Here is a 113,569-nt window from a genome sequence, read left to right on the forward strand (position 1 = left end):
CTTCAGCTATAAAACATGGTTTAGCTGATGTTGGCGTGGGGATAGAGGTTGTAGCTAGATATTATGACCTAGACTTCATGCCGATTTCATATGAGGATTATGACTTCTTAGTCAGAAAGGACAGAGTGGAGAAGAGGGGAGTGAGGACATTTATAGAAATACTTAGATCAGAGGAAGCCAGATCTGTCATAAGCTCTATCCCTGGAATGATCCCCAAGGAAAACATGGGGGAAGTGCTTTAGCCTTATATTTCCACTTAATGAACTAAAGAACTCATTCTTGCTGCTGATAGATTTCTGCTATAAACTTAGGAAAAGGGAGCCTTAAATGACTTTGCAGTTAACTTTGTTAGGGCTTGATGACCTCTCCTGTTTCTGTGTCGATGCACTTCTGCTCCTCTAGCATTTCTGCCAAATAGGGCCATCTGCTCATGTTATCTATTTCTGCCAAGTGCTCATAGTAAGTTGGCTTATTATTGTGTGATATCCATGCTAATGGAATGCCTGTCTTACGATCCACGCAGCATATAAAAGAGCTCTCGGGATAGATGTACTTAACTATTATAATACTTCTATTGTTTATATTTATCTCTTTTATGAACTCCATGGAAACATTCCAAGCAATTCCGAAGATGGGGGCTTCTACGTATATTCTCCTTTTCGATACAAGCTCCTCAGTCCAGTATTGGGGAAACCACTGGCTGCTTATCAATATCATCATCTGTTTCTCATCTTTTACGGGCCTATAGTAAACAATTGCTGATCCATTGACTCGGCGCCCCTCCCATGCATGGTAGAGGACATCGGGCTTAAGTAATCCTTTGGCACCTCTCTTGTTATATATAGCTATGTATCTTATTTCTTTAAATATACCTTTAGAATGAAAGGGATAAGCCTCTAGTACGAATATGTAGACCAGATAGTGGGTTCTGTTCTCCAAGATGACCATATAATCTGATCCATAGTGATATACTGCCTTTCCTTTGATACAGTTCTCTAAGAACTGGATAGGTCCCTGCTTAATAAATGCCAAGGGTCCTCCACATCCCTTTACATATCCTGTGAAATTGTACATTATGACAGTTCCATTCCTAAAGAGATCATTTACCTCGGTATTTTGCACCGATGCCCTGCACAGGTTGATGACCTCATCCACATCAGATAGTTCGGATTGTTCATAATACAATATAAGGTAGGATACAAACAATATAAATAAAAAAATAGATATAATAAGAAGGGGTTTTCTCATGGATTACACCTTAACAGCTCTGATGCCATGCCAAACTATAAGTGGGCCAGAAGCCATTAAGGTAGCCATACCAGTTGGGGTCTGGATTGGGCTCAGGTCCCTCACTGCGTCCTATGTAAGGAGGACGACCACTACGTGCATCAAGCCAAGCCTCATACCTGTATCCATAGCCAATGTCTCTTGTGAAATCATATATCCCCCGTTCTGGATAGGAGAAAACGCTTTCATAATACCCCTTAGATGTTACATAAGTCCTGAACTCATTTACGCTGTTGAAACGTCTTTCTTCTCCAGGAGCAGATCCGAATCCCAGCAGCGGATCTGGATTTTCACATCCCCACAGACAGTAAACACTTCCAGGAGTGCAACAGCTAGCTGGCATCTGCACTATGCGACAGGAGGAGACAAATATCCTAGGACATGGCACATTCAATGCTGTCCAGCAGTTATAAAAGCTTATGCCTCCAGCACATTTTCCACCGTTAAGGGAGCAGTATTGCTGATATGGTGTTATCTGAGATGCGCTAAGCTCCTTACAGCTTTTTACATAATTTTCAGCTTTTTTAAGCTCAGAAATCAGTATCCTCCTCTTCTCACTTCTCGGGAGATTGCAGAATTCCTTAGCCCTCTTGATATCCTCATTAGTGAGACCGGAAGCACTCATCTCCTCCTCCGTCATTTTGCAGAGCTTCTTCTCGAATATATCGACAAATTTATCAGCAATCTCGTTGATATTGCCTTTGATATCCTCGGAATTTGCCGATACCGTCGCTATGGATGCCAACAAGACTGCAAGAAGAGCTAGAACAATTAATACCCCCTTCATTGTTACCCCTTAAAACGTAAACCGGAAATAATATAAAGTTTTTTTAATTTTATAGTTTGTTATAATGTAGATAAAATTAAAGCTCTACCGGGAAACTACGCCCTGCATCAATGAAGCTACTTCCACAATCCTCATATCTTGAAGTAGAAATAACTCATCTGATCTATCTCAGCTAGACTAATGCGATAATGATAAGATCTTGCTGCAGTTCTATTTATCCCTTCTAACTGCTCTCTCGGCTATCTCCTTCAGCAACTCTTTTTGATCATCCCTCATTTCCAGCTCATCTATGAGATCCTTGCACCTCTCCATATACTCCTCGGCCATGAGCTGGGAGAAGGAAAGGGCCCCGCTTTCGATCACAGCATTCCTCACGAACTCCAGCTCATCATCAGTCAGATCCTTCTTTCCGAGAAGGGAGATGAGTTTTCTGGCTTTATCCTCGCTTAACACCTCGTAAGCCTTTGTCACCAGTATTGTTCTCTTCCCCTGCTTTATGTCGCTGTCAACAGGTTTCCCGGTCTTCCTTGGATCCCCGAAGAGGCCGAGTATATCATCCCTTATCTGGAATGCTATGCCTATCATAAACCCAAGCTCCTCTAGATCATCCAGAAGATCCTCTCTTCCAGCTAGAATAGCTCCTATCTTCAGAGATGCTGCATATAAAGCCCCTGTTTTAAGCTTAAGCATCTCTATTATCTGCTCAACAGAAGGCATCGTCAGGCCGCTCAGATACATATCTAAGAGCTGTCCCTCTATCAGCCTTCTGTATGCAATGATGTACTCCTCAATAGATCTTGTTGTTGCTTTCTCTGGAAATCCGCTTTCCAAAATTGCCTCTATTCCCAGCTCCAGAAGGCTATCTCCTCCAAGTATTCCGAGGGATATTCCAGAGTTTCTCGGAGGGCTGAATTTGTCGCTTGCCATTTCCCTGAACCATCTTTCATACTGCACATGTAAAGCCGGAAGTCCCCTTCTCGTCTCGCTTTCATCCATTATGTCGTCATGAACCAAGGATGAGTTGTGAAGTAGCTCAACGGAGATGGATGCCCTCACAGCCCTGTCTACATCCTCCCCTCCGGATCCAATATATGAGACCAAGAGAGCGATCGGCCTAGCTCTTTTGCCTCCAGCGAGCACATATTCCATTATTTTCTCATAGTATGCTTTAACTACTTCATTGTCTTTTTTCATTTTCTTCTCCAGAAGCTCTGTTATGCATTTGTTTATCAATGGAATATAGTTGCTTGCAAACTCGTCCAAGCGGCCCGTTTGAATCACCTCAGCGCTTGGGACATGGGAGAATAAAAAGCGATAGTAAATTTATATAAAATCTAAAATTAATAATATTTTGAATTCAGTCTTACCTGTTTTTTAAAGCGAGGTTCAACAGTCCTTATGAGAAGCCATGAGGAACACAGAAAGGAGGCAAGCTCCCCTCTAAAGTTCTCCATATTGACTGTCAGCACTTCTAAATATGAGAACAGAGAACAGAGAGATATAACAGGGGATTTAGCCGAGGAGCTTCTTAGAAGATCAGGTAATGAAATTGTGGAGAGGGACATATGCCCTGATAATCCGGATATGATAAGGGAGGCAGTTATGAGAATGGTGAGAAAATCCGATGTAGTTATTGTCTGCGGAGGAACAGGAATACACCCACAGGATCTCACAATTGAGGCTATAAAACCAGTTTTTGAGAGAGAAATAACTGGATTCGGTGAGATCTTCAGGTTTCTAAGTTATAGTGAGGTGGGTCCTGCTGCTATGCTTAGCAGGGCCACTGCAGGTGTGATAAATGGGACAGTTGTGTATCTTTTGCCAGGATCCCCTGATGCCGTGAGGCTGGCCCTTGAGAGGATAATAATACCAGAGTCCGCTCATGCAGTTTGGGTCGCTAGAGGATATAGCAAGAAAAGATAATTATTATATATTTTGTTAAGTATTTATAGATTAAATCATTTTATGGAGTGCCCCAGTAGGAATTATATATCCGAGCTTGGATATTCGATGGCGCCTACCCACGATTGACCCCGGGGTAGGGAGGAAGGCGTGGGCCGACCTTTGACCTCAGGGGATTGTCGGTAGGCGCACAAATCTATAAGAGGTGCTTAAAATGGGAGAGGTGGAGGAGCAGAGGCAGAAATTGTTGCCTCACAAATATGTAGCTAGGCTTCACATAACGATAAATGGTGTTGTTGATCCAAGTGATGTTATAGGGGCAATTTTTGGCCAGCTGGAGGGCCTTTTAGGCCCAGAATTGGAGCTTAAGGAGCTCCAGAGAACCGGAAAGGTCGGAAGGATATACGTGAAGCTGAAGAAAGTCGATGAGAAATCAGAGGGCATCATAATGTTTCCCTCAGGGCTTGATAGAGTGAGCACCGCTCTTTTGGTGGCTGCCATGGAGACAATAGATAAGGTAGGCCCGTATCCGGCAACAGTTACTTTGAAGGAGATAGTGGATGAGCGAGAGGAGAGGAGGAAGGAGATTGCGAAGAGAGCAGCGGAAATACTGAAGTCATGGACTGCATCATCTAGAGATTACCAGAGGAAGATACTTGATATGATAAGAACTGAGGCCGCAAAGGCAAGTTTGGTGCTCTATGGAAAAGAGGGACTGCCAGCAGCAAAGGGCGTGGAGGAGGCAGAGGAGATAATAGTCGTGGAGGGAAGAGCTGACGTTCTTAACATGATAAGATATGGCTACAGCAATGTCATAGCTGTAGGAGGAGCTGTTGAGAGGATACCTGACTCCCTAGTAGATCTCATAAGGAGGAAATATGCCACAGCTTTTGTGGATGGTGATAGAGGAGGGGAGCTTGTTCTTAGGTCTCTTCTTGAGCAAACAGATATAGATTTCGTTGCTAGGGCTCCAAACGGAAAAGGTGTAGAGGAATTAACAGCAAAGGAGATAAAAGCCGCCCTTTCATCTGCTGTGCCTGCTGATGAAGTAGCAAAGGAGCTCGGTATAAGGAGGGAGAGAAGGAAAGAGGTTGAGAAAAAGCTTGTCGAGGTACAAGCAGAAAGTATAACAGAGATTCAAGAAGAACCACAGGTAAAAGCTTCAGAGATCCAGATACAGAAGCTAAACGGGATACCTGAGCCCTTAAGGGGGATATTCCAGGAGATAGCTGGGAAGGAAAAGGCAGTGCTCCTTGGAGAGAACTTCGACAGAATAGCAGAGATTCCCATATCTGAACTATATAACAGTATAGGAAATATAAAGGATGTGAAACACATAGTTTATGACGGCATAGTCACGCAGAGGATAATTGATAAGGCCTATCAATCAGGTGTTAGAACAATTGTAGGAGCTAAGATCCACGAGGTCATCAAGATACCAGCAGGTTTGAGAGTGATAACGCTGGAGTAAAAGCATGAGAATTCTGGAGGAGGACAGAAAGAGGGGAATAGTTAAGCTGAAGATAGATAGCACAGAGGACCTTATCTGGCTGTATTATCTGATAGAAAAGGACGATTTGATCACAATGAAGACCCTCAGAAAGGTTAAACCGGAGTCTCAAAGAGCTGACAGCGGAGAGATGGTGCCGATGGTAATTACAATAAGAGTGGAAAAGGCGAAAATAGATGAGTATGCTGACAGGATAAGGATAACTGGAATAGTAGTATCAGCTCCCGAGAGGTTTGGCATAAAGGGGAAGCATCACACGCTGAATGTGAGCGTTGGAGATGTGTTGGAGATAGAGAAGAGTTGGAGAAGGGAGCACTATGTTATTATGGAGAAAGCACTGGAGAGATCGGAAAAGCCGAGAGTACTGCTTATAGCTATGGATGAGAGAAGAGCTACTGTTGCTCTGCTCGATAACTTCAGGCTGGAGGAGGTGGCAGTGCTCTCATCCAGATCTGCGTCAAAGGAGGATCTTGACAGCTATCATGATTCCATGTCGGGAACGTTTAAAGAACTGATATCGATAATAGATAACTTCATAAAGGAGGGGGTAGCAGCAGTAATAGTAGGCGGTCCTGGATTCTTCAAGGAGAGCTTTCTCTCATATCTAAAGGAGAAAAGACCGGATATAGCTGAAAAAGTTAGGATATATGATGCAAGCAACTCAACCATGAACGGCATAAGGGAGCTGATAAGGAGAGGATCTGTTGACTCCGTGATAAGGGACCTTGAGATGACTAAGGCCATGGAAGTGATGGATAAATTTCTAGAGCTTCTGGCAAGGGGATCCAACCTTATCTCATATGGAATTGAGGATGTCAAAAAATCCGTTCAGTATGGAGCTGCAGAGAAGATACTCATATCAAGCGATCTTTTATTCTCCGAGGAACATAGAGATGCTGTTCTGGAAATATTAGCGGATGCCGAGGCAAAAAAGACGGATTTTCATGTAGTGGACAGCAGATCCGAGGTCGGGGAGCAGTTGAAAATGTTTGGCCATATAATAGCAGTTCTGAGATTTCCAGTATATTAAATAAGTCCTGAAGATCTCATTCTCCTGAAAAACCACTTCTTCACTCTGGATAACCTTAAAATGGCCTCCTCAAGTCCCTCCTCTGTATTAAGCTGGTACTTTAAGTACAAACCCGTTGTTCCGACTTCCTTTCTCCTCCTCAGCACTTTAACTCTCTCCTCCACTACTTTAATTGGTATTGATAGAATTTTAGCTGCAAGGGCTTCTCTGCCAACTACTCCTATGGATATATGGCCTTCTTCAACTGGGTAAACCAGCATAAGCTTTTTATCCACTCCAGGAACTCTTTTTCTCACATCTTTCAGGTCATTCATCCCGCCAAACCTGTAGAAAAAGCTCTCCTTCTCCCCAAGATGACAGAGAGGAAATGATACTGTAACCATGCCCTCATAGTGAATGTAGAATTTCGGCGTGCTTCTTGGAGTTGCTTGAACTATCTCCCTTCTGACAGGATCGCCTAGCTCAGCCAATATGCTCTCCACCGATGAGAGAGGAAGCACCGGCTCAAGCACAATTATGTCTATGTCGCTGGCTTTTCTCACATCACCTCTTGCAACACTCCCGTAGACATAAGACTTTACTCCAAAACTGAACAATCTGCTCATAAACCTCAAAGCCACCTCTCTTTTCATCTTAAGGAGATTCCAGTGCTCCTCATCATATATCACATGTATCTCGGGCTCAAATGGAAGCATTTATGACCTCCTATATCTTAGATCCGGAGAAGCTCATCCATCTTCACCTGTTCTATAATTTCATCAAGGTTGGACAGGACATTCCTGAAATTGACTAGAGCTGTTCCTTAATAACTTAACGTTGGATGAAAGCTGCTTTGAAGCTCCACTTTGATTGTTCAACAGTGAACCATGGGCCTAATTCCCGGCCATTATTTACATGAAAGCCTTTTCAGAGCGAGATTAACAGAAAGCTTTAAAATCTTTTACCTGCTCTTTGAAAGTTTGTTGGGCATGACCGGCAAGTTGTGCACGATGTGCAGGACAAGAGAGGCCATATATACAAGGGAGTACTCTGGAGAGAGGCTTTGCGAACAATGTCTGAGAAAATCGATAATAATTAAGGTAAGAAAAACGATAGGAAAGCTGAAGCTTCTGGAAAGAGATGATAAAATACTTTTTGTTCCCCTTGGAAGAGATCTAGATGAGCCTGCATTCCAAATATTGAGCACAATAGAGAGCAGCTTTCCGGAAGTCTCCCTTGAAATCATAAAGCCTGAGCTTCCCATAGGATATGATGAAATACCTCGTGCTGTCAGAGAATATTGTAGACAGGATGCAAAAATTGTCCTTCCCCTATTTCTAGATGATCTAGTTGCGATCTTCTTCAGATATTGTGACACCGGCTCTCCAGATGTCCTCATCAAGAGAGGAAGGCTCGTTATAGCTGGAGAAGACATAAAGAATGCGATATCCCCCTATATCGAGGTTATCTCTAGGGAAGTGGGGGTTGCTTGGGGTGTGAAAACGGCTGAAAACCCTTATTTAAAGCTAGCTTGGGAGCTTGAAGATGATACCCCTGGAGCTCTCTACAATATATATCATTCATATGAAAGAATAATTCAATAAATAAATCCTATTAATGGAACAAAAAGGTTAAAAAGAGCTAATCTTCCAAGCAAGTGAACCAGGAGGAGAGCTCATGTCGGAGAAAAAAGCATATGAGCTGACAGAAAAAGAGATAGATTTCTCAAGATGGTTTGATGAGCTTCTCTTTAAGGCAGAAATACTTGATGATAGATATCCTGTCAAGGGAATGTACGTGTGGCTTCCCTATGGTTACTCAATAATGGAGAACATAATGAACATAATGGAGAGGCTGATGAGAGAGACAGGCCATAAGAGAGTTTATTTCCCATCCATAGTGCCGGAATCAGTTCTCTCTAGGGAGTTCAACTTCATAAAAGGATTTCAAAACACAATATATTGGATAACTAGAGTTGGCCTGACCGATCTAAATGAAAGGCTCGCCTTGAGGCCGACAAGCGAGGCTATAATGTATGAGATACTCTCCAGATGGATAAAAAGCTACGCAGATCTTCCCCTCAGGATATATCAGGTAGTGCCGGTCTATAGATATGAAACAAAGGCGACAAGGCCCATGCTCAGAGTTAGGGAGATAGCCTTCTTTAAGGAGGGCCACACATTTCACGCCACATTTGAGGAGGCAGAAGAACAGATAAAGCTGGGCGTTGAGATATACAAGAGGTTCTATGATGAACTCCTGATTCCATACATTGTTGTGAAAACTCCTCCCTGGGACACGTTTCCGGGAGCTCACTACAATTATGATCTCATCACTGTAATGCCCGATGGAAAGGCCCTTGAGCTGGGAAGCGTGATAAACTTTGGAGACCTATTTGCTAAGACCTACAACCTCCAGTATGTTGATAGAGATGGCAGCAAGAAGTATGTCAACACAACTAGTTTTGGCATATCTGAAAGATCGTTTGCAGCTGTCATAGGGATACTTGGGGACAATAAAGGATTGAGGCTGCCACCGAAGATAAGCCCTATAAAAGTTGTAATCGTCCCAATACCAGCAAAGGAGCATGAAAGAGAGATAGAAGAGTATGCTAGGGAGGTATATAGAGTTGTTTCATCCTCGTTTAGCTCTGTCTTGGATGATAGGGAAGATGAGAAACCCGGCTATAAATTTTACAAGTGGGAAATAAAGGGCATACCTGTCAGGGTTGAGGTAGGGGAGAAAGAGCTAAAGGACAGGACTGTCACCCTTTTCAGAAGGGACACAGGAGACAGAGTGATGGTGAGGTTTGAGGAAATTAATGCAAGGATAGAGGAGCTGCTGAGGGATATAGAGGAGAACTTGAGAAGAGAGGCATTGGAGTACTTCAGGTCTAGGATAGCGTACATTGAGGATAAAAAGGCCATAAAAGAATTGTTAGAGAAAAAGATAGTCTCATTCCCATGGTGTGGAAAGAAAGAGTGCGCCCTTGATGTAGAGGAGGCAGCTGGATATTCCCTGCTTGGCTACGAGGAGAATAAGCTTGAAGGAGAGAATAAGAAGTGTATATCATGTGGAGAGAAAGCAGTACATCTTGCTTGGGTGGGCAGGAGCTACTAAAATACTATTAGGAGGCTACTAAAATACTATTTATTGATTTCTTCACAATGAGTAACGGTTAAATAGGTGGGATGTAGGATAAAATTGGTAATTAAAAGGGTGATGTAATTGGCAAAGAAAAGGAAGAACAGGGGAAGAAATCTGAAGAACTCAGGTCATGAGAGAACAGTTCAATGCTACAAATGCCACAGGCTTGTTCCCGCTGATAAAGCGATAAAGGTGACTGTGTGGACTTCTCCTGTGCAGGGATCTATTGCAAAGGATCTGGAGAAGAAGGGAGCATATGTGTCAAAGAGGCTTGAAACCCGCTATTACTGTGTGAGCTGCGCAGTATATTATGGAATAGTAAGTCCTAGAAAGGAGGAGGACAGAAAGATAAGAGCACCTCTTCAAGCTAGATCAAAGAAAACTGGCTCTTCCACTATACCTCTTAAGTTCCTGAAGATCTAGAAGAAATCGGCAAGTCCTCCTGTGCTTATGCCAAGCTCCTTTACTCCCAGCGGGGATAATACTCTCATTACTGCTGGGATCACCTGATTTTCAATGTAGTACTCCACATCGATATCCTCTATTCTTGCCATGAAGTATGGAAGAGACCTCTGATACAATTTTCCGGATCCCTTCACCACGACATAGCCCACCTTATCCCCTGGCTGAATCCTCCACCCCTTCTCCCTCATTATTCTTGCCACCTCAACATGAGGAGCCCTTGCCTTGTAATCCTCGGCTGATTTCGTAATTTCTTTCCATATTATATAATGCTTTAGCGGGATTTTGCCAGCCTTCATCATCGAGACAAGATCCAGTACATACTCCTTCGCCCTTTTAATCCCCCTTTCCACATTCTCCTCAGTGAGTATTATCTCTATGACCTTCTTCTGGGCATCTCTAGCTATCTTTGGCCAATCTCCCCTCACAAACTCAAGTCCCACAACATCTATTGTCCCATCTTCAAGGAGGCCTGCATATCTCTTCTTAGCCTCCGTGAATATTATCCTCTTGAAGACTCTCTCAAGCTTTATGTCCAAGGATAGCTCTCTTTTTATCTCCTCCAGTAGTTTGTTCACTTTTTCCGCATCATACTTGACAAATATGCTGTCTGTATCACCGTATATTATCTCAAGCTCCATCTCCTTTGCGATTTCCATTGCCCTTCTTATCGTATATCTCCCCCATGCAGCTGTAGCCTCAGCAACGGGCTTCATGTACCACCTAGCTCCTACCCATCCACAGTACCCATATGTCGCATTTGCTATCACCTTTATCGCCTTTTCCCTAGCAGCTAAGAGTTTGTACTCAGCAGAACCTTCCTTTGCTCTCGCTAGAGCTTCTTTTATCTCCTTTCTAGCTGATAACAACTTTCTCAGAATCTCCTTGTAGAGACCGGGGGGCTCCTTTCTGAAGCAGTATCCGACCTCCGGGGCTATATTGCACTCTTCTGGGGGCACTTTCTCATCCGGTGGAATGTAGGTGTCAGGGGATATGTTGTTAAGAACCATTATATTGGGATACATACTAGCGAAGTCAAGCACTGCAACATTAGAGTGAATCCCAGGCTTGGGAGTAAGGACCATCCCTCCCACATAAGTCTCTGCGGATACCTCCTTTCTCTGCGGGATCAGCTCTCCTCTCTCCAAGGCTTCCCTGATTATGAACCACTCTACCCTGAATCCAACAGCAGCTGAGGCAACATGATCCAATGGAAGTCCAACTATCTGAGAGAGTTGAACTGCATATTCGATGAACTTATCCCCTATCCTCCTTATCAGATTCACTCTTCTTCTCGAGAACTCAGCTATTGATCCTAGATCCCCTTTCTCCCTCATCTCCCTGAGCTCATGTTCCTCTATATCATCAGGCCTCCCAAGCCCCAGATATTCCGCTACATTCTCAAGTGTCTTGAGTTTTACCTCGTATAAATCCTCAGCAAAATCCATTAGATCCATATTGGCCCTTCCTGTAATTGATACATGACCATAAACGCTAGTATGAGGCTCAGACTTTACCCTTCCAACATCAAGATGAATTCCGTTTATTTTTGCCCTCTTGACAAGATAATCCCAGTCTCTCTTGTTTGTCCCATAGCCAAATATTATATCTGGGTCAAAACTGCTTATATAGCCGACAAAAGACGATAGAACATCCCTCTCATCCCCTATAAAGGTCTTTACATCATCTCCCAGTACTGATATAGCCGTTATAGGATCCCTCTCAGGATCTGGACTGCCCTTCCCCCCTATGAGCACACAGTGAAAGGCCATTATCCTTAGATCCGGAAGATTACTCCTTTCCACACGCTTAAAATCTCCTACGATTCTGAAGACTCCATCTACTCTTACATTGGATTTCGCTTCCTCCTCAACCTCAACCTCAAACCAGCTGCTTGGACTTATCCCTTTCTCAAACATGTACTGCATGGAATATCTTATGTCATGTCCATAGCATCCATTCACAAACTCCATTTTTGATATCTTTTTTGCAACTTCATCGATCTCATCGGGATCTCTAACATAGACTCTAATTGCATCAATCTCTTTTCCAAGGAGTTTTCTCCTGACAATTTCTGTTTTCTCAACTCCTTTAACAGCAGATATCTTTTTTGCAACTTCATCTGGGCTTAGATTTTTTGGAACAACGAAGAAGCTCCCAATAAAACTCCTATCCAGCAGCAAAACTCTTCTTCCGTCCTCAGTTATACCCCATATCTGCACTTCAGGCCTGCTATCTTCCTTCTCTGTATTTATATCAAGGAGCCAGAAGGACAACCTCATACTTTTTTCCTGCTCTCATCAAGCTTAAACATAAGATTAATATAAATGGACTTTCTTTGATTGAAGGTCACTTTTTTAACATCTTCAAGGCTTGTTTCTAGTGAGAAGGCTTGAGTTCGCAGAGAGGCCTGTGATAATAGGTGTGATACACCTTCCTCCAACTCTTGGATCCCCTCTCTTCAGAAATATGGATGAAATCGTGGAGAAAGCATCAAAAGAAGCCGAGATAATGGAGAAGGGAGGAGTAGATGCTGTTATCGTGGAGAACTTCTGGGACATCCCCTTCTATCCAAGAAGGGTTCCTCCCGAGACTATAGCAAGCATGACCCTTGCTGTTAACGCTGCTGTTAAGAGCTCAAGCATACCTGTCGGGGTAAATGTTCTCAGAAATGATTCTCTGGCGGCATTGGCAATAGCAAAAGCGACAGGTGCCTCTTTCATAAGGGTAAATGTTCTCATGTGGGCATATGCAACGGATCAGGGCATAATAGAAGGGGAGGCCTTCAGGCTCCTGAGAAAGAGAAGAGAGCTCGGCGGAGGGGTAGATATATTTGCTGATGTGAGAGTGAAGCATGCAAGGCCTATAGTGGAGCAGCCTATTGTTGATGAAGCGAAGGATCTAATTGAGAGGGGGCTTGCAGATGCGATAATAGTAACTGGAAGCAGGACAGGAGTGCCTCCTGATGAACATATTCTAAGGGAGATAAGGGAGAAAGTGGACTGCAAGTTGTTGATAGGAAGTGGTATAACGCCGGAGAATGCGAATCTTCTTAAATATGCTGATGGAGCAATAGTAGGATCTTATTTCAGAGGAGGAGATTTAAAAGCACCAATAGACCAAGAAAGGGTGAAAAAACTTGTGGAGATAGCAAAAAGAATTTGATAAATCAAGCTGGACTTATAAAAATGGGAGCCCAGAAAACCCAGAGCTTTAGCTCTGGGATGAATGGGCAAAGTTTAAATACAAACCTCCCTGAAATCCATGGCTCGGATGTTCCGGGTCCGTGAGGGAGGCAAGATGCCTTTAGCCCATGCCTTAACGAGAGGCATGGGATGGGGGAGCTGTGAGCCCCCCGAACCAGCAGATGAGGGGACAGGCGTAAAGCCTGCTCTAAACGCTGGAAGCTCCCGACTTTAGTCGTGGAGCAGCTCACTGCTAGCTAGATCCCGTTACAAACTCCTTTATTCTGTTTATTCCCTCCTCTATGTACCCTAGATCCTCCACAGATGGGGCAAAGGAAAGCCTTACCCATCCTTCCATGCCAAAATCAGCTCCCGGAGCTAGAGCAACCTGCTGCTCCTTGAGAAGCCTGCTGACAAATGTAGAGGAGGATCTTTCTATCATAGATGCATCGAAGAAGACGTAAAATCCACCTTTGGGCTCAAGTATCTCTATCTTCGGCACCTCTCTCATGAGCTCAACTGTTTTTCTTGCAACTTCTCCGTATTTCTTAGGAGTATATTCCCTTATGAACTTCTTGATTCCATTCACATCCTTTGAAATTGCTTTTACAAACACTCTTTGAGGAAGCCTGCTAGGGGCAAGGGATTTTGCCTGTTCCACCGTCTCAATTGCCCTTATAAGATCCGGATTTGCCACAATATGGCTCATTCTCCATCCAGGAAGCCTTAATTCCTTGGAGAGAGTGAGAAGAAGTATTAAAGAGTCACTTTTATATGGATTTGAGATGTATCTAGGCTCCTTCTCAAAGTGAAAAGCCCTGTAAGCCTCGTCCAATAGTATATAGAATTTCCTCTCCTCAGCTATGTCTATAACTGCCTTCATGAGATCATCATCTATCACTTGGCCATCTGGATTTCCAGGAGATGTCAGTATAAGTAGTTTGGTTCTGTCAGTCACGATCTCCTGAAGCTCGTCTATATTGGGGGAGAAGAAGTGATCCTTTATGAGGTTCCACCTCTTTATTCTCACATCCATGCCGGCCTCTATTATGATCTGCCTATCATAGTTGAGATAGCTTGGCCTTGTGAGCACAACCTCATCTCCCGGATTTAACAACACTTTAAATAAAGCTGATGTCAAATCTGTGCTTCCATTTCCAGATATTATCTCCTCTACTCCAAATTTTCCTCCAAAAACCTCCCTTTCATATTTGCATATGGCTTCTAAGTAATCCGGATCCCCTTTTGTCGGTGGATACCCTGCGCTGATCCTCAGCTCTTCATCGCTAAGTTCTCTGTAAGCATCGAATATCTGTCTTGGAGGAGGATCCTGCGGCCACCCTCCACCAAGATATATCAGTTTCTTCGGATACTTCTCAGGATGCTTCTGAAAATCAGCAACAAGGTTCATTATCTCCCTTATAGAGCTTGGATTTTTTATCGAATATAGAGCTATATCGGAAATTCCTCTCAAGTTCTCACATCGGAAGAAAGAGGGTTAAAAATAAAAACAGAATTCATTCATTGTTAAAAAATTTATTTGTAGGAAAACGGTCTCCCAACCCCAACGTACACGCACCCAGCTCTATTCTCCACAACATCTCTTCCATCGACCAAGCCGACTCTCCTTCTTGCACACAGTTTGCTAAAATCGATCTCCTTATACAAGCTGTGGTCTGTGGATATTACAATTATATCAGCCCAGGTCAGAACTTCCTCGAGATTTGATGTAAGCTTAACTCCGAGCTCCTTCAGAACCTCATCCTCCTTTATAAATGGATCATGGACAATTATGCTCCTATATCCAAGTCTCATTAGCTCTAGAACTAGGTCATATGTTGGAGATAGTCTCGAATCATCAAGATCTCCTCTGAATGCTAGGCCGAGAATGCCTATGTTTGGATAGCTCAATTCCATTATTTCAGCAACTTTTTTCACCAGAAAGGAGATTTTTCCCGGCATATCTCTGTTTATTTTCCTAGCTGTCTCCACAAGGCTCAGCTTAATTCCAAGGGAGTTGGCTTTCTCCATGAGAAAGACAGGATATATAGGTATGCAGAGGCCTCCAACGCCTGTTCCTGGCTTGTGAAGATGTGAGTAGGGCTGACTGTTAGCCGCCTCTCTTATCTCCTCAAAATCAAGCCCCAGTTCTCTGCAGAGCTCGGCCAGCTCATTTGCCAAAGCTATGTTCACATCTCTATAAACTCCCTCAGCAAGCTTTTCAAACTCAGCAGCCATCTCGTTAGACATCCTCTTAACTCCTTTCTTTGCTATCATTTCATACAGAGCTGAGGCAACCCTGAGGCTTTTAGGTCCTATCCCTCCAACGATCTTAGGATAATTCTCCACTATGTCCTTTATAGCCCTTCCTTCTGCTATTCTCTCAGGACTATATGCCAAGAGAAAGTCATCCTCAGCCTTCATTCCAGTTTTCTCCTCAAGAATTCTCTTTAAGAACCCCCTTGTAGTCCCGGGAGGAACGCTACTCTCCAGTATGACAAGATCGCCTCGCTTAAGTCCAGCTGCTATCGATAAAGCTGCTTTCTCAAGGGCACTGAGATCAGGTTTTCCATTCAAAAGGGTGACAGGAACTGTTATTACCTTCACCTCAGTCTCTCTCGATGCACTAGCACCATCTGTTGTCGCTCTTACCCTCCCATCCCTGACAAATTTTGAAAGCCAATCCTGAACAAGTGGTTCGTTTATTGGACTTTCCCCATTATTTATCTTCATCACTATATCTTTCTTCACATCAACTCCTATGCATCTAGCTCCTGCATTGGCCCAAGCGAGCATCGAAGGTATGCCAACCCTGCCCAAGCCAAAGAAAGAAGCTCTTATCTCTCCTCTGGACAAAAGACTTTTTAGTTCCTCATCACTCAGCTCTGCCAGCATTTTATCCCCTGTCATGATGGAGGCTATTTAAAAAATAGAACCCATCAGTCATGATTATATTCTCCCCGTTGTTCTGCAGCTTGATGTCAGCAGAGCTCAGGTTAAATGTGAACAAGATATCATCTGCATTTCTTCTAATGCCAGCTGTTTTTATGGTTATTGCATCAATTCTTCCAATCAGTTTGGCCAGAAGTGAGGCAGAATCAGCATTTGCAGTTCTCGTAACCACTACAGTTGCTCTTGTCCTGTTCTTCATAAGCCAAAGATATGCAAGAGGAATGATCCTATCAGAGGATGCGGAAAAATTCGTTAGAAACCTCACCAGAGGATTGATCCTTTCATCTCTCCTCATTCCTTTAGTGGGGCTTTTTGCCTCGATTTACTCCACTCAACCTGGGGCCTTTGCATCGTATCTTCCCTTCGCTGTAATCTCCTACAGCTCAGCTGGAACCATGTTGAAGATGGCATCTGACAAAATAGATAGGATGGAGAAGGAGAGAAAGCTCAGTTAGAGAGGATCCTCAATATCTCATTCCTTATCCTCTCAGCTTCATCCCTGCTTTTGTGCTCTATGACTATCCTCACTTTATGCTCCGTTTTGGATTCTCTAATCAGAAACCATCCGGATTCTCCATCCAACCTTATGCCATCCATCTCATTTACTGCCATGCCCTTCTCCTTAGCCATCTCCATCAGCTTTCTCTTCACATTCTCCCAGTTCACTTTCACTTTAATATCAAACCTAATAATGTGATATCTGGGAAGTTCTGAGATAAGCTGGCTTATCTTCTTCCCCTCCTTGGCCATTCTCTCAATTATTTTAGCTGCAGCAAAGGGTCCATCTCTTCCATAGTGGAATTTAGGATATATCACGCCTCCACAGCTCCCCTCCCCTCCAACATCAGCGTTTATCTCGAGCATTTTATGGGCCACGTAAACTTCTCCTACCGGCACCTTGACTATTCTGGCGCCATATCTGGATGCTATATCATCAAACATTCTGGATGAGGCTATGTTCACAACAACAGTTCCTCCCCTAAGCTCCCTCAGTATCCCGTCCACCACTAGTGCTAAAGATATGTCCTCTGGCATGACCTCCCCTTGCTCGGTGACTATGGTCAGCCTATCTGCATCTGTGTCATGAGCAAAGCCGATTGACGCACCCAAGGATCTTGTAACGCTTGATAAAGATGTGAGGGTTTCTGGCCTCGGCTCCAGTTCCCTAGAAAATACTCCGGGAACCGAGTTTATTGTAATCAGCTCCGTGCCAAGATCCCTCATTATGTAAGGGGTTACAAAAACACCAGCCCCTCCATTTGGGTCCAGCACCACACGAATTTTTGCCTCCTTTATCGAGCTCATATCCACAAGCCTCTCAATAGCTGCTATGTACTCCGGTATTACATCAAGATGCTCCTCCTTTCCAACTGAGCTCCAAGGAGAATTGTAGAATGATCCTTTTTCATAGAGCTTTTTCACCTCTTCTGTCTCCTCCGGCCTTATCAATATGCCCTTTCTACCCAACAGCTTCAGCGCGTTCCACTCGGGTGGGTTGTGAGATGCCGAGATTACCACACCTCCATCAGCGTTCAGGTAATCCACAGCCCATTCTATTGTAGGAGTTGGCACAGTACCTAGGTTTATCACATCGACTCCAGCGCTGTTCAGCCCTGCTACAACTGCCTTGGACACAATGGGGCTGCTTTTTCTTGTATCCATTCCAACAACCACTTCAGAGCCTTCTCCCAGAATTGATCCAAAGGCATTTCCTATCCTCAGTGCATCCATTGCTGTAAAAGATTGTCCAAACACCCCTCTTATGCCTAGAGGTGTGAAGATAAGGGACATTCTTATATCCTGCCCCTCACTATTCCCAAGGTTCTGTCGGTTGTGTTCATCGAGCTCTCAGCATCCAAGCTGGATGCAACAGCTCTTATTGCATCTATATTTTCGGGAACCACAATGGCCTCTTGATGCACAGCCTGAGCTAAGTATACCCACTCTCCCTCTGAGTGAATTGACTCAACCCATACAACATTCTCATAGATGTTGTTCATCGGTCTGCCGAGATGTCTGCTTAGCTCGAACACATCTGATGTTGTGGTTATGCCATCCTCGCTTGAGACAAGCATGATCCTCCTCTCCTCAGATAGAGCATCCAATATCTCCTCCCTACTTACCTTTTTCCTGAGTTTTACATTTATTAAATGTAGATGTGCATGCGTAGTAGGTATCTTTATAGCTGTTGTGAATATGTTCAGGTTTTTCAGCACCGTCCTGACGTCCTCTCCATGGTGCGAAGGAGGCTTTATAGGATCGAACTCAATGTTGTCAATGATCCCCTCCTTCTTGTCTGCAGGATCAGCTGCTCTTCTTGCTATCGTTGCTATAATTCTCTCGACACCATACTCCCTCTCAAAGAACCAAGATATCCTAGATAGAGCTGTTGTATTGCAGGATGGAACCCTTATCATCCTCTTTCCTCTCGCTTCATCGTAGTTCACCTGAGCAACAACAGTGGCCTCAACTAAGTCCTTCTTCTCCCCTCCCTGAAATATTGCTACCCTTCCCTCCTTTTTGTACATCTCTGAGTTCGCTTTTCCGACACCTTTTGGTGTCGCATCAATGATTACATCGACTTCTCTGACCAAGTCCTCGATAAATCCATCAACTTTTATGCCAGCCTTCTTCCAGCTCTCAACAGAGTTCTCAGGAATGAAAATTTTCATTCCCCTTGAAATAGCAGTTTTTGCTTTGTAATCAGGGGTTGTTTTGGCTATTCCCACTAGCTCCATGTCAGGTTGTTTCATCACAGCTTCAGCTACTCTGGCTCCTATGGTTCCATATCCCACAACACCAATTTTAATGGGCACGCTTCGATCCCTCCCTCAGGGCATCCAATGCCGGAAGGGGCATGCCAGCCAAGCTATAAAGTGTTGCACCACCAGCTGTATAGATTCTTGAGTTCTTCATGTCGAGCATCCTAGCAGCAGAGCTGAGGTGGCCTCCACAGAACACAAACTCCCCTTTCATGTCCTTTGCTGCTTTTATAAGCTCCATTGTCCCATATCTGAACTCAGGATCCTCAAATATCCCCATGGGGCCGTTTGCTATCACAAGATCCGAATCTGCCATTCTCTCCTTGTATATCTCAACAGTGCCAGGTCCTATATCAACTATCTTTGCATCCTTCGGCACCGAATAAACTGGAACTATGTTCTTCTTCCCATTCTGCGTCACAACAAAGTCAACTGGATAGAAAACTCTGTCCTTATAGCTGGATAAAAGCTCCTTAGCGGCAGGCAGAAGTATATCCAGATCATCTATTATCTCAGCTGATTTTCCAGCACTGTGACCTGCAGCCATTGCAAGAAGTATTCCAAGAAGGCCGCCAGACAGAACTTCATCCACTTTCCCATGCCTCAATGCATAAATAGAGACCTTTAACTTGTCCTCCACCTTAGATCCTCCTAGAAGAAAAACTCTTTTTCCCTTTATCGAATCTATCTCCCAGAGCTCCTTCAGCATTCTTTCCATAAGTCTTCCTGCAGCAGATGGTTTTATGTAGGGAAATGCGACAAGAGATGGATGACCTCTGTGTATTGTCTGAAATGCATCGTTCACATATACATCAAAGAGAGGACCGAGCCTCCTCACAAAATGGGTCCTGAGCAGCTTATCTACGCTCAGTTCCTCGTTTTCCTCGGATATTATCCTCAGATTCTCGAGCATTATCACTTCTCCTGGTTTCATCGAGCTTATTCTATCCCTTACCCACTTGGACATCACATCATCGACGTGCTCGACATTTATGCCCGAGAACTCAGATAGATACTTCGCATGCTGTTCTGTTGATATAAAATCAGAGCTGCCCGGCCTACCCTGATGAGTTGCGACTACAACAGAGGATCCGGCTGAAACTATCTCTTTTAGGGTATCAACGGCATCCTTAAACTTCTCTGTATCCAGTATCTCTCCATTTTTTCCCACAGGAACATTCAGATCAACCCTCAAAAAGACCCTTTTGCCCGATACATCTATATCATCAAGGGTTGGTATGTCCTTGATGGGCATCTTATCCCTAGTTTAATGGCTGTTAAAGTATCAATAAAAAATTTTTTCCATATTTATATATTAGTTAGCTAGTGCTAGGTCTTAGGATCACTTGCTTGCTATCGCACCCTCCAGCGCTTTTCCACAACTGCATGACCTGGTCAGTGGTATTAGCTCCACAGTTCTAGCCACTACATCTCTCAAATTCTTCAAATTCCTCTCATATATCTCAGCAACTTCATCATGAGTTAGCTTTCTGCTCCCCTGAACTCCAGCAGCATAGTTTGTGACGAGACACAAAGTGGCATAGCACATAGCCAGTTCTCTGGCTAGAACAGCTTCAGGAACTCCTGTCATCCCAACTATGTCCCCGCCAAGGAAGGAGAAAGCTTTTATTTCAGCAGGGGTCTCAAACCTGTTTCCCTCTGTTACCACGTACACCCCTCTATCAACGAACTTCACACCAGCTTCGCTGAGAGATTGAAGAATAGCAGACCTTATCTCCGGGCAGTATGGATCTGGAGTCATGGATACATGAACTACTCCCCTCAGAATCCTCCCATCCACCATAATCTCGGTCTTTCCATCGTAAAATGTGCTATCTCTGTTCTTTGTGAAGTCGATGAAATCATGTGGGACGACAAAAGTCCCCGGTTCAATAGATGGGTTTATTGCACCAACAGCATTAGTTGCCACAACTCTTTCCACTCCTATCTGTTTCAAGGCATATAAATTGGCCTTATAATTCACCTTAGATGGGGGTATCTCATGTCTTCTTCCGTGTCTGGCAATAAAAGCCACTTCCACATCCCTTACTTTCCCCACTTCCAAGATGACATTCCCAAATGGAGTTTCTACCTCTCTCTGCTCCGGATTCTCAAATAGAGAGTAGAATCCGCTTCCTCCAATTATCGCAACTCTTGGCATGAGCACACCTCCTGCTCTTATAAGGGTAGCTCAACATTTATATTTGCATCTAGCTACATTGAGACAGACAGGTTGTGCGCTAATGGAGGTGATGTCTAATGGCCATAGCCAATATAGGAGGTAGACCTGTCCTTATCCTCAAGGAGGGTACTACTAGGACTAAGGGTGAGGAAGCTAGAAGGATAAACATGGAGGCAGCAAAGGCAATAGCTGACATAATAAAGACATCTCTAGGACCCAAGGGAATGGATAAAATGATAGTGGACTCCCTAGGAGATATAACAGTCAGCAATGATGGAGCCACAATACTCCAAGAGATGGAAGTGGCCCATCCAGCCGCAAAGTTGATGGTGAATCTCGCTAAAGCTCAGGATAAGGAGGCTGGAGATGGAACCACGACAGCCGTTGTCCTTGCAGGTGAGCTCATTGAGAAGGCAGAGGATCTGCTCAACAAGGATATACACCCAACTATAATAATAGATGGGTTTGAGAAAGCCCTTAAATATGCTCAAGAGGAGCTGGACAATCTGGCAACAAAAGTGAACCCCGATGATAAGGAATGGCTCATAAAGGTTGCTACAACAGCAATGGCCAGCAAGATGATAAGAGGAGAGAAGGAGTTCTTGGCTAGAATAGCTGTTGAATCAGTCCTATCTGTGGCAGAGGAGCACAATGGAAAGAAAGTTGTTGACATAGACAATGTCAAGATAATGAAGAAGAAGGGAAAGAGCCTCTCTGAGACCGAGTATGTGAAGGGGATAGTACTGGACAAGGAGGTAGTCCACAGGAACATGCCAAGAAGAGTTGAAAATGCAAAAATAGCCCTGCTAAACGTGTCATTAGAGGTCAAAAAGCCGGAGATAGATGTTGAAGTTCAGGTATCCAGTCCTCAGGAACTTAGAGGCTTTATAGAGCAGGAGACAAAGATGCTCCAGGAGAAGGTGGAGAAGATAGCTGCATCCGGGGCCAATGTGGTTTTCTGCCAGAAGGGAATAGATGAAGTTGCCCAGCACTTCCTAGCAAAGCGTGGAATTCTTGCAGCTAGGAGAATAAGCGAGAAAGATATGACAAGGCTGGAGAAGGCAACTGGTGGTAGGATAATAAGCAATCTTGATGATCTAACACCAGAGAGCCTTGGATATGCCGGTCTAGTTGAGGAGCGCAAGGTTGGAGATGACAGGATGATATTCGTGGAGAACTGCAAGAACCCAAAGGCTGTGACAATACTTCTCAGGGCTGGAGCTGACACCATACTGGATGAAGCAGAGAGAGGGCTTAAGGATGCCCTATATGTGACAAGAAATGTCGTCGAGGATGGAAAAGTGCTCTGGGGAGGAGGAGCTGTACAGCAAGCGCTGGCAATAAGGCTGAGAAGGTATGCTGAGAAGGTTGGAGGGAAGGATCAACTCGCAATTGAGGCATTTGCGGATGCTCTTGAGAGCATACCTAGGATATTGGCAGAAAACGCTGGAATGGACTCTGTTGACGCTATAGTTAGGCTGAGAAAGGAGCATTCAGAGGGAAGAATATCCTATGGAATAGATCCAATAGCCGGGGATATAGCAGACATGGCAAAGCTCAACGTTGTTGACACATACAGAGCTGTGAGAAATGCTCTAGCAGCTGCTACAGAGACTGCTACACTGATAATAAAGACTGATGACATAATATCAGCAAAGCCATACGAGAAGGAGGAGAAGAAGGAGAAGGGAGAAAAGGAGAAAGAAGAGGAGAAGGGCTTCGGAAAGGAATCTGAGTTCTAAGGAGGTAATAGCCTGAGAAAAGATGCTCTTCTTCTCGACTTACTTCTATTTTTATTTTTTGTTGTAATTCTATTTATTATTCTGTCCCCAAAGGATAGGATGTTCGACATAAGAGGTAGTGTCACAGGCGCTTCTGCCACTTACTACAGGCTTGTGTCAAACAATATCAGCGTTCTGGCGAGTGTTTCTGTTGCAAGAGTTGAGGGAGGATATCTGAATGCAACAGGGAAAATAGTGTACGCAACGGATAGCTTCATCGTATTCTATGATATTCCAAGAGGTAACACATTTTTGATAGGACAGGACTTCACGAACCCAGCTGTTTCCGCAATTCCTGTGAGGATAACTTATAGAGTATCTGAGGACGATGGCTTCAGAAAGTTCTTCATTAGAATTCCGGATGGAGACGCTGGAAATATGCTGTCCATGGCCAGAGCTGCATGTAACTCGATAAAAACACTGGAGAAGGCCTGCTATCTGACAGGTATCATAGATGTATGGTATAAGTCCAACTCCTCAGTGGCATCCAGCCTTATAAACAGCCTAGCTGTCAAGGATATTCAGGGCATATTCGACATAGAGACCGTTGGAAATGAGATAACGCTTAAGATAAGGTCTGCTTCACTGGACGGAGTGGTTATGTTTCTATCGGATCTGAACAAAATGTTAGCCCAACAGGGAATAGAAGTTAGGGGGATATATGCTGTAGAAACCTCTGAGATAATAATCGAGAGAGGAGTGGGAAGCAACGATGCCATTTCAGTTATAAGAAATCTGGGGCTGGAGGTAGTTGGGGTTCAGGAGAGGTGTTGATCTTGAAACACATTCTTCTGGACATCCTTGTGATAGCACTTCTGTTCTCCTCTGCTTACTATATTTTTTCTCTGAGAAAGTCATATGCCTATGAAGGATCTATGGCAGATGGCCTTGCAGCAGCATACATAGCTAACTACTATAGAGCTAGAGGATCGAGCTTCTTGGCCTATGTTCACGGGGTTTCAAACGAAGGGATGCCGGTTGATATAGTCGGAAGAGTAGTGGACTCGACTAGGGCGACAATAGTTATATACTCTGGAAATAGGACGTTCAGCATATATTCAGATGGACAGAAGGTGAAGGAGCCGTTTTTCAAGGACATAAATCCATTTTACATACAGATGAAGTCTAATAGGGAGCTGAGAAATGTATTGGTAAAAATAAATCCAATAAATGGAGATCTACATGATCTAGAAAAAATATGCAAGAACATAAACTCGGTTCTGGATCATGCAGGTCTCAGAGTGGAGATTATAACATTGAACTTTTATCTTTTCAACTCCGACTTTATGAATAGGATAAAATCAGGAGAAGTTCCGATTCAGCTGATTCTATATGAGATAAATACAGCTGGCATGGGAAGGGCATCTCTGGTCACCTCTGTGCTTAATCCATATTATCTCAGCATTCAAGACATGCCATTAAATAGAATCGGAGATCTAGATGGAATTCTGAGACCTTGGATGGGAGAAAGAGCTTTTATCTCTGAGATAGAGGTGAGAATAGTGCTCAGCAGTGTTCCAACTCAGGAGCAGATATCTTATATAATAAAAGCAGTTGGAGCTATTCATGAAGTCAGGTATGTAAAAGTCGTATCCGAATTCTGGTGATCGGATGAAAAGCATAGTTCTTCTCATTTTATCTGGAATCTACTGGATATTCGTCAAGCTTGGTGAATATCTCTTCAAATTCCTCAGCTCATTTCATAGAGAGAGCAAGGAGATAACGCAAGTATTTGAGAGGTTATCGAAGATCTCTGATAATCTGATGCCAGCTTATGAGGGGAGCATCTTGCTGAAACCATTTAGGCCTTTCGTTAGAAGATATGGTCTTCTCTCCCACTATCTCTTGGTGCCTCTTCTCACAGCAGCATATATAGTGCTTGCCCTGATGAGCTCTGTCCCGTTCCCCTTTCTCTACAGTTTAGTGGAGGGAATAATCCTCTGGATAATAGCAGTGATGATCTACTGCTTTTCCTCAATGATTGCAGAAGATCTATCCAAAAGGCTGGATCCAAGGAAGGTGAATGACTTAGAGATAGCTTATTTCTCACTTCCACTGCTTTTAGCAGGAATAATAATTTTAATATACAATTACATGAATATAGGCTCTCTACCCGTCCTCAGCCCAGAACTTAGAAGCCATAACGTGGTCTGGATGATTGGCTATGACCTTTATCTGATCGGGATATCCCTTTTTACCTCTTCTCTTGTCTCCTTATATCTATCTGGAAGGGTGAGCAAATCCTTCCTCTATGAATACTCTGCAATAGCAATCCTTCTCACTGTAATAGTGACATTTCCATCCGGATTCAGGCTGGATGTTTTCACTGCCCTAGTTCCGATAATAACAGTTCTTTGGTTCAGGAGGATAGTGAAAGCAAGGCATATAATTCTGTACTTGCTGCTTCCCCTCTTTCTCATATTCGTTGGTCAGAAGTATATACTTATGTTAAGAGCTGGAGCTCAGACGGATATCTGGTACATCTTGGTCAGCAGAGCTGGCTTCACCCTCTATTCCCTCAGCTTGATAATAAGGAGCTTTGGTCCATGGGGAATAAGCTACGGAGAGATTCTCTTTCTTAACCCGATACTGACAATACTTGGCATTCCAAGGCTTCTAATAGGACCTTTTCTCGGCAGTGTGATAGTGGGAATACCTTCATCATACACAAGCACTTTCATAGGCCCCATATGGGTGGACTTCGGAATAATTGGCCTAATTCTCCTGCCTCTGATATTCGGCAGTATTACTGGTGCATATTACAGCTTGGCTGTAAGAGGAAGCAGTGTTTCCCTAGCTCTGTACTCAATACTGCTATCCTGCATGCTCGTCTGGATAGAGTCCGGACCCGTTCATCCATATCTCTACATTCCCTTCTTTCTCACAGTCTTGCTAATTCCTCTGATCTCCAGGAGGAGGTCCGTTGGAGATTAAGGAGGTAGTGATACATCCAGCTCTAATCCCCTCCGTGATCCCTTCTCTTGTCGCCCTTGTATCCCTATTAAGAGGAGATCTCTCCACATTTCTAGTTGAGATTGTTGGTATTATCTCACTTTTTCTTGGAATTATTGCTGGACAGAGAATTGAGGACAGGGTTGCATCTGCAATCTCCTTTTTTCTGCTTCTTCTTCTATCCTTAGTGATTCTTTCAAGCTTCTCCATAGCTGGATACATATCAGCCTTTATTTCAGTTTTTCTAATCATTCTATTGGTAAGACTCGAGCTCACCTCTTCGGACAGGGACATGCTCCTTCTATCCCTTCTTGCCCTGATTCTGGGGGGATCCCTTGTTCTCTATGCCTTTTCAACAGGATACCCTCCAAAGTGGAGATCTGATGTCCAGATACCTTTGACTCTCTCGCTGGGGCTTGCTCTTATCTTCATATCATATCCGAGGGCACTTCATCTGATGTATGGTAAGAAAGGCCTCATATTAACTCTTATAACATCGATTTTGGCATTCATGAGCGGATTCAGAGCAGATATAATCTTCATACTAGTGGAATTTTTTGTCATATGCCTTGTCAAGGGGAGATATAAGGAGCTATCAACAGCCCTTCCCATTTTCCTCATCCTCCTCCTGATCTACGGAATCCTGAGGCCGGAGGCATATGATCTCTTGAAGAGAGTGGAGTCGATCTCATTATACTTAGGAAATATTGTTAAATATTCAATTCCGTGGGGAATAGCCCGGCATCCTCTTTGGGTTTTCACGACAAGAGTTCATCCATCCCAGTTCATAGGAAGGGCCTTCTTCGGGAGGAGCACGGGGATAACCCTCACTCTTTTCGGAAATATGGTGTTCGATGCAGGGCTTCCTGAGCTTCTCCTCCTCTCCTTCTTAATAGGGATTGCTGGGGGCCATATATATTCAAGAAGGAATTCTTACCCGTATGATTATGCGATCTATTTAGCTATAATGACAGTCAGCTCGGATACAGGGCTTACACAGCTTTTTCTTCTGATGATACCAGCTCTTATGCTCCATGAATCCCTTCTCTCGTGTAGAAAGATATTCTGTGGAAAGAAATTTTAAAAGCTGGAGAGTTATGTTTAAGTAGCGATAGCTCTAGGAAGTCTCATGCCGTTCTACTACCATGGTCCCATTGCTCTCAAAGGAAGAAGTGAGACAGGGAAAGCAATAAAACTTAACAGAAAGAAGAGAAAGATGGAACTAGGTAGAGAGCCAGCTATGACATCTATAGGAGAGAGAAAGCTCAAGAAAATCAGAGCTAAAGGAGGAAATGAGAAGTTCAGGCTTCTTCAGGACAATGAAGTTAACTTAGTCGTTGGAAAGGGCATCGTTAAGAAAGCGAAGCTTATAGACGTCGTGGAGAATCCATCTGATATAAAGCTCAGCAGAAAGAAGGTGATAACAAAGGGAACCATAATCAAAACAGATCTAGGAAAAGCTGTAATAACAAGCAGACCCGGTCAGGATGGTGTGCTAAATGCAATATTGATAGAGGAGAAGGCAAGTTGAGAGAGAGAAACTACAAGATACTATATCCTGTTTATTTTGATGCCAAGGCAACTAGATCTGAAGGAAGAAGGGTTCCATTAAACTTGGCTGTGAAAAGACCTAAGGCAGATGATATACTAATTGCTCTAAGAAAAATGGGAATTAAAGCTGAGATATCGGGTGAAAGTCATCCCTCAAGGTGGTTTAGAAGGGAGGGAAGGGTGATAGCAGAGACAAATATGAAGAAGACTTATCTCATAAGAGAGGTTGCGAAGAAATTGAAGGAGGCATATACTTGAGGAAAATAGGAAGGATAGAGAAAGTTACTAGATCAAGAAACTTTCTAGTGAAAGCTGAAGGGATTATATTCTCGGATCCGAAGGATGCTCCAGTTATATCAGAGGATCTGAGAATGCTGGGGATTGTGAGAGATGTCATAGGACCGGCTGATTCCCCATATCTCCTCGTCAAGATCCTAGTTCCACTAGATAAGGCCTCAGAGTTCGTGGGGAAAGAGGTTTACATGCCTTCATCGAAGAAGGAGTGGAGAACACTGTCAGAGAAGATCAGGAGAGAATTCTGATCATTTCCGCAAGGTTTGCATCAGTCTTAATTGCCTTTGGTTCTGCGTGAGATCTTGATGCAGAAAAACCTCTTTCTCTGAGCTTTTCCACAACCTTATTCACTCCTGGAGAGCTTATTCTGAGCTTTCTTGATATCAGATCTAGATCGTGGTAAAATGGGATGTCAATCTCATCTGCCAAGCTCTTCAGGATTTTCCTAGACTCCTCTGAGGGAACGCACTCCATTATTCTACTAATGAATTCTTTATTTTTGTATGATCCTATCCAGACAGGTCCCATAAGCCTCATCCTTGATCCACATAATTCACATGTTATCCTTCCAGGTGGCTCTACAGCCCTTGTTGTGCTCCAGTTTCCGCACTCACAGTAATTGACCCATCCTAAGTTCTCCTCTATTACCTTTCTGAACTCAAGAGCCCCCCTCTCTATCAGAAAGTAAGCCCTAACATAGTGAAGATGAGAGTAAGCGAGGAGTGGTATGGCAAGCAGATCCTTAAGAGTTGCTTCCATCAAGATGAAGTATATGAGAGCTCTTATCCCGAACTCCTTGTGAAAGTGGGTCCTAGTTCCAGACACCCTGTAATATCTGAAGAGCTTCAAAGGATAAACTCCGAAGAGAGGAGCTGTATCAGTAGCTGTGACAGCTAATATTCCCCCTCTTCTCACTATTCTCAGGGAATCCCTTGTATATGGAGCCGGAGAGCCAAAGGGATCCAGATCCACATACCAGAACTTGATGCCAATTTCCATTAGCTCAGATGTCAGCATGCCTGCATCCTTGCAGGTAACCTTAACTCTATCTTCCACATTATTTAACGCTACATTTTTTCTTATTATATGAGCTGCTACTGGATTTTTATCGTTTGCCCACACTCTATCCACATCGCTCTCCACAGCCCACCTTATTGATCTAACGCCTGTGGCAGCCATCAGATCTATTGATGCGGATTTTCCATCTTTTCTGAGAATTCTGTTTACAGCAACTGAGATATCTCTGTTCACCTTCATGTCAGGGTTATAGAATACTTCCGCCTTTGTGTAGGATATTCCCCTCTTACTTAGCTCCTCCAGGTCCGTTGCGTAAAACGACACCTCTCCCTCCTTATAGAGTGCCAGCTTTATCTCATAGGACAACATGACACCTACTTCTTTACTAAAATTATTGCATGTTTCTGATCATAGGGAGAGAGATCCACCTGTTGTATTGGATTGTACCCGCTTTGCATGAGCTTCTCCTGAACCATTCTGTAAACCTTCTTTGGAGGAGCTGTCACATCTATGCTGCTGGCCTTTACAGCTATCATTGCATATCCCCCTTTTTTCAGGAATAAATCGGCATTTCTTATGAGTATTTCAGCTTCATCTCTCTGGGCTACATCTGTGTAAATTACATCAACCTCCTCCACAATATCCACGTAGCTTTCCACATCCCTAGCTGATGCAAGTATTGGTATTATGTTCCTTCTAGCCTCGGAAACAGGGAGAAGATCCCTTAGAACTCTCTGAGATACTTCAACTCCATATATAATACCTTCATTTCCAATTATATCACTAAAATGAGATGCTGTTGTTCCAGATGCTATTCCTAAATATAAAATCTTTGTCCCAGGTCTTATTGGAAAGGTCCTCAAGCCATTTATTATTGCTGCAGCAGGCTTAGATCTCCTCGGATCCCATATCCTGTATTCCTCTCCCCCAATTATTCTAACGGTTTCATCATAGCTTCTGAAGCCGGGAACGATGTTCTTAGTTGCTAGAATCCTCTTCCCTCCTTGATCTATCCAGTACACTCCCTTGAACTTATCATGTTCTACAACTTTCACTCAACCACCTCTGAGCTTTGCAAGCCTCTCATCTATCTCCTCCCTCAGCTTCTTGCCGATTGACCTATCGGATCCGTATGCATCCACTCTGGCAGCAATTGATATCTTAGTGGCCAACAATCTTGCTATCTTTCCTCTTAACTTCTTTGGCGCACTTCTTACCTCCTTTGCTTGGAAAAGAATTCCATGTTTAGGAGGCTTCGTCCCCTTTGTCATGTGAAGGAATATGGCCTTGTGAGCACCCAGTATCTGTATCGTGCTCGCTGGAAGTTGAGCCAGCTTATCAAGTCCTCCCGCCATTGTTATAAGTCTTGCTCCTAGCAGAGGACCCGCTACATCGGAAAGATTTGGTGCAATCTCCCTCATCAGCCCCTCTATATATCTCTCCACTCTCTCCCTCGTCTCGAAAAGCTCATTTAAAACAGATATTACATCTCTTATCTCTCCCTTAACCCCTATCCCGAGGGTCTTCTTCATAGCTTCAGATAACCTGCTGACAACTTCATCTGGAAGACCGGCCCTCAGAAGATCATCCTTTCCACCATCCCCTGCTATTGCCATAGCCGCTCTGACAAATAGCTCATGGTCTTCAACTATGGAATCTAGCTCAGGCATATAGATGGAGAACCACTCCCTTACCGCTGGCATCAATATGTTTAGGGACTTGTTCAAGTGATCCAAGTAATCCACAGCTTTCATCACGAGGAGATCTTTCCTTGAAAGCTCCTTCTTTATTTGCATCCTTGCAAGACTCAGAGATATGTCTACAAGCAGGTTTCTAAGCTCTTCTTTCTCTTTCCCGGATATAATCGACATTATTTCTCTTTTCTTCCTCCTAAGAACGACAAATGGATCCATATTAGGCGCTACTTTAGTGTTTATCCCAGGGAACTCCCCAAGAATTACATCCCTTAGACTAGATGACTCTAAATAAAGAGTATCTATGTTTTTTATCCACCTGGAGATCAGATCCCTCAGCTCATCAACAATCTCCCCCGATCTGATCGAATGAAGCCTCTTAGCTGCATCCTCCGGATCATCAGGAAATCTTGAGAAGTCTATGAGCTCCCCTCTCTCATCCAGCATGCATATACCAACAGGGGTTATGGAGAGAAAGAGATCCATTTAGTCACCGTCAGGCTGGGTTCTGGCCTGCCTTCCTTCCGAGCACAAATCTCTTTCTGAAAATGCTCTTTATCCTCACTCTTGGTACAGGGCTTCTTCTTGGTCTTCTCTCAACTTTAGGGGTCAGGGATCTGACCTTTCCAGCTTTGTTCAGGGCACCGTGAGTACCTCTGGGCATACCTTATCACCATCTTCTTCATCCAAGTGGGATAATTAAACTTTGTGAGAGCACTATTGGAATTATTAAAAGTTTCAGTCTTCATAGAATAAGCTAACCTGTCTGTAGTTTACCGTGTCCACCAGTCCTCTGTCCGTTATTCTAAGCTCCGGAAGAACATCCAAGGCCAAGAGAGACATTGTCATGAAAGGAGAAACCCACTTGCATCCTCTTTCTCTCCATAGATTGTAGGTCCTCTCAAGCTGATCGGCCACAATTTCAGGCTCCTCTGTGGACATCAATCCGGCAAGTGGGAGCTTCACCAACGACAGGATCCTGCCCTCATCTACTGAGATTATCCCTCCCCCAACCTCAGCCAGAGTATTGGCAGCTAAAGCCATGTCCTCATCCCTGAGGCCAAGGATCAGTAGGTTGTGAGTGTCATGTGCTATTGTGGATGCTACAGCTCCTAACTTGAATCCAAATCCCATGACAAAGCCAAGTCCTATGTTGCCAGTTCCCTTATGCCTTTCGACAACAGCCACCTTGTATATATTCCTCCTCTCATCGGGAAGGACAAGGTTGTCTCTGACATCTAGCTCTTCCACTCTGCTTTTCGTGAGGACATTCCCTTCAAGAGCTTCTATGACCCTTACTTTAACTTTACCCTCTTTTACAGAAGTTTTTATCTCAAAATCCTCCTTTTTAAGCTTCCTCCCTACTTTAACAGTTTTGAGAAATCTCTCTTCATAGCTCGGAGGTATCAACTTTGTGACAAGCTTTCCCTCTCTTGCTACAACTTTTCCATCTGTTATTACCACATCCACCTCGACCTTGCTCAGGCTTTTCAATATGAGAATATCTGCGTATCTTCCAGGAGCAACGCTCCCTATATCCCTAGCTAGACCATAGTGCTCTGCTGGATTGATTGTAGCCATCTGAATAGCTTTTATTGGATCAACACCCTCCTCTATTGCCCTTCTGACTACATGATCCATTTGTCCCTGCTTTAGTATTGAGTCAACTTCCCTGTCATCAGTTACAAGACAGGCATGCCTTGAGTCAAGCTTGGCCTCTGTTATTGCCTTCACGGTTTCGGCTACGTCAAGCCAAGCAGAGCCTTCTCTCATATACGCATACATGCCCAACCTCAGCCTTTCAACAGCATCTATCTTGCGAGTTAGCTCATGGGAGGAGGATATCCCTGCCGCTGCATATGCAGCTAATTCTCTTCCCAGCAGACCGGCATCATGTCCCTCAACTATTTTCCCCAGTTTGTGAGCTGCATTTATCTTCTCAAAAACTTCCTTATCCAGATTAAGCACACCAGGATAGTTCATCATCTCCCCTAAGGCGATTACTCCGTCCCATTTCAGCATTTCTTCCACTTCTCTTGGGCCCAGATAAGCCCCGGATGTCTCAAACATAGGGTTTGCTGGCACGCATGAGGGAGCTGTTACAAAGACCTTAAGAGGAAGATCTGCTGCCTCATTAAGCATAAGTTTTACACCATCCAAGCCCAGCACATTTGCGATCTCGTGAGGATCTATGAACACAGTTGTAGTACCCCTTGGAAGCACGGCTTTTGCAAAATTGGTCAAGCACAGCATGCTGCTCTCCACATGGACATGAGCATCAATAAAGCCTGGAACTACATACTTTCCTTTTGCATCGATTACAACAGTATTTGGGCCTATTGTATGCTCGACATCTCCCACTATTGCCACTCTATCTCCCTTTATTGCAACTCCCCAGCCCTCCAATACCTCGCCCGAGTTCACATTAACAAAGTTGCTGTTCAATACAACTAAATCGGCCTTCTCAATTCCCAATGCAACCTTTACCAAAAGGCCAGATATTTCCCAGATCTTGCTTCTTCCCATAGTTATCCCGTTGTCAGATAGTTATTTATAACATTATCTGTTCCATATCTGATAGCAACTATCCGTTACCATCCTCGTAGATGGCTTTAATGAGTGACAGGACCCCCATCCTGAGATAGTGCCCATTTAATGCTACTTCCCATCACATGTCGGGCACAAGAGACAGATCTTTCAACTATAAATTTATCATTGTGAGTATGCACATAAGAGTTAAAGGACTTTTGGAAGCTTCTGATGAACCCTAAGAAGATCTCAGTTTACTGAGGATTAACATTATTTAAACTTATGTAGAAACTTGAAAAATCATAAAAAGTAGTTCAGGAAGTCCTGTAGTTGATTGAGAAAGCCATGTCGGACAGCTCATGATTCATAAACAGGCAATCCAACTATTATGTTATGCCTGTTTCTGATCACCCTTACCCTCACCTGACTTCCAACTGGTATGTTGGATGCATTTATCACAGTTATTGTCCTGTTTCTAGCCCTTCCCAGAGCCTCATCTGCTCTCATTCCTGGAGCAATTATATCCACGTATACAGTTTCTCCTACCGAAAATGGAACCTTGATCTGCCTTGAGTAGTGTATTCCAAAGTCCTCTGGTCCCAGCACAAGCTTTACTCCGAACTCCTTCTCCCAATTTTTAAGTGCCTCATAAAACTTTTTCCAAGACATAGGCTTGACTCCAGCATTTCTTCCTCTTTTGTACAGCTCGTACTTCTGTATTCCAAGAGGAGGCCACCTTTTCCCCGCTCCTATTGAAAGTGCAAACTCTATTATCTTAGGAATTTCCTCATCATTTATGCCGGGAACCCAAACAGGAGCTACCAAAAGATCGATTGCGCTTTCGGCTATAGTTTTAGCTGCTTTTATTATTTTATCTATTTTAAGCCACTGAGAACCTGAGAGATATCTGGCCTTTCCCTCTTCTAGGGAATCTATGCTCAGATTTATCCTATCAACTCCAGCTTTTTCTAGATTTTTTATCAGATTATCTGTTAGCAGGGCACCATGAGTCTGAATTGATATCACTTTTACTTCAGGAATCTCTCTTATATCTCCAACTAACTTTGGGAGATCCTTGTAGGTGAGAGGATCCCCCACTGTATCTATATGTGCTTCTATATCGTCATCCCCTTTGAACTTCACCACTCTTTCAAACTCCCTTATCAGATATTCCTCCTCTACTATGTACTCAGCCTTTCTTCTTGACTTAGGACCTGCATCTGTGGAGCAGAATATGCAAGAGAGAGGACATGTTGATATAGGCCTAACTTGAATTAGATTAGTCCCTCTGTCTATTAAGCCAAATGCTATCGAGCCAATTAATGGAATACCTGAGCTTGAGGATATCTTAACTATCTTTCTCGTCGCCAATAAGCTCTTTCACCCTTTTTCTTATCTCCTCCTCGCTTTCGTCTACTTCAACTAGCTGATATTCATTATAGCCTCTTTTTCTGACAGGCCTCTCTATGTTCATTCCCTTAAGCCTTATACACCTTCTGGTCGGATGCATCTCAACCTCAACAACTGCCCTAGCTATGCTCTCAGCTGTGGCCTCTTGAAGCACTATCACAGCATCCTTTAGGACAAGAAACATTCTCTTATGTATATGTCCCTCTGGAGTGCAGATTATCAATTCCTCCACATCAGAGTTCCTCACGTTCATGATCCTTCTTTTAAGAGCTCTTATAAGATCCTTTGTCGATCTAGTCACATTAGTCAAGTCCGAGTCTAAGCCAAACCAACTCACATCAGAGACATCACTTCCAGCAGAGGGAGTTCCGCCTAGCAAATCACAAAGATAATCTATTATAACATAGTGGTATCTCACCCTGTCCAGCTCATCCTTCTCAACAACTTCTGAAACCCAGATAGGATACAGCGGCTTTACATCAACTCCTAGCTCCTCCTTTGCCTCTCTGACAACAGCTTCCTCTAATCTCTCTCCTTCCTCCACAACACCTCCTGGAATAGACCATAGACCTGCTCCAGGAGGATTTTTCCTCCTTGCCAGAAGGATTTTGCCATTGCTCAGCAAAACAACCCCGACAGCAACCATTGGGTGCTTAGGATACTCCCTTTGTGATTTCTCCATACAACTCCGGCCTCCTGTCTGACCAGAGATCGTTTCTTTCTGTTATCTTCTTGTTTCTAGCTTCAGATGGATCTATTTCTACAACTGCTACATGTTCCCCTCTTTCAGGAGCTCTTGCAAGAATCTCCATCTTTGGACTTGTTATTTGGCTCATCCCAGTGAATTTCAACCTTTTCTCACCTGATACATCCTCTCCGCTTCTGTTCGCAGTTATCGTGAATACCCTGTTCTCAATGGATCTAGCTAGCATTGCAGTTTGGGCATAAGGGAGGACTAGATTCGCAGGATGCGCTATTATCTCGGCACCTTTCAGAGCTAACACCCTGCATGCCTCAGGAAATATCCAATCAAAGCAGATCATGATGCCAACTTTCATGCCAGATAGATTGAACACATTAAACCCGGTATCCCCTGGGGAGAAAAGAAGTTTCTCGTCGAGAAATAGATGGCTCTTTCTGTAGACCCCGGCTATATCTCCATTTTCCTTTATAGCGACAGCAGAGTTATAGAATGTTTTTCCAGCTTTCTCCGGAAATCCAGCCACAATAGAACAGGAAAGCTCTGATGAAAGTCTTTCCAGAAATTTTATTGTTATTCCTCCGGATATCTCTTCAGAGAGTTTCTCTAGCTCTCTAACTGATGTGAAAAGATATCCAGTGCTGAAAAGCTCTGGAAAAACAAGCAAGTCCGCTTCTAGATCTCTCAAAAGAAGGGAGACTCTTTCCAGATTTCCCTCAACATCGCCAAATTTGGGCTCATTTTGCACATATCCAACTTTTTTCATATGAGATTAGACAGAAGAAGCTTATAATTGTTCTGATAGCGTTTTCCTAAATTTCTCTAGGATCAACAACTATTATCTATCATAAGCAGTTAAGAATTTAAATTCCAGTTAAGCCACTACAGGGGATTTAGTTGTATAGAAGAGCCCTTTTAGTTGGAAGATTTCAGCCACTTCACTGGGGTCACATCCACTGCTTTAAGTATGTTCTTGAGAGAGCATCGGAGCTTGTCATAGGGATAGGCAGCTCCCAGCACTCCAATACCGAGAGAAATCCCCTTTCAACAGCTGAGAGATATGAGATGATAGTGAGAACACTGAGAAGGGAGGGTTTTCCTATGGAGAGAATATCAATAGTTCCAATACCTGATACGGAGAGACCTGAGGAGAACTGGGGAATGATAGTGCTGGAGAGAATCCCAAGGATAGATATAGCTTTTTCAAATGATCCCGAGACTGTGAAGTGCCTGTCAGAAGTCGGGATTCGTGTGGAGGGAATACCATTCCACAAAAGGAAGCTCTATGAGGCAACAAAGATAAGAAAAAAGATATTACAAGGAGACAACTCTTGGAGAGACCTTGTTCCAGAAGAAGTCGCCAAATTTCTCGATGAGATAAAGTTTGAGGAGAGGCTTAAATCCATAATCTCCTGAGTCATGTAGTTTTTATCCTAAGGCTTCCTCTTCTCACTGCATCTATTACAGCTCTTCCAGCCGGACTCTTCTTCGCTAGATTTATCCTTCCTCTCTCATCAGTTCTAATCGTGATTATCTCTTCATCTCCTGAGTAGAGAGTAACTTCTGTGTTCGCCATCTCCCTTCCAAGAGAGAGAACTATAGAGTTTTTCCTCTTTATGATGTGATATCCCACCTCTTCTTCCTCCAGCGGTACTATTCCCTCACTCTCTCTAACAGGCATTATCACAGTCTCCTCACCAAATGTGTATATCTCATATTCCTGCTTTCCTGTCTCAAAATTGGTCACAAGAACGACAGGTCTTGCAAGAGTTCTATCCTTCATACCCCTTGGAAGCTTAACCACAATCCTGAGGCTGTACACTTTCTCTATTCTTCCATCCTTTATGAATATTATTGTATCCACTATATGAGGAAGTGCCCCGAGATCAACCCTGCCAAGAAACCTCTGAACAGCTTCTATGGGGCTTCCACAGTGGACAACACCCACCATTCCAACACCAGCAAGCCTCATGTCAGCATATATCAGGAAGTCCTCGGATGTTCTCATCTCATCGAATATTGCATAATCAGGTCTAACCAAGAGCAGAAGGCTTGCCGTTTTCTCGAATGATCCCTCGAGCTTTCCGTACTGCGTTATCTCAGGTCCGACAAAGAGATCTCTTGGTGATTCAAGGGTCTTAACTATCTTTCCCTTTCTCATGTAAAACTCAGCAAGAGCACTTGCAAAAGTAGTCTTGCCGGCTCCAGGAGGACCTGCTATTATCACACCCTCTGCTTTTTCAGAAAGCCTTTTCTTCAGTTTTTCACTCAGCGAATAATCCTCCAATGTCACTTTTACCAGAGGTCTTACTGCTGTTATCTCTATGCCATCGGAGAAGGGAGGCATTGCCACTAGAATCCTGTACTCTCCCATCTGCACCAGATGAGCTTCCCTCGTCCTCACTTCCAGCATTGCATCCGGACTGAACTTTGCATATTCCAGCACTTCGTATGCGAGCTTTCTCATCTCCTCCTCCGTCATGGGCTCCTCTCTGAGCTTTACCAAGACGAAGTTTCCAGGTCTTCCCTTCTTTGCCAGCGGAGGAACTCCCTCCTTCAGGTGAATGCTCATCACATCCTCCTGAAAGAACCCTATTATCGAAGGCTTCTCCACTCCAGTGGGACCCAGATACCTCACATTTATCCCCCTAGAGTGTAACCCCATTGCCCTAACTGCATCTCCTGTGAGTACAACTGCATTGAACTTCTTGCTCAGCTCCACTATCCCGTCTATACCTTTTCCTGTGGAATCCTCCACTCTTAACTTATCCCCCAACAATTCCTTCAGTTTTAGAAGGGAACTCATGCCCTTAAGGGCCATTTTGTCCCCTTTTTCTGCACTTCTCTCCATTTTCCTCAAGATGCTAGCAGGTATTATTATTTCTCCTTCAGCATATTTTTCCAAGTCTTTCTGAATGAGGTCATAGAGCAGCACGCTCTCGTCAGCTACATATACCTCTCCCATCCACCTCTCCACTGGTACAGGATGGACAAACATAAAAATAGTTGTGCTTCACAAATTCCCTGTGGAGAAGGCAGTCTTCATAAAGATAGGAGGATCCCTTATAACGGATAAAAAGAGTGGAGCTCTTACAGTTAAAGAAAAGATAATATCAGATATAGGAGCTGATCTAGCAGATATCATAGAGGAGAGAAGGGTTATCTTGGCAAATGGGGCTGGATCATTCGGGCATCCAGTAGTAAAACGCTATGGAATTGACAAGAACGGAATGAATGCCGGCGGAATATCTAAGGTCTGCTCATCAGTGGATCATTTGAACAGGGTTATCGTGAGATCCCTTGTTGAAATGGGAATTCCTGCTGTATCCTTCCCCCCAAGATCCTTTGTCTACAGAGATTCTGGTGGAAACTTTGTCCTCTTTAAAGAGCCTATTGCAAACATGCTGAAGATTGGAGTTGTGCCAGTTGCCTATGGAGATCTGATTTTCGATGAGAGAAAGGGCTCCTCTGTGATATCAGGAGATGATATACCTCTCTTAATCTCAGATCTGATAGATACTGCAGTCTTTCTAATAGACATGCCTGGAATCATTAACGAAAGAGGAGAAGTTGTGAGAAGGATGGATGAGAGACATATCGACATATTGAAAGAAGATCATGAAGTAGATGTCACTGGAGGCATCCTTAGCAAGGTAAAAAAGGGGTTCTTACTAAGAAAAATAGGTATAAGGGTTATTATATCGGGATTTTCTAAAAAAGGCGATATTAAATCCGCTTTAAGAGGAGAATTGGGCACAGAGCTTATTCCATGAGCTCCTCCAAGAAGAGCTTCTTGTGAGCCACAAATATGTATACGTTTTGCGGAACTGTAAGTTCTTGCATAACCCTCTCTGCTATGGCCCTAGCCGGATCCTTCAGGCCTGTCCTGTTCTTTATGTCTTCAAAGCTTTTGAAAGGCTCCTTCGCCCTCTCCTCTAGAATTTTCTGCACCATCTTTTTCCCCACTCCTGGCAGAAGCTCAAGCTGATGAAACTTAGGAGTTATTGGAAGGCTTTCGTTGAAAAACTGAACAAAAAACTGCTCCTCTTCTCTAACAGCCCTCTCGACGGTGTCCTCAAGTACCATTCTAGCCTGCTCGCTTAGCTCCTCATGCGATAGATATCTCACGAACTTGCTCACCTCCTGCCTTAATCCCTTCCCGACATATACCCTGCTTCCCTGTCTCACCTCTGCATTTGGCCTCAGCATAAATTCCATTAATATAAAATATCTGCTCCCAATGAGCTGTACTTTTCTCTGGTACTCATCTATTGATAGCACGTATGCAAACATATCATGGGGGATTTTTCTACCGGATAGCTTCCACATTTCACTGCACCACTTCTAGATGAAAAAGGAATATTGTTAAAGTTAACTGTTGATCTTTTTTCTGATGCTCTCCAGTAGCTTTGCTATGCCCTCATATTCCTTTTCCCCAAGCAGAGGGTATCCCCTGTATAGATAGGCCATTATCTCATCCTTCTTCTCCGGTGCTATGTCCACGAGCATTATTGCGTCCTCTTCCTTTATGCCATAATCTTCCACCAACCTCTTAACAGCTTCTCTTGCCTCTTTTGCGGAGCTAACTTTGTCATACTTGGATAAATACTCGAACAGCTTTCTCTGGTCTATTATAAGTGAGGACAAGTTCTCGCTCCATCTGCTATATACAAGCTCCTTGACCTCACTTATTGTGATAGGGGTCTTCTTTATCACATCCGGCATAAGCAGCACCTATTCTTTATGCTCCTTAAGATGAACTGGGTTCACTATCAGCCTTTTCACCTTATCTCCTAGTTTTACATCAACTATGAAGGCTCTTCCTCTCTTTCCAGCAACAATACCAACTTTTCCCTGATATCTCTTATGGGGCATCCCCTTTCTCACAGAAGGCTCAACATCTATTACCACCTTATCCCCCACATTGAACTCCTGAACAAATCTGTTTACTGGGGGCATTCCCTTCTCTCTGGGGGCCTTGCTCAAGAACCCCCTAGATCTACTGAGAAATCCCCTAGATCTGTTACCCATATTCATCACCTAAAATATCTATAACATCAAGCTCCTTACATGTGGATTCTCTTCCGAGCAGGGACGAGATGCTTGGCCTCGTCCTACCATTATCTCCGCTTACAAGCTCCTTAATATATAAACCCCCTTCACACTCAACTATAGCTTCAAAACTATTAATATCATATTTAATTATATTGAATTTGAACACCTTTCTCCTTCTCTCTATATCCGCTCTCCTTCTGAGAACTCTGGTGGGGGTTCTCTGACTTATAACACAATTGGATAGCCTTTCTTCAAGCATCTTAACCTCTGTCTCACTCAGGTTATTGACCTCAACTCTCATTCTATATACTTTTCTAGACCTAGCTTCCTTGAGAAGCACTATCTCCTGCCTATTTGAATATCTAAGTCCTATTACCTCTATTTTTCCCATATTCTCCTCATTTATAATTTTTTCAAGTTGACTCAGATCTGCCTTTCTTTTTTTAGGATCGACTAGCTCCATGACAAAAGGCCTTCCGGGACCAAGCATTCTGACATCGATATCTTCTCTACCAGATGCATGTATGTGGTATTCTGATGCGAGAAAGGCTTTTTTAAGGATATCCCCCACCATTTTCTCCACAGATGGATATTTATAGCCTGTCCAGTTGCATTTCTCACATCCCACTCCGTTGCATTGCGGACATATCCACCTAGATTGAGATATCCCTCTCTCCAGCTTTCTGTATCTGCCATAAATATATACAGGCTTCACTTGAATGCTCACATCAGCTCTGTTAAAATCGAATATAACTGTCACATCCGGATCCTCCTCATCAACTACAACACCTATCCTTGAGGAGAGGATCTCATCTAGATGTCTTGATACAGTTAACTTCACCGACTCTGCATCAGATAACCCATATCTAGACCTTATTCTGTCCAGTCTCTCTATTACAATTGGTGGAACAACAACTCCTGCCTTTATTGTGCTGAACTCGTAATCCTTCAGCATTGAAAGAGCTTTTGAGAGAATTTGATCAATTTTATCCTCAAAAAGATTCTCACATGAGTAACATGGTCTTCCTCTTCTGCCAAATAATTTGAGAAGGGAGAGACCCCTTATCCATCCTGGAATCCTTGTGGATGATCCATAGAGCGAGCCAGAGCAGAACATACAGAGCTCAAGTTCATCAAGCACAAAAGTCAAATTTTATACCCCTTCAGAAGTCTTCTCATCAACCTATTTCCACCACTCATGACGGACTTAGCCATGCTGTATGCCCTCAGGAGAGATCTTACATCTCTCTGTGTGGTCCCAGAGCCCCTTGCAATTCTCTCTATTCTAGTTCCAGATATTATCGATGGATCTCTCCTCTCCTCCTCCGTCATTGATTTTATTATAGCTATCCACTTAACTATTATCCTCTCATCCATCTCAGCTTGTACTCTCGCTCCCGGTATAAGGCCGATAAGACGATCCAGAGGACCGAGTTTCCTCATATTTTCCAGATATTCCATGAAATCGTACATGTCGAACTTTCCCTTTATCTGAGGCGGTTTTATTGCCTCCTCTATCTTCTCAACAAGCTCTGCTATGTCCCCCATTCCCAACAGTTTTGATATGAACCTGTCTGCATCAAAAGGCTGAATATCCTCCACCTTTTCTCCAACTCCAATGAAATATATCGGGACTCCCGCGGCTGAAACTGCTGAGAGGGCCCCTCCTCCTTTTGCGGATCCATCGAGCTTGGTAACAACAACCCCTCCTAGAGGAGCAACCTCTGAAAAAGCCTTTGCTTGGGAGAATGCTGCTTGGCCAATTGATGCATCCAAGACAAGGAGTGTGTAATCAGGGTTGGCAACTCTGATGTACTCCTTTAGTTCTTCCATCAGACCTCTCTCATCCTTATGCCTTCCAGCGGTATCTATTATTACAATATTATAATCTTTAAATTTATTTATTCCCTCAGCTATTATCTTTTCTGGTCTCTCTCCATCAATCCAGAAGACAGGAACGCTGTCTCCAACCAAGCCAATTATCTGTTGATGCGATGCAGGCCTTATCGTGTCGGAGGATATTATTGCAACCTTTCCATATCTCTTCTTGAACCATATTCCGAGCTTTGCTGCTGTGGTAGTTTTGCCAGATCCCTCAGTTCCAACCAAGAGGATTCTGTTCTGCTTCCCCTGTTTTATTTCCAAGCTCGGCTTCCTTCCACCGAGCATGTTAACAAGCTCATCATACAAGATCTTGACAGCAATTTCCTTTTTGGAGACACCGGGAGGCACCTTCTCTGACATAACCCTGCTCTTTATCCTCCTAGATAGCTCTAGAACAATTTTTACATTGACATCTGCTTCAAGAAGACTTCTCTGCACATCTCTTATGAATTCATTTAACGATATCTCATCTAGAGTAGGTCTCCCGATCATTCTGCTTATAGCAGAGGAAAGCTTTGATCCAAGAGACTCTAGAACCAAGGTTATTGCCCTTTAACTCTTACCACTCTTTTCTTGCCCATTGATACCCAGTACTCCACCTCTGCGCCTGAGGAGATTTCTCCTGCTATCTCCTCCGGAATCGGCACCTCAAATACCTCGAAAGTCTCCAGATCCATCACCTGAATAGTGTTGCCTGAGACTGAAATTATCTGCCCGCTTCTCTTATCAACTATTGGTATTTCAACAGTCGCATCAGCAGGATAGATTTTTGATCTCCTAGTTCCATCGAACAAACCTCTTGCCTCAACTCTAACTTTCGCTGACCCGTGCTTTCCTGGCTTGGATTTTGAGACGGAGAGGACCTCACATGGCTCCCCGTCTATAACAACATAACTTCCCTTTTTGAGCTCTCCAGCACTACCATGAGTGACGGACAAGTTCTCACCTGTAAGACTTTTGAACTCTGGCCCTCGGGCGCCTTCCTCCGTACTTCTTTGGCTCTCTCTGTCTCGGATCTCCCTTCAGTATAGTTCTGTCATATTCCCTGTATATCCTCTCAAGTTTCTCAGATCCCGTATATTCCACTAAAGCCCTACCTATTGCCATTCTTACTGCATCTGCTTGGCTCATAAAGCCTCCTCCGGAGACCCTCACCTCTATGTCCACATCCGAGATATAATCACTTGCCAGCCAAATAGGCTCCAATACCTTCATCTGGACGAGTTCGTTTGGAAAGTAGACATCATAAGGCATTCCATTTATAAATAGCCTTCCACTTCCCTTCTTCACGACAGCAAATGCCCTAGAAGTCTTTCTAGAAGCAGAAGCAGTTGCCATTTTCACCTTCCTAACACTTTTAGCCGTGCTCATTCACCACCCCTCCACCCCAGACTTCTCGACAGCTCCAACACTGTCATAATTTTTCTACCCCTCTTAGGTTTAAGCTTTTCCTTTGTGTAATCCTCATCAAGCTCCTGTATGGGCACACCTTTAAGCTCATCCGGAACCCCTATGAAAACCCTCAGTCTCTTCATAGCCTCCCTTCCCTTTGCCTTCTTTCTCGGAACCATCCCTCTTATCGTCCTCCACACTATTCTGTCCGGAGTTCTTGATATCTTCATCCCCCTCTCTGGTTTGGGCCTTCCCGGAATTTGCATTCTTTTTATGTATTTTTCTTTTATAGTATTGGGATTTCCTGTTATCACTGCCTTCTCAGCATTTATGATGGCAATCCTTTTTCCCTCAAGCAGCCTTTTTGCGACATAACTTGCCAATCTCCCCAAGATCTTTCCATCCGCATCTATTACCATGTCAAACATTGTAACACCCCTCAGGCAACTATGATCACATTGCTTCCCTTCGGATCAAGTCTCATTGCCTCCTCTATTCTCATCGCTTTACCACCGGCCTCCTCTATCCTCTTTGAAGCTGAAGTTGAGAACTTAAATGCCGCAACCTTTACCGGCTTATCAAGTTTTCCATCGCCGAGAACCTTTCCAGGAACTACTATTAATTTATCCTCCTTATATAACTTGTTTATCTTGCCCAAATTGACCTCTATCCTCCTCCTTCTTGGATATCTCAGTTTCTCAGCTATAGCTGCCCACACAGGTGCATTGTTCTCCCTAGATTGCTTCTCTAGCAAATTTATCAGTTTTCTAAGCACTGGATTTGTCGGCCCTGTTCTTCTGGCCATACTGACCTACCTTTAGGGAAAGGTGAACTCCGATTTTTAAATCTATGCCGCGGCCCTTTATCCTAAAACAAAGCTATTTGAAAAAGAGATAGTTACAACAGTATATAGAGAAAGGCATATATAGAGCAACAGGATTTGTATTAAGGTATTCTGCGGGGGTAGCCAAGCCAGGTCCAAGGCGCCCGCTTGAGGGGCGGGTGAGCGTAGGCTCGCGTGGGTTCAAATCCCACCCCCCGCACTCGACTTTTATCCTATAGGAGGTGGAATCGTGCCTGTTGTTGTTGTGTACATGTGGAAAGGAGTCTCAGATAATGCCAAAAAGAGGATCATAGGGGGAATAACAAGGGTTTTTGTTGAAATTGGAATTCCAGCAGAGGCTGTTGAGGTGGTAATAGAGGAAGTTCCGAAGGAAAACTGGGGAATAGGAGGAGAGCAAGCAAGTGAGAAGCTCAAGCATGCAGAAGTTCCATAGTCGGGTAGTTAACTTTTTGAAAACTGCTGACGAACCCTAAACTAAGGGATGATGAACGTTCCTAGAGCTATTTTAATTTTCCAGCACATCCCTGCTTAGAGCAGCTGCTCATTACTATAAGCCCCAGCATTATTAGACCCATTCCGATAATATGTTTCGGCTCCAGCTTCTCTCCAAGGAATATGCTGCAGAGAAAAGTAGAGGTTATGGGTATTAGAAGGGTCACGAGATTTACATTCGTAGCTCCTGCCCTCTCGAGGATCCTGAAGAATATCAGGTAAGCAATTGCTGTGGAGAATACGCTTATCCCGATTATAGAGATCCAAGCCCTCTGAGAAGGCATGGCAAGAGTCCAAGGTTTCTCTAAAATTGCTAGAGGAAGGGAGGTGGCTGCCGCAGTTGATAACTGCCCAAAGGTTATGTTAAGAGGGGACAGACCCATCGAGTAGAACCTTCTCCCATATACAGTTGCATAAGAGTAGCAGATAACCGCAGCTATTATCATCATCTCCCCGATCAAGCTTCCTTGGATCGAGTTCCACATCATAATTACGACACCTAAAAAGCCGAGAGAGATTCCTAACATGCTGCACCTATTTATCTTCTCATCCTCTGTCAGAAGATGGGCAAAGATTAGTGTGAAGAATGGCGAGGTTGAATTTATTATTGATGCAACACTGCTGCTTATATAGATCTGTCCCCATAGGATGAGGGCATAGGGTATTGTGTTGTTCAGCACTCCCAAGATAAGTAATTCCTTCCAAGGGAGATCCTTCGGCCTTCTTGACGCTAGTATCAAGCCTATAAGCAGGGAAGCTATTGATAGACGGAGAGCCGAGATGGTGAGGGGTGGAAGCTCCTTGACCAAGATTCCCATGAAGAGCCATGAGGCCCCCCAAAGCGTAGAGAGAACAATGAGTAGTACCCATTCCTCGGTTCCCATCCTGCCCATTGTTCCTCTTTTCACTTCATTAATAAAAAGACACCGATGGTGATGATCATGGATCTATCCAGATTTGCATACATAACAGCTATAGGGACTTTAGCCGATTCTTTAATAAGCCTTATTAGCTTGATAACTGTCTCTAGGCTCTCAACTATTGCAGTAGCTGCTACTGGCATCGTATCATACCTATTTTTTGTGATAAATGCAGCCTCAATGATATTTACAGGTGGGCTAATGGTTCTGATCTCCCAAGCAGTGGGAGAAGGGAAGTTAAAGCTCGCTGAAAATGCCTCAGCTGAAACCCTTTCTCTGGCAATTGTATCATCATTAATAGCCTTGGTATCTATGCCTACGTGGCTCAAACCCTATCTTGAATTAGTATCAATGGGCAATACAGAGATCCTGTCTGAATCCTATATTTATGCTTCTATGAGGCTCCTCTCCCTTCCAGCAATGCTCATCAATGCCTCATTATCTGCCATTTACAGGGCTAGCGATGACGCTCTTACTCCAACAATCTGCTCGCTTGTGAGTGCTTCCTCAGGTGCCATAATGATACCCACAATGGCTCTTGGTTTTCTTGGGTTTCCTAGAATGGAACTTTTTGGAGCTGGGCTTGGCTCCTCTGTCTCAGCATATCTTGGCTCCATGATATACATATTGAGACCTCCTTCTCTCAGGATTAGGATTAGCAGGCCTAAATCCTTGGCAATGAGGGTTATATGGATAGGGCTGCCCACGGCAGCTGAGAGAATTATAGCTAGCATTTCTCAGAATGTTTATATAAATGCAGTTGCTAGAGGAGGTACGCTGGCCTTGGCCGCTCATAATATAGGAATAACTGTTGAGACTGTGATAATACAGCCGAGTTTCGCTGTAGGTATGACAGCCTTAGTTAAAGCTGGCCAAAGCTTAGGATCTGAAGAGGAAGTAAACAGAGTTCTTAGGAGGAGTCTGAGAATTGGAGTATCCTGGATGGGTCTTGCTTCTATCTTATTGATAGTTATATCTCCATTCGTGGGCAAAGTTTTCTCCTCAGATCCCAATGTGGCTAAGCTCACCTCTATATATCTAATTCTTGCGGCAACGAGCGAGATAGGATTGGGGATAAGTCAGGCCTTCTTTGGCGCGATAAGAGGAATGGGGAGCGTTTGGATTCCCTTCCTTATAAGCAGCACTTCCCTGCTATTCCTAAGGGCTTTGCCTGCGCAGCTTCTCTCTATTAAGTATGGAGCTATAGGAGCTTGGATCACCCAGAACACAGATATGTACGGAAGGGTCGCCATATCTTATGCTGTCTGGAAAGCGTTAGGAAGGAGGCTTATAAGAAGAGTATTAAGCTGATAATAAAATCCTCTAGTCGGACATGCACATACTGCAACTCTAAGGCTCCTCTTTATTATTCCAGCAGCCTTTCCATTTCTAATGAACTTTCTAGTTATTTTACATGCATCTCTAGAATTCCTTCTCTCAGAGGTTTCTCATTATCAGCATTAGTTAAACGAAAGTTTTTAGTAAAGGCTTTTATTTAATTTATGAAGATTTCTTCATAGCTTCTATAGCACTTGTAAACTTGCTCTCAAACTCCTCGAATTTCTTGACCAGTTCTTCTGCAGCCATAGTTATAATTCTGAATGGAGGAAGCTGTCCATTCGATTCAAATCCTATTATTATCCTTTTGTCATCCCATCTGACTCTAACACCCGGTTCTCCTCTGTTAACCATTTTTTCCAGCTGGCTGGCACATATAGGGCACTTTGTTGGATCATTCAATCTGTACCAGCTTCCTTCAAGCTTCTCCAACTCGCACTTCTCGCAGTCACTTAACTTCACTACGCTACTGTCGAACTCGTATATTGGAAGATATGAATACCTCAAACCGCTCACGGGTTGCCATTTAGCATGCTGTTTCCCTCTGCCAAGCCTGGCTATTGCTTCCAGTTTCAATCTTTGTCCTTTTCTCATTGTTACTATTGGTATTCTGCTGCTCACTGGTATGACTAGTGGATCTGAGCTTTCAAGATCCCCAGAGTAAACTGTTATATCCTCCTCCGCCGTTTTATCGAGCTTCAATGTCACGAAGACATCCCCGCTTATCTTGTAAAGCTTTGGATCTGTCCTAAGAGGTATCATCGCCAGCCTATGAGCTATGTACTCATCTATGAAGTCCGTTGTGTTGATGAAAAATATGACCTCATCAACAGCCATAACTGGAACCTCGGACATTATAGATCTCCTCAGGGCATTTGCAAGAGCTGGGGTTGCATCCTCAAGCAATATCGTGGCCCTATCCTCTTTCATCTCAACCACTCTTATTTTCATCTCTCCTCACCTTCTTGCTCAGTATCTCAGCCCAAGGATTGCCTGTTAGGTACTCATCTATAAACTCATCAGCACCTTTTGTCTCCTGAGGTCCAGATAGCTCAAGATCTCTTTCCTCCTCTGACATATAAGATGGTGGAATTTCAGGTCTTTCCCTTCTTTCGACAGCTTTTTCCCTTATAACACTTTCTCCAGCCTCTATTTCCGGTTTTCTAATGATCTCCTGCCTTTTGATATCGGCTATTATGCTTCTCGCAACAGCTTCTGTATCCTCCTTGCTCAACAACTTCTCTAAAAGGCTGACAACTTTATCCAACGTATCGGTTAATCTTTGCTGTGTATCCAAGACTTTGTTCAATATATCCATCGGTACTGCTTCTGTCTGTACTGCTTTTATTCCCTCCTCCTTCTTTATTTTCTTCTCCAATATTCTCTCTTCCTTTTTGACTTTTATCTCTGTATTTCTTCTCTCAGATATTGTTTGTCTCTTTATCATCGGAAATAACTCATCTATGAGCTCAATGCTCACGTTCATAAACCCTTCATTCGCAATTATCTCCTCTAATTTATCTCTGTAAGCAGAAGTAGTCCATATGTGTACATATATAGAATCAAACTCATCTCCAAGTCTCCTCTTTATTCGGTCGATGGTATCGCTGATTGTTTTCTCCTCATCATCGGAAACAGCCTCCATCACTACTGCTGCTATTTTAAGATCTTTTTTTGGTATGCTCACTAGGTAGAACCAGCCACTTTCATCTTCTTCTATCAGAATGTCCCCCTCAGTTATATCTGAGTAAGCTTTTTTGTAGAGCTGAAAAAGCATTTTTTCCATGCTTTCCTCGTACATTCAGGAAATAGGGATAAACTTACTATTTAAACAATTTTCTTCATTAATAACAAATAATCAAATAAAAATAAATTGACGGTTCTGTCTTTTCTTAGACTCTTCTTCCTCTCCTTCCATGAGGCCTTCTTGTACCATCATGAGGTATTGGAGTCACATCCTCAACTCTTAGAAGAGTTAAACCAGCTCTAGAGAGACCTCTTATCGCAGCTGTTGCTCCTGGACCAGGTATTCTGCTCTTTATGCCACCGGGAGCCCTCACCTTTACTATTAAATGCGTTATCCCTTTCCTCATTGCTTCGTTTGCTGCAGCCATTGCAGCCTTCAGAGCTGCATATGGTGAGCCCTCGAGCCTATCAGCATCCACGAACATTCCTCCTGAGTATATTGCTATTGTCTCGGCACCGGTCAGATCAGTTATATGCACTATTGTGTCATTAAATGAGGAGTATATGTGGGCAACACCTATCTTCTGCTTAGAGGACATCAAATCACCTCTTCGCACATTCAGGATGCAGGCATTCTATGCTCTGTTCCTCCTCAGCGCTCACCAGATAGCTGGGCTGTCTTATTCTCCTTCCATTAACTTTGATATGTCCGTGAACTATGAGCTGTCTTGCCATGTATGGGCTCTTTGCAAATCCCTTCCTCCAGACAATTGTCTGAAGCCTCCTCTCCAATATATCCTCTACCTTTATGTCGAGAAGGCTATCCAGTGTTGCATTCTTTCCGACTATATTGTATCTTATAAGCTTTTCTATTATAGGCCTTGTTATAGCCATTGCCTCATCTGGCGGGAGCTTCAGGTATCTTCTTGCTATCCTTCTGTATTTTCTTGCTATCATAGCTGCCCTCCAGAGCTCTCTCTTGTTTCTCAAGCCATATTCTCCTGCTAACCTGTTGCTTTCCTCTATGACAAGCCTGTTAAGCGGTTTATAAGGCCTCTCATATTTCTTCTCAAGCCTCTTAGGATCTCCCATCTAGTCACCCCTTCTCCCTCTTGGAATAGCCTACTGTCCTTCCTGATCTTCCAGTAGTTCTGGTTCTCTGTCCTCTCACCTTTAATCCGAGAGAATGCCTTATCCCCTTCCAGCACTTTATCTTCTTCATCACCGATATATCCCTTCTCTCAGCGAGAGTCACCTCATCACCTACTAGTATGTAGTCCTTTCCGTCCACGGGATCCCTTTGTCTGTTGAAGAGCCATGAAGGCATAGCCGGGTTCCTCACAACCTCCTCTATTTTGCTTATCTCCTCATCAGTTAGCTCCCCTGCTCTCTTATACCTGTCTATTCCTGCTTTTTTCAAAACTGCATTTGCAAGGGAGAAGCCTATCCCCTTTATACTTGCTAATGCAGCGTATATTGTTCTATCTCCATCGACCGTGGTGTTCAGTATCCTTATCATCTTCCTAAACTCAGAGGTCAACTACATACCTCCGTTGAGGGGTCTCCCTATAGAGATTTAAAAATTTTCCTCAAGCTGTTGTGGAGACTTTATTATACAGTTTTAAAACCAGTATCTTCAATTTTTAAGTAGTAAAGATTTTTATATCTGAATTATTAATAGCATTATTAAGGAATAATTAATATATTGGATATAAGAAAGGAGATCCTGCTAAATTTAAGCCTATCTCGGCAAAAAGCAATGAAATTCATCTTAAGCTGAAATAAACGCCGGGGGTGGGATTTGAACCCACGCGGCCCAATGGGCCACTGGCTCTCCAGGCCAGCCCCCTACCGGGCTAGGGCACCCCGGCCTCTATTTCTGACAGACAAAGTTGTATTTAAATTTCAGGTTTAATCTGTGATTGTCCTTTCCACATCCTCGGGTAGAGATCTCTCTCCATTATTACCCTGATAGGCTCGGCCACAACCCCCCTTCTTGAGCTTATTATCTCGCTTGAGTCCATAACAGCCTTTGCTACCGCAACTATCTCCCCCTTAAGAGTGAACACCCCGATCACATCACCTTTCTTTATTCCATCTGAGACCTCGCATACTCCAGGGGCCAGCACAGGGGCACCATATGCAATAGCATTGACAGCACTATCCTTCACTACCACTTTTTTCAAGTTCACCAGAGCCCTCTCAAGGGGCACCAAAAGCTCTCTTAAGGAACTCCAATCTCCAGATTCGGAGAATTTTCTAGCAGCTGAGAGAAATTTATCCAAGCTCACTGCCATGTCCTCCGTGAAAACGCCCGACCTAACCCTCCTGAGGGAGGTCATGCTAGCTCCAACTCCAAGGAACTCCCCTATGTCAAAGAAGAGCTTCCTTATGTATGTGCCAGATTCCACGACGACTCTCAGCTTTACGTCCCTCCCATTCCTCTCAAGAATCTCCAATTTGTATACTCTCCTTGTTCTGAGGCTTCTGCTCACAGCTGATCTGACAGGAGGTCTCTGATATATTACAGTCTCGAACATTTTCACTGCCTTCTCAAGCTCCTCATTGCTTACATCCCCATGAAGGTGCATTGTTCCTATGTACTCCTTATCTGCTGTTGCTATTATAGCTGTGGCTTTTGTAGATTCTCCTATCGCTATTGGAAGCACCCCACTTACCTTTGGATCAAGAGTTCCGCAATGTCCAACCTTGTCCATCTTAAGGGCCTCTTTTATCCACTTCGTTACCACATGAGAAGACGGCCCGCTTGGCTTGTCTAGGATCAGCAAACTGTACCTTAAAAAGAGTGGAAAAGGTCTTTCATCTGGGAAAAATCCATATTCCCCAGCAAGACATTCAAGTCTTTTTAGAAGGACCATCAGCCTGCCTTCCTTTCTTTCATGATCTCTTGATATATAGATGTTTCCTTCAATGCCTCTATGACTTTTTTGTCATCAGCATCCTCCTCTATGTCTATCTTAATGTTTAGAGGGACGAGGTGCTTTACATTCACCCTTCTCCTCTTAACTCCAGTGAGCTCCTTTGGCCCTGTCACCACGACAAAGTTCTCATCAAGTAGCTTCACAACAACACATTTTCTCCCTGCTTCCCTTCCAGCCGTTTTTATGCATACCCTGCCAACTTCTATGACTCCCATTTAATCACCCCATTGAGGATAGAGCTCATCTTATCATAATGCTTAAAAAATTTTACGTCAGCTTGAGGACATTAGCAGAGCTCTCTTTTCCATCAGTTCTCTCAGACATCTTGCGCAGAGGTAGCCACCATAAGGTCTGTTTGGCCTCTTTTCGCTTTTAGATAGCTTGCTCAAAAAGCTTCTCGGTCCATTTGCCACCCCGTTCAGAGGTTTTTTGCATATAGCACACTTAGCTGCGTTATATCTCTTCTTCCTGTAGTGGTAGACAGTCCTTCCTCCAGGAGTCCTGACAGAAACCCTCCTTTTGTTTAGCTTTCCGTGATACTCAGCTCCTTTCACGAGAGGCATAGGGCACCCTAACAGCACTGCAAATAGCTAATATAAGCATTTTCATTGAGTGGGAGAGGTCTTCATTATTTTTTGAATTATTGTAGAGAAGAAGAACGATGCTAGCACGTACACTCCAAAGTATCCCAGAACATCGTTCCCAAACACACTCCTGCCGTGGAAGAAGTCCATTACATATGGAAGGCCGATCGGAAGCCTTATAAATGGTATTTCAGAGTAAAACCCCCCTAGTAGAATGAAAATTATCATTATCGGTATTATCGTGTACATTGTCGGTATAAAGCTCATCCTCATCATCTCCGACTGAGCTGTCTTGTACTGATATTTCATCTTCCCGAGCTTCTTCTCCAGTTTCTTGTCCCCCGTTCTGAGAAACTCCTTCTGAAGGTCTGTATACTCTTTTATCACTTTTTGATACTGCCTCATCTTATCATAATCTATTCTCTTTTTACTTATTATATTAGTAATAAGAGTTAAAAGGAAAGCGAGTGTTATTATAAATACTATTGAGTATGGAGGTATTAGGAGAATGTTCATCCTCCCACTCCCAACGATTCAGCAAGCTTCTTCGCAGCCTCGTGTGCCTTGCCCTCCTCGTTTTTCACTATGATTATGTTGCACCCTGTTATGGTGGAATAAGTCGCTGCGGCCATTCTGTTCATCATCTGATGGAGTGATATCATCTCTTCCATATCCGGATCCCTTATTCTGGTCTCGTCTCTGCTTCTTCTAGCTGCTATGAGTGATGGATCTGCTTCTATCAGAATTGTGAAATCGGGCCTCAATATCCTCAGTATATGCTCTGGAAGACCGGGAAGAAAACCATTTGGCGTTTTTATAAAGCCATGAGTGTCAAGAAGCACCATTCCATTGAACTTTGAGCTCTCCTCATATATCATCTTCGATGCCTCCTCTTGAAGTCTCCTCTGAACCTCTACAGGGAGCGTTCTCATCTCATCCCTGTGCTTCACAAGCCCCTCCTTCTTGGCTATATCAAACATATAGTCGCCGAACACTATTACCTTCACCTTTCCATCGCTTATCTTTTTCAGCTCTTCCATAACTGTGGATTTTCCTACTCCGGGAACTCCTATCACGATGCTTAGAGGCATAGAGAGCTTCTCATGAGGTTATTAAAAACATTGTTGATCCTGTGGGATCTTTCAGTTGAATACAATCAGTTTGGTCATCCTCCTAGGAATCTCTTTATCTTGGGATATACCTCAAGAGCTCTTTCTCTCATTATTACCTCATAGAACGAGGCTATTATCGTCACAGCAAGTAGTATACCACTTCCTGTGCCAAGAGCTCCAGTAAAATCGGCAATAGCTGCAAGGAAACCGACAAGAAATCCTCCTACTATTGTAACTGCGTTTATGTATCTCTCTATTGTGGCTTTTACAACCTTAGGGCTTGATCTAACTCCTGGAAGTACAATCCCCTGCTTGACAAGCTGCTCTGCAACTGTGCTCGCATCCATTCCAGCTGTCATAACCCAAATTTTTGCAAACAAAATGCAACCAACAACTGTTATCAGAAGGTATGCAGCTGCCGCATCAGGATATGAGTAGAGGAATGACGGACTGTAAGGCCTCTGTATGTAGTAAGCTAGGCCTGAGACAGGAATCATGCTGCTTCCCTCTATTTTCCATCTTCCCAATATGTCAACAAGAGTCCTCATCCAGCCACCTTCATTTCCAAATCTGGTCCAAACAAGCCTAGATACCATCTCCAAGTCTCCAACAAGAGCTGAGGTGAATATTATGGGGACATTGCTTACATAGAGAAGCCTTATGGGATATCTCATTCTCTGCCCTCCAACCATGGAATGCGCTATGGGTACCTCTATTCTTATCTGATATGCCCATATCACAAGTAGGAATACGACAAATGTAGCCACAAGCCCGACTACATCTGGCATACCCGGTCTGTAGAGGGCTGAGGATCCCTGCATAATCAGGGCAGGTATAACCCCGACAATGCTTCCTCCGCTTGTCTTCACGGGTGAGAACATGTCCCACAAGACCTTTTGGGCAACTCCTGCAAGTATAAACAGACTTATTCCACTACCTATTCCCCATTTGCTCACCAGATCGTCAAGCATCATGAGAAGGAAGCTTCCCAGAGCCATTTGAAGTATTATTATCAGCTCCATCTTTGGATCTGTTGGATATCTGCCGAGGGCATATGTGCCGTTCTCAAATAATATGAAGAATATTGCCAACACCCTCTGGGATTCCTGAAAGAACCTCCTGTCCTCCGGATCAGTCAGATCCAGCTTTATTATCTTGCTTCCGAGAAGAAGCTCCATTACTATCCCTGCTGTGACAACAGGGCCTATTCCAAGCTCCACTATGCTTCCAGTTGCACCTGCAAATATCACTCTGAGGCCCGCTAGATAGTCCACCGCAGTCTTTGGTATGCCGTATATGGGTATCTGAGTTAGAAGATAATAAAGCATTAGAGCTACTCCAGTCCAGCCAAGCTTCTCCTTAAATGAAGGCCTTTGAGATGGTTTCTCCACTTCTGGTATGAACTTATTTAGAATGCTGACTATCCTCCTCACTCCATTCATAAAACCACCTATACCTTCACCGCTTCTCCTCCTGCTTGGCTTATTCTCTCAAGAGCTACCCTTGAAAATTCCCTCGCTTTTATCACCATTGGCCTGTCTATTCTCCCTTTTCCAAGCACCTTATCGTATCCAGCCATGATCAGATCCACCTCCAATTTTCCATCTTCTCTCATCTTAACAGCTCCTTTCTGTTCAAGCTCCTCTATAATTTTCTCTATATCCCCTAAGTTTATTGAATTCATTTCCCTAGCTCTAGGTCTCTTGAAACCTCTCCTGCCCATGCCAAAGTAATCAGGCCAATGCGCTGTGTACCATGTCCACCAGTGTTTGTGCGCACCGGCTCCTCCAAATCCGCCCCCTCTTCCACTTCTTCTGTGCTGTCTCTGTTTTCCATAGCCGTAAAGTCTGCTTCCCCTCAGCTTTCTCGTCTTCTTCCTTCTTCTAGGTATGAACATCATATCATCCTCCTCAACAACTCATTTATACTGCTTCCCCTGTAGCCTAACTCCCCTCCATCAGAAAATGGTCTTTTTGTGGACTTCTTGAACCCACCTTTGGGTGGAGTAAGCCTGAAATATGGTTTTATCCAGTTGAAATCACTTAGTTTAACCTTTTCTGAGATCAATGCATCAACAAACTCATCTATTCCGCCGTAATTTGTGTTTCTTCTTATCACTTCCTCGGTTATCCTCTCTCCATTCTTAGTCACACCTCTTTTCAATATGAGAAGTTTCAGAGTTTCTCTATCTATTTCACCATATGTCACGAAATCCTTCACCTTCTCAAGCATCCCCATGTAGGAATCAGTTCCCGGAACAACGGATGCCCAGAACTTTCTCCTTACATTCAGGAGATCCATCGTGATCCTCATGTCATGTCTTACGTTGACAGTTCCTTTTATCCTGACCACCGCAAAGAGAGGCAATAAAATCACCTCTTCCAATCGCTTGGTAAGTTCGTCTTGTTCATGTTCAACAGTGCATTGTAAACAGCCATAGCGTAATTCATCCTGTTCCTAGACATGCCTCTGGAGAACACTCTTGCATCTTTCACTCCGGCCAACTTTAATATTATTCTAGCTGTCTCGCTGCACACTAAACCTAATCCCCTTGGAGCTGGCATTATCTCAACTCTAACGGATCCTGATTTTCCTCTTGTCAAGATGGGAACCGAATGTGGCCTACCACAGCCACATTCCCAGGAACCGCATCCCTTTCTAACTTTTATTAGGTTAAGCTTTGCATTTCTGACAGCATCATCAAAAGCCATCCTGAACTCCTTTCCCTTCCCCTTTCCTATTCCAACGAAGTTCTCTCCATCCCCAACTGCCACTATAACCCTTATTTGGGATAGCTCCCCTGCGTCCGTCTGTCTTTGAACTTTTCTCACCTCTATGATTTCTTTCTGAAGATTTGGAATGAGAATGTCAACTATCTCAGGCTCCTTTATTGGGATTCCTCTCCTCAGTATTTCATCCATTGTCTTTATCTTTCCCTCAGCTACAAGCTTTCCCAGCCTAGTTCTCGGTATCCACTCCTTCTGCATCACTGCTTGTTGTTCTATCTCCTCGCTCATGAAGTCACCTCCCTTATTCTATTCAGGACATCTTCAAAGTCCTTCTCTATGAGAAGGGGATCTCCTCCCCTTTTAAGGATGTCGGAGAACCTCCTCTTAAATTCCTCCTCGTTCTCTTCTTTAATTATTCTAGCATATTCAGCTATATGTGATCCCTTTATTCTGCTCTCATCGGGCAGTATCTCCTCACCATAGTTAACCGATATTCCAGCATCCACAGCTCCCTTGAGCGCAGCATATAGCCTTGATCCCTTTGTAGACGGATGTCTGCCTATATCCAGAACTGCTTCGCTTATTCCCTCTTTAATAGCCCGTAATCCTGCAAGATATCCAGTTAAATAAGCTGCAGGTACGTTTTTTGTTCCATGCTTCCATCCATATCTCAGCAGCTCCTTAGACACAGCATATGCCCTGACCATATCTCCATTCTTATTATAATCTATGAATTGAACTATTATATATCTATTTGTCTTTCTCACAACAAGCCTTGTCTTCCCACTTTTCAGCAAGGCGAGCCTTCGCCTGTAATCAGTCTTGCCCTCTATCCTTCTTCTAACTATTTTTATCAAGAGCCAGCCCCTCCCATCTCCTTCATTATGGACTCCTTGAGATGTGCAACTGAGTGGAAGTTCGCCAACTTGCTGTAGTAATACCTGTATGTCCTCCTATCTATCTTGCCAGAATCTCTCATGCTCCTAAGGGCTTTTCTTAGCGCCCTTATCTTTCTTATCCACCTCCTCTTCCTTGAAAGAGTTGAGAATTTTCCTCCTTTTCTTCTTCCAGGTCCCTTCCTCCTCTTCCTCACTCTTGCCCTGCTCACACCCTTCTTCGGCACCACTATTATTGCTCCGGATTTCACAAGCCTCTCTATATCCCTTCTGGTGACAGCATTTGATATCTCCTCAAGTTTCTCAGGGTTAAACTTTATCCTGCTCTCCCCAACTCCCAGAAGATCGGAAGCCAACCTCTTCTGATATTTTAGATCCATTTTAACCCTCCCCCGCAACAGAGCCCACTATTCTCACTCCAAGGGCCTTTCCTCTCTCCAAAATCTCTTTTCTTTTCCTTCTTCCAACTCCTCCTGCTATATAAATGAGTATATTGCCTGCTCCATGTTTCTCAACTAGCTCCTCCAGCTCCTTTGAGTTGTGAACAATGAAGGGCTTAAGACCACTTGGATGAATACCCCTTATCTCATCTGGATTCTTATATCCCTTTCCTGGAAGCTTTGGTCTGCTCTTCAACCTGAGTCTCTGCTTGTTATCTATTCCTCTGGGCTTTCTCCAGCTCTTAACCGAACCAAGATGCCAATATCTGGCCAGATTTATGAACCTAGGCTTCTCCTTCTTCTGCATTTAGATCACTCCTCCAGCAAGTAGATCCCATCCATGAAGACTCTTTGATCCTTATCCTTTATCTTCGTGGCCTGTCTTATGTTAGCAGCTGTCTGAGAAACATCCTCTTTTGATGGGCCTTCTATTATGATTCTATCTCCCTCAACTCTCACATCCGTATTTCCAACTATTTTTGCAATTCTAGGAGCTCTACTTCCCACGAAATTGCTTATTATGACAGCTTTTTTGTTCTTATCTACCTCAACCCTCATTGGGAAGTGGGCAAACACTATTATCATCTCCTTTCTGAATCCATTCACCACTCCATTTATCATGTTCTTTATGTGGGAGGCCATTGTCCCTATGTAAGCCCTGTTAAACCTCCTATCATCATATGTCACAAGTTTCACCTTTCCATCCTCCACTGTTATGTCCAAGAACTCCTTGTTGAACTTTCTCCTCAGCTCTCCTCTTGGCCCTCTGACCACTATGGTATCTCCGGAAATCTCAACTTCAGCCTCGGGCTTTATCTCAACAACTCTTGTTACCGTTTTAAATGCTGTTTTCGGATATCTCATAAGCATTCACCTCAATAGCAGTAAGCTATAAGGACACCCCCTATCCCCATCTTCTTCGCATCCCTGTTTGTCATGACCCCCTTTGATGTGGAAACTATCAAGATTCCAACGTTTTCAGCGGGCAAATATCTTCTCTCCCAGTACTCAAACTCATCTTTCTTAACCTTAAATCTAGGTTTTATCGCACCTATCTTGTTTATCCTTCCGATAAGCTTAACCTTAAATGCATTTCCCCTGCCATCCTCTATAAACTCGAAATCTCCTATGTAGCCCTCATCTTTGAGTATTTTCAGCACCCTTCCGAGCAATTTTGATGCTATTCTGACTGTCACTTCATTTTTACCCACCATGGAAGCATTTGATATGACAGTTAGGGCATCTGCAAGAGGATCCAGTCTCATGAAATCACCCTACTCGTACTTCCTCCATCCCATGCTAGGGGCGACCTCAACGAAGCAGTGCCTACATAAGTAAAGTCCATACTTCCTTATTATCCCCTTGCCCTTCCTGCCACACCTTCTACAGACATAAGCTCCCTTTCCCTTCGTCCTAACTTTCTGCGACATATCACCCCACCACCTTAAAGTTTAGATATTTTTGAGCATAAATAATACCCTCCTCCTTTGTCAGCCTGTGCCTGAGAGGTATCCTAGATCTCTTTATTCGTCTCCTAGCCACTCTTCCTCCAGGCCTTTCAAGGGAGACTATCACATCCATCCCGTAAACTCCTATCTCAGCTTTATATTTCATCCCAGGTATATCTATGTGCTCCTTTATTCCGAATGCAAAGTTTCCAAATCTATCGAATGAGCTTGCCTTAATAGTCCTCTTCACAGCCTCGGCCACTCTGTTCAGTATCTCCTCGGCTTTTTTGCCCCTTAAAGTCACCATGACAGCTATCGGCATTCCTTTTCTTATTCCAAAATCCTTTATCGTCCTTTTAGCTTTTCTAAAAGATGGTTTCTGCCCAGTTAGCTCCTCAAGAACTTGGGCTGCCTTCTGAAGGCTCTCTCCACCTGTTCCAACAGCAATATTCAGCACAACTGATCTTATCCTAGGCCTCAACATCGGATTTTCGGACCAAGGTTCCTCCATGAGATCACCTCTAGACTGATATCGCTGGATCTCTCTCCCCGAGCACTATTACATTTTCTGGAAATACTCTGTATATCAAGTTTTTGTTCTTCATGTCCCTGATTGTTATGAACTCCCCTATCTCCTCAATCCTTCCAACATGGCCCGAGGCCTTCCCCCTGATAACCATCACAGGAGCCCCTAGGACAAGGGGAAACCTCCTCTCAATACCGAGAGAGGGAAGGGATATCAAAAGGGAATCTCCTGGTATAACCTTTGACAGCTCTGATTTTTGATCCACTAGGAAATTCTTTCCATCATGAGCAGTGAGCTGAATCCTGCCGCCAGCATATGTGGTCTTCTTAGTAACCTTAACCACCTTTAGTCCTGCCTCTCCCTTGTCTATCTTCACAAGCTTGAGCACCTTGTAGGGATCTGATGATACTCTGTAATTTAAGTCTAAATCCGGAATTGATACTACATCCATCAAGCCGACTGGAAACTTGTGATCCCATCTAGGTTTTCCATCAACATATATTTTCTTCATATGTATTATTTTTTTCGCCTCCGATGCCGATGAGGCCAAGCCGAGCACATCCCTGACTAGAATTAGGAGAGGTATGCTTGATTCTATTGGATGCGGACCTGGACTTGGCTTTACCGTCCACTTGAATGTTTTTCTGGCAACAGGCCAATATGACGGAGCAGCCATTCTCTTCATCTTCCTAGATCCACCTTTGTTCGTCATGATGCCTCACCAGCCCTCCTTCTCTCTATTATCTTCATCCTCTCCTCATCATCCCTGTTTATCTCAACGATCTCCACCTTCGATGGATGTATGGGAACCGGTATCTCGGTTCCATCTGCTTTCTTCCTCGTAATTCCCTCTATATATATCCTTCTTTTCTTTCTGTCTACTCTTATCACTTTCCCCTCCTTCAACCTGTACTTTATATCCCCCCTCACAACCCTTACCTTGTCCCCCTTCCTAACTGGAAGGGACCTTATTCCCAGCTCCTCTCTGAGCTTATCAGAGAGATGAGCCGACATCATAACCCCTATCCTGTGAAGAGGGGCATTGAAGTAATACTTCCTCTGCTTGCTCGGCTTGCTGGACATATATATCACCTAAACTACTATAGCTGAGAGAGCGCTTATAGAAGGCCACTTCTCAATTGCCTCCTTTGCTATTGGACCTCTTATTTCAGTTCCAACTGGAGTTGCATCCTCATTCACTATTATAGCTGCATTGTCCTCGAACACGACCCACTGACCTGACTTCCTCCTGAAGGGCTTCCTCTGCCTCACTATGATGGCTCTCAAGGGCTTGTGTAGCAGATCGTATTTGCCCTGCTTCACCACAGCAACGACCATATCGCCAACACTGGCCGATGGAATCCTCCCCTTTCTCCCCTTGTACCCGACAACGCTTATTATCTGCAGAATCCTGGCTCCGGTATTGTCAGCGCACTTCACTCTAGCCATGACGGGCAATCCCCTAGATATCCTAGGCTTTATTCCCTTAGCCTTCCTTCTCCTTACAGCCCTTCGGGCCATGCTCAACATCCTCTCGTTGACTTTATCCTGCAAGCACACTGCTGGATATAAAAAATTTCGCCAAAGAGCCAAGGATATCATTGTTATATGGTTTGTTATATCAGCTTTTAATTTTATTTGATATACTTCTCCCTATGACCACTCCAGAGGCAGATGCCTGCACAAGACCTCTGGATACACCAGCAGCATCCCCTCCAGCATAGAGCCCTTTAACATTCTTGGTTTCCAAATCCTCCTTCAGATCCAGCTTAGCAGTGTGAAGCTTCACCTCAACCCCATACAAAAGTGTCTGGTCTGAGTACACACCTGGGATTATCTCGTTCATCTTCTCCAGCATCTCAACTATGTCCTTCAGGTATCTGTAAGGGAGCACGAAGCTTAGATCTCCTGGAACTGCTTCTTTCAGAGTTGGCTTGACAATGCTTCTTGCTATTCTCTCATAAGTTGATCTTCTGCCTCTTAACAGATCTCCAAGCCTCTGTATTATTGGCTGATTTCCAGCTATGTTGTTAGCCAGTTTAGCTATATCCAACGCATAGGATATAGTGTCTTTGTACGGATAAGTAAACTTCGTGCTGACCAATACTGCAAAATTGGTGTTCTCAGTTTTCTCCTCCTCCTTTGCCATTCCATTCACTGTAACTATGCCGAAGTAGGACTCTGTCACCACCTCTCCATTTGGGTTTACACAGAAAACTCTCACTCTATCGTCAAAAGTTCTGCTGTAGTATATCAGCTTTGGCTCATATAGAACATCTGTGAACTCCTTCATCACCTCTGAAAGCACCTCTACCCTTACTCCAAGATCAACCCTTCCCTCATCAACCTTAATTCCCAGCCTTTTTGCCTCCTCAACAAGCCACATAGATCCTATCCTTCCAGGAGCCGCCACAACGAATTTCGCTTTGAGAAACTGTCCATCTGAAAGATGTACTCCTCTCACCTGTCCATTCTCCACAGCTATCCTGCTTACCTTTTTGTTAAACAGAATCTCAACTCCTCTGTCCATCAAGAACTTTCTGAAGTTTCCTAAGACTATGTATCCTCCATCAGTCCCCATATGCCTTATTCTGAATGGTATCAACTGCATCCCCACTTTATAGGCCCTCCTCTTGAGGTCCTCCACTGCATTTCTGTCCTCTCCATACATCTTAGCTGGTGCCCCGAATGACAGGTAAACCTTGTCAACATAATCTATCAGCTCATCTATGCTGCTTCCCACAACCTCTGCAAGATCCCCTCCGACCTCCCTGGAGAGATTCAGCTTCCCATCGCTGAAAGCCCCGGCTCCTCCAAATCCTGAGACTATGCTACAGGGATTGCACATTATGCATGCTCCTCTCTCTTTTCTAGGACATTTTCTGCTCTCTAAATCATTTCCCATCTCTATTATCAATACATCAGCATTGGGAACAATTTTCTTTATCTCATATGCTGCAAAAAGCCCTGTAGGTCCAGCCCCAATTATTATTACATCCCATTCATCCTGCAATGCTAGTTCCCTAGTTTTGATAGGGCTCAAAGTTCTAGGTAAAAACTTTACTGCTGAATATATAGATCAGATAGCCTTCCCAAATAGAATCCATCCAAGGTGAATATATCTGATTCCCTGAGATCTATTGTTCCATGGGAGAAAATAGGCCCTCTGTAGTTTTTGGGCACCTCTCCTTTGTTCAGCAGAGCACTTCCCAAAAATTTGTTAAACGCTGGCATTATAATAGCTCTCTTCTTTTCCCTCCTCCCATGAAGTTTTACCCTTGAGAAAACAAAGACCCTGACTAACTCTCTCAAATTCTCATCTTCCATCAAAACTGCTGGATGAAGATGAGCCATTATCAAATACCTTGAGTTCAATACATCATCGGAAGGCCAAGAGTGACCATGAAATAGCCCTACTCCCTCTATCACCGTTCCTTGGCTTCCCACAACTTCTACTTCTCTCGGAACCATCCTCTCCAAGAGCCCATCATGATTTCCTTTTATCACTATTATCCTGTCGAAGAACTGAAGCCATAATGAGATAGCTTGATTTATCCTCTCCTCAGTCCTTTTATGAGAGCCTATTCTCTCCTTCAGATCTCCGAGGACTATCAATTTCTTGGCATCACAACTCCTAGCTATATTCACCGCATCCATCGCCAAATCCCTGCTCTGATCGGGTATATATATGCCCTTTTTCCTCAGATTCTCCTCAAAACCTAGATGAAGGTCTGCTATCAACAGATACCTCTCATCTCCATCTATCAGAAGAGAGGGAAAACCCCACACAGGTCTTATCTGCAACTCTAGTTTTCGAGCAGCAATGCTTTTAGCCTTTTACCCATACATTCAATAAAATGATACCTGCAAAATATAGTTTTCTCAGAAAGGAGCTCCCAAAAAGAAGCATCAGAAAGCTTATAGATGTGGTTTACAGGAGAAAAGTGGAGAGACACATATTTCTTCCGAGTGGATTCTCATTTTATCTTGTAAGAGGAAGAGAGGGTGCATATATAGTGTTCGATAGGAACTACTGCAGCTGCATAGATTTTCTTCTGAGCGTTATCATTAGGGAGGAGAGGAAGCTCTGCTACCACATAGCTGCCGTTATGATGGCGGAGGACATGAACTTGGTAAGGACAATAGAGCATAAAGATGATGAGCTTGAGACTGTTCTCAGGGAAATTTTCATGCAATAAAAGAATGCTTATATAGTGAAGCTCTCAGCATCATTAGGTGACTGTCGAGGTTGGTGGAGATAAAGGACGAGGAAGAGATAGAGCCGATGTCATATCATAGGAGAGTTCTGAAGGAGATGGTCGCTAAAAAGATAGCAGGAGACATTCTCTACTCATCAAACATAGGATTGGCTATGAAAAAGTGGAGAGAGTACTTCGGAGTGAAGCAGAGCGAGCTTGCAAAGATGCTGGGAATATCGGCATCTGTGATATCGGACTATGAGTCGGGCAGGAGGAGAAGCCCGGGGTCCTACGTTCTCAAGAGATTCATACAGGCTATAATAGCGAAAGATGAGGAAACCGGAGGAAATAAGCTGAAGGTTCTCGCAAAGTCCATGGGAATCGGGTTGCTTCTCTCAAGCGTGATAGATATGGCCGAGATGACGATTCCAGTGGAGCTGGAGAAGTTTATTGAGTGGATTGATGGCGAGCTTATTGTTCCGGGCAATACATTAATACACGGCTATACCGTCATAGATAGCATAAGAGCGATAGAGAACCTTTCAGGAACAGATTTCATGAAGCTATTCGGCTCATCGACAGAGAGAGCTCTCATATTCACGAGAGTTGGAACAGGAAGGAGCCCGATGGTGGCCCTGAAGGTCTTCGACATAAGACCAAGTCTTGTTGTGCTGCATGGACTCAAGCCAGATTCGGTAGATAGACTTGGAATAAGACTTGCTGAGATAATGGGTGTTCCTCTGGCAGTTTCTAAGATGGAAAGTGTGAGAGACATGGTGGAATCCCTGAGAAAAAGGCTCGAGTGAGGTTAGTCTTTAGACGATTCTCTTATAGCCATTAAACTAAACTTTAAATTGCACCTTCTTGCTAGCTTGTCACCTTTCGCATCTGTTGTCAACTTTATTACAATATACTGGAGGTGATGTTATTGAGACCTGATAGACAAGTTGGGATAGTAGGATGGGGAGTTTATGTTCCCATGTACAGGATAAGATCTGAGGAACTTGCCAGAGCTTGGGGAAGAGATTGGAAAAGGCATGCTGCAGGGATAATGGTGGAGGAGAAGAGTGTCCCCGGGATAGATGAGGACACATTCACCATAGCCTACGAAGCAGCTTCAAATGCAATTAGAAGGGCTAGGATAGATCCCTCTAAGATAAATGCTGTTTATGTCGGGACGGAATCAAAACCCTATGCTGTAAAGCCTACGTCCACAATATTGGCTGAGGCACTGGGAATAGGTGGTCAGAAAAGGGCCACAACAGGAGCAGATTTCGAGTTTGCATGCAAAGCAGGGACTGAGGCGATGCAGGCAGTTATAGGTTTAGTTGGGTCCAACATGATAGATTATGGCCTTGTTGTAGGGGCTGATACAGCCCAGGGAGCACCGGGAGATGCCCTAGAATATACTGCGTCCTCAGGAGGTGCTGCGTTTGTAATAGGTCCGGCAGAGGAGTCTGTTGCTATTATAAAAGCGAGCTGCTCGTATGTGACAGATACTCCAGACTTCTGGAGAAGGCAGCATGAGAGATATCCCGCGCACACAAGGGCTTTTACAGGAGAGCCTGCCTACTTCCACCACATAATAGGGGCTGCAAGGATGTTAATGGAGGAAATTGGGACCAAACCCGAGGACTATGATTATGCTGTCTTTCACCAGCCAAATGGAAAGTTTCCGCTTAGAGTGGGCCAACGCTTAGGCTTCCCTCCGGAGAAGATAAAACCAGGGTTGATTACACCATATATAGGGAATACATACAGCGGCTCATCTCTTATAGGACTTTCAGCAATCTTGGACATAGCTTCCCCCGGCCAGAGGATATTAGTGGTCTCATTTGGCTCTGGAGCTGGGAGTGATGCATTTCATATAGAGGTGACTGACAAAGTTGAGGAAGTCAGGGATCTAGCACCGAAGGTGATGGACTATGTCAATAGAAAGAAGTATGTTGATTACACCATATATGCAAGAAACAGAAGGATGATAACCCTCCTGAAGGACTTCAGCGGATATTGAGGTGATTCAATTGGCATCCATAATAGGTGCTGGTTTGGTGAAAGTGTCCAATCACTGGAACATGTCAATAGAGGATCTGGCTTATGAAGCAGCTGAGCAGGCCATGAAAGATATAAATTCGGAGAGAATAGATGCTATAATAGTGGCAAATGCCTTTTCAGGCGTGGCTAATGGTCAGGAGAACCTTGCAGCTCATATAGCATCGAGTCTAGGCATGGCAAGGAAGCCATCTTTCAAGGTTGAGCTTGAAGGAGCTTCCGGAGGTGCTGCTCTGCTGGCTGCATGCTCAATGCTAAGCAGATATGAAAGGATACTGATCGTAGGAGTGGAGAAGTTGAGCGATGTGACATCGCTCGAGGACATTACATCCGTTGTATCGAGCTCAATAAACAGGGAGCATGAGGGAATCCTTGGAGCAACAATATACTCACATCATGCCCTCATGATGAGGGAATACATGAGGAGGTATAAGTTGGAGGAGAGGGATTTCGGCTACTTTCCAATTATGATGCATGAGAATGCAGTTAACGTCCCTCATGCGCAGTTGAGGTTCAAGGTGAGCATGGAGGACTATATAGAATCCCCGTATGTTTCAACTCCATTGAAGCTCATGGACGTGCCTTCTGAAGCAGATGGTGCAGCAGCAATAGTAATAAGCAGATCTGATGGACCTGTAAAGGTATCTGGCATTGGATTTAGCGGAAATGAAGCTGTTATAACGCATAGAATTGATCAGCTTGACATGGAAAATATAACAGCTGCATTCAGCAGTGCCATGAGGGAAGCGGGCATCGATACCAAGGACTTGGACTTCGTCCAGATCCATGACACAAGCAGCGTGCTCGCATACCTGCAGATAGAATCATTGGGTCTTTCTGATAAAGGAAAGGCACCTAAGGACACCGAAAGCGGGAAGTTTAGGAGAGATGGGGAGATTCCCATAAATCCTGAGGGGGGAATGAAAGCTAGAGGCTATCCTGTGGGAGCAAGCGGTGTGTATCAGCTAGCTGAGTCATATATGCAGTTGCAGGGAACTGCAGATGGCTACCAAGTTCAGGGAGCGAAGAACTGTGCTGTTGTCAGTTTAGGAGGGCTGGCTAGCAGTTGTGTTGTTGCTGTGTTGAGGAGGTGATCCCATGTACAGTTGGCTAAATGTCCCATCTTATTGGAGGAACAAGTCCAGAAGATACATGCTTATAGGAGGGAAATGTAGGGATTGCGGGCATAAGTTCTTCCCATTTAGAAGAACATGTCCGAAATGCGGATCTCGCTCTGTGATAGAGGAAAAACTGCCGAGAAGAGGAAGGGTTCTGGAGCACACTGTGGTGCACAATCCTCCCAGAGGATATGAGTATTACACTCCCTACGTTCTAGCACTTGTCGAGCTGGAGGATGGAGCCAAGGTTTTAGCCCAGCTCACGGATGTGGATCCAGAGGAAGTCAAGGAGGGAATGGAAGTGGAGATGTCGCTGAGAATACTGAGAGTATGCGGGGAGTCGGGCTTCATAGCTTACGGTTATAAGTTCAGGCCTGCTACGAAATAAATATCTTTATTTTTTACTTTTTTAATATGTATGAGAGAACCATTGGAGGAGAATGACTTTACAGGGAAAGAGGTTCTCTCGAGCTCTCAACTGCGAATAATCGAGCTTAAAAATTATCGTTCAAGAAACAGTTCTTTACTTGAATGCGCTGTTATAAACAGCCATGTTTTTATCCATCAGCCGACATCATAGATCATGCCCCTGTCCTATGCGGGTAAAGCATACGCCCTTCTAGAGAGATATAACGTTGAGGACTACGATTTAGTTAAGATAATAACTGAAAAGGGAGAGATTGTGGGAAGAATAATGCCTAGACCAAGCATATTTGACGATGAACATGTGATAATAAAATTGCCGAATGGATACAATATAGGCGTTAACATAGGAAAGATAAGTGAAATCAAGGTTCTGGAGAAAGCATATCAGAGAGAGGAGGCCATACCAGAGGTTGAATTCAGGGAAAATCTTCCTTACATCCCTTTTATTGTCACTGGAGGCACCATATCCTCTAGAGTTGATTACAGAACTGGAGCTGTGAGAGCATATGAGAAACCAGAGGAACTTCTAGACCTGATACCAGAGCTTGCGGACATCGCTAACATAAAATACAAGCCAATTTTCGCTGAGTTTAGTGAGAACCTCACCCCAAGTCACTGGAAAAAGATGGCAGAGAGAGCATCAGAGGAGCTAAACAGCGGAGCTAGAGGTGTCGTGATAGCGCATGGTACTGATACAATGCATTACTCAGCAGCAGCTCTTTCCTTCATGCTGATGAACTTGAGAAAACCGGTGGTTTTTGTTGGATCCCAGAGATCCATAGATAGACCATCTACTGATGCTGTGCTCAACTTAATAGCTGCAGTTAAGGTAGCAGCACAATCCGACATAGGAGAGGTTGTGATAACAATGCATGGAAGTCCATCTGATGAGTTTGCATGGGTTTTAAGAGGAGTAAAAGCAAGAAAAATGCACACATCTAGAAGAGATGCGTTTATACCAGTCAACTCCCCTCCTATAGCCAAGGTCACAAGGGAAAAGATAGAGATAATGTCGAAGTACAGAAAAGCTGATGAGAGCTCGAGAGTTGAGTTCGATGGAAGGATTGATGAAAGAGTGTTTCTCCTTTATACTTGGCCTGGGATGAGTCCTGATATAATAGAGAGCATAAGATCTCTTGGCTACAGAGGTCTGGTTATAGCAGGAACAGGTCTGGGGCACACCCCATCCCGCATAATACCGAGTATAGAAAGGCTTGTCAGGGATGGTGTGCCCGTTGTTATGACATCTCAGACCATTTTTGGAAGAGTAAACCTCAGAGTGTACGAAACTGGCAGGCTTCTTCTGAAAGCCGGAGTAATTCCTGGAGAGGACATGCTTCCCGAGGTTGCTTTGGTCAAGCTGATGTTTGTGCTGGGTCACTGCAATGAGATGGAGTGCATAAGAGAGATGATGCTTAGAAACATCGCAGGCGAGATATCAAGCTCGATAAGCATGAGGGATTTCCCTCCGTGCTGGGTGATGCGATGAAAGAAATTAAAGTTGGTTTGGAGATACATCAGAGGCTTAGAACACACAAGCTCTTCTGCAACTGTCCATCCACCTTGATGGAGATGGAGCCGGATTGTTGGATAATGAGAATGATGGGTGTTTCAAGAAGCGAGCTTGGATCAATAGATCCTGCTGCTAGATTTGAGCTTCTGAGACAGAGAAAGTTTCTGTACGGTACCTACTTTGATGGAACATGCGAGGTTGAGCTTGATGAATCTCCTCCTCTTGAGATGAACAGAGAAGCTGTTGAAATAGCGATAAAAATAGCTAAAATGCTGAACATGGATGTAGTTGATGAGATACACACGATGAGAAAGATAGTTGTCGACGGAAGCAACACAACAGGCTTTCAGAGGACTGCTCTTATCGCTATAGGAGATGAAAAAAGCATGATAAGGACAGATCAAGGAGATGTTAGGATAGCCACTCTCTGCTTGGAGGAGGAGTCTGCTTTCATAGCTGAGACCGGTCCTGACTTCGTCAAGTATAGGCTGGACAGACTTGGAATTCCCCTAGTTGAGATAGCCACTTATCCTGATATAAAAAGTCCAGAACAGGCAAAAGAGGTTGCTTTGAAGATAGGAAGGATATTAAGGGCTACTGGAAAGGTGATGAGAGGTATTGGGACGATAAGACAGGATATAAATGTGAGCATAGAGGGAGGAGCTAGGCAGGAGATAAAAGGAGTTCAGGAGCCAGATCTAATCCCTATTGTAATATCAAGAGAGGTGGATAGACAGCTAAATCTCCTGAAAATAAGGGATGAGATCCTTGAAAGAGGAATTACAGAGGAGGATATAGGGGGATTTTTTGACCTTACTGATGTGTTAAAGAGGGCAGAAAAAGGATTTGTGAGGAAAGCTATTGATTCTGGCGGATCTGCATTTGCAATATATGCCAGAAAAATGAAAGGATTGATAGGAAGAGAGATACAGCCAGGAAGAAGGCTTGGGACAGAGCTTGCCAGTTATGCAAAGGTTTTTGCCGGCGTTAAGGGAATAATACACTCAGATGAACTTCCTAACTACGGAATAAGCTCAGATCTTGTGGCTGAGATCAGGAAGAGGTTGGAAATAGGAGAGGAGGATGGATTCATTCTAGTGATATCCGATAGAAGAACAGCTGAGATAGCGCTAAAATCCGTAGCTGATAGGCTTAGATATGCCATCAAAGGGGTTCCTGAGGAGACAAGAAGGGCATTGGAGGACGGAAATACAGAGTTCATGAGACCGATGCCCGGATCTGCTAGGATGTATCCTGAGACAGATGTACTTCCCGTCTTATCCTATCCATTTCTCAAAGCACTGGAGGGATGGAAACCGGAGTTTCCAGAGGATATAATAGGCAGGCTGGTGTCCTATGGGATAAGCAGAGATCAGGCTGAGGAGATATTTGATGAGGAGAAGGTGGAGCTTTTTGAGAGGACATCCTGCTTGTGCAAAAACCTTTCAAGAGGATTTATAGCAAGCACACTGACATCCATGATGAAATATCTGAGGAGAGAAGGGGTTAAGGTGGAGCTAATTCCGGAGGACAAGCTCATTGAGACACTTCTCATGGTTGATCAAGGAGCTCTGGCTAAGGAAGCTGTTGAGAATGTGATCAGAGATCTGGCAGAAGATCCGAATGCTGATGTCAAGGAGATAGCAAGAAGATATAGCATGAGCCAGGAGGAGCTGGAGAAGCTGATAGATGATGTGATATCCTTGCACAAGGATGAGCTGATGAGAGCTGGGGAAAAAGCCTTCAGCATGCTAATGGGCGAGGTGATGAAGAAGGTCAGGGGAAAGGTGGATGGAAGAATAGTGAGCTCCAAGCTCAGAGAAAGAATCAAGAAGGAGATATCACAGAAATCCCTCTAAGCTTTCTGATGTCTTTCCCTTCGCAAGAGAGTCAAAATCCAAGTCTAAAGCATCAAGTATCTGCTGAAAGGTGCTCCTCATTATCTCTATATACTTATCCACATCCACTTCCTGCTTGCCTGCTAGCTCAACGGGCTTCACTCCCTCCCTCCCAGTCACCTTCACGTATGATATCACATCTCCAGGCACTATCCTCATGTTAAGCCTTTCCTCGAGCAATCTAGCTGCTTTAACATGCTGAGGAGTGGTCTTCACATAATCCCCAAGCCTCTTATTTAGTGTTGATCTAAAGCAGACCTCCTCCATCTCAAATTCCCTGCTCCTCAGCCTATTCACATACTTCTTTATTATCTCCCCTATCTTCTTCTTGCTCTCCTCAAACTCCTCCTTGTTTCTAGCCCTGCTGAGCTCATCCAACGTCTCGAAGAAGGCCTTCTTCACTATATCAGGTATGTTCCTCTTCTTCCCCAAAAGACCCTTGACATCAACATGGCCGTCCTCGGTCACGCCCAAGTAGTTCTTCTTGAGCTTGGAGAGAACTACATATCTGTATACCTTGTCAAGCTCCAAGTCTATTCCCAAACTAGCTTCCACCCTCCTCTCAAGCTCCTGTAGCTTCTCTATTGGGGCATCCTCTATGAAAAGGGAGTCTGTATCCCCGTATATAACGCTCATGCTCATGTTTTCAGCCTCTCTGACAGCTGACATTATGGCCTTCCTCGCTATAGCTGTTATCATCTCAGCTGCAGGTGGGGAATATAGAGGAAATTCCTCGAATCCAAAAACACCATATGAAGCATTCAGAAGAACCTTTAAGCTGTTTTGCACGGTATCAAACCAGTTTCTTTCCTCCTCACTGAACCTCTCATTTTTTGCCATCTTCTTATACATCTTTACCCTCAGATCCCTCAAAACCCCTATTATCTCCGGGACTATTCCTACTCCTTTGCTGCACACCCAGTGAGGTAGTTCCTCCACAGGTTTGTTCATCTTGCACTCCTCATGAGGACAGTTTATCGTCTCAAAGCTTATCCTCCACCTCTTTATTATGCTGGGATACATGCTTGCAAAATCAAGTACAGCTGCCTTAAAGTGAACTCCAGGCCTCGGAGCCAAGACTATTGCTCCCATGTATTTCTTCCCCTTTATAATAGCTCTGCTAAACGTTTTAGATCCCCTTATCCTTGTCACATCCTCGCTGTTCGGTATGAGCCAGTTCCTCCTTCTGTACATGCTGTATATCATGCTCTTTATCCACTGAGAAATCCCATGCCTTGATACCTCCTCAAGCGACATCCTGGATATCCTTGAGAAGATGAAAAGGAGCTTGAGAAGTCCATTATCCAGCAGATTTGCAAGAGAGAAGGTAAGTTTTGCGTCCTGAATGCAGTATCTTGCGAGCTTGTCAGGAGGGAGATTCGCTATATCGTGAGATCCTATGTCGACTTTCTTCTCCCCGAGAAGGCCTTCAGACACCTCATCCAGTGTGTATCCAAGGTACCTGTTCTTGAAAACATATACCTGTATCGATCTATTGCTGAAGAGTTTGTAGAGATCTATGTGAATTCCCTCATCAAGCAGAGCTCTGTCGGTCTCAAGCCTTATCCCGGTGTTAGTTATCCCAAGTTCCTTGGCCCTTTTTGCTAGATAGGGGAGATCGAAGTTGTCTCCATTAAATGTATATATAACTGCATACTTCTTTATTTCATTAATAAATTCTCTTATAAGAGATATCTCGTCCTCATGCTGGATCACCTCAAAGTCCTCACTTAACACAACATCAGAGCCTCTTTTCAGCAGATAAACCCTCTTTATATCATCTCCAACTATGGCTGCAGCTATTATGGGTCTTTTTGGCTCAGAAGGGGATGGAACTTGAAAAGCAGGTGCTGCTACCTCTATATCTATGGCTGCACATTTCATCTTTGGTACTGGATGTCTCAGCATCGAGGCCATTTCAAAAGCTATCTCCAGAACTTTCTCCCCCTCCTCCCCGAATATCTTCTCTATCTCCCTCTTCTCCTCCTCATTCATGCTTGCAACTGGCTCTATTTGATCTCCCTTTATCCTGTACGGCATCCCGGGTATGAGGCCGATGTCATAAGTGTAGCTATCATAGTATTTTATATTTGCCTCCCATACATTAAAGCCGGCCTCCTTCAGCATGGTTCTCAGATCCTTTGGCTTCGCTCCACCTATGGCAAGGGGATCTGATACCTCCACCTTTGTCAAAACCAGTTTTCTATCGCTTAAAACATCGTATTTCTCAACTCTCTCTGCTTTAAGAACTCTGTGCTTAAAGTTCTCAGGAACAATTCTCTCAACATCCTCGGGACTAGCATCAGTGAGAAGATATGGCTTATGACCTGTTTTATCCTGAATAAACTCCATTTTCCCTGTGTTTGGATTGTAAAACCTGAGAACAGCGCTTTTCTTCTCTCCATCATAGATAACAGAGATCAGATATAGGATTTTCCCCTCTTCAGATGGTCTTTCCTCATAAGAACTTGCTGAAGCTTCGCTCAAGACTGAAATTGAGTTTATCGACATCTCAGATTAGATGTCGGTGTGAGAATATAAGGATGCCTAAGGAAGTTTATATATGGTGGACCTGTTGTCACTGGGTGATAAGCCTGAGACATGCAATAACACTGCTGATGCTGGTCATTTTCACCCTTCAGCCTGTTCTCGCAGCACAAAATGTTTCAACTATTGGGATAAAATTTGGGGATGACTTCTCAGCATATCTAAACTCTGACATAATCAGGATAATACATCAGGAGGATCTGCAGTGGGTTCAGGGAGTTGTGGGAGCTCCTCTGATACCTGAGCTTTACTACAGCGGAGAATTGATAATAGGACCTCAGAAAACAGGCGTTGCGAGGATGGCTATAATACCAACGCTGGAGGACAAGAAGGCAGTTGTCAGCTACTTGATAAATAAGAGTATAATAAGTCCTATAACTCTTCACACGCTCATGACCTTCATTTTCCCTGATGGAATCGTCATAACAAATGTGAGATATGATGTGGGCAAGAATGGGACGATGATAATCGTCCAAGCAGATGCTCAGATGAACAATCCCTACATAAAGCTGTACAACCTGACCTTTTACACTACCACAATCGGCAAAACTATAAATATAAACTATGCTGTTAAAGCAAACTTGTCATCCCTGAAAGGATATATCATCCAGAAAGGGGATTATGAAGCAATATCTCTATCTCCTATTCTCACACTTCTCCCCAAAGATGTTGTCGGCATAATTGATGTCGCATTTCCGGAGCAGCTCCACATAACAGGAGGAAGCCCTGCACCAAAGCAGATAATATGGAATGAGGCAAAATGGCAGTATTCATCGAACCTCATGGGAAAGGACATAGAGGTGTACTTCTCTGAGATAGCCCCTCCTCCAAACCAGATCCTCTTATGGTTTGTCGCCATGATACCTCCCATTCTAATAGGGCTTTTTGTAGCATGGAAGATCAGGAAGAATAAGAGGGGGTAAATCAGTCTATCTCCGATATCTCCACTTCTTTCACAAAATCCAGCTTTTTTATCTCCTCAACAAGCTCAGATATGCTTTTGCAATTAGTTAAGTCTGCTATTATCACCCATTCGGCAAGTTCTCCTCTTCTGACAGTCCTAGATTCTGTCAAAAGGAGGTCTACATTGTTATCAGCCAATATGGTCGCAACTCTGGCCAGAACACCAGGCCTGTCGGCCATCAATACCCTCAACTTGTTCACCTTTGCCTGAACTCCAACAAGGGGAATTATCCTTATCTCCTTTCTGCTGGAGTTGGCTGTTATCATGAGCTTCATTCCCTCCCTTATCCCGAGCAGCCTCCTTATCCTGAGAGGTATTGTTATCCTACTTTTAGAATCAACAACTACGAAATCATATATATCAGTCCCCATTGTCCCACTTATGAGGGATTTGAGGGGAAAAGCTTATAAAGTCAAGCGATTTCTCCCACCAATGTGGGAGGTGGGTAAGAAGTGGGAAAAATAGAAATAGCAGCTGTCTGCATAATAGCAGGCCTCCTTCTCGGGTTATTTCTCGGAATAGGATACAAGAAACCGGAACAACAGAAATGTGCATACACTGTTGGAAAATTCACGGAACAACCTAAACAGGAGGTTGTGATAGTGTATGGATTTGATGCAAACTACCCTCCGTTCACCTTTCTGCTGCCAAATGGAACTCCGGCTGGATTCGATGTCGATGTAATAAATTTGATAGCTAAAAAATATGGTTGGAAAGTAGTGTACAAGCCGTGGGACTGGTCAACGATAGTCACAGCTCTGGAGAGAGGGGACATAGATATAATAGCCTCAGGAATGACCTTCACTGCTGCTAGATCTGAGAAGATCTGGTTTTCTGTTCCCTACTACTCATATGTGCATGAGCTTGTTGTAAGGGCTGGTGAGAAGAGATCTGCTGAGAAGATACTCAACTCCGGTGAGTACATAGCTGTCCAGACAGGCTCCACATCAGATGAGTGGGCCAACAGATTGATCTCTCAGGGATACAACTTCAAGAAACTGGGCTTGGATTCCTATGTCTCTGCATTGCAGGCACTTCTTGATGGCAGGGCAACTGCATTGATAACAGATTCTGCATTTTTCGAGCCATATCTGAAGAAAAATCCGGAACTAGCAGGTAAACTGAAGGTCGTTGAGACATTGGGCGCACCTCAATGCTATGCGATAGCCACTAGGCCTGAGGACAAATGGCTCAGGGACATGATCAACAGCGCTTTAGAGGAGCTGATGAACAGCCCTGATTGGAACAGGCTTCTTGATAAATGGGGCCTCGGGTGAGCAGATGACCTCCTACTCTTTTTTCCTCAGCTACATTCCCTTTATAGCAGAAGGAGCCTTATGGACGATATGCTTAGTGGGAGGAGGTATTGGCCTTGGATTCATCATAGGGATACCTGTCGCCCTAGGCCAGGTATATGGTGGAAGAACGCTCAGATATGTAATAGAGCCATACCTTTGGTTCTTCAGAGGAGTTCCTCTTCTCGTGCAGTTGTTCCTCTTCTACTGGGGATTGCTTCCCTCAATTGGATTTAAGCTAGATCCTCTTGAGACCAGCATTTTAGTGCTGGGATTGAGGAGCGGGGCATATCAATCACAGATATTTCGTAGTGCAATGGAGTCTGTTGAGAAGGGCCAATTCCTTGCAGCTATGTCCATAGGAATGTCAAGGGGGCAAGCAATGCTTTATATAATACTCCCTCAGGCATTGAGGATCTCTATTCCAGGATGGGCCAATGAATACGCCATAATGCTGAAGGACTCAGCCATATGTTTCTCCCTTGGCGTGATGGAAATTCTAACAAGGGCTAGATATACAGCGATAGCAACAGGCATGGCCTTACTTCCCTATCTATTTGCTGGCATTTTCTTCATACTTCTCACCAATTTAGGAACGGGAATACTAAACACGGCATATAAGAGGCTTAGAATACCTGGATCAATTGGGGTGTAGCCATGCTCGAGGTGGAAAATATATATAAGAGCTATGGGAATGTAAAAGCATTAAATGGCGTCACATTTAGCTTGGAAAAAGGGGAAACGAAGGTTATAGCAGGACCGAGCGGGGCTGGAAAGAGCACGCTGCTCAAGTGCATAAACCTGCTTATAAAGCCGGATAGAGGCAGGATATTCCTGGAGGGGGAGGAGATAACAAGCCCAAACACGAATATAAGTAAGGTGAGGCAGAAAATTGGATTTGTATTTCAAGAGTTTAATTTATTCAACCATTTGACTGTATTGGGAAACGTCATGATAGGGCTGACGAAAGTGAAAAAGATGCCGAAAGAAGAAGCCCTGAGAAGAGCTAAGGAGGCTCTGGAAATGGTGCATATAGGGGAGGATCTGTGGAACAGGTATCCATCACAGATTTCAGGAGGAGAAAAGCAGAGAACTGCAATAGCCAGGGCTTTGGCGATGGATCCTGTCCTAATGCTTTATGATGAGCCCACATCCGCCTTAGATCCGAATCTGGCAGCTGAGGTACTTCAGGTGATAAAGGAGCTCTCTAGATCGGGCATGACAAGCCTCATCGTGACTCATGAGATGAGCTTCGCCCTAGAAGTGGCTGATGAGATGCTCTTCATGTTTGATGGAAGAATAGTTCATGCTGCATCTCCTGTGGAGTTGCTCTCAAATCCAAAGCACGAGCTGGCATCCAGATTTCTCAGGTTGGGTGGAGGAAATGGATTTCTGGGTTGAATTTCTGGGATCTCTGCTGAATGGTCTGCTGACAACACTGCAGATGGTGCTCATAGCAGCGCCAGCGGGAGTTATTATGGGCTTACTCCTTGGAACAATGCGGGTATATGGTGGAAGAATAATCTCATCAATATCCTTCGCTATAACAGCTGTCTTCAGAGGATTTCCCCTTTTAGTCACACTTTTCATCCTGTTTTTTGGCCTTCCAGAGGTTGGAATATATATCTCCCCGTTTTGGGCTGCAGTAACAGGCTTTGTGCTCTGTAGCGGAGCATATATATCTGAGTACGTGAGAGGCTCCATTCTATCTGTGGAGGAAGGACAGTCGCTAGCAGCCAGATCTATTGGAATGACAAAGTTCCAAGAAATTCTGTACATAATACTTCCTCAGGCCATCAGAAGGGCCATTCCGAGCATATCAAACGAGATAGCATACATGATCCAGTACTCCTCATTGGCCTTTGCGATAGGAGTTCAGGAGATGTTTTCTGTATCAAAGACTTTTAATTCTATATACTTTAGATCTGTGGAGATATTTTCTGCGCTGGCCATAACGTATCTCGCAATCGAGGGAATTGCAACATACATATTCAAAATAATAGAAAAAAGATTTCGAGTGCCACCGTAATTTCTGAGGTGAAAAATTGTTGTGAAGTTCATTTATAACAACGTCTATGCTTCAAAATTGAAAGGATCATGCCTGCAGCTACTTTATACATTTGTACCCTCTGGGGAAAATATTTTAATTCTCGTTCCACAGGACAGGGTATAAGGATAAATGTGGTGTGTGGTGATTGGATTGCCCGACTTCGGCTACTCTTATGGAGCTGAGCTGAGGGAGAATGAAGCCAGAGCATCAGGCAGAGACCTGAGAGTCTCCTTCAAGGAGATGGTGGAACTAGCCAGAGCGATAAAGGGAATGAAGCTATCTGAGGCAAAGGCTCTGCTAGAGGAGGTAATTGCTATGAAGAGGCCCATACCGTTCAAAAGGTATAAGAAGGGCGTAGGCCACAGAAAACAGCTCTCTGGATGGAAGATAGGGAGATATCCCGTGAAGGCCTCAAAGTTGATGCTCAAAATTCTGACAAATGCGGAGTACAATGCAATACAAAAGGGTCTAGATGCGGATTCCCTCTATATAAAGCATGTGGCTGCTCAGCAGGGACCAAAGCTGAGAAGAATATTCTACAGAGCAATGGGAAGAGCTACCCCTAGGATAGAGCAGCTTACTCATGTTGAAGTTGTTGTGGAGGAGAGAGGATGAGCGTCAGCAAGAATCTTCCTGTTTACAAGAGGATAATTCAGGAGGGATGGAGAAAAGCTGCTCTGAAGGAGTTTCTTAGCAAATATCTGGAAAGGGCTGGATTTCATGATGTGAAGCTTGTGGAGACATCCCTAAGGGAGATAATAACTATATATGTGGAGAGACCTGGGATAGTTATAGGGAAATCCGGAAAGCTAAGCAAAAAGCTAACAGACATCCTTAAGGAGAGATTTGGGTTTGAAAATCCCTACATAAGGGCTGAGAAAGTTGAGGAACCGTTCCTCTCAGCTAGGATAATAGCTCATTTCATCGCATCTAGGATAATGAGGGGCGAGAAACACAGAAGAGTGGCATTCATGGCTATAAACAGAGCCCTATCCTCTGGAGCAAGGGGAATAGAGATAAAAATAGCAGGAAAGTTTGGAAGCCAGAGGGCTAGGGAGGAGAGGTTTAGGGCGGGAGTGATTTACAGGTGCGGCGAGGATGTGATGAGCCATGTCGATTACGCCGTTGAGCACATTCTTCTCCCTCAGGGAGTGATGGGAGTCAGAGTTAGATTGGTCAAGCCGATAGAATCGATGCCGGATAGAGTTCTGATAAAAGAGGAGAAGATAGCCGAGATCCTCGAGAGGATCAAGGCGGAGAAGGAAAAGGAGGAGGTTGAGAAAGTTGACCATGAAGAAAATGTCAGTCCTGAGGGAAATGAGCAATGAGGAACTGCTTAACAGGTTAAGTGAGCTGAGAAAGGAGCTCTTCCTGCAGAGGTACAAGCTCTCAACAGGAGGAACTGGAGGAGAGAAAACTCACTTAAGAAGGGAGATAAGAAGGGAGATTGCAAGAATTCTCACTGTGTTGAGGGAGAGAGGAATAACAAGATGAGGAAGGGAAGCAACATACTGTATCATGAGATAATAGGTCTGGAGGTGGAAGTTGTGTTCTCGCCAAATCCATATGAAATTGGGATGAGGGGGAGAGTTGTGGATGAGACGATGAACCTTTTAATACTTGACACAAGAAGAGGAAGAAAGAAGGTGGAGAAAAGGGATAGGGTGTTCAGAATGAAGCTTGATGATGGTGTCTTTGATGTTTATGGCACAAAGTTGATAGGAAGACCTGAGGAGAGGGTGAAAAGGATATGAGCCTGAGAAAGCTCCCTGATTACATTGTTAGGGATGTAAATCCCCCTTCTTCTGAATGCAATGATAAGAACTGCCCTTGGCATGGGAAAATAAGTTTAAGAAAGGGAATTCTTGAGGGCGAGGTGGTCTCAACTAGGATGACAGGAACTGTCACAGTTCTCGTGGAGTACCTCCTTTACTCCAAGAAATACAACAGGTATGAGAGGAGGACATCAAAGATACATGCTCATCTACCTCCTTGCATAACTGTGAAAGAGGGGGATAAGGTGAGAATAGCAGAGGTTAGAAGACTGGCAAAGACCGTCAGCCATGTGGTGATCGGGACTTTGAACAAGTAGAACTAGCTTTTGGTCCTCCTCCAGCCATATTTACTCGTGTCATAAAACGGCATCTCCGAAACAACAACATCTATCAGATCCCCTTTTACATCAACTTGAAGAGCTGTCCCCACTGAGGAGAGATCGGGTCTTAGATATGCCATCCCTATTCCTGAGTTTACAGTCGGGCTATATGTTCCGCTTGTGACATATCCGACAGCCTCTCCATTTTTTATCACTTTTGCTCCATGTCTGGGACTTCTTCTGCTAGTGCTCTTTATTCCAACCCTTATCTTATCAGGAACTCTGTTTAAAAGTGCCTCTTTTCCTATGAACTCCTTTTCATAGCTGACAACCGCTTCCAATGCTGCCTCCTTTGGTGTGGTGCTTTCGTCCATGTCCTGGCCATATAGGCACATTCCTGCCTCCAGCCTGAGTATGTCCCTGGCCCCCAGCCCGCAGGGCTTTGCCCCTCTTTTCACAATCTCTCTGAAGAATAGGATGCCTTTTTTCACATCCCTGAATATGACCTCATATCCATCCTCCCCTGTGTATCCAGATCTGCTGACAAGAACAGGCAAGCCATTGAATGAGCTTTCAGCCATCCTGTACCTCTTTATATCGAGCTTTCCCAGAAGATCCTCAGTTATCTCCCTGCTCCTCGGTCCCTGAACTGCTACCATCACTGTCTTCATAGTTTCATCCTCTATCTCAACATCAAAGCCCCTTTCCTCCTTCACTCTGTTGAGCCAAGAGAGTATTTTATCCCTGCTTCCAGCGTTCACAACCATGAGGAATCTGTCATCAGAAAGTCTGAAAACAGTATCATCATCCATTATGCCAGCTCTATCATTTAGTATCAGTGTGTATCTCCCTCTTCCTATCTCCACATCTACATCATTTGTGCAGACAAGCTGGAGAAATCTGAGGGAGTCCTTTCCTGATATGAAGAGCCTGCCCATGTGGGATACATCGAATACTCCTACATCATTTCTCACGGAGAGGGTCTCCTCTATTGAGCTAGTGTACTTAAGTGGCATCTCCCATCCATTGAATATTGTGAAAGTTGCACCGAGAGAGGCATGATCCTCATACAAGGGGGTCCTCAAGTGCATATTCAGCTGTGCCACAGCAAGCTCTTAACTTTATCTGAAAACGAGGGAAACTTTTATATTTTTCCTCCAGTAATTTAATGTCTACCAACGATAACATTGTTTCTAATTGTCCGGTGATTCTAGATGCTTGAGAGCGAGGGAGGCAATATATTGTCATCTGATGTAGACCTTATATCTTACTCCTACACGATGTTCAACAACTTCAGTAAACCGGATGCCATCATAAGACCTTCTGATCCGGAGGAGGTATCATCTATCCTGAAAAGCTTATCTGATGAGAGAAAAAAGGTGTTTGTTAGGGGAAATGGGACTTCTTTTGTGGGATGCCCGGCTGAGGGAGGAGTTCTGATAGAGACAAGGAGGATGGGTGAAATTCTCGAGATAGATGAGGAGGATCTCACAGCAACAGTTGAATCAGGAGTTCAGATCGGCAATCTCCTGAAAAATCTTCCAAAGGATCTCTTCTTCCCAATAGATCCAGATGGACTCTCCCTCTCGACATTTGGAGGGGTTATAGCAGAGGATTCAGCTTCCCCCTTATCTCTCGCATATGGCACAGCCGGAAGCACATTGCTGGGCTTAGAAGTTGTTTTGCCAGATGGAAGCTTAATGGAGCTGGGATCAACCACAATAGGGGCTAGAGGGATTGAGAGCTTATTTATTGGAACAGAGGGATCCCTTGGTGTAATAACAAAAGTTAAGATAAGGCTTTACAGGAGACCTGAGAGACTATTGCTCTACGAAATAGATGTGCCCCATGTAGAGGATGCCATTGAGATGCACTCCCTTGTCGACGCATCTGGCATTCCATTGCTTGGATTTGAGTTCTACTACAGGGATTTATTTGAGTTGGGAGGAAAAGAGGTTAGTATGGGAGCTAGAGTTCACATGCTGCTCAAAGCACCTCAAAGAGAGGATGAAATACATAAGAAGATAGAATCCATAGCTGAAAGAGAGGGAGCCCTGAAAATCGATGTTGAGGAATATGACCCAATGTACCTCCCGAAATGGAAGGGAAGGGGATATCTGATAGAGGGATTGAAATCCACATGCAGAACTGCTAGCTTTCTCAGCTTTACCGTGCCAAGGGACAGCATATTTGAGTCCATAAGCAGGATAGATGCAATAGGATCGAGGATGAAACTTGAGACAGTTACCATGGTGAATCCCGGCATGAACTGGATCTTAACCGGGTTCACATATGACTTCTCTGATGAAAAAGAGATGAAAAGAGCTGAAAGAGCATTGAAAATGGCAATAGATCAGTTATCTGAGATACAAGCTATTTTCGGTTTCGGCACAGGAACAGGAACAAATATGGCCGGTTTGAAGCTCAAAAGCCTGGATAACAGGGAGCTTTTCGAGAGAGTGAAGAGATGCATTGATCCAAACTTCATGATGAACCCTATTTTCATGCCAGAGGAGGAGTGATCATGCTCTCCGAGGGAACTTGGAGGGAGATATCGAGATGCATTTCATGTGGGGCATGTAATGAGGGCTGTTCCTTGTTTCATGCATCTGAGAGAAAGGAGAGCTTGGGTCCAAGATCGAGGATTAACATTGTCAGGGCCATAAACACCAAAGTCGCACAGCTCTCAATAAACTCAATAGAGCATCTTTATCTGTGCGGCTCATGTACTGTATGCAACAAATATTGCCCGCTGAACATAGACATAGCAGGCTTGATGATCAGGATAAGGGAGGAGCTTATCAGAGCTGGATATGTGCCTCCATACAATATAGCCCGAATGAGAAGGAACATAGAGGTAAATGATCATCCATGGGATTCTTGGGACAAGGGAAAGTGGATCCAAGTGAGGAGATCAGCCAGGCCAAAGAAACATCTTTTCTTCGCTGGATGCTGGACAACAAGGTCTCAGGATATGGCTAATTCAGCATATATGGTGGCAAAGAAAGTTGTTAAAGATGATCTAGGCCTTTTAGAATCAGCTGAACCATGTTGTGGTTATCCTCTGAAGATAGCTGGACATGTGGATGCATATAAGGAGGTTCTCATGAGAGCAAGATCCAAGATAGAGGGTTTTGAGGACATAGTCACTCCATGTATCTCGTGCAAAGAGAGCTTTAAGGAGTCTGGATTGAGCTCCCATTATCTCCTTGAGATGGTACCTGAGGATCTAGAGGCAATAAAGAGGAGGTCAGGAAAAGCAGCTCTTATAGGATCGTGCAGGGATTCCTTTACAGATAAGGCGAGGAACATACTAGAGATTGCCGGATATGATGTTGTTGATCTGCCCGATTGGTGTTGCATGGACTGCGGATTTTCCCTTGCATACACGATATCTCAAGACTTGATGAAATCCGTCGCATCTAAAATCATGGAAACTGCCTCTGATCTCGGAGCAGATATGCTAGTGATTGTTGATCCATTTTCCTATTACCTTTTCTCGAGCATAGAAGGGGGAAAGATCGAGATTCGGGATATCTACAGCATCTTACTTGACTCCTTCAGGCTATAAATCTTTAAACTTCTCCTGATAGACCTTTATGAGGATATATCTTTTCCATCCTCTTAATTGCAGGATATGGAATAGGTAAGCCCACTCCTATGTATATAACACCCTTTTTATCTTGATGTCTTAAAATTCCCGTGGCATCGAACAGGATCAAGTTATCCTTCCCAGAAAGGGATCTTATTCTGGATATCTCGAGATCTCTGAACTCTGGATGACCTACCAGAAGAGCAACACAATCCGATCCAGATATTGCTTCCTCTATGCTCCCTGCCCTAGCTCCCCCAAATGTCTCATCTGATCTGGGATCGTACACCACCACATCATATCCTTTCTCTAAGAAGAACTTTATGAATTTCTCCGATGGGCTCTCCCTTGTGTCGGATACCCCTTCCTTGTATGTGACACCTAGGACAGCTATCCTCCTTCTTCCATTGCACCCAACGAGATCCATGACCTCGTGAACTATTCTAGCATATCTGTAGGGGCCGGAATCATTCACATTTCTGGCCTCAAATATCATGAGGGGCTCATATCCCAACTTCCTCCCAGCATGATAGAGAAAGAGAGGATCCTTTGTCAGGCAGGGTCCTCCAACTCCCAGTCCAGCTCTTAGGAGATTAACTCTTGGGTGTCTGTTTGCAAGCTCCATGACCTCCCAGAAGTCTACCCCGAGCAATTCGCATATTCTGGCAACCTCATTGGAGAAAGCTATGTTCACATCCCTGTATGCATTTTCCACCAATTTGACTACCTCTGCTGTCCTGAAGGATGTGTGAACTATGTCTCCCCTGATAAAAAGCCTGTAAAGATCCTCTGCAGCTCTTGCTGCCTCAAGAGAGTCAGCTCCTATTATCCTAGTGTTTCCAGTTATCTCCTCTATCAATCTGCCGGGCAGTGCCCTCTCAGGGCAGTATGCTATCATCAGATCGCTTCTCTCCTCCTGCTTGAGCCAGTTCATTATCATCCCACTTGAGCCCGGAGGAAGCGTGCTCTCCACAACTATCAGCCCATTTTTTCCCACATAACGGGCTGCTGTCCTTATTGCATCCTCTAAAAAGCTCAGATCCGGATTTCCATCCGAGAACTTTGGTGTTGGAACGGCTATTATTGCTGCATCTATCCCCATTAAGTCCTCTTTTTTGTAACTCGGCCTGTATTTTCCGGTCGATATCGCCTTTTTCAGAAGGTCTTTCAGATCCCTCTCATTTAATCTTGTTATTCCCTTTCTGAGCTCCTCAACGAGCGATCTATCCACATCATATCCAACTACCTCTACGCCAGAGTTAGCTAAGAGGACAGCTATTGGCAAGCCTATGTATCCCTGACCGATCACTCCAACTCTTCTGAACCTCAATTGCCACACCACATTCACATGCATCCTCGAGTAGAAAAGCCCTTCTGATGGAATTGTTGAAATCGAGGAAAATGACCATGAAAGATCTCAAAACCCATAGTTTTATAACTTAGTTCAGCCTGTGCATGTGATTGTTGCTGCTGATAGTTTTTGGGGAGAGATAACATAATTCTTGGAATGAGGAACAAAACTGCTTAGCAAGACTTCGAAGAGGCAAAAGATGAAGCAGTTATCTTAAGGGATATCTAAAATTTGCTTAAAGAGATAACTCAGGATTCCTTTCAATTTGATAGAGAGATTAGACTAGGGTTCCTCTTATCTCCCTGACCTTCAGCCTTGTTATATGGCCTGCTATTCTGTTCCTGTACACCTTTGACTTTATTTCAGCTATCTCATTGAGAATCCTTTTATTGTGCTCAAAATCCGTTGTCCACAGGTCAGAGTACTCCTTCACCAGCTTGTATGCGATCCTCTTTATGTTCTTCTCCTTTACTGTTCCCATGTCACCACCTGCTACTGCACGCCCCTACTGTCTAAGCAGTATTTAACTTTTAATGTCCATGGGAGCTTCTATTTGTCAAGAATTTTTAAAAATAATAATTTAAATTTCATCTAAAGCAAAGCTTTTTAGAAAGTTATGATCGTTTAACGTGTGAGAAACTCTGATATAACACCAGGACTGCAGGAATACCTTACATCAATATATAGACTGAAGAAAAGCGGGAAAAAGGAGATTAGAATAGGAGATCTTGCCAGAGAGAGAAATGTGAGGCTTCCTAGTGTGACAGGTGCGATGAAAAGGCTCGCCAAGATGAACTTAGTCAAGTATAGCAGATATGGAAGCATTGAGCTAACGGAGGATGGGGAGAGAATAGCAGAAGTTCTGGACAGAATAGAGAGGGATTTCTACTCATTCCTTGTGAACTTTCTTGGTGTGCCGGAGGATGAGGCCAGAGAGGAGGCATGCCATGTGGAGCATGGGGTAAACGTGGAGACAGCTAAAAGGCTGGTTGCATTCATGGATTATCTGAACAAATGCCTACCGGAGGAGGAGAGAAGAAGGATAAAGGAGTATATTGAGGAAAGAGCAGATCTGAAGTGTAGTACTTAACTGTGAAGCATATTTGCAGCAAGAAAAAGTTAAAATATTTATCCCAGCAATGAGCGGTGGTGATCATATGGCCAAGTACAAGATAGTTCAGGATAGAGAGAGCTGCATAGCTGATGGTGTTTGTGCATCCCTTTGCCCCGATAACTGGTACATAGCTGATGATGGTCTTGCCTCTCCAGTCAAGACGGAGCTGGATGACCTGGGATGCAACATGGATGCTGCGCAGGCCTGTCCTGTGAATATAATTCACATATATGAGATAAAGGAGGATGGGTCTCAGAAACAGCTGATATGACCCTCTCTTTTTTATTTTTGCGCTCAGAGTGAGTTGGGCACCTCACTCATCGGTCGATGCTCGTATCATCATCGCGCATTATGAGCTGCCCACAGCTGAGCCTGTGGGCTTCCAGCATTTGCCCGGGGAGGGGGAACATCCCAAAGCAACAGGACTTTCTTATTTTTAAGCTTTTCACCACTTACTATGAATAGCGTGGTTTTTCCGGCGAAATTTGATAATAGCTATAACTGTTATAAAGCTTGAATCAAGATTGTTTTTAAGATGCACTGACCAAAGGGATAGGAGGTGGTCCTTGATAGAAGTTCCTTATGCAACTGTTGCGCAGAGGCTTATGGCCGGTATCATAGATCTCATGATAATCTCCGTCATCAGCATGCCTATATTCATTTTTACGGCCAAATACTCTCTTTTTGTGCAGTTCTCTTTAGCGACATCCTCTGCTGTTGTGCTGACGACTCTATATTATTCGCTGACCGAGGGAGCTCTTTCAACAAGTCCTGGAAAAAAGATGATGAACTTATATATCCTAGATTCTGACTCCTTTAGGCCAATTAGTTACAGACAGGCACTTGTGAGGAACATAATCAGGATGGCAGACGCCTCCCTTCTCTACCTTCCCATGGTGCTGAACAAGGACAAGAGGAGAATCGGCGATGGAGCAGCTGGAACCATTGTTGTCTCAAAGAGGAGGCTTTCTGTAAGAGTAATAAGCCCTGAGGAGTACAAAAAGAGGAAAATGGTAGAAGGTGGAGCATATTCAATGGATTTAGCTGTTGCTGAAGCCCTTATAGATAAGATAAAGGAGAAAGCAAGTACATTTCCAGCAGAAAAACTGGAAAATACAATAAAGTATATAGAAAGGGGGGTAAAAATCGATGAGATAAAGAGGAGATCTATGGAGACAATTGGCAGCGATGATCCATGCTCCATTTTAGCTTTTTCTGTGCTGGCTGGATACATCCCAGCAAGAAGTATTCTCTCTCAGCAGGACTTCGTCGATATACTGGAAAAAGCATCCCTATTTGCCTTTTCCCAAGAGGAAAGACGATCCCTTTCCATCAAAGCAGGAGTGCTCAGGGGAATAGATGAAGCTGAGAGATATACCAAGCCCTTTAGACTTAACATTCTTTTGAGGTCAATGTGGGACTCTCCAAGGCTGTTCAGGGAGATAACACCGTTCTTTCTGGCATCTTTTTTCATCCTGTTGTTTTCAGCATTCTTTGCCATGTGGATGCCGAGCGATATAGTGAGCCAGCTGAAGGAGCTCATGGGAAAAGAGAACATAAGCATGCCAGGTCCATTTGTAACAGCGATTATGATAATTTTAAATAATATTAAAGTATGGTTGCTTTTGTATGGAGGAGGTCCCCTTATCATAGCCTCCCCTTCCGTTACAGCGATTAACGGAGTGATACTGGGCAGCGTGGGAGGTCTGCTAATGAGAGAGGGCAGAGCCCTTGATTTCCTCTCCGCGGTGCTCCCACATGGCGTGATGGAGGTGACAGCCATACTGATAGCAAGCTCTATCGGCATAAAGATGGGCCTCTCATTGATATTTCCTGGAGAAAAAAGCAGATATGAGTCATTAAAGGAGGTGGCAATGAGATATTCTGATTTAGTAGTGCTATCTGCAGTCCTCTTGTTTATAGCAGGATTTGTGGAAGCATTCATAACTCCCATTTTAATGCATGAACACAGCATAGCTATAACTGTATCAATATTAGAGATTATAGTCCTTTATTTATTTTTATTAAAATCTAAGTAGATATATAAGAAAACAATAAGCTCAGCACTTCTGTTGCCCTAGAGGAGGGAAGTTTTTCAAGGATATAGATAGTCTCCTCCCTTATCTCGTCTATCTTCCTCGATATAACAGTCCTGGGATCTGAAGAATCTATTAGATGGGATAGCTCCTCTTTTCTCTCCCAATCGTTGAGGTCGTCTCTCATCTGGTATATCAGGCCCATGTTCCTTCCTATCAATGCAAGATCCTCGGCCAGCCTTTCCTTTGCGGAGAGCATGCCGCCTATCCTCAGGGCTGTCTCAAAAAGTATTGCTGTCTTTCCATATATTATATCCATATATCTCTCAAATGATATTATCTCCTTTTTTCTAACTAATTGACTCTCCTCAGCCTCCTTCTCGCTCATGAGCCTCGTTGCAGCAGCGACTATATCGCTTATATCGCAGCCATACATCGAGCTTATCCTCAGAACAATTGATAAAATGAAATCAGCTATCAATATGGAGAGCTCCAGCCCATATCTCCTGTGAAAGGAGGGAAATCCCCTCCTAGATTGATCTCCATCTATTATATCATCATGTATTAAGGATGCTGTGTGCAGAAGTTCCACCATTGCAGCTGCAGGATCCGGATCTCTTCTGGGCCCGCCTATCTCATTTCCCAGGTAGAGGAGCACAGGTCTTATCATCTTTCCTCCTCTTGTTGCCTCGAGAAGTGGTTCATAGAAGATGGATCCTCTGTATTCGGAGAGCACGTTAAGCAATGCTCTTGATCCCCTGTTGACGTATGGAGATATGAGCTCTTTTACCCTTTCCTCAAGCTGAGCGCTGTAGATCAAATTCCACACCTATCCCCTTGCCACCAGAGATCTTAATAATAATTTCTTCATTTTATAACATGATATTTTCTTTTATACCTTTCCACAAAGGTTAAAAATGTGGGCACTGCCTATCGCTGGGAAAAGTTGGTGATTGTGAAGAGGTGTCTGGATGCCTGAGAAGGAGCATATTAACCTGATCTTCGTCGGACATGTGGACCATGGAAAATCCACCCTAGTCGGAAGAATACTCCTTGACCTCGGTTTGGTCAAGGAGCTTCCTCCAGCAGAGGTAGCTGGAGAGGCACAGCTGGCATGGCTTGCAGATAGGTTGAAGGAGGAGAGGGAGAGAGGAGTCACAATAGATCTGGCTCACATGAAGATAGAGACTCCTCATAAGATGATAACAGTGATAGATGCTCCTGGACACAGGGACTTCGTGAAGAACATGATAACAGGCGCAAGCCAAGCTGATGCAGCTGTTTTAGTTGTAAGCGCTAAACATGGAGAGGGAGTTCAGGCACAGACGATAGAACATGCATTCCTCCTAAAGACACTGGGTGTAAATCAGCTTGTAGTTGCTATAAACAAGATGGACGACCAGACCGTTAACTACAGCAAGGAGAAATATGAAGAGGTAAAGGCAAAAGTTGCTGATCTGCTGAAGAAAGTTGGATATGACCCCTCAAAGATCCACTTCGTCCCGACAAGCGGGTGGAAAGGGGACAATGTGACAAAAAAGAGCGATAAGACCCCATGGTACGATGGACCGACTCTGTATGAAGTATTTGACACTTTCACCTCGCCTCCAAAGCCTCTAGACAAGCCTCTAAGGCTTCCAGTTCAGGATGTCTTCAGCATAAAGGGAGTCGGAACTGTGATAGTCGGCAGAGTTGAGACAGGAGTTCTCAAGCCTGGAGACAGCATAATAATAGAGCCTCTTGGCAAAACAGCTGAGGTGAAGAGCATAGAGATGCATCATGAGCCGTTGCAGAAGGCTGAACCAGGTGATAACATAGGGATAAACGTGAAAGGAGTTGAGAGAAATGAGGTAAGGAGAGGGGATGTGATAGGGCATGTGAACAATCCTCCGACTGTTGTGAAGGAGTTCACAGCTCAAATAGTGGTTCTGCAGCACCCAACAGCGATAGCTCCGGGCTATACCCCTGTCATTCATGCTCACACAGGGCACATGGCGTGCAAGTTAGTGGCTATAGAGAAGAAGATAGACCCAAGGACAGGACAGGTCTTAGAGGAGAATCCCGCATTTATAAAGAGAGGAGATGCTGCTGTGGTCAGATTTCAGCCTCTCAAGCCTTTTGTCATAGAGAGATTCAAGGACTTTCCACCTCTAGGCAGATTTGCTGTCAGGGACATGGGAATAACGGTAGCTGCTGGGATAGTATTGGATGTAGTGCCAATGGAGAAGAAGAAATAAACTCTCTCCTTTTTTGATCAGGTGATTCAATGGATACCCTGAGGGTTGAGCTCATCAGCACAAACCCAAGGAGCTTAGAAGAGGTATCTAGACAGTTAAAAGACATAGCCGAGAAAATGGGGATAAGAATTAAGGGCCCGATTCCTCTGCCCACAAAGAGGTTGAGAGTGACTACATTGAAGAACCCCTCAGGTGAGGGAACAAGCACATACCATAAGTTTGAGATGAGAATCCATAAAAGGATAATAGACATACCAAATCCAGACAACAGATTTGTCAGAAGGATGATGGAAATCTCCCTGCCGGAGGATGTGAAAATAAGCATAGTGATGCTGTCTAAGTGATTGTTATTTCTCCTGCATGAAGAAGCCGAAGTTAACAGTTCTGGTGTATAAGTTTTATAGTACCTTTATTTTGGGTTATATTAAAAAGGAATTTTTGATAAATTAATTAGAGGAAAGTTACTGGGATAATGATATCACTCCTCCATAAACTCAGAACCCGGAGCCAATGGCTCCGGGTATACGCCGGGGGTGGGATTTGAACCCACGAGGCCCGATTGGGCCACCGGCTCTCAAGGCTTCCCCCTTATGAAAAATGGAGAATCTAAAGGCTCTAAAATCCGTGAGGGACTTCACGACTTGAGAATTGAGAATGATGAGAATAAGAGAATATTAGATGATTTCAGAGATTATTTGCTGATAGACAGGCAGCTGGAAGAAGGAACTGTTGAGAGGCACATTTTGGAGATAAAGAGACTATTTAAGAACTCAGATTTCAACCCTCTTCAAGCTGAAAGGTCTGATATAAGGAGATATTTGATGAGATTCAAGGATCTATCCCCCTACAGCTATGCAAACATCTTAAAGGCACTGAGGATCTTTTACAGGGATTACTTGGGAAAGCCAGAGGTCATTCAGGGGTTCAAATTCCCAAGCAGACCCTACAAATTGGTCAAGATTCCCCCGAAGAAAGATCTCAAGGAATTTTACAGCTGGCTGAAGGAGCCCTTAGCCAAAGCGATGTTTTTGATCTACGCCACAACTGGACTTAGGAGAAAGGAGGTTCTTTCACTCAAAATTGGGGATATAGATTTTGAGAGGAGGATGATAATTCCAAGAGGGGGATCGAGGACGAAGAAGACATGGATTACCTTCTACAACTATGAGGCAGAAGAGGCCTTGAAAGAGTGCTTGGGATCTTTTTCCAATTTAAAAGGAGAGGAAAAGCTCTTTCCATTCGGCGAGCACTATTTCAGGAATAGATGCAAGCAGTTTGAGAGAGAAAGGGGAGTAAAAATAACCCCTCAGGTGCTGAGGGAGTGGTTTGCCTGCGAAATGGGAAGGCTGGGAGTTCCTGATAGGTATGTCGATGCTTTCTGCGGAAGGGTTCCAAGGAGCGTTTTGGCAAGGCACTATACAGACTTCAGCCCAGAAAAGCTAAAGGAAATATACGATAAAGCCAATCTCAAAGTTTTGAGCTAAAAGCTTAAATATTCTTTTAACTGTGAACTTAAGATGACTTATGTGGTGGATGAAGATTTAGAAACCCTAAGGTGAGAATATGCCGACATTTAAAAAACATGAAATGCACTGTAGAATAATCGGTTTACCCAAAGAAATTTGCAAAGCAGTAAACCGATCTACCATCCCAATGAATTCCAGGATGTAGACATCGGGAACTCCGACATCAGCTGAGCGACTGCGACTCAATTGCTCAAAGCTTTAAGTATAAAGCATTAGCTGAGGGTAAAAGTGAATCAGAAGCTTCAAGAATTTCTGATCAAGCAAGGTCAGCTTGCATGCTACACATTCGGGATGATTGTGAGGAAGGTAGCGAGGTCTGCAAAAAGAGTTTGCCATGCGAAGAAGTAAAAGAAGAATTATACAGGCTTATTTTAAGGGCGAAGCTGGGTTATAAGGGCTAAGGATTCAAAGATGATATTTATCCTTTTAAGGGATAGAAATCCTACAAAAACCTACCTTTACCCCATGAAAACCCTAAATTTAGCTGTGGGCTTGCAACAACTGCTTAACTTGTTTTATAATCAATTCGGGACATTCGATTTCATCTATCCATTTTAGAGTTCTAAAATCGTCCCAAGCTCTCCGCCAAACAGGACAAACAGGGGATTTTACCCCTGTTTTTGAGTTCATTTTTAGTGGTTCGAATTTTTCAGATGAAATTTGAGGAGAGATTTCAATTTTCGAACTGTTTGTCTCTTTAACAGCTTTTGATATGAGCTCAAATGGCTTTGTGTAGGTAAAAGCGAGTTTATTCCCATTTAAGAAAAGCTCCTTGAAAACAAGCCTTATTAATTGTCTTTTCTCTTCAAGATTGGCTTTTAGATAGATTTCTTTTGCTCTTTGGGATAATTCGTAGAGGTTTAATCCGAGCTCATAGTACTTCAAGTTGGCCCTCTCATGCCTTTTGATTGCAGATTCAATTTCCTCTTTCTCCTTTGAATACTGCTTAAGCTTCCTCTCGTAGAATTCTTCAGATATCTTTCCATCCAGCTTATCATCGTAGAGCCTGTCTAACCTATTCAAAATCATCTCATACCTTCTTTTAAGCTCGTTTAAACATGCTTCACGGTAGGCGATTTCGTCTCTGTGGCTGTCCTTTAGGGCTTTGTGAACCCACTCCATTAACCGTTTATTCTTTATCTCAAGGTTTCCGAAGGCCTCTAAAACCTGCTTTTCTACTTCATTCTCTTTAACCCAAGTCTTCTGAGCACATCTTCTGTATTGGCTACAATGGCCGTAAACAATTCCCTTGTGTTTTTCCCAAGTGATGAGCCTCTTGCATTCACCGCACCTAATTAATCCCTTGAAAAGCCAGAGGTGCTTTCTGTATTTTGGGGTAGTCTTCCCATTTAACACTCTCTGGGCTCTATCGAATAATTCTTTTGAAATTATGGGTTGATGCTTTCCGTCATAAAGCTTTCCATTCCATCTAATCTTCCCGTAGTAGAATGGATGTGATAGGAGAGAAGCCATCCTAGACTTACAGAGCTTATTACCTTTTTTCGTCCTCAAACCTTCTTTCCACATCACTTCAACAAGTTTTTCCAGAGAATAATTTCCAGTAGCATAAAGCTCAAACATCTTCCTAATTAAGGGAGCTTTCTCCTCATCGATCACCGGAATTTTGTGTCCTTCGCTCCCAACAAGCTTATAACCCAATGGCGGAACTCCGGGAAGCCAACCTTGACTTATTTTCTCCATCTGTCCCTTCTTTATCTCCTCAGAGAGGTTTTCAATGTAGTTTTTAGCTAAAATAACCCTTATTCCCCAATTTAACTTCTCTTGAGACCTAGAGTTTTTGTGGAGGACCAATGAATCTTTGACTAAGTGGACCTGCCTTTCAGGATCTTTCTCAAGCCATTCATCAATTAAAACAGCATCCTTTAAATTTCTAGTTAACCTATCAACCTTTTCGCAGAGAATGATCTTAATGTCGTTTCTCTTTACAAAAGAGAGCATCTCCTTGAAAATTTCTCTTTGTCGTTTCCCGCTTGCAGATTCAGAGACTGAGAAAATCCTTGCAACTTCAAAACCCTTCCTTTCAGCATACTCTCTGAGGAGTTTCTCTTGAGCAGGTAAGGAATAACCAGTTTCCTCCTGCTCCCTTGAACTAACTCTCGCATAGATTACTGCCTTCATGTTAAGGAATAAATTATTCTACAACCCTTTTGCTAATGAGTCAAATTTTATTTCCTCTTCAACTTTCCGAAGGTCTTTTAGATTCTCTCTCGCATAAATCTTGGCCAGCAATTCAAAATAAGAGAGAAGATTTTCTCCAAACTCAAACAATTCCTTGTCGCTGAGCTCTTTTCCAAGATCTTCCCTAACTATTTCCCTTAATTCTTCTAGGAGTTCTTGGCTCAACATGTCCTTAATTTTCTTTGCGCGAAAATGCCTTTAAACCGCCTTTACCCCATAAAATCCCAATTAAAATTCAGGGTCTGAGCCTAACAAAAGGCTCCATTATCTTGAGGATTTCCTCTTTAGTCTTTAAAATGATTTCGGCTACTTCCTTTAAGCTCTTATTCTTCCCATCAGCTAGCCTCTTTCTACACAAATACTCAAAGATCTCCTGAAAACACATATCCAGAGTAGGGAAATACCAACTTTCTTGCTTATCAAGCCTCTGATCTGGCCTTGATCTAATCTTAACTACAAACTGGTTCTCATCAGCATAAATTGAAATCCTCTCATTTATCTTTGTTACTAGCTTCATAATCGTAAAACTATGATTTTCTTTATCCAGTCTATATCGGGCGAATACGATTGTCAAGAGGAAAATAAAAAGAGGCTTGTCTTTTCTTCTCTTAAGAATTAGAACTCAGCGATTGTTTTGTTTCTACAGCACAGTTTCTCTCCATCTGGCTAAAAGTTCCTTCCACTTAGAAGGCTCAAAGTTCTTTGCCAGTGAAGGAAGTATTTTTCTTCCTACGAAGTCCTTATCTGTGGCCGGATATTTATCTAATTCTTTAAAATACTTTCTCTCGTTTGTATAAGAAATTTCTGCAACAGCCATCAGTATATCTTTTGCAAATTCCTCATTCAGGTTTTCTTCTACTTTAACAGTGAGTACTTTTATTAAATATGGATCTAGCCGATAGAACAAAAACCAATAATAACTATCATATATCACATAATACCATACATTCAACTTCTCTGCGTAATTTTTAACCTTCTTTGAATAAGCTGCTAGGCTTTTTCCTGGCTGATTAAAAACTCTTCGTTTAGTTTCAATTATGAGCTTTGGTTTTAAACTCCCATACTCTTTAGAGAAGATAACAAGGTCCGCTCTTTCTTCCTTTCTCTCCTTAATTTTTATTGGAACCTCGGGTATAACCTCTGAAAAAACTTCTTTATAGGAGTCTTTTGAATATTCCACTCCATATTTGATTGCATTCTTAAAGACTCTGTATACTTCGCATTGTACATAACTCTCCTTTTTTAACTCTTCTAATCTCATCCAGTTTTTTCTAAGGATTTGAATTTAAGCCTTTTCCTCATGAAGTTTTCTGAGACCTGAAACTCTTCAGCTAGTTCTGAAACAGGGTCTAGGGATTCTTGAACCCATTCTTCCTTCAATTTCTCATTTAACTTATCCTCCGGAATTAAAAGGTAGGCTGCAAATACTTCAGCTTCCTTCTCCTGTCTTCTCTGCTTCCAGTAGTTGAACCTGTCATCTCTTTCATCCAGAAAGTAGTTCACTCTTGTGTTTCTGTGGAATAGGTGATGAGCTAGGCCATGAGCAATTAAATGCCTCTTCTTATAAGGATGCAAATTCGGATCTATCACGATAACACCTTCATCCTTTATGTAAACCTCCTTGATTATCTTCCCTAAGGGGATTTCTATAACTTCTGCTCCCAATTTTGAAGCCAAAAGCTCAAGGTCATCTATTCCATACTTTTCCCTTATCTCATTTGCTTTCTCAATTATGTGCCTCATGTTTTCTTTTTCCTCATTCTTCTCTCTTTAACCTTTAAGTAGGCATTAATTATAGCCCTTTTATCTCTTTCTGGCAAGCTCGGAATATCCTTGAATAAGCTCAAAAGCTCAGGCTCCTTTATTCCTAAGGCCTCAAGTTTTGACTCCAAAAGCATGTCCTCAAGCACTTTAAACGGAACATCCAAAGCCTTAGCGATCTTCTTCAACTTTTCCCTTGATGGGATGAAGTGCCCGCTCTCAACATCAGAAATATAGCTGTTTGTCTTATAGCCAAGCCTCTCAGCCAACTGTTGCTGAGTTAATCCCTTCTGTATTCTCAGTTGTTTCAATTTTTGGCCAAAATTCATATCGCCTATAGATGATATTAGCAAAAGCGAAAATTATTGTCAAGCTAAGCAGTTAAAAAAGACTTTGACCTTTCTGCTAAAAGCATGTAACAAATTTATTAATTTCTATCCTTTCTCATTTACTTGCAAGTTCCAATATAGGCCAAGGTTATTTTTAAAAATTTAGACTTTAACCTGTCTTTGAGGTTACAGGGGATTAGGTATAGATAAGCGGATTTACGATAAAGGCGCGCGCCGCCCTTCAAGTAACAACTATGGCATCTACGGTAGCGGTATATTTTGGGCTATTAGACTATACGGTCTATAGCTATGTACCAAAAGTTTAAAAATGGATTTATTCAAGCTAAAATAAAAATTATTCCATTAATAATTGAGGAGCCTCAACTTTGTATTCATCATGACCTCTATTTAAAATCTATTCTCTAAAAATTATATAGGAAATCTATTTTATTTTCCTGATCCTGTAGTAAAGGTAGTCCAATTAGAGCGAGAGCTTGTTCCACTAGTATCCATATAGAGCACACACCATTCGTATTCGGTATTTGGCTGGAGTATCCCGGAAGGGACTTTAGTGCTTGTCAGATCATAGGTGCGCCATCCGCTGTTCCAAACCAATTTTTTGTCTTTTTCTACAAGTATTACCCACATAGTTTTCAAGTGAGAATCTCCATCCGGATCGCTGAAGGGTGATGCACGTAGGGTTGGGGTTAAAGAAACACCCGTTGTCCCATTCGGTGGTTCCAGATTAGAAGGTTTATTGGGGAACCTATTGTCTATTTTCTCCTTAATGAGAACCCCACCATTTGTTTCAGCGACCCAGCCGGCAGATTGCGGAAATATCACAAACCACCAAGTTAATCCCCCTGCGTATTCGGGTCCTCCAGTAACTGTGCCTATCTCACCCGCATGCACTGTGCCTTTTACTTCCCCATTAGGCTGTTTAAAAACATCCACAGTCTGAGCCACAACCTCTATGATATCTCCTCGATTGATCTTGCCATCAATGCTCTTACGTGGTTTCTTGAAGATGCAACCATTCTCCAATATGATCTCATTTTTTCCTATCTTCCCCCTATAAACAGCTTTGGTGCCAAAGGTTTCTATGATGAGTGTTATCTTATCTCCTTCGATCTCGTACTTTCCAGCAACAGTGTACTCTCCAGTGTAAGTGTACTTACCTGATGTATAATAGAGCTCTCCATTTGGTCTGAATTCAAGGGTGTTCCCTATTTCACACTGTTCGTCCTTAACAACGCAGAGATATTCCCCGATAAGTCCCCCTCTTGAAATTGGCGGTAAGAGAATGTAATAAACCAGACCACCTATGATAACTACCAGAATCACAGCCAGCAGCCACTTCATATACGACATAGGATCCACCGCATTTCGAAAGAGTGCCCAAAATATAAACATATCTCCGTATTAGTGAAATAGGGAGGGCCTTTATAACAGGGGGCTTGCAATTATTCTTATCGAACTGAACAAAAAATACCTCTTTTTCGCAGGTGGTACAGAACTTTGCCTCTGGTTCCGACTCTACCCCACAACCCGGGCAGTACTCACCTTTCTTCAGGTGATTTAGCTTCTGCTATCTTGGAACCACAGTAGGGACAAAATAACGAGCCGTTGGGTACTTTTTTCCCACAATTAGGACAGGTATCAAATTCTCCGGATATTTCACTAATTCCTTTGTGCAATAGGGTAGTCCATTTCTCGATGCTACCTAATAGGGTGCTTGCTATTCTAATCGCTGGCAAAATTGCGACAGCCAAGAAGATAAGCGAGTAAACCCAGGTAGCTCCTATTAAGAATGGATAACACATACCTTTGAATGAAGCATATGCTATCCATATCGCTCCAAGGTAAGCTAAATTCGAAGCAATAACAGCGACTTCAGGAAAGGTTGGGAAGGTACTTTTAATGGAGGAACTGATTTCATATCCAAATCTCAAGACTATGGTTATCATCATTACGGCAATTATTGCAGTGACGATATCAGGAATCCCAAAGGGTATTCCGGGAATCGGAACTTCCATGCCAGGCAATCTGACTGCAATAGCATTGATTATTCCTAAGACTATCAGGGAAATTACTAGTTTAATAATGGGCCTGTAAATTCCAGAAATTTTTCCAAGAGACATTTTCCTCCCTCCTTATTTTTTTGCTAAAGCTTGTTATTTAAACTTTTCTTTGATATGGAGCGCCATGTGAAAATTCCTATTAATAAAAAGATCAAACTTAATATAAGTAATGGAACGTATCCATGGATGGAGAAAGCTTGAGCTGAAGGTAAGACGTATGTTGAGATCCATACATAATATTCCTCTTTTTGAGGAACTATTTTTCCATAAACTTTCACAGTCCAAGGACCTGCCAAGGGATTCTTTATTATGACATACTCTGGTTTAACATCCCCTGAGTAAATAACGTTAGGCGCTGTGAAATTAATTTCTTTTCCTAATGGATCATAAATTTTTAAATCTAAATTGCTTCCTTTCCAGTTTAAAACCACCCTGATAGAATCTGTACCAAAGGCAACATTAAACGTTCCTGCTTTTACTATTTCTCCCTCCTTAACACTTCCCGTGAATGTAGATTCAATCTTCCATCCAGTTGTTCTCAGCCCACTCTCTATGAAGATGTTTTCAAGCTTGAAAGAATCCGAAGCATAATAATATTTTCCTCCAGTACTTTCTGCCATTTTTCTGAGAAATTCTTCACGAAGATAGCTTGGATCTCCATAGCCAATAGTATAAATTTTTATTTTCTTATCTATTGCTTCTTTAACAGGCCCCTCTAAAACATCTTCTTCCTTCATCCCTGTTGTAATATGCCCATCGGTAAAGAAGACTATGGCTTTCATAACGCCAATTCCAGTTTCAAGTTCATTTAATGCCTCCTTTAAAGCCTCACCTATGTTCGTGTATCCACCCGGCCATGCTTTACTGATGGCATTTTTAACAGCATCGAAATTTGAAGTTAAATGGACATCAACATGGGCATCAGTAGCAAACGTTATAAGAGCAATTCTATTTCCCGGCAATATTACATTAATGAGAGCCTCTGCTGATTTCTTAGCTGAATCAATCTTCATCTCTCCTTGCCATATATCTCCCATACTTCCTGAACGATCAATCACAAGGACTATGTCAAAATTCTTCGCAGGAGTTATAATGAATTTTCGCAATTCAGTTTCATCGCCATTAAACAAATTTAGATCTGCCTTTCCATTAGCAAGATTAACGTCCCGTTGATATTGCCAAAATGCCCAAGTCTTCCATCCTCCTGTCTCAGGAAAATCGATAGAAGTGGGTTCCCTATTTATGGGATCGGCAATCCAAATATCGTACTGATCAACTATGGTAGAATCTCTTAAAAAGTAAAATAGAAACGAATTCATATATAAAATAGGTCTTACGCCGGTTTTCCCCTCTACAGTGTCCATCCACTCCTTTATCCACTGTGCAAGTTTTTCCTTACCTAGTAGTTCTGGATGTAGTTCTCCAAGTTTTGGATGCTTTATATCTTCAATATCTAAAGCAGGTCTGAGGTATCCCTCCTTAAGATAATTTCCAGCAAGTTGAAGGAAACTTTCTGCTTCATCTTTAGCTTTGTTAAGTGGGTTTCCTTCTTTATCCACAGGAAGTCCAAAATGATAAACACCTACTAAAAAACCTGCTCTGCGAGCATCCTCTACCCTCTTTTCAAAACCTGGTTTTGCCCAATTTACTCCTTCAGTGGCCTTGACAAATACAAATCTATAACCTAAGTGGTACACTTCTGACCAATTTATATCCTCTCTTACATCAATTCCTTTTACTCTTTTACTTGATTGAGCTAAAACTTCAACCCGAGGAATATGTCCACTCAAGATTATGCTGGCCATCATCAAGCCTATAAATAGAAGGACAGAAAATTCTTTCTTCAATTTCATTCCCTCTCGCCCCTATTGTTTTTCCTGATGCACTCTTCTAAATAAATTTTTCGTCATTGCCATTCTGTATCTTCTTTAATAAAGTTCAAGGACTTAATGGTAAAAAGTTACACAAGCTCTTTCCGATGTTTGTTGATTTAGATAAATCCCAATTTCTTTATTTTTAACTCTAAAATAATTATTTAAGAGAGATAGCTCCTTCTTTACTTTTCGTTGTTAAAGTTGATATTAAATATTCAAGTAAAATTTAAGTGTTTTCACTTAAAGAATCTAAAGGTGGAGAGCATTTTATTAAAGGTTTCTTTTTCTTTAATTTCATCAAATTCTTTCAATGGGCCTTTATAATCGGGGGTATAAATTACACCACTATAATAAAGTTCAAAGGTGAGATGGAAACAGTAATCATTGTGATAAGTACTAAAGTATTGGGTAATAATACAACTACCCATTCCGCAATCCCCTACTTCTTTCTTGTAAAAGACTACTTTATTAAAGATCACTCTTTCTGATTTTAGTTCCTCTAGAGTACCGGGAGCACGAGTATATTCAGGAGCAGGGTCGGAGCATTCTTCACGATTCTTATTATCTATAAAAATTTTTAAATACTTTCCAGTTAGGTTTGTACCGGGGGTAAGTGGAAGATCTATTACGATGCTTTTCCCAACCTTTCCCACTTTTGAGTCTTTTGGATATTTCACTTCAAATCCATACTCTTCATTTGTATAAGTCTTCCAATCAGAGACATCAACTTCTTCCAGCTCGGTAGGAGCGGGTTCTTTTGGCATTTCTTTTTTAGGCTCTTCCTTAGATGCTTCGGGTTTTTCCATAACTGGAGCTGGTTTTTGTTTTACATAGAAAATGCTTATTCCTATTGTCCCAGCTACAAAGAGAACTAATGCTCCTATTAGAACCCATTTTAATCTATTGAGCATGATCTTAAAGAATCTATTTTTCAACCTTTACACAATTATATCAAAATTTCTAATAATCCACAGCTAGGTTCTTAGCAATTGTATTTGAACGATCAAAATGGAATGAGGTATCGTAATTATGTAATTAATATGCAGAGCAAAAGCCAAAACAGGATAAAAGACTACGAAAAGAAAGCAGGTTAAGCCGGTCTGATTTAGCTGAAAAGATCGGGATTTTTAATCTGAGATTTCTAAGATTAGGACTGGCGAAAGGAAGTCCAATATTTATTTAGCAAAGAAGATAGCAGAACCTTAGGGTTAGCATTAATAAATTTTTGACTTGAAAAATTAGATTTCTACTATTATAGCTAGGAAAAAGAAAAAGTCAATCTGTGAAAATATGCGCGCGCATAAAGAAAAGGGAGCAGATGTATGGATTAGAGTCAGTGATTATATCCTACGCCCGGCAAGCATTCTTTGCTCTTTTACCGACAAAAAAGAAGTGGCTTCATTAGAGAAAGGAGAAGTAATAGCAGTGATGGGGAAAAACAAGGGTTTAGAAGAAACACAGTTTGGAGGCTCATATCTACACTTCGAAGATTGCCATCTGCGAAGGATTGAAGAGCTAAAGGAATTTAAAGCAGAATTTGAAAAAGAAACCGGAATTCTCAAAATCAAAAACTTCGGCTATGATTTAGAGGTGAAAGTAAGATCGCCCGAAGGGGAGCTCTTACCCGAAGCAACCCTCTTTATTCCATCAGTTAAGTATTATGAGACTCTCCAAATAGTTAAAGTATTCGATATTCTTACAGGACTTCTTACCAACCCGAAAGGCCCGAGGCCAGGAGAATATTCTGTACTCGTTAGAGAGATAGACAACAAAAATTTATTGTATGAGGAGAAATTCAGCATAGGTGGGCCAGAAAAGGCTAAAATGGAAATAGAAATTCAAGGGAGCTGGGAAAAGGCATGGGAAGGATACGAGTATTATATAAAAGGAATGAAAGTAACGTTCGTAAACTCCGAAAAAATTCCAATAATAATAAGATCGCCTCATGTGGGGATATATAAAGATGATACAAGTTTGTGCTCTTGCTCTCAGTGGTTTGGGGAGCTAGAAACTACGATACTCCAGCCAGGAGAGAACAAAACATATATTCTTACACTCTGCTCCGCCTTCTATCCTGTAACTACTGATGCAAAAGGGGGAGAATATAAATTAACTCTTAAAATCTATATCCGCGGTGAAATAATAAAAGAATTGGAGACTACTCTTAAAGTACCACCTCTATCATAAATAAAATGTTCTTTATGATCAGAATAAATCACAAAGATTTTTTAATTTAAAAAACCTTCTTTAATAAGTTCGTCAGGAATTTCTTCTAACTCCCTTTTGGAATGTCCTCAATAGGCACCAAGGTAGGAAGGAGAATAGAAATATTTTCTACACAGCGATTTTTAGACTTAGAGATATAAATACAACTTTTCTCAAGTTCATTTGCCTCTTTTGGGTGTCTTATCTCGAATCCAAATTCTTCATCTCTAAAAATTTTCCAGTTGGAAGTATCAACTTCTTTAATAAAGGTTTCCTTTTGTTTTCCGGAAATCTCTATTTTAAGTTGCTCAATATTTTCTTTGAGAGCTTTTATTTCTTTTCTAATTTCCTCAATTTCTCTATTAAATTTTTCTTCGATTAAAGAGAATCTTCTTGTAGTATAAGTACCTAATCCTACTACTCCAAAAACAAGAGTTAAGAATATTCCGATTAAAAGCCATTTTTAATTATATCAGAAATTCCCAGTTATCCACAGCTCAGGGTCTTGACAATCGTGTTTGGACGATTAAAATGGAATTAAGTATCGTAGTTTTGTGATGAATTCATAAAGGTTGCACTCAAGATGGGATTGAGAAAGAGAGGAAGCTAGGATTGATTGTCTTGACTGAGTGTTCGGCATCTTTCGAGCAGAGTTAAGAGTAGAAAGAGCGTTTAATTGAGAGGGGGTTGCTGGAAATGGTTGCCTATTTATTTTGCCTTGAATTATCGCATTTTAACGATTATGGCTTACACGAAGATTGAAAACAAAATACTGGATAAGATCTTGACCTCAAACTTCACTAAAAGACAGCTAAAGATTCTTCTTTTCATAATCAGGTTTTCCTATGGATTGGGAAGAAAGTATGCTGTTTTGAAGAAGAGAGATTTTTATTTTACGGGCATTCTCCCCTATTATGTTGAAGAAGAACTGAAAAAGTTGATTCTTAGAGGAGTCATAAAGTGGAATCCAAAGCTCGGAATCTCCTGGATCAACAGGAACTTGAAAGAATGGGTCGATAAGGGGCAGAAGGTAGATTTGTTTAAAGGCTGATATGGAAATACGGAATCAAAAAATTGAGATTAGGAGTATCGGAGATGGAGATTGGTACTGGATCCCAAGGGTTATTTTTGAAGATTACACTCCAAAGATAGGTGTGATAGGTTTGGCTTTGTACAATGCCTATTCCTCATACGCAAGGGATAAGGGTGTAGCATTTCCATCTCAGAGAACTTTAGCTGAAAAGCTTGGAGTAAGCATCAAGACGATAATCAAGTATAACAGGGTATTGGAAGCTAATGGTTTAATTAAGGTTGAGAGGAAAAAAGGTAAGGGGAAAACTAACCTAGTTACACTTTTGAAGGTTGAAAATGTGAAGCAGGTTCAGACCCATCCTGTAACAGGTTCAGTTAAGGTAGTGAAAGAGGTTCAGACAAAAGAAAATAATATGAAAGAAAACACTATAGAAGTGGATGCTAAAGCATCTCCAATAGATGTAATTGATTACTTTAAAAAGAGGGTAAAGGAGTTAAAGGGATTTTGCTCTGAGATTGATTACGGAAAGGATGGAAGACTTGCTAAGGAGAGGCTTAAGAAATACTCCTTTGATGAGATCAAAAATTTAATAGATTGGTACCTGAATTCGGAGAATTTTGAGAAGTTTGGAGCTTCACTGTCGGTTTGTCTATCGAATTTCATCGTCAACTTATGGAAGGCTAAAAAGGTTGGGGAGAGGAACATCGAGAGCCTTTACCCATTATGGCGAGAGGGAAGTTAAAATCACCATACAGGAAGGGATATTTGAAAGAGCTTGAGGTAATGAGGATTCTGAGGAATTCAGGAAAGTTTGATGTTGTCTTCAGATCGGCAGCTTCCCACTCGCCATTCGACATAGTTGCGATTTCGAAATCAAAAGTCCTTCTTTTGCAGGTTAAAACTGGAAGCTTCAACTTAAAGAGAGAAATTGAGAAGTTGAGAGAAATTAAGACGCCAAGAAGTGTTGAGAAGCAGCTTTGGATCTTAAACAAGAACTGGAAGATAATCAGATGCTAATATGCTTGAGAGAAACTTCAAGTTAATAATTCTTGAGCTTCAGATAATTCTTGAGAAAGCAAGGGACAAAAGCCTCTCTGAAAGGGAGAGAGAGGAAATTAGGAATTGGTTAGAGAAAATAGAGGGAACTTTAAACAGAATAAAGGAAGTTTGCAGAATTGAGAGGGAAAATTTGAGTATCTTTTCAAATAAATTGACTGAGAAAATAGTTAGCGATGCTACACAGAGGGACTGAAAACAAAAGATCTTAGAATTTGAAGCAAATATATCAATTATGGAAGGAAAATGAACAAAAAAGAACCTTAAAACTCAAAATGGAAGGAAATGGATGACTTTCTCTTCGTCGCCTTCGGCTCGCTCGCTCCGTGAACCCAGATCCTGAGAATTCGGGATCTAGGTTGGCGGAGCGAAAAAGCTCCGCTGGGAGGTGAGAGAATGAATTTGGTTGATTTGGTGAGAGAACTTGAGAGGCAGAAGAGGAACAGATTGGATCTTATTGTGGAGAGCACCACATTAAAAGCAGTACCCGACGAGGGAGATGGGATAAGGTTAGAGATACCTGAATACGGAGAGTTTCCTCTAACGGAATGGGCTCACGGACAATTAGCAGATAAGCTGGAAATTCCTAGGAGATACTACGAGAGAATGAGAAATTCAGGGAAATCAGAACTTTTAGCTGAGAATGTGAATGCATGGCTTGGAGAAAGGGAGAGAAGGTTAATAAGGATTTTGGACGGGAGAATAAGAGCCATACTATCGGATAGATACAGGATGATGGACAACTATGACCTTATCTTTCTAGCCCTAGATGAGTTCAAAAAGAAAGAAACTGTTGAAATCTACAGGATAGATTTGACTGAGACAATGCTCTATCTGAAAGCTGTAGACAGGACACTAGCAGAATCGATAAGGGAGGGAGATGTGGTTCATGGTGGAATAATCATAAGGAACTCTGAGGTCGGTGCCTCAGCTTTAAGAATAGAGCCTTTCATACTGAGGAGAGTATGCGGAAATGGCCTAATCCTCCAGCAGTCATTAAAGAAGATACATTTAGGAAGAGAGACATTGGAAATAGGGGAGATAAACTGGTCCCATGAGACAAGGGAGCTTGAGGACAGAGCTATTTGGGCAAAGATAAGGGATATAATCAGGGCTACATTTGATAAACAGATATTCCAGTCATGGGTCAAAAAGCTAAGGGAGAGCACTCAAGTGAAAATTGAAAAGCCAATTGAGGCAGTTGAAAACATTGTGGGGCATCTGAACTTAAGCGAGGAGCAAAAACAGAGACTTTTAATGCACTTTTCAGAGCCAACAAAATATGGGCTGATAAATGCAGTGGCAAATCTGGCAGGAGAGTTAAAAGACGTTGAGGAACAGGTAAAACTTGAGGAATTCGCAGGGGAAATGCTGGAAGGTGAGTGAATGTCTGCCTCAGAAAAATGCATTGAAAAACTTTTCATCGATATGAAGCAAAAATACATTGAAGAAAGAGAGAAAACAAGGGAGAAGTTCAAAAGAGAGGGAAAGCAGGTAATTTTTGTCCATGAGCTCTGTGAGTGCCCAGAGAAGAGGAGAATGAGGCAGAGGTTTCCGGATATAGAAAGAGCAGAAATTTACAATCCAAGATTTGCTGTTGGACAGCTGATAGAGGAAGCTTTGAGGCAGAGATTCAGGGGAGAGGAAAGGAAATGCACTAAAGAATTGACAGTTGATGGAAAGCCCTATTTAATAAGCGGAACGATAGACATAGTTGAGCCAGAAACAAAAATCCCAATAGAGGTTAAGTACCAAACCTCAATTCAGGACAAACCCTTTGAGCACCACATCTTGCAGCTCAGATTCTACCTCTGGCTAATTGGTTCTGAGAGAGGAGAATTGCTCTACGTGAGCCCGGAGGGATTGAAATTCTTCATTATAAGGAAGCCGTTAACCGATAGAGAGGTAATCGAGCTAATAAAAGATGAGAAATCTCCCAGATGGCCAGAATGGGAGTGCCAGTACTGTCCATACAGGCAGTTCTGTAGCAAAAGCAACTGCAAACACAGAAAATAGCTCTTTTCAGTTCTTTTAATGCCAAAGGGGCAAAATACCCCTTTGGCTTCTTTTTTAGCTTCAATAAAAAGCAAAATCTTTTATTTAGGTTTAAACACAAAGAATTAAAATGGAGAAAAACATTAAAACACTTGAAGAGGAGCTGAACTCAATAATTGAGATCTGTGATGAGAAGATAAAGCATTATAGAGCCTTAGTTGAGGAATATCAGATGATAAAAGGCTCTGCTTTATCACTGCTTAATTTGAACAACGACACAAAGAGAAAGGCCGTTTCCCTTATAGATGCCTTAAAGAGAATAAAGTATGCACTTTACGCCTTAATGGAGAGCGAAAATGAGGATTAAAGTTAAAAACATCCTTTGCCCAATCTGCCACAGCAGAACCTATTTTACTGGAAAAGTGGTTTATGAAAACGAGAGAACTGAGGTAATAGAGTGGAAGTGTTCCGAATGCGGTGCAATTATGAAATCGAGGCATGACAAGCTAGGAAAGAAATACAGCAAAATTGCAGGTAAAAGAATACTGAGTTCAAGACCTGCAATCTGGATCAGAAAGGGAGGCTATTGGGATTTGTTATTCTTTGAGGTCGGGAAGAAACTCTATGCTTTCCGTTCAATTGATGTAGAGAGGTTAGAAAGGGATGAGATTCTAGCAATACCTGTTTATCAGGTTATAGCGAAATGAAAAAAGATTTTCTTTTATAAAATCTATTTTCTGAAAATATTCGATAATACTTTAAAAAAAGGGACATGTTTGTTTTCATGTCCCCTAAATACTACTCTCCTTCTATTTAAAAATCTTTCGGTGCATCTCTTGGATGCGACAACATAGGAAGCCTACGATTATTAAGCCGTTAGGTTCCATACTTTTGAAAAATAATATTACCTCTCTCTTTTTATAAGGTATTATGGAAATATAGAATTAACTACAACGGATTAAAATTATAGTTTTATTTTAGTTATAGTGATATATTTCAAATTTTATTTCACTAGTTTTCTTCAATATTACTTTGAAGTTGTTTTTTACATTCTGCAATTAAGTTAGGAATATCCTCACTAGCAGGTAATTGAAGAAGTTTGGGTGCCTTCTTCCAGGATATTTCGAGATCTGAAAGTGCTTCACTAAGAAACCTTTTGTATTCCTCCCGAGATTGTTCCTTTAAAAGAAGTGCGTACTTTTTCTTAGCATAACCTAATCGCCACCAGTTTGCAAAATTTTCCGGTTCTTCGTTGCATGCCATTTCAAGCCAATAAATTGCATCTTCGTAACGATCGAATTCAAGGTAAAAAACTCCTATTTTGTAAGGAATCTCCCCTGCTGAGAATTTTTCCTGTCTTGCCTTTTTAAATTTTCTTGCTATTTTTTCAGCTTTTTCGAGTTTCTTCTTTGCATCTTCTTCTTTTCCTTCTTCCTTCAAAGTAATACTTAAAAAAACTAGAGCCATATAATGTAGATTATTGATTTTAAAGGCCTTTCTAAATTTTTCCTCTGCCTTTTTAAGTTTTTCCATGCGCTCTATACTAGAAGGTTCCATAGTCATTGCTTGACCAAGAAGCATTTGGCCGTAAGTAAAATATATGCTGCTTTTCGTTTCAGGATTTGTTTTAATTTTAAGTAAGTTTTCATAGATTTTCTGAGCCTCATCAAAACGCTTTTCTGTCGCAAGATACTTCGCGAAATCTCTAATCACTCGAGGATTACCCTCAGCAGAATTGATATAGCTGTACCCAAGTTGCGTAACTAAGTCAGTATCTATCTTAATATTTATCCCAGTTTTTTTAATTTTTAAAATAACTGTTATATAGTTATCAAATAAGGGAATAGGACCGAATTGCTTCATCCACTTCTCTGCATCCTCTAAAGCCACCTTAATATCTTCCAGATTGAAAAAACCCTTCTCTGTGATGAAACTTAAATAGGCTTGGCGTACAACTTTATCTTCTGGATGACTTTGTAAATATGCCCAAATTCTTATTATTGCGTTCTTTATTCTTTCTTTATCATTTGCATACTTCTTTTCTGAAGATAGATATCGTACAAGTATCTCAGGATCCTCTATCCCCTCCATTCTAACTATTCACCCGTAAATCTCAATGGGCTTTTGGCAAATTATAAATTTTTCGGATATCTCTAAAGATGAATAATAGTATATATTTATGCAAAAAGCTCTTGACAAATTCTTGATAATTTGGTAAAATGTCTATGGTGAAAGAAAATGCTCATTAAAAAAGTAACTGGGTGCAGCTACAGAGAAATTGAAAGGCTAGCTAAAGAAGTGGATGTAGTAATTAGGGAAACATGGACTTATACGTATAAGGACGATAAGTCATACTCAGAATTTCTAAAAGCATTTGCTGCAAATCCATCGTATACCTATACGCATCCGCCCCTTCAAGGCTTACTGTTTGATTATGAAATATGGACTTCGAATAGAGAATTAGCAAAAAGGATTCAAAAGACTTTTGGATGGCTTTCGATTGGAAAACCCCTAACGATTGGAGAATGGATCGGTAGGTTTATCGAGAGGGTTTGGACCAAAATTAGAAGAGGGCCTAGAAACATCCCTGCCTTTGAGACTTTGTATTGCCTATGGACAACTGCAGAGAGGGGTGAAGTCGAAAGAAAGCTAGCTAGCCTTTCAAAGAAGTCACAGGGCCCAATCTAATATTATTTCCCCCTTTCTCCTTTTTTTAATTTATATATTAACTAAGGGGGTTATTTTTCTATATTCTTATACATAAACCAATATATTGTTTCAGCAACTATTTTCTCGTAGCCAGTAGTTTCATCCTTTATTTTTTCATATATTCTTAGTGCTTCTTCCTTTTTTCCTAGTGCCCAAAATGCGTCTCCGATAAACCTGTAGGCCAAAATGTCAGATTCACTTCTAAACCGTTGTTTCTCCAATATAGCCAAGGCAATTGAGTAATACTTTAAGGCTTTCTCGTTATTTCCTTTTAACTCTTCTTGAACAGCAAGATCTAACAAATCTTCTACTTTGTAAAAGTCAGGAATTTTTTGCGTACTTTTGCACTTCTGCTGTAAGAAGGAAAGTGCTATTTCATCTCTCAAATCTTTTCTAATGGAGAGAGCGCGTTTGAGACATATTTTGGCTTCATTCCATTTTTGAAGTTGATAACTTACATGTGCAAACTGACTGAGGTTTTGTGCATTATTGGAATCTATTCTAATATACTTTAAAAAACATTCTCTTGCTTCAGATAGTTTATGATATTTCACTAGCCTGTTTCCTACAAAATTCCACTCTTTGATATCTTTCAAATAGTATGCTACATCAGCGTAATACTTCCAAAATATTGACATCTCACTTTTCCCTAATTTTTCATAACTTACTGCTACATACAATAATATATCCGGTATAAAAGAAAATACCTTTTCTTTTTCCTTCATCTTAGATGTAAGAAAACTCTCTTTAAACTTCTCAAATGCATTAATAGTTTCTTGGTACTCATTTATTTTATACATCCAATTAATTAAGTTAAAATAGCTTATGGGGGGATTCTCTATTTCTGCGATTTTGAATAGGAATTCTTTTGCCTTTGGAATGTTTCCCATGCGTCTGTAGCATAGTCCAATTCTTCCATAAAACCAACTGAGATGCACTCTTTTTTCTACATCACCTAGATTATTTGATTTAAGGAGAAGATTAATCCCCCTTTCTAATATGGGTATTGCATCTTCGGGTTTTTCCATCACCAAGAGATCTTCTCCATAGTCTCCACAATTCTTCCAGTTATCTGGATTGAGCTGATACGCCTTTTCGGAACACTCAATGCGAGCCTGAACACATTTATAATAAAGATCAGGCTTGGTTCTTTTCTTAATCCCAGTTTCCTTCATTAATTCCACGATATAATTTCTTACAGTGCCATATCCTATTGAAGTGTTTTCGACTCTTGCGGATTGAAGATAATTATCCAAGGCATTTTCTAGATCTTCAATTTTGCCTGTTACTTGGTAAGACAGCTTATAAGAATCGGCCAGCGTAAGGTAGGTTATGTAGTCTTTTATTCCCTGCTCTTTCTGATACTTTATGACCTCCTTGTGTAAACTTTCGATTTTTTCCTTCCAACGCTGAAATTCCTGTGTGCCATGTTTGTATTTTGGCAAAATGCGTTTTTGTAAGTAATGAGCGTAACTAACAAGTGATCTTAAATGAGTTCTCACTCCCAACTTATCGAGGGCATTTTCGTAACAATAAATTACTTTTTCATCATCATAAACTGCTTTATATTTTCTCGCTAGGCTCTCCCATAATTCAAAAAGTTCTTCCCGCACATAATCAATGTAATCTTTTGGAAGTTTTGATGATTGCCATAATTCACAAAAGTATTTAGTGGCATCGTCAAGATATTCCTCACCCATCTTGGCGAGATCAACGCATAAGAAAACATCTGCTTTATCTTTGAACCCATTTCGAAGGTGATTTCTTAGACTTATGGCAATATCTTCTTTCATACGTTGAAATTGCATGTCATTTATTTGTTTATAGAACTCAACTATATCTTTAAGTGAATAATCAATTTTTTCGGGTTGAGTTAGTCCTATACTAAGGCTTTCCCTCAAATGACTATCCATTGAAAAAAATTCCACATCTTTAAAAACAGAGCATTGAAGAAGAGATCTTAGATTTTTAATTTTGGTTTTAATATCCTTTTTCATTTCTTTCTGGACTAGTTTATCTATAACGAAATTGAAAAAGTAAGAGGAAAAATCTTGGCTCATGTGGAGGAGCAAAAGAAGTAAAAAGGGAATGACATTGTCCTCATATACATAATACCCTCTTTTTATTGTTTGCCACATAAGATTGGCAATTCCTTGGGGGAACTGACTAAGAGTTTCCTCTGAAAAACTTCTATTATTTGATTTCAGATCAGTGACTATGTAGCGGATGTAAATAGGTTTTCCTTCACTTTTAGAAGCCAATAGGTTCATAACTATTTTTTCTCTATCAGAAGGAACCTCGTACTGAATCTTATAAGAGTTTAAGTATTTCTTAAGAATTGCTTCAGGGTTTAATTTTTGAGGAGTAATCTCATATACAAAATAATTCTCAGGATTCTCAAATATTGGTGCAAATTCCTTTTGCTCCCTAAGATAACCATATTCATCATCTCTTATTGTAATGAGCACTTTAAAAGGACCGACTACTCCTTCCTCTGTTTTTCCTTCTGCAGCAGTTAATTCTCCGATGGCTAATTTAAATAAATAAAAGCATCGTTTCTTAAAAACTTCATCACCATCTCCTCGTTGCGGTGCATCAAGAACAAGAAGTGTTTCCTCTGGTTTATACTTAAATAAATCTTCTGCCCATAACTCATAACCATTCGGGTTAAGAAAAATAATTCTTTTAAAAGGTCTAAGTTTACTTTGTAAGAGTTCATCGAGCCTCCAGAGCATATATGTAGTTTTTCCCATCCCGGCTTTTCCTGTAATTATAAATATTCTGTAAGGATCAGATAAATTGAGAGGTTGAAGCATAGAAAAATCTACTTCTTTTTTAATGTCACTCCAGCTCCTTCTTAATATTGCTTCACCCTTAATGAATTTTCCGAGAAAGGGATCCTCTATGAAAGGTTTCGTATTAACCACTTTTTCTAGGTCCTTAGCATTTTTCACTTCATAAGTTGCTTTTATTTTTATTTTCGGGAGCCTTCTTTGGGATTTATACCTGAAACAAAGATCAAGAATTGGAGGAAGAATCTGTAGAATGATTATTAATACCGACAGAATAGACACTAATATTTGCCATGACAGGATAGTTGGGAAAAACAATGCTATTCCAACTAACATGATTATCGTTGTGACTATCGTAATCAACGTTCTTCTTTTCATTGTTATCAACCCCTGACTTCGAACCAACCCTTGAATTGATTTTGTTTCAATTCGTCGATGTTGGCTATTTTAACTTTCAGATCTTTTCCTGGTTTCTCCTTTTTAAGCCTAAATATTGTTCTTAAGGCAACTTGAATGACTTTTCTCTTTGCGGCATCATCGCTAGCAATAATGTAGAGAGTATCTGAGTACTCTAGGTTTTTCCTTATGTTCGTCTCTACCTGTTGTTTTGGTGATCTATGCTCTATTTCAATCCTCAAGATTTCTCCGTTTTTCTCTGCGACCAAATCTGTGTAGCCCCTGTGGCTCTCAGTTAAATCTGTCTCTATCTTCTCCTCTGCCTTTACTTTATATCCTTCTGGCTCAAGCCATTCTTTAATAACCTCCAATGCCACTGCTTTAGATGGCTTCCCTCCTCCAAGCTCGTTTATAGCCCTATCTGAAGGAATTCCGAATTTCTCAGCAAAGGCAATTTCTCCCCACTTTGAGAGCCAATAGCAAAAACTTCTTCCAAGCTTTGTGAACTCTATCAATCCCTTTCCTCCATCTTTGGGTAATTTGGCGAATTCATAGAGCTTTTCCTTGAATTCTTTGTATTTCCTCGTTGAGCATCCCCATTCCTTAAGTTTTTTATTTCCCTCCTCATAGATATCCGCTGAGCTGTAGTTTCCAACCCCAACAGCCCACAGAATAGCCTTTTCTAATGGATTTAGGGTTGCAATAATCTCCTCCAGTGCTGTTAACTTCTCTTTTTCTTCCTCAGGTTTTACTTTTTCCTTTTTAACTTCCTTTGGCTTTCTCTCCAGAAGATATTTCCTTCCAAAAACTATTTCTCCCATTAGCTTTTCAAACTCCTCTTTCTCAATTCCGAACTCCTCATAAGCTGGCAAAACTTCAGCAGTGTAAAGGGGTAAAACCCCTCCTTCAATCTTGTGCTTTGCGAAAAAGCACCTGTTTGGAAGCTGTTCAAGCTCCTGAATGTATCTCTCCCACTCCTCCTGATAAGTGAACCAATCGTAATCTGAATATTCTCTATTGAGCTTTACTGCTTTTACTTCTAATCCAGTTGTCTCAAATGCCTCCTTTGCTAAAATCTCAGCATCCCTCCTGCATACCCTGAAGTAGCACTGGATCCCGCAGTTTGTCAGAATTGAGTCCTGTAAATTCTTTGGCAACTGAGATAGGTTCTGATGGGCTAGAATTAAAACCAAACCGTATTTCCTAGCCTCTGATAGGGTGTCGATGAATTCTTCAGTTGCAAAGTTCTGAAACTCATCGATGTAGAGGTAGAATGGAACTCTTTTCTCCCTCGGTATATTAGACCTTGAGAATGCCGCCATCCTTATTTTCGTCATTAAAAGAGAGCCAAGCAGATCCCCATTCTCCTTGAGCCTTCCCCTGTCCAACTTAACTAATAAGATCTTCTTGGTGTCCATTATCTCTCTCAGATTGAATGATGACTTTTGATGGGAGAATATCTCCCTGATCCTGTCATCGGATAAAAAGGCATTGACCTTATTCAATGTCGATTCAATCCATTCCTCTCTGGTCTTAGGAGTTAAAGCATTGAACCTCTGAAAATACCTCTTTGCTATTGGATGAGTAACTCTCTCAAGGACATTATCCCTGAAATCATCATCTATTAAAAAGCGGGGCAAATTGTCCAAGGTTAGATCAGCCTCTATCAAAGCTATAAGTGTGTTTCTGAGAAGATCCTCCATCCTAGCTCCCCATGAATCAATC

General features: G+C 42.7%; 131 protein-coding genes and 2 tRNA genes (1 of these 133 cut by a window edge). 57 read left to right on the top strand and 76 right to left on the bottom strand.

Translation table 11 applies throughout. From position 1 onward, the window contains the following. On the top strand, window positions 1–242 hold a 242-nt coding region (locus D6D85_RS03885; protein WP_272914416.1), incomplete at its 5' end, for a substrate-binding domain-containing protein. A 106-nt stretch (window positions 243–348) separates the two neighbouring features. Here D6D85_RS03885 and D6D85_RS03890 read toward each other — a convergent pair. From D6D85_RS03890 to D6D85_RS03900, 3 genes are all read right to left on the bottom strand, one after another. Then, entirely contained in the window at window positions 349–1,155 is an 807-nt protein-coding gene (locus D6D85_RS03890; protein WP_125670763.1) for a hypothetical protein, read from the bottom strand. Window positions 1,156–1,258: 103 nt separating this feature from the next. Next, window positions 1,259–2,074: a hypothetical protein gene (locus D6D85_RS03895; protein WP_125670764.1), complete on the bottom strand. Its 816-nt coding sequence runs from the start codon at window positions 2,072–2,074 to the stop codon at window positions 1,259–1,261. A 210-nt stretch (window positions 2,075–2,284) separates the two neighbouring features. Further along, window positions 2,285–3,355 carry a polyprenyl synthetase family protein gene (locus tag D6D85_RS03900; protein ID WP_125670765.1) on the bottom strand — a complete coding sequence of 357 codons (1,071 nt, stop codon included), beginning with the start codon at window positions 3,353–3,355 and terminating at the stop codon, window positions 2,285–2,287. Window positions 3,356–3,472: 117 nt separating this feature from the next. Between D6D85_RS03900 and D6D85_RS03905 the strand changes: the two genes are divergently transcribed. The 3 genes from D6D85_RS03905 (at window position 3,473) to D6D85_RS03915 (ending at window position 6,516) form a co-directional block, all read left to right on the top strand. Next, entirely contained in the window at window positions 3,473–3,997 is a 525-nt protein-coding gene (locus D6D85_RS03905; RefSeq protein ID WP_125670766.1) for a MogA/MoaB family molybdenum cofactor biosynthesis protein, read from the top strand. Window positions 3,998–4,190: 193 nt separating this feature from the next. Beyond that, window positions 4,191–5,447: a DNA primase DnaG gene (dnaG, locus tag D6D85_RS03910; protein ID WP_125670767.1), complete on the top strand. Its 1,257-nt coding sequence runs from the start codon at window positions 4,191–4,193 to the stop codon at window positions 5,445–5,447. A gap of 4 nt (window positions 5,448–5,451) precedes the next feature. Beyond that, window positions 5,452–6,516: an mRNA surveillance protein pelota gene (locus D6D85_RS03915; protein WP_125670768.1), complete on the top strand. Its 1,065-nt coding sequence runs from the start codon at window positions 5,452–5,454 to the stop codon at window positions 6,514–6,516. Here the strand turns inward: D6D85_RS03915 and D6D85_RS03920 are convergent. Further along, window positions 6,513–7,211, bottom strand: a complete 699-nt coding sequence (locus D6D85_RS03920; protein WP_125670769.1) for a nucleotidyltransferase domain-containing protein — start codon at window positions 7,209–7,211, stop codon at window positions 6,513–6,515. The two genes, D6D85_RS03915 and D6D85_RS03920, sit on opposite strands and share 4 nt — an antisense overlap. A 273-nt stretch (window positions 7,212–7,484) precedes the next feature. On the opposite strand from D6D85_RS03920, the gene D6D85_RS03925 reads away from it, so the two are divergent. From D6D85_RS03925 to D6D85_RS03935, 3 genes are all read left to right on the top strand, one after another. Then, window positions 7,485–8,099 (top strand): hypothetical protein, encoded by a 615-nt coding sequence (locus D6D85_RS03925; protein ID WP_125670770.1) that lies wholly within the window; start codon window positions 7,485–7,487, stop codon window positions 8,097–8,099. Window positions 8,100–8,172: 73 nt separating this feature from the next. Then, window positions 8,173–9,615, top strand: a complete 1,443-nt coding sequence (gene proS, locus D6D85_RS03930; protein WP_125670771.1) for a proline--tRNA ligase — start codon at window positions 8,173–8,175, stop codon at window positions 9,613–9,615. A gap of 108 nt (window positions 9,616–9,723) precedes the next feature. Continuing rightward, on the top strand, window positions 9,724–10,065 hold the full coding sequence (locus tag D6D85_RS03935; RefSeq protein ID WP_125670772.1) for a 30S ribosomal protein S26e: 342 nt from the start codon (window positions 9,724–9,726) through the stop codon (window positions 10,063–10,065). Here D6D85_RS03935 and D6D85_RS03940 read toward each other — a convergent pair. Further along, the gene (locus tag D6D85_RS03940) at window positions 10,062–12,386 is read right to left on the bottom strand and encodes a DNA-directed DNA polymerase (protein ID WP_125670773.1); all 2,325 of its coding nucleotides are present in this window, start codon (window positions 12,384–12,386) and stop codon (window positions 10,062–10,064) included. The two genes, D6D85_RS03935 and D6D85_RS03940, sit on opposite strands and share 4 nt — an antisense overlap. Before the next feature lie 100 nt (window positions 12,387–12,486). On the opposite strand from D6D85_RS03940, the gene D6D85_RS03945 reads away from it, so the two are divergent. Further along, on the top strand, window positions 12,487–13,269 hold the full coding sequence (locus tag D6D85_RS03945; RefSeq protein WP_125670774.1) for a BtpA/SgcQ family protein: 783 nt from the start codon (window positions 12,487–12,489) through the stop codon (window positions 13,267–13,269). Between the two features lie 273 nt (window positions 13,270–13,542). Here D6D85_RS03945 and D6D85_RS03950 read toward each other — a convergent pair whose 3' ends face one another. Further along, window positions 13,543–14,763: a pyridoxal phosphate-dependent aminotransferase gene (locus tag D6D85_RS03950; RefSeq protein WP_125670775.1), complete on the bottom strand. Its 1,221-nt coding sequence runs from the start codon at window positions 14,761–14,763 to the stop codon at window positions 13,543–13,545. Between the two features lie 62 nt (window positions 14,764–14,825). Continuing rightward, window positions 14,826–16,184, bottom strand: a complete 1,359-nt coding sequence (locus tag D6D85_RS03955) for a nucleotide sugar dehydrogenase (protein ID WP_125670776.1) — start codon at window positions 16,182–16,184, stop codon at window positions 14,826–14,828. An 83-nt stretch (window positions 16,185–16,267) separates the two neighbouring features. Here D6D85_RS03955 and D6D85_RS03960 point away from each other — a divergent pair, with 83 nt between their 5' ends. Next, entirely contained in the window at window positions 16,268–16,696 is a 429-nt protein-coding gene (locus D6D85_RS03960; protein ID WP_125670777.1) for a hypothetical protein, read from the top strand. Here the strand turns inward: D6D85_RS03960 and glmM are convergent. From glmM to mtnP, 4 genes are all read right to left on the bottom strand, one after another. Then, window positions 16,689–18,032, bottom strand: coding sequence for a phosphoglucosamine mutase (gene glmM, locus D6D85_RS03965; protein ID WP_125670778.1), 1,344 nt, complete (start codon window positions 18,030–18,032; stop codon window positions 16,689–16,691). The two genes, D6D85_RS03960 and glmM, sit on opposite strands and share 8 nt — an antisense overlap. Window positions 18,033–18,034: 2 nt before the next feature. Next, on the bottom strand, window positions 18,035–19,057 hold the full coding sequence (locus D6D85_RS03970; protein WP_125670779.1) for a type II glyceraldehyde-3-phosphate dehydrogenase: 1,023 nt from the start codon (window positions 19,055–19,057) through the stop codon (window positions 18,035–18,037). Beyond that, window positions 19,047–20,258: a phosphoglycerate kinase gene (locus tag D6D85_RS03975; RefSeq protein ID WP_125670780.1), complete on the bottom strand. Its 1,212-nt coding sequence runs from the start codon at window positions 20,256–20,258 to the stop codon at window positions 19,047–19,049. The genes D6D85_RS03970 and D6D85_RS03975 overlap by 11 nt, the downstream gene beginning before the upstream one ends. An 87-nt stretch (window positions 20,259–20,345) precedes the next feature. Beyond that, complete coding sequence (mtnP, locus tag D6D85_RS03980) at window positions 20,346–21,164, bottom strand: S-methyl-5'-thioadenosine phosphorylase (protein WP_125670781.1); 819 nt, start codon at window positions 21,162–21,164, stop codon at window positions 20,346–20,348. 104 nt (window positions 21,165–21,268) lie between these two features. Between mtnP and thsB the strand changes: the two genes are divergently transcribed. From thsB to D6D85_RS04020, 8 genes are all read left to right on the top strand, one after another. Continuing rightward, a complete protein-coding gene (thsB, locus tag D6D85_RS03985; protein ID WP_125670922.1) occupies window positions 21,269–22,927 on the top strand; it encodes a thermosome subunit beta in 1,659 nt (552 codons plus the stop codon). A 99-nt stretch (window positions 22,928–23,026) separates the two neighbouring features. Then, the gene (locus D6D85_RS03990; RefSeq protein WP_125670782.1) at window positions 23,027–23,740 is read left to right on the top strand and encodes a hypothetical protein; all 714 of its coding nucleotides are present in this window, start codon (window positions 23,027–23,029) and stop codon (window positions 23,738–23,740) included. 2 nt (window positions 23,741–23,742) lie between these two features. After that, a complete protein-coding gene (locus D6D85_RS03995; RefSeq protein ID WP_125670783.1) occupies window positions 23,743–24,573 on the top strand; it encodes a hypothetical protein in 831 nt (276 codons plus the stop codon). Between the two features lie 4 nt (window positions 24,574–24,577). Further along, window positions 24,578–25,900 carry a hypothetical protein gene (locus tag D6D85_RS04000; RefSeq protein WP_125670784.1) on the top strand — a complete coding sequence of 441 codons (1,323 nt, stop codon included), beginning with the start codon at window positions 24,578–24,580 and terminating at the stop codon, window positions 25,898–25,900. After that, window positions 25,890–27,002, top strand: a complete 1,113-nt coding sequence (locus tag D6D85_RS04005) for a hypothetical protein (protein ID WP_125670785.1) — start codon at window positions 25,890–25,892, stop codon at window positions 27,000–27,002. Before D6D85_RS04000 ends, D6D85_RS04005 begins: the two co-directional genes overlap by 11 nt. A 45-nt stretch (window positions 27,003–27,047) precedes the next feature. Next, window positions 27,048–27,449, top strand: a complete 402-nt coding sequence (locus D6D85_RS04010) for a 30S ribosomal protein S8e (protein WP_237558749.1) — start codon at window positions 27,048–27,050, stop codon at window positions 27,447–27,449. Then, window positions 27,446–27,727 carry a signal recognition particle subunit SRP19/SEC65 family protein gene (locus D6D85_RS04015; protein WP_161969679.1) on the top strand — a complete coding sequence of 94 codons (282 nt, stop codon included), beginning with the start codon at window positions 27,446–27,448 and terminating at the stop codon, window positions 27,725–27,727. Before D6D85_RS04010 ends, D6D85_RS04015 begins: the two co-directional genes overlap by 4 nt. After that, window positions 27,724–28,011, top strand: a complete 288-nt coding sequence (locus tag D6D85_RS04020) for an H/ACA ribonucleoprotein complex subunit GAR1 (protein WP_125670787.1) — start codon at window positions 27,724–27,726, stop codon at window positions 28,009–28,011. The genes D6D85_RS04015 and D6D85_RS04020 overlap by 4 nt, the downstream gene beginning before the upstream one ends. Here D6D85_RS04020 and D6D85_RS04025 read toward each other — a convergent pair. The 8 genes from D6D85_RS04025 to D6D85_RS04060 form a co-directional block, all read right to left on the bottom strand. Next, entirely contained in the window at window positions 27,995–29,146 is a 1,152-nt protein-coding gene (locus D6D85_RS04025; RefSeq protein WP_161969680.1) for a tRNA (guanine(26)-N(2))-dimethyltransferase, read from the bottom strand. The two genes, D6D85_RS04020 and D6D85_RS04025, sit on opposite strands and share 17 nt — an antisense overlap. Before the next feature lie 8 nt (window positions 29,147–29,154). Continuing rightward, window positions 29,155–29,835, bottom strand: a complete 681-nt coding sequence (locus D6D85_RS04030; protein ID WP_125670789.1) for a fibrillarin-like rRNA/tRNA 2'-O-methyltransferase — start codon at window positions 29,833–29,835, stop codon at window positions 29,155–29,157. Further along, window positions 29,836–30,960, bottom strand: a complete 1,125-nt coding sequence (locus D6D85_RS04035) for a hypothetical protein (RefSeq protein ID WP_125670790.1) — start codon at window positions 30,958–30,960, stop codon at window positions 29,836–29,838. A gap of 10 nt (window positions 30,961–30,970) precedes the next feature. Next, entirely contained in the window at window positions 30,971–31,138 is a 168-nt protein-coding gene (locus tag D6D85_RS04040; protein WP_125670791.1) for a 30S ribosomal protein S30e, read from the bottom strand. 74 nt (window positions 31,139–31,212) lie between these two features. Beyond that, window positions 31,213–33,000: an adenine deaminase gene (ade, locus tag D6D85_RS04045; RefSeq protein WP_125670792.1), complete on the bottom strand. Its 1,788-nt coding sequence runs from the start codon at window positions 32,998–33,000 to the stop codon at window positions 31,213–31,215. Window positions 33,001–33,360: 360 nt separating this feature from the next. After that, window positions 33,361–34,374 carry a radical SAM protein gene (locus D6D85_RS04050; RefSeq protein WP_125670793.1) on the bottom strand — a complete coding sequence of 338 codons (1,014 nt, stop codon included), beginning with the start codon at window positions 34,372–34,374 and terminating at the stop codon, window positions 33,361–33,363. Continuing rightward, window positions 34,352–35,095 carry an NUDIX hydrolase gene (locus D6D85_RS04055; RefSeq protein ID WP_125670794.1) on the bottom strand — a complete coding sequence of 248 codons (744 nt, stop codon included), beginning with the start codon at window positions 35,093–35,095 and terminating at the stop codon, window positions 34,352–34,354. Before D6D85_RS04055 ends, D6D85_RS04050 begins: the two co-directional genes overlap by 23 nt. After that, window positions 35,067–35,879: a nitrilase-related carbon-nitrogen hydrolase gene (locus D6D85_RS04060; RefSeq protein ID WP_125670795.1), complete on the bottom strand. Its 813-nt coding sequence runs from the start codon at window positions 35,877–35,879 to the stop codon at window positions 35,067–35,069. The genes D6D85_RS04055 and D6D85_RS04060 overlap by 29 nt, the downstream gene beginning before the upstream one ends. A gap of 131 nt (window positions 35,880–36,010) precedes the next feature. On the opposite strand from D6D85_RS04060, the gene D6D85_RS04065 reads away from it, so the two are divergent. Beyond that, entirely contained in the window at window positions 36,011–36,529 is a 519-nt protein-coding gene (locus D6D85_RS04065; RefSeq protein ID WP_125670796.1) for a nicotinamide-nucleotide adenylyltransferase, read from the top strand. Between the two features lies 1 nt (window position 36,530). On the opposite strand, the gene D6D85_RS04070 is transcribed toward D6D85_RS04065, so the two are convergent. Next, the gene (locus D6D85_RS04070; RefSeq protein ID WP_161969681.1) at window positions 36,531–38,078 is read right to left on the bottom strand and encodes an nSTAND3 domain-containing NTPase; all 1,548 of its coding nucleotides are present in this window, start codon (window positions 38,076–38,078) and stop codon (window positions 36,531–36,533) included. A gap of 61 nt (window positions 38,079–38,139) precedes the next feature. Between D6D85_RS04070 and D6D85_RS04075 the strand changes: the two genes are divergently transcribed. Beyond that, window positions 38,140–38,886 (top strand): isopentenyl phosphate kinase, encoded by a 747-nt coding sequence (locus D6D85_RS04075; protein WP_161969682.1) that lies wholly within the window; start codon window positions 38,140–38,142, stop codon window positions 38,884–38,886. Here D6D85_RS04075 and D6D85_RS04080 read toward each other — a convergent pair. From D6D85_RS04080 to D6D85_RS04120, 9 genes are read right to left on the bottom strand one after another with little or no spacing between them, the layout of a single operon-like run. Continuing rightward, entirely contained in the window at window positions 38,876–39,442 is a 567-nt protein-coding gene (locus D6D85_RS04080; RefSeq protein WP_125670799.1) for a DUF655 domain-containing protein, read from the bottom strand. The two genes, D6D85_RS04075 and D6D85_RS04080, sit on opposite strands and share 11 nt — an antisense overlap. A gap of 42 nt (window positions 39,443–39,484) precedes the next feature. Continuing rightward, window positions 39,485–39,838 (bottom strand): hypothetical protein, encoded by a 354-nt coding sequence (locus D6D85_RS04085; RefSeq protein ID WP_125670800.1) that lies wholly within the window; start codon window positions 39,836–39,838, stop codon window positions 39,485–39,487. A 9-nt stretch (window positions 39,839–39,847) separates the two neighbouring features. Further along, a complete protein-coding gene (locus tag D6D85_RS04090) occupies window positions 39,848–40,144 on the bottom strand; it encodes a 50S ribosomal protein L21e (protein WP_125670801.1) in 297 nt (98 codons plus the stop codon). Then, window positions 40,137–41,309 carry a tRNA pseudouridine(54/55) synthase Pus10 gene (locus D6D85_RS04095; RefSeq protein ID WP_237558754.1) on the bottom strand — a complete coding sequence of 391 codons (1,173 nt, stop codon included), beginning with the start codon at window positions 41,307–41,309 and terminating at the stop codon, window positions 40,137–40,139. Before D6D85_RS04095 ends, D6D85_RS04090 begins: the two co-directional genes overlap by 8 nt. Before the next feature lie 5 nt (window positions 41,310–41,314). Beyond that, the gene (locus D6D85_RS04100) at window positions 41,315–42,592 is read right to left on the bottom strand and encodes a signal recognition particle receptor subunit alpha (RefSeq protein WP_125670803.1); all 1,278 of its coding nucleotides are present in this window, start codon (window positions 42,590–42,592) and stop codon (window positions 41,315–41,317) included. A 2-nt stretch (window positions 42,593–42,594) separates the two neighbouring features. Beyond that, on the bottom strand, window positions 42,595–42,990 hold the full coding sequence (locus tag D6D85_RS04105; protein WP_125670804.1) for a translation initiation factor IF-5A: 396 nt from the start codon (window positions 42,988–42,990) through the stop codon (window positions 42,595–42,597). A 4-nt stretch (window positions 42,991–42,994) separates the two neighbouring features. Continuing rightward, window positions 42,995–43,423 (bottom strand): 30S ribosomal protein S9, encoded by a 429-nt coding sequence (locus D6D85_RS04110; protein WP_125670805.1) that lies wholly within the window; start codon window positions 43,421–43,423, stop codon window positions 42,995–42,997. Then, complete coding sequence (rplM, locus tag D6D85_RS04115) at window positions 43,420–43,872, bottom strand: 50S ribosomal protein L13 (protein WP_125670806.1); 453 nt, start codon at window positions 43,870–43,872, stop codon at window positions 43,420–43,422. Before rplM ends, D6D85_RS04110 begins: the two co-directional genes overlap by 4 nt. Window positions 43,873–43,883: 11 nt before the next feature. Continuing rightward, window positions 43,884–44,249 (bottom strand): 50S ribosomal protein L18e, encoded by a 366-nt coding sequence (locus D6D85_RS04120; protein ID WP_125670807.1) that lies wholly within the window; start codon window positions 44,247–44,249, stop codon window positions 43,884–43,886. 152 nt (window positions 44,250–44,401) lie between these two features. Between D6D85_RS04120 and D6D85_RS04125 the strand changes: the two genes are divergently transcribed. Together D6D85_RS04125 and D6D85_RS04130 are read left to right on the top strand one after the other, a co-directional pair. Continuing rightward, window positions 44,402–44,487 (top strand) — tRNA-Leu (locus D6D85_RS04125). Window positions 44,488–44,517: 30 nt separating this feature from the next. Next, window positions 44,518–44,721 carry a tautomerase family protein gene (locus tag D6D85_RS04130; RefSeq protein ID WP_125670808.1) on the top strand — a complete coding sequence of 68 codons (204 nt, stop codon included), beginning with the start codon at window positions 44,518–44,520 and terminating at the stop codon, window positions 44,719–44,721. Window positions 44,722–44,788: 67 nt separating this feature from the next. On the opposite strand, the gene D6D85_RS04135 is transcribed toward D6D85_RS04130, so the two are convergent. Then, window positions 44,789–45,673: a DMT family transporter gene (locus tag D6D85_RS04135; protein WP_125670809.1), complete on the bottom strand. Its 885-nt coding sequence runs from the start codon at window positions 45,671–45,673 to the stop codon at window positions 44,789–44,791. Between the two features lie 36 nt (window positions 45,674–45,709). Here D6D85_RS04135 and D6D85_RS04140 point away from each other — a divergent pair, with 36 nt between their 5' ends. After that, on the top strand, window positions 45,710–47,011 hold the full coding sequence (locus D6D85_RS04140; protein WP_125670810.1) for an MATE family efflux transporter: 1,302 nt from the start codon (window positions 45,710–45,712) through the stop codon (window positions 47,009–47,011). 189 nt (window positions 47,012–47,200) lie between these two features. Here D6D85_RS04140 and D6D85_RS04145 read toward each other — a convergent pair whose 3' ends face one another. From D6D85_RS04145 to D6D85_RS04275, 27 genes are all read right to left on the bottom strand, one after another. Next, window positions 47,201–47,989 carry a DNA-directed RNA polymerase subunit D gene (locus tag D6D85_RS04145; RefSeq protein WP_125670811.1) on the bottom strand — a complete coding sequence of 263 codons (789 nt, stop codon included), beginning with the start codon at window positions 47,987–47,989 and terminating at the stop codon, window positions 47,201–47,203. Next, on the bottom strand, window positions 47,970–48,839 hold the full coding sequence (locus D6D85_RS04150) for a hypothetical protein (protein ID WP_125670812.1): 870 nt from the start codon (window positions 48,837–48,839) through the stop codon (window positions 47,970–47,972). Before D6D85_RS04150 ends, D6D85_RS04145 begins: the two co-directional genes overlap by 20 nt. A gap of 91 nt (window positions 48,840–48,930) precedes the next feature. After that, window positions 48,931–49,323, bottom strand: coding sequence for a 30S ribosomal protein S11 (locus tag D6D85_RS04155; protein WP_125670813.1), 393 nt, complete (start codon window positions 49,321–49,323; stop codon window positions 48,931–48,933). A gap of 4 nt (window positions 49,324–49,327) precedes the next feature. After that, window positions 49,328–49,816 carry a 30S ribosomal protein S4 gene (locus tag D6D85_RS04160; protein WP_125670814.1) on the bottom strand — a complete coding sequence of 163 codons (489 nt, stop codon included), beginning with the start codon at window positions 49,814–49,816 and terminating at the stop codon, window positions 49,328–49,330. Between the two features lie 4 nt (window positions 49,817–49,820). Beyond that, the gene (locus D6D85_RS04165; RefSeq protein ID WP_125670815.1) at window positions 49,821–50,264 is read right to left on the bottom strand and encodes a 30S ribosomal protein S13; all 444 of its coding nucleotides are present in this window, start codon (window positions 50,262–50,264) and stop codon (window positions 49,821–49,823) included. 246 nt (window positions 50,265–50,510) lie between these two features. Beyond that, window positions 50,511–50,595, bottom strand: a tRNA-Ser gene (locus D6D85_RS04170). Window positions 50,596–50,622: 27 nt separating this feature from the next. Further along, entirely contained in the window at window positions 50,623–51,603 is a 981-nt protein-coding gene (locus D6D85_RS04175) for an RNA-guided pseudouridylation complex pseudouridine synthase subunit Cbf5 (RefSeq protein WP_125670816.1), read from the bottom strand. Beyond that, complete coding sequence (locus D6D85_RS04180) at window positions 51,603–51,881, bottom strand: 50S ribosomal protein L14e (protein ID WP_125670817.1); 279 nt, start codon at window positions 51,879–51,881, stop codon at window positions 51,603–51,605. Before D6D85_RS04180 ends, D6D85_RS04175 begins: the two co-directional genes overlap by 1 nt. A gap of 57 nt (window positions 51,882–51,938) precedes the next feature. After that, on the bottom strand, window positions 51,939–52,229 hold the full coding sequence (locus D6D85_RS04185; protein WP_125670818.1) for a 50S ribosomal protein L34e: 291 nt from the start codon (window positions 52,227–52,229) through the stop codon (window positions 51,939–51,941). 42 nt (window positions 52,230–52,271) lie between these two features. Beyond that, window positions 52,272–52,766, bottom strand: a complete 495-nt coding sequence (locus D6D85_RS04190; protein ID WP_125670819.1) for an EMC3/TMCO1 family protein — start codon at window positions 52,764–52,766, stop codon at window positions 52,272–52,274. Beyond that, complete coding sequence (locus D6D85_RS04195) at window positions 52,763–53,341, bottom strand: adenylate kinase (protein WP_125670820.1); 579 nt, start codon at window positions 53,339–53,341, stop codon at window positions 52,763–52,765. Before D6D85_RS04195 ends, D6D85_RS04190 begins: the two co-directional genes overlap by 4 nt. Before the next feature lie 74 nt (window positions 53,342–53,415). Continuing rightward, window positions 53,416–54,804 carry a preprotein translocase subunit SecY gene (gene secY, locus D6D85_RS04200; protein ID WP_125670821.1) on the bottom strand — a complete coding sequence of 463 codons (1,389 nt, stop codon included), beginning with the start codon at window positions 54,802–54,804 and terminating at the stop codon, window positions 53,416–53,418. 8 nt (window positions 54,805–54,812) lie between these two features. Then, window positions 54,813–55,262, bottom strand: a complete 450-nt coding sequence (locus tag D6D85_RS04205) for an uL15m family ribosomal protein (RefSeq protein ID WP_125670822.1) — start codon at window positions 55,260–55,262, stop codon at window positions 54,813–54,815. Beyond that, window positions 55,259–55,729 carry a 50S ribosomal protein L30 gene (locus D6D85_RS04210; RefSeq protein ID WP_125670823.1) on the bottom strand — a complete coding sequence of 157 codons (471 nt, stop codon included), beginning with the start codon at window positions 55,727–55,729 and terminating at the stop codon, window positions 55,259–55,261. The genes D6D85_RS04205 and D6D85_RS04210 overlap by 4 nt, the downstream gene beginning before the upstream one ends. A gap of 5 nt (window positions 55,730–55,734) precedes the next feature. After that, entirely contained in the window at window positions 55,735–56,379 is a 645-nt protein-coding gene (locus D6D85_RS04215; protein ID WP_125670824.1) for a 30S ribosomal protein S5, read from the bottom strand. After that, window positions 56,376–56,948, bottom strand: coding sequence for a 50S ribosomal protein L18 (locus D6D85_RS04220; protein WP_125670825.1), 573 nt, complete (start codon window positions 56,946–56,948; stop codon window positions 56,376–56,378). The genes D6D85_RS04215 and D6D85_RS04220 overlap by 4 nt, the downstream gene beginning before the upstream one ends. Then, window positions 56,945–57,367: a 50S ribosomal protein L19e gene (locus D6D85_RS04225; RefSeq protein WP_125670826.1), complete on the bottom strand. Its 423-nt coding sequence runs from the start codon at window positions 57,365–57,367 to the stop codon at window positions 56,945–56,947. The genes D6D85_RS04220 and D6D85_RS04225 overlap by 4 nt, the downstream gene beginning before the upstream one ends. Window position 57,368: 1 nt before the next feature. Next, entirely contained in the window at window positions 57,369–57,734 is a 366-nt protein-coding gene (locus D6D85_RS04230) for an eL32 family ribosomal protein (RefSeq protein WP_125670827.1), read from the bottom strand. Window positions 57,735–57,739: 5 nt separating this feature from the next. Then, window positions 57,740–58,291: a 50S ribosomal protein L6 gene (locus tag D6D85_RS04235; protein ID WP_125670828.1), complete on the bottom strand. Its 552-nt coding sequence runs from the start codon at window positions 58,289–58,291 to the stop codon at window positions 57,740–57,742. Between the two features lie 11 nt (window positions 58,292–58,302). Then, window positions 58,303–58,692 carry a 30S ribosomal protein S8 gene (locus tag D6D85_RS04240; RefSeq protein ID WP_125670829.1) on the bottom strand — a complete coding sequence of 130 codons (390 nt, stop codon included), beginning with the start codon at window positions 58,690–58,692 and terminating at the stop codon, window positions 58,303–58,305. Window positions 58,693–58,701: 9 nt separating this feature from the next. Next, entirely contained in the window at window positions 58,702–58,857 is a 156-nt protein-coding gene (locus tag D6D85_RS04245) for a 30S ribosomal protein S14 (protein WP_125670830.1), read from the bottom strand. A gap of 1 nt (window position 58,858) precedes the next feature. Further along, on the bottom strand, window positions 58,859–59,386 hold the full coding sequence (locus tag D6D85_RS04250) for a 50S ribosomal protein L5 (RefSeq protein WP_125670831.1): 528 nt from the start codon (window positions 59,384–59,386) through the stop codon (window positions 58,859–58,861). 10 nt (window positions 59,387–59,396) lie between these two features. Next, window positions 59,397–60,113, bottom strand: a complete 717-nt coding sequence (locus D6D85_RS04255; RefSeq protein WP_125670832.1) for a 30S ribosomal protein S4e — start codon at window positions 60,111–60,113, stop codon at window positions 59,397–59,399. Further along, complete coding sequence (gene rplX / locus D6D85_RS04260) at window positions 60,110–60,484, bottom strand: 50S ribosomal protein L24 (RefSeq protein WP_125670833.1); 375 nt, start codon at window positions 60,482–60,484, stop codon at window positions 60,110–60,112. Before rplX ends, D6D85_RS04255 begins: the two co-directional genes overlap by 4 nt. 9 nt (window positions 60,485–60,493) lie before the next feature. Further along, window positions 60,494–60,922, bottom strand: coding sequence for a 50S ribosomal protein L14 (locus D6D85_RS04265; RefSeq protein ID WP_125670924.1), 429 nt, complete (start codon window positions 60,920–60,922; stop codon window positions 60,494–60,496). Between the two features lie 100 nt (window positions 60,923–61,022). Continuing rightward, window positions 61,023–62,444, bottom strand: coding sequence for an NAD(P)/FAD-dependent oxidoreductase (locus D6D85_RS04270; RefSeq protein WP_237558750.1), 1,422 nt, complete (start codon window positions 62,442–62,444; stop codon window positions 61,023–61,025). A 17-nt stretch (window positions 62,445–62,461) separates the two neighbouring features. Continuing rightward, window positions 62,462–63,205 (bottom strand): metallophosphoesterase, encoded by a 744-nt coding sequence (locus D6D85_RS04275; RefSeq protein ID WP_161969683.1) that lies wholly within the window; start codon window positions 63,203–63,205, stop codon window positions 62,462–62,464. A gap of 53 nt (window positions 63,206–63,258) precedes the next feature. Between D6D85_RS04275 and D6D85_RS04280 the strand changes: the two genes are divergently transcribed. From D6D85_RS04280 to gatE, 7 genes are all read left to right on the top strand, one after another. After that, entirely contained in the window at window positions 63,259–63,600 is a 342-nt protein-coding gene (locus D6D85_RS04280; RefSeq protein WP_125670835.1) for an SWIM zinc finger family protein, read from the top strand. 53 nt (window positions 63,601–63,653) lie between these two features. Further along, entirely contained in the window at window positions 63,654–64,406 is a 753-nt protein-coding gene (locus tag D6D85_RS04285) for a helix-turn-helix domain-containing protein (RefSeq protein WP_237558751.1), read from the top strand. Window positions 64,407–64,522: 116 nt separating this feature from the next. Continuing rightward, the gene (locus D6D85_RS04290; RefSeq protein ID WP_125670836.1) at window positions 64,523–65,614 is read left to right on the top strand and encodes a hydroxymethylglutaryl-CoA synthase; all 1,092 of its coding nucleotides are present in this window, start codon (window positions 64,523–64,525) and stop codon (window positions 65,612–65,614) included. Window positions 65,615–65,624: 10 nt separating this feature from the next. After that, complete coding sequence (locus D6D85_RS04295; protein ID WP_125670837.1) at window positions 65,625–66,746, top strand: thiolase family protein; 1,122 nt, start codon at window positions 65,625–65,627, stop codon at window positions 66,744–66,746. Window positions 66,747–66,750: 4 nt separating this feature from the next. Next, complete coding sequence (locus D6D85_RS04300) at window positions 66,751–67,158, top strand: Zn-ribbon domain-containing OB-fold protein (protein WP_125670838.1); 408 nt, start codon at window positions 66,751–66,753, stop codon at window positions 67,156–67,158. A gap of 195 nt (window positions 67,159–67,353) precedes the next feature. Continuing rightward, a complete protein-coding gene (gene gatD / locus D6D85_RS04305; RefSeq protein ID WP_125670839.1) occupies window positions 67,354–68,685 on the top strand; it encodes a Glu-tRNA(Gln) amidotransferase subunit GatD in 1,332 nt (443 codons plus the stop codon). Then, on the top strand, window positions 68,682–70,568 hold the full coding sequence (gene gatE, locus D6D85_RS04310; RefSeq protein ID WP_125670840.1) for a Glu-tRNA(Gln) amidotransferase subunit GatE: 1,887 nt from the start codon (window positions 68,682–68,684) through the stop codon (window positions 70,566–70,568). Before gatD ends, gatE begins: the two co-directional genes overlap by 4 nt. Here the strand turns inward: gatE and D6D85_RS04315 are convergent. After that, the gene (locus D6D85_RS04315) at window positions 70,551–73,118 is read right to left on the bottom strand and encodes a DNA-directed DNA polymerase I (protein WP_125670841.1); all 2,568 of its coding nucleotides are present in this window, start codon (window positions 73,116–73,118) and stop codon (window positions 70,551–70,553) included. The two genes, gatE and D6D85_RS04315, sit on opposite strands and share 18 nt — an antisense overlap. Window positions 73,119–73,150: 32 nt before the next feature. Here D6D85_RS04315 and D6D85_RS04320 point away from each other — a divergent pair, with 32 nt between their 5' ends. Beyond that, a complete protein-coding gene (locus D6D85_RS04320; protein ID WP_125670842.1) occupies window positions 73,151–74,077 on the top strand; it encodes a hypothetical protein in 927 nt (308 codons plus the stop codon). Window position 74,078: 1 nt separating this feature from the next. Here D6D85_RS04320 and D6D85_RS04325 read toward each other — a convergent pair whose 3' ends face one another. Beyond that, window positions 74,079–74,489 (bottom strand): ACT domain-containing protein, encoded by a 411-nt coding sequence (locus tag D6D85_RS04325; protein WP_125670843.1) that lies wholly within the window; start codon window positions 74,487–74,489, stop codon window positions 74,079–74,081. An 81-nt stretch (window positions 74,490–74,570) separates the two neighbouring features. On the opposite strand from D6D85_RS04325, the gene D6D85_RS04330 reads away from it, so the two are divergent. From D6D85_RS04330 to D6D85_RS04370, 9 genes are all read left to right on the top strand, one after another. Next, on the top strand, window positions 74,571–75,395 hold the full coding sequence (locus D6D85_RS04330; protein ID WP_125670844.1) for an ABC transporter substrate-binding protein: 825 nt from the start codon (window positions 74,571–74,573) through the stop codon (window positions 75,393–75,395). A 4-nt stretch (window positions 75,396–75,399) separates the two neighbouring features. Further along, window positions 75,400–76,068 (top strand): amino acid ABC transporter permease, encoded by a 669-nt coding sequence (locus tag D6D85_RS04335; protein ID WP_125670845.1) that lies wholly within the window; start codon window positions 75,400–75,402, stop codon window positions 76,066–76,068. A 2-nt stretch (window positions 76,069–76,070) separates the two neighbouring features. Next, window positions 76,071–76,814, top strand: a complete 744-nt coding sequence (locus tag D6D85_RS04340) for an amino acid ABC transporter ATP-binding protein (RefSeq protein ID WP_125670846.1) — start codon at window positions 76,071–76,073, stop codon at window positions 76,812–76,814. Further along, the gene (locus tag D6D85_RS04345; protein ID WP_161969684.1) at window positions 76,798–77,442 is read left to right on the top strand and encodes an amino acid ABC transporter permease; all 645 of its coding nucleotides are present in this window, start codon (window positions 76,798–76,800) and stop codon (window positions 77,440–77,442) included. The genes D6D85_RS04340 and D6D85_RS04345 overlap by 17 nt, the downstream gene beginning before the upstream one ends. Window positions 77,443–77,607: 165 nt before the next feature. Then, entirely contained in the window at window positions 77,608–78,078 is a 471-nt protein-coding gene (gene rplV, locus D6D85_RS04350) for a 50S ribosomal protein L22 (protein ID WP_373695741.1), read from the top strand. Further along, window positions 78,075–78,791, top strand: a complete 717-nt coding sequence (locus D6D85_RS04355; protein WP_125670849.1) for a 30S ribosomal protein S3 — start codon at window positions 78,075–78,077, stop codon at window positions 78,789–78,791. The genes rplV and D6D85_RS04355 overlap by 4 nt, the downstream gene beginning before the upstream one ends. Further along, window positions 78,754–78,957: a 50S ribosomal protein L29 gene (gene rpmC, locus D6D85_RS04360; protein ID WP_125670927.1), complete on the top strand. Its 204-nt coding sequence runs from the start codon at window positions 78,754–78,756 to the stop codon at window positions 78,955–78,957. Before D6D85_RS04355 ends, rpmC begins: the two co-directional genes overlap by 38 nt. Continuing rightward, the gene (locus D6D85_RS04365) at window positions 78,954–79,217 is read left to right on the top strand and encodes a ribonuclease P protein component 1 (protein ID WP_125670850.1); all 264 of its coding nucleotides are present in this window, start codon (window positions 78,954–78,956) and stop codon (window positions 79,215–79,217) included. The genes rpmC and D6D85_RS04365 overlap by 4 nt, the downstream gene beginning before the upstream one ends. Continuing rightward, window positions 79,214–79,555, top strand: coding sequence for a 30S ribosomal protein S17 (locus tag D6D85_RS04370; RefSeq protein ID WP_125670851.1), 342 nt, complete (start codon window positions 79,214–79,216; stop codon window positions 79,553–79,555). The genes D6D85_RS04365 and D6D85_RS04370 overlap by 4 nt, the downstream gene beginning before the upstream one ends. A gap of 2 nt (window positions 79,556–79,557) precedes the next feature. Here the strand turns inward: D6D85_RS04370 and gcvT are convergent, their stop codons facing one another. Further along, entirely contained in the window at window positions 79,558–80,649 is a 1,092-nt protein-coding gene (gene gcvT, locus D6D85_RS04375) for a glycine cleavage system aminomethyltransferase GcvT (RefSeq protein ID WP_125670852.1), read from the bottom strand. A 123-nt stretch (window positions 80,650–80,772) separates the two neighbouring features. On the opposite strand from gcvT, the gene D6D85_RS04380 reads away from it, so the two are divergent. Together D6D85_RS04380 and D6D85_RS04385 are read left to right on the top strand one after the other, a co-directional pair. Further along, on the top strand, window positions 80,773–82,080 hold the full coding sequence (locus D6D85_RS04380) for an FAD-binding oxidoreductase (protein ID WP_125670853.1): 1,308 nt from the start codon (window positions 80,773–80,775) through the stop codon (window positions 82,078–82,080). Window positions 82,081–82,082: 2 nt separating this feature from the next. After that, the gene (locus D6D85_RS04385) at window positions 82,083–83,129 is read left to right on the top strand and encodes a (Fe-S)-binding protein (protein WP_125670854.1); all 1,047 of its coding nucleotides are present in this window, start codon (window positions 82,083–82,085) and stop codon (window positions 83,127–83,129) included. Window positions 83,130–83,133: 4 nt separating this feature from the next. Here the strand turns inward: D6D85_RS04385 and D6D85_RS04390 are convergent, their stop codons facing one another. Both D6D85_RS04390 and D6D85_RS04395 read right to left on the bottom strand, forming a co-directional pair. Continuing rightward, window positions 83,134–84,480 (bottom strand): nucleotide sugar dehydrogenase, encoded by a 1,347-nt coding sequence (locus tag D6D85_RS04390; protein ID WP_161969685.1) that lies wholly within the window; start codon window positions 84,478–84,480, stop codon window positions 83,134–83,136. Window positions 84,481–84,778: 298 nt separating this feature from the next. Next, the gene (locus tag D6D85_RS04395; protein WP_125670856.1) at window positions 84,779–84,982 is read right to left on the bottom strand and encodes a 30S ribosomal protein S17e; all 204 of its coding nucleotides are present in this window, start codon (window positions 84,980–84,982) and stop codon (window positions 84,779–84,781) included. A 150-nt stretch (window positions 84,983–85,132) separates the two neighbouring features. Here D6D85_RS04395 and D6D85_RS04400 point away from each other — a divergent pair, with 150 nt between their 5' ends. The 3 genes from D6D85_RS04400 (at window position 85,133) to D6D85_RS04410 (ending at window position 87,654) form a co-directional block, all read left to right on the top strand. Then, the gene (locus D6D85_RS04400; RefSeq protein WP_125670857.1) at window positions 85,133–85,591 is read left to right on the top strand and encodes a metal-dependent transcriptional regulator; all 459 of its coding nucleotides are present in this window, start codon (window positions 85,133–85,135) and stop codon (window positions 85,589–85,591) included. 67 nt (window positions 85,592–85,658) lie between these two features. Beyond that, window positions 85,659–85,886, top strand: coding sequence for a ferredoxin (locus tag D6D85_RS04405; protein WP_125670858.1), 228 nt, complete (start codon window positions 85,659–85,661; stop codon window positions 85,884–85,886). Between the two features lie 295 nt (window positions 85,887–86,181). Further along, on the top strand, window positions 86,182–87,654 hold the full coding sequence (locus D6D85_RS04410; RefSeq protein ID WP_125670859.1) for a stage II sporulation protein M: 1,473 nt from the start codon (window positions 86,182–86,184) through the stop codon (window positions 87,652–87,654). Here the strand turns inward: D6D85_RS04410 and D6D85_RS04415 are convergent. Next, window positions 87,647–88,471 carry a polyprenyl synthetase family protein gene (locus tag D6D85_RS04415; RefSeq protein ID WP_125670860.1) on the bottom strand — a complete coding sequence of 275 codons (825 nt, stop codon included), beginning with the start codon at window positions 88,469–88,471 and terminating at the stop codon, window positions 87,647–87,649. The genes D6D85_RS04410 and D6D85_RS04415 overlap by 8 nt on opposite strands. A gap of 151 nt (window positions 88,472–88,622) precedes the next feature. Here D6D85_RS04415 and tuf point away from each other — a divergent pair, with 151 nt between their 5' ends. From tuf to D6D85_RS04430, 3 genes are all read left to right on the top strand, one after another. Next, entirely contained in the window at window positions 88,623–89,888 is a 1,266-nt protein-coding gene (gene tuf / locus D6D85_RS04420; protein WP_125670861.1) for a translation elongation factor EF-1 subunit alpha, read from the top strand. A 29-nt stretch (window positions 89,889–89,917) separates the two neighbouring features. Continuing rightward, window positions 89,918–90,232 carry a 30S ribosomal protein S10 gene (rpsJ, locus tag D6D85_RS04425; RefSeq protein WP_125670862.1) on the top strand — a complete coding sequence of 105 codons (315 nt, stop codon included), beginning with the start codon at window positions 89,918–89,920 and terminating at the stop codon, window positions 90,230–90,232. A 297-nt stretch (window positions 90,233–90,529) separates the two neighbouring features. Then, a complete protein-coding gene (locus D6D85_RS04430; RefSeq protein ID WP_161969686.1) occupies window positions 90,530–91,372 on the top strand; it encodes a tyrosine-type recombinase/integrase in 843 nt (280 codons plus the stop codon). A 522-nt stretch (window positions 91,373–91,894) separates the two neighbouring features. Here the strand turns inward: D6D85_RS04430 and D6D85_RS04435 are convergent. The 10 genes from D6D85_RS04435 to D6D85_RS04480 all read right to left on the bottom strand — a co-directional run bounded on the left by D6D85_RS04435 (window position 91,895) and on the right by D6D85_RS04480 (window position 100,593). After that, entirely contained in the window at window positions 91,895–93,553 is a 1,659-nt protein-coding gene (locus D6D85_RS04435; protein ID WP_125670864.1) for a recombinase family protein, read from the bottom strand. A gap of 18 nt (window positions 93,554–93,571) precedes the next feature. Next, complete coding sequence (locus D6D85_RS04440; RefSeq protein ID WP_125670865.1) at window positions 93,572–93,778, bottom strand: hypothetical protein; 207 nt, start codon at window positions 93,776–93,778, stop codon at window positions 93,572–93,574. 70 nt (window positions 93,779–93,848) lie between these two features. Next, window positions 93,849–94,130 carry a hypothetical protein gene (locus tag D6D85_RS04445; protein ID WP_125670866.1) on the bottom strand — a complete coding sequence of 94 codons (282 nt, stop codon included), beginning with the start codon at window positions 94,128–94,130 and terminating at the stop codon, window positions 93,849–93,851. Between the two features lie 123 nt (window positions 94,131–94,253). Further along, window positions 94,254–94,874, bottom strand: coding sequence for a Uma2 family endonuclease (locus D6D85_RS04450; protein ID WP_125670867.1), 621 nt, complete (start codon window positions 94,872–94,874; stop codon window positions 94,254–94,256). Then, a complete protein-coding gene (locus D6D85_RS04455; protein WP_125670868.1) occupies window positions 94,871–95,356 on the bottom strand; it encodes an ImmA/IrrE family metallo-endopeptidase in 486 nt (161 codons plus the stop codon). The genes D6D85_RS04450 and D6D85_RS04455 overlap by 4 nt, the downstream gene beginning before the upstream one ends. Next, the gene (locus D6D85_RS04460; RefSeq protein ID WP_125670869.1) at window positions 95,353–95,727 is read right to left on the bottom strand and encodes a helix-turn-helix domain-containing protein; all 375 of its coding nucleotides are present in this window, start codon (window positions 95,725–95,727) and stop codon (window positions 95,353–95,355) included. Before D6D85_RS04460 ends, D6D85_RS04455 begins: the two co-directional genes overlap by 4 nt. Before the next feature lie 423 nt (window positions 95,728–96,150). After that, complete coding sequence (locus D6D85_RS04465; protein ID WP_125670870.1) at window positions 96,151–97,074, bottom strand: hypothetical protein; 924 nt, start codon at window positions 97,072–97,074, stop codon at window positions 96,151–96,153. Between the two features lie 188 nt (window positions 97,075–97,262). Then, window positions 97,263–97,844 carry a zinc ribbon domain-containing protein gene (locus tag D6D85_RS16810; protein WP_237558752.1) on the bottom strand — a complete coding sequence of 194 codons (582 nt, stop codon included), beginning with the start codon at window positions 97,842–97,844 and terminating at the stop codon, window positions 97,263–97,265. Between the two features lie 23 nt (window positions 97,845–97,867). Beyond that, window positions 97,868–99,637, bottom strand: a complete 1,770-nt coding sequence (locus tag D6D85_RS04475) for a GH25 family lysozyme (RefSeq protein ID WP_125670871.1) — start codon at window positions 99,635–99,637, stop codon at window positions 97,868–97,870. 257 nt (window positions 99,638–99,894) lie between these two features. Beyond that, window positions 99,895–100,593, bottom strand: a complete 699-nt coding sequence (locus D6D85_RS04480; protein WP_125670872.1) for a hypothetical protein — start codon at window positions 100,591–100,593, stop codon at window positions 99,895–99,897. 355 nt (window positions 100,594–100,948) lie between these two features. Here D6D85_RS04480 and D6D85_RS04485 point away from each other — a divergent pair, with 355 nt between their 5' ends. From D6D85_RS04485 to D6D85_RS04525, 9 genes are all read left to right on the top strand, one after another. Then, window positions 100,949–101,845 (top strand): hypothetical protein, encoded by an 897-nt coding sequence (locus D6D85_RS04485; RefSeq protein WP_125670873.1) that lies wholly within the window; start codon window positions 100,949–100,951, stop codon window positions 101,843–101,845. Between the two features lie 760 nt (window positions 101,846–102,605). Beyond that, window positions 102,606–102,914 carry a replication protein gene (locus D6D85_RS04490; RefSeq protein WP_125670874.1) on the top strand — a complete coding sequence of 103 codons (309 nt, stop codon included), beginning with the start codon at window positions 102,606–102,608 and terminating at the stop codon, window positions 102,912–102,914. Between the two features lies 1 nt (window position 102,915). Further along, on the top strand, window positions 102,916–103,638 hold the full coding sequence (locus tag D6D85_RS04495; RefSeq protein WP_125670875.1) for a helix-turn-helix domain-containing protein: 723 nt from the start codon (window positions 102,916–102,918) through the stop codon (window positions 103,636–103,638). Then, window positions 103,620–103,913, top strand: coding sequence for a hypothetical protein (locus tag D6D85_RS04500; protein ID WP_125670876.1), 294 nt, complete (start codon window positions 103,620–103,622; stop codon window positions 103,911–103,913). Before D6D85_RS04495 ends, D6D85_RS04500 begins: the two co-directional genes overlap by 19 nt. A 1-nt stretch (window position 103,914) precedes the next feature. Next, a complete protein-coding gene (locus D6D85_RS04505; protein WP_125670877.1) occupies window positions 103,915–104,148 on the top strand; it encodes a hypothetical protein in 234 nt (77 codons plus the stop codon). Between the two features lie 200 nt (window positions 104,149–104,348). Then, window positions 104,349–105,338 (top strand): DUF932 domain-containing protein, encoded by a 990-nt coding sequence (locus D6D85_RS04510; RefSeq protein WP_125670878.1) that lies wholly within the window; start codon window positions 104,349–104,351, stop codon window positions 105,336–105,338. Continuing rightward, a complete protein-coding gene (locus D6D85_RS04515; RefSeq protein WP_125670879.1) occupies window positions 105,339–105,968 on the top strand; it encodes a CRISPR-associated protein Cas4 in 630 nt (209 codons plus the stop codon). Window positions 105,969–106,077: 109 nt separating this feature from the next. Then, entirely contained in the window at window positions 106,078–106,314 is a 237-nt protein-coding gene (locus tag D6D85_RS04520; protein WP_125670880.1) for a hypothetical protein, read from the top strand. After that, window positions 106,304–106,654 carry a hypothetical protein gene (locus D6D85_RS04525; protein ID WP_125670881.1) on the top strand — a complete coding sequence of 117 codons (351 nt, stop codon included), beginning with the start codon at window positions 106,304–106,306 and terminating at the stop codon, window positions 106,652–106,654. The genes D6D85_RS04520 and D6D85_RS04525 overlap by 11 nt, the downstream gene beginning before the upstream one ends. A gap of 304 nt (window positions 106,655–106,958) precedes the next feature. On the opposite strand, the gene D6D85_RS04530 is transcribed toward D6D85_RS04525, so the two are convergent. Then, the gene (locus D6D85_RS04530) at window positions 106,959–108,038 is read right to left on the bottom strand and encodes a hypothetical protein (RefSeq protein WP_125670882.1); all 1,080 of its coding nucleotides are present in this window, start codon (window positions 108,036–108,038) and stop codon (window positions 106,959–106,961) included. A 147-nt stretch (window positions 108,039–108,185) separates the two neighbouring features. Here D6D85_RS04530 and D6D85_RS04535 point away from each other — a divergent pair, with 147 nt between their 5' ends. Further along, window positions 108,186–108,635 (top strand): hypothetical protein, encoded by a 450-nt coding sequence (locus D6D85_RS04535; RefSeq protein WP_125670883.1) that lies wholly within the window; start codon window positions 108,186–108,188, stop codon window positions 108,633–108,635. A 50-nt stretch (window positions 108,636–108,685) separates the two neighbouring features. On the opposite strand, the gene D6D85_RS04540 is transcribed toward D6D85_RS04535, so the two are convergent. Further along, on the bottom strand, window positions 108,686–111,826 hold the full coding sequence (locus tag D6D85_RS04540; RefSeq protein ID WP_125670884.1) for a tetratricopeptide repeat protein: 3,141 nt from the start codon (window positions 111,824–111,826) through the stop codon (window positions 108,686–108,688). Between the two features lie 5 nt (window positions 111,827–111,831). After that, window positions 111,832–113,569, bottom strand: the 3' portion of a protein-coding gene (locus D6D85_RS04545; RefSeq protein WP_125670885.1) for a type IV secretory system conjugative DNA transfer family protein. Its footprint extends 479 nt past the window's final position; the window shows 1,738 of its 2,217 coding nt (coding positions 480–2,217); its start codon lies off the right edge, out of view; it ends in the stop codon at window positions 111,832–111,834.

Source organism: Candidatus Methanodesulfokora washburnensis (assembly GCF_003947435.1).
Taxonomy (GTDB): domain Archaea; phylum Korarchaeota; class Korarchaeia; order Korarchaeales; family Korarchaeaceae; genus Methanodesulfokora; species Methanodesulfokora washburnensis.

Bases quoted from the DNA above. Each gene is read 5' to 3' on its own strand.
- D6D85_RS03895 (WP_125670764.1), bottom strand. From the start codon at position 2,074: ATGAAGGGGGTATTAATTGTTCTAGCTCTTCTTGCAGTCTTGTTGGCA.
- D6D85_RS03905 (WP_125670766.1), top strand. From the start codon at position 3,473: ATGAGAAGCCATGAGGAACACAGAAAGGAGGCAAGCTCCCCTCTAAAG.
- dnaG (WP_125670767.1), top strand. From the start codon at position 4,191: ATGGGAGAGGTGGAGGAGCAGAGGCAGAAATTGTTGCCTCACAAATAT.
- D6D85_RS03915 (WP_125670768.1), top strand. From the start codon at position 5,452: ATGAGAATTCTGGAGGAGGACAGAAAGAGGGGAATAGTTAAGCTGAAG.
- D6D85_RS03920 (WP_125670769.1), bottom strand. From the start codon at position 7,211: ATGCTTCCATTTGAGCCCGAGATACATGTGATATATGATGAGGAGCAC.
- D6D85_RS03925 (WP_125670770.1), top strand. From the start codon at position 7,485: ATGACCGGCAAGTTGTGCACGATGTGCAGGACAAGAGAGGCCATATAT.
- proS (WP_125670771.1), top strand. From the start codon at position 8,173: ATGTCGGAGAAAAAAGCATATGAGCTGACAGAAAAAGAGATAGATTTC.
- D6D85_RS03940 (WP_125670773.1), bottom strand. From the start codon at position 12,386: ATGAGGTTGTCCTTCTGGCTCCTTGATATAAATACAGAGAAGGAAGAT.
- D6D85_RS03955 (WP_125670776.1), bottom strand. From the start codon at position 16,184: ATGCTGGCAGAGCTGAGTGATGAGGAACTAAAAAGTCTTTTGTCCAGA.
- D6D85_RS03960 (WP_125670777.1), top strand. From the start codon at position 16,268: ATGTCAGCAGAGCTCAGGTTAAATGTGAACAAGATATCATCTGCATTT.
- glmM (WP_125670778.1), bottom strand. From the start codon at position 18,032: ATGTCCCTTATCTTCACACCTCTAGGCATAAGAGGGGTGTTTGGACAA.
- D6D85_RS03975 (WP_125670780.1), bottom strand. From the start codon at position 20,258: ATGCCCATCAAGGACATACCAACCCTTGATGATATAGATGTATCGGGC.
- mtnP (WP_125670781.1), bottom strand. From the start codon at position 21,164: ATGCCAAGAGTTGCGATAATTGGAGGAAGCGGATTCTACTCTCTATTT.
- D6D85_RS03990 (WP_125670782.1), top strand. From the start codon at position 23,027: ATGTTCGACATAAGAGGTAGTGTCACAGGCGCTTCTGCCACTTACTAC.
- D6D85_RS04000 (WP_125670784.1), top strand. From the start codon at position 24,578: ATGAAAAGCATAGTTCTTCTCATTTTATCTGGAATCTACTGGATATTC.
- D6D85_RS04010 (WP_237558749.1), top strand. From the start codon at position 27,048: ATGCCGTTCTACTACCATGGTCCCATTGCTCTCAAAGGAAGAAGTGAG.
- D6D85_RS04035 (WP_125670790.1), bottom strand. From the start codon at position 30,960: ATGGATCTCTTTCTCTCCATAACCCCTGTTGGTATATGCATGCTGGAT.
- D6D85_RS04040 (WP_125670791.1), bottom strand. From the start codon at position 31,138: ATGCCCAGAGGTACTCACGGTGCCCTGAACAAAGCTGGAAAGGTCAGA.
- ade (WP_125670792.1), bottom strand. From the start codon at position 33,000: ATGGGAAGAAGCAAGATCTGGGAAATATCTGGCCTTTTGGTAAAGGTT.
- D6D85_RS04055 (WP_125670794.1), bottom strand. From the start codon at position 35,095: ATGGAGAAATCACAAAGGGAGTATCCTAAGCACCCAATGGTTGCTGTC.
- D6D85_RS04060 (WP_125670795.1), bottom strand. From the start codon at position 35,879: ATGAAAAAAGTTGGATATGTGCAAAATGAGCCCAAATTTGGCGATGTT.
- D6D85_RS04070 (WP_161969681.1), bottom strand. From the start codon at position 38,078: ATGGGAGAGGTATATGTAGCTGACGAGAGCGTGCTGCTCTATGACCTC.
- D6D85_RS04080 (WP_125670799.1), bottom strand. From the start codon at position 39,442: ATGTGGAAGCTATCCGGTAGAAAAATCCCCCATGATATGTTTGCATAC.
- D6D85_RS04085 (WP_125670800.1), bottom strand. From the start codon at position 39,838: ATGCCGGATGTGATAAAGAAGACCCCTATCACAATAAGTGAGGTCAAG.
- D6D85_RS04090 (WP_125670801.1), bottom strand. From the start codon at position 40,144: ATGGGTAACAGATCTAGGGGATTTCTCAGTAGATCTAGGGGGTTCTTG.
- D6D85_RS04110 (WP_125670805.1), bottom strand. From the start codon at position 43,423: ATGAGCACGGCTAAAAGTGTTAGGAAGGTGAAAATGGCAACTGCTTCT.
- rplM (WP_125670806.1), bottom strand. From the start codon at position 43,872: ATGTTTGACATGGTAATAGATGCGGATGGAAAGATCTTGGGGAGATTG.
- D6D85_RS04120 (WP_125670807.1), bottom strand. From the start codon at position 44,249: ATGGCCAGAAGAACAGGGCCGACAAATCCAGTGCTTAGAAAACTGATA.
- D6D85_RS04135 (WP_125670809.1), bottom strand. From the start codon at position 45,673: ATGGGCAGGATGGGAACCGAGGAATGGGTACTACTCATTGTTCTCTCT.
- D6D85_RS04140 (WP_125670810.1), top strand. From the start codon at position 45,710: ATGGTGATGATCATGGATCTATCCAGATTTGCATACATAACAGCTATA.
- D6D85_RS04145 (WP_125670811.1), bottom strand. From the start codon at position 47,989: ATGAAAATAAGAGTGGTTGAGATGAAAGAGGATAGGGCCACGATATTG.
- D6D85_RS04150 (WP_125670812.1), bottom strand. From the start codon at position 48,839: ATGTACGAGGAAAGCATGGAAAAAATGCTTTTTCAGCTCTACAAAAAA.
- D6D85_RS04155 (WP_125670813.1), bottom strand. From the start codon at position 49,323: ATGTCCTCTAAGCAGAAGATAGGTGTTGCCCACATATACTCCTCATTT.
- D6D85_RS04160 (WP_125670814.1), bottom strand. From the start codon at position 49,816: ATGGGAGATCCTAAGAGGCTTGAGAAGAAATATGAGAGGCCTTATAAA.
- D6D85_RS04175 (WP_125670816.1), bottom strand. From the start codon at position 51,603: ATGGTCCTTCTAAAAAGACTTGAATGTCTTGCTGGGGAATATGGATTT.
- D6D85_RS04180 (WP_125670817.1), bottom strand. From the start codon at position 51,881: ATGGGAGTCATAGAAGTTGGCAGGGTATGCATAAAAACGGCTGGAAGG.
- D6D85_RS04185 (WP_125670818.1), bottom strand. From the start codon at position 52,229: ATGCCTCTCGTGAAAGGAGCTGAGTATCACGGAAAGCTAAACAAAAGG.
- D6D85_RS04190 (WP_125670819.1), bottom strand. From the start codon at position 52,766: ATGAACATTCTCCTAATACCTCCATACTCAATAGTATTTATAATAACA.
- D6D85_RS04195 (WP_125670820.1), bottom strand. From the start codon at position 53,341: ATGCCTCTAAGCATCGTGATAGGAGTTCCCGGAGTAGGAAAATCCACA.
- secY (WP_125670821.1), bottom strand. From the start codon at position 54,804: ATGAATGGAGTGAGGAGGATAGTCAGCATTCTAAATAAGTTCATACCA.
- D6D85_RS04205 (WP_125670822.1), bottom strand. From the start codon at position 55,262: ATGATGTTCATACCTAGAAGAAGGAAGAAGACGAGAAAGCTGAGGGGA.
- D6D85_RS04215 (WP_125670824.1), bottom strand. From the start codon at position 56,379: ATGAGCGAGGAGATAGAACAACAAGCAGTGATGCAGAAGGAGTGGATA.
- D6D85_RS04225 (WP_125670826.1), bottom strand. From the start codon at position 57,367: ATGGATCTAAAATATCAGAAGAGGTTGGCTTCCGATCTTCTGGGAGTT.
- D6D85_RS04230 (WP_125670827.1), bottom strand. From the start codon at position 57,734: ATGCAGAAGAAGGAGAAGCCTAGGTTCATAAATCTGGCCAGATATTGG.
- D6D85_RS04235 (WP_125670828.1), bottom strand. From the start codon at position 58,291: ATGAGATATCCGAAAACAGCATTTAAAACGGTAACAAGAGTTGTTGAG.
- D6D85_RS04240 (WP_125670829.1), bottom strand. From the start codon at position 58,692: ATGAGACTGGATCCTCTTGCAGATGCCCTAACTGTCATATCAAATGCT.
- D6D85_RS04245 (WP_125670830.1), bottom strand. From the start codon at position 58,857: ATGTCGCAGAAAGTTAGGACGAAGGGAAAGGGAGCTTATGTCTGTAGA.
- D6D85_RS04250 (WP_125670831.1), bottom strand. From the start codon at position 59,386: ATGGAGGAACCTTGGTCCGAAAATCCGATGTTGAGGCCTAGGATAAGA.
- D6D85_RS04255 (WP_125670832.1), bottom strand. From the start codon at position 60,113: ATGACGAACAAAGGTGGATCTAGGAAGATGAAGAGAATGGCTGCTCCG.
- rplX (WP_125670833.1), bottom strand. From the start codon at position 60,484: ATGTCCAGCAAGCCGAGCAAGCAGAGGAAGTATTACTTCAATGCCCCT.
- D6D85_RS04265 (WP_125670924.1), bottom strand. From the start codon at position 60,922: ATGGCCCGAAGGGCTGTAAGGAGAAGGAAGGCTAAGGGAATAAAGCCT.
- D6D85_RS04280 (WP_125670835.1), top strand. From the start codon at position 63,259: ATGATACCTGCAAAATATAGTTTTCTCAGAAAGGAGCTCCCAAAAAGA.
- D6D85_RS04290 (WP_125670836.1), top strand. From the start codon at position 64,523: ATGTTATTGAGACCTGATAGACAAGTTGGGATAGTAGGATGGGGAGTT.
- D6D85_RS04300 (WP_125670838.1), top strand. From the start codon at position 66,751: ATGTACAGTTGGCTAAATGTCCCATCTTATTGGAGGAACAAGTCCAGA.
- gatD (WP_125670839.1), top strand. From the start codon at position 67,354: ATGCCCCTGTCCTATGCGGGTAAAGCATACGCCCTTCTAGAGAGATAT.
- gatE (WP_125670840.1), top strand. From the start codon at position 68,682: ATGAAAGAAATTAAAGTTGGTTTGGAGATACATCAGAGGCTTAGAACA.
- D6D85_RS04315 (WP_125670841.1), bottom strand. From the start codon at position 73,118: ATGTCGATAAACTCAATTTCAGTCTTGAGCGAAGCTTCAGCAAGTTCT.
- D6D85_RS04320 (WP_125670842.1), top strand. From the start codon at position 73,151: ATGCCTAAGGAAGTTTATATATGGTGGACCTGTTGTCACTGGGTGATA.
- D6D85_RS04325 (WP_125670843.1), bottom strand. From the start codon at position 74,489: ATGGGGACTGATATATATGATTTCGTAGTTGTTGATTCTAAAAGTAGG.
- D6D85_RS04335 (WP_125670845.1), top strand. From the start codon at position 75,400: ATGACCTCCTACTCTTTTTTCCTCAGCTACATTCCCTTTATAGCAGAA.
- D6D85_RS04340 (WP_125670846.1), top strand. From the start codon at position 76,071: ATGCTCGAGGTGGAAAATATATATAAGAGCTATGGGAATGTAAAAGCA.
- D6D85_RS04345 (WP_161969684.1), top strand. From the start codon at position 76,798: ATGGATTTCTGGGTTGAATTTCTGGGATCTCTGCTGAATGGTCTGCTG.
- D6D85_RS04355 (WP_125670849.1), top strand. From the start codon at position 78,075: ATGAGCGTCAGCAAGAATCTTCCTGTTTACAAGAGGATAATTCAGGAG.
- rpmC (WP_125670927.1), top strand. From the start codon at position 78,754: ATGAAGAAAATGTCAGTCCTGAGGGAAATGAGCAATGAGGAACTGCTT.
- D6D85_RS04365 (WP_125670850.1), top strand. From the start codon at position 78,954: ATGAGGAAGGGAAGCAACATACTGTATCATGAGATAATAGGTCTGGAG.
- D6D85_RS04370 (WP_125670851.1), top strand. From the start codon at position 79,214: ATGAGCCTGAGAAAGCTCCCTGATTACATTGTTAGGGATGTAAATCCC.
- gcvT (WP_125670852.1), bottom strand. From the start codon at position 80,649: ATGCACTTGAGGACCCCCTTGTATGAGGATCATGCCTCTCTCGGTGCA.
- D6D85_RS04380 (WP_125670853.1), top strand. From the start codon at position 80,773: ATGCTTGAGAGCGAGGGAGGCAATATATTGTCATCTGATGTAGACCTT.
- D6D85_RS04385 (WP_125670854.1), top strand. From the start codon at position 82,083: ATGCTCTCCGAGGGAACTTGGAGGGAGATATCGAGATGCATTTCATGT.
- D6D85_RS04395 (WP_125670856.1), bottom strand. From the start codon at position 84,982: ATGGGAACAGTAAAGGAGAAGAACATAAAGAGGATCGCATACAAGCTG.
- D6D85_RS04405 (WP_125670858.1), top strand. From the start codon at position 85,659: ATGGCCAAGTACAAGATAGTTCAGGATAGAGAGAGCTGCATAGCTGAT.
- tuf (WP_125670861.1), top strand. From the start codon at position 88,623: ATGCCTGAGAAGGAGCATATTAACCTGATCTTCGTCGGACATGTGGAC.
- rpsJ (WP_125670862.1), top strand. From the start codon at position 89,918: ATGGATACCCTGAGGGTTGAGCTCATCAGCACAAACCCAAGGAGCTTA.
- D6D85_RS04435 (WP_125670864.1), bottom strand. From the start codon at position 93,553: ATGAAGGCAGTAATCTATGCGAGAGTTAGTTCAAGGGAGCAGGAGGAA.
- D6D85_RS04445 (WP_125670866.1), bottom strand. From the start codon at position 94,130: ATGAAGCTAGTAACAAAGATAAATGAGAGGATTTCAATTTATGCTGAT.
- D6D85_RS04450 (WP_125670867.1), bottom strand. From the start codon at position 94,874: ATGAGATTAGAAGAGTTAAAAAAGGAGAGTTATGTACAATGCGAAGTA.
- D6D85_RS04455 (WP_125670868.1), bottom strand. From the start codon at position 95,356: ATGAGGCACATAATTGAGAAAGCAAATGAGATAAGGGAAAAGTATGGA.
- D6D85_RS04465 (WP_125670870.1), bottom strand. From the start codon at position 97,074: ATGTCGTATATGAAGTGGCTGCTGGCTGTGATTCTGGTAGTTATCATA.
- D6D85_RS16810 (WP_237558752.1), bottom strand. From the start codon at position 97,844: ATGTCTCTTGGAAAAATTTCTGGAATTTACAGGCCCATTATTAAACTA.
- D6D85_RS04475 (WP_125670871.1), bottom strand. From the start codon at position 99,637: ATGAAATTGAAGAAAGAATTTTCTGTCCTTCTATTTATAGGCTTGATG.
- D6D85_RS04485 (WP_125670873.1), top strand. From the start codon at position 100,949: ATGCGCGCGCATAAAGAAAAGGGAGCAGATGTATGGATTAGAGTCAGT.
- D6D85_RS04490 (WP_125670874.1), top strand. From the start codon at position 102,606: ATGGCTTACACGAAGATTGAAAACAAAATACTGGATAAGATCTTGACC.
- D6D85_RS04495 (WP_125670875.1), top strand. From the start codon at position 102,916: ATGGAAATACGGAATCAAAAAATTGAGATTAGGAGTATCGGAGATGGA.
- D6D85_RS04500 (WP_125670876.1), top strand. From the start codon at position 103,620: ATGGCGAGAGGGAAGTTAAAATCACCATACAGGAAGGGATATTTGAAA.
- D6D85_RS04505 (WP_125670877.1), top strand. From the start codon at position 103,915: ATGCTTGAGAGAAACTTCAAGTTAATAATTCTTGAGCTTCAGATAATT.
- D6D85_RS04510 (WP_125670878.1), top strand. From the start codon at position 104,349: ATGAATTTGGTTGATTTGGTGAGAGAACTTGAGAGGCAGAAGAGGAAC.
- D6D85_RS04515 (WP_125670879.1), top strand. From the start codon at position 105,339: ATGTCTGCCTCAGAAAAATGCATTGAAAAACTTTTCATCGATATGAAG.
- D6D85_RS04520 (WP_125670880.1), top strand. From the start codon at position 106,078: ATGGAGAAAAACATTAAAACACTTGAAGAGGAGCTGAACTCAATAATT.
- D6D85_RS04525 (WP_125670881.1), top strand. From the start codon at position 106,304: ATGAGGATTAAAGTTAAAAACATCCTTTGCCCAATCTGCCACAGCAGA.
- D6D85_RS04530 (WP_125670882.1), bottom strand. From the start codon at position 108,038: ATGGAGGGGATAGAGGATCCTGAGATACTTGTACGATATCTATCTTCA.
- D6D85_RS04535 (WP_125670883.1), top strand. From the start codon at position 108,186: ATGCTCATTAAAAAAGTAACTGGGTGCAGCTACAGAGAAATTGAAAGG.
- D6D85_RS04540 (WP_125670884.1), bottom strand. From the start codon at position 111,826: ATGAAAAGAAGAACGTTGATTACGATAGTCACAACGATAATCATGTTA.